Raw genomic sequence first — 115,343 nt, forward strand, 5'->3', positions numbered from 1 at the left:
CTATGCTGACTGGCAAGGCCTGGCGCTGGAAAGTGAATTCCTGCCGGACAGCCCAAACCATCCGGAATGGCCGCAACCAGACTGTATTCTTCACCCGGGTGAAGAGTATGTGAGCCTGACGGAGTATCAGTTTATCCCCGCCTGATTCAGCGCCCTCCGAAAGGAGGGCGGTTTTATCTCCATCCTGCTCAAATCCCCATCATCTGAAGACAAAATCGCAACCATGAGTTCACAAGAACCTTACACTGCGTCACTATTTTCGCTATGGTTATGCGTAAGGATTGCCGCTGAGGCGTCACGGCAATATAATGAGAATTATTATCATTAAATGAAGGTTGAGGAGTAAGCATATGGCTGTAACTAAGCTGGTTCTGGTACGTCATGGTGAAAGTCAGTGGAACAACGAAAACCGCTTCACCGGCTGGTACGATGTTGATCTGTCTGAGAAAGGCGTGGGCGAAGCAAAAGCGGCAGGAAAACTGCTGAAAGATGAAGGCTATAGCTTTGATTTTGCTTATACCTCTGTGCTGAAACGTGCCATCCACACCCTGTGGAACGTACTGGACGAACTGGATCAGGCCTGGCTGCCGGTAGAGAAATCCTGGAAACTGAATGAGCGTCACTACGGTGCGCTGCAGGGTCTGAACAAAGCTGAAACCGCAGAGAAATACGGTGATGAGCAGGTGAAACAGTGGCGTCGTGGCTTTGCGGTAACACCGCCAGAGCTGACCAAAGACGATGAGCGTTTCCCGGGCCACGATCCGCGTTATGCCAAACTGACTGACAAAGAGCTGCCGGTGACAGAAAGCCTGGCGCTGACCATTGATCGTGTCATCCCTTACTGGAATGAATCCATTCTGCCGCGCATCAAAAGCGGTGAGCGCGTCATTATCGCCGCTCACGGTAACTCCCTGCGCGCGCTGGTGAAATACCTGGATAATATGGGTGAAGATGAAATTCTTGAACTGAATATCCCGACCGGCGTACCGCTGGTGTATGAGTTCGACGAAAACTTCAAGCCAATCAAACGTTACTACCTGGGTAATGCTGACGAAATCGCAGCAAAAGCGGCGGCCGTTGCGAATCAGGGCAAAGCGAAGTAATTCATTTCCCGGGTAGCCATTCGTCATCGATTGGCTACCCGGTGCTTATACCCCGATAACCCCATCCAGTATCACCTGCGCCCTGCCCTGCGAACACCGTTCCACGCGACCACGCACGTGGTACACCTGCGCCAGACGTTCTGCGGTAATCACCGCTTGAGGCGCGCCGCTCGCCACCAGCTTACCGTCTTTGAGCATCACAATATGGTCGCCGAAGCGTAATGCCATATTCATATCGTGCACCACCACCAGCGTCACCAGCTGACGCGTTCGCGTCTCCTGAGCAATCCTTTCCATTACGTGCAACTGATAATTCAGATCCAGTGCGCTGAGTGGCTCGTCCAGTAGCAGAAGTTCAGGACGGCGGATCAGTGACTGCGCCAGTCCGACCAGTTGCCGCTGACCGCCAGAGAGCCTGTCGAGATAATGCAACGCGAGGTGCGAAATGCCCAAATGTTCAAGTAGTGCCAGTACCTGCGCCTGATCCTGCAAAGCGTTATTTCCGCCCGCAGCGCGTTGCGCCGCCAGCACGGACTCCAGCACCTGCAAGTGTACGCCCTGCGGCAATGACTGAGGTAAAAACACCACCTTCTGCGCGCGCCGGGCAAACGGCAGCGACATCAGATTTTCATCACCCAGAAGCACTTCCCCGCGGGCTTTCGTTAAGCCAGCCAGAGCACGTAACAATGTCGACTTTCCACAGCCGTTAGGTCCCAGCAGCACCGTGATTTTGCCGCGCGGCAGTTCAGGAATGTTCAGATTGCCAATCACGGGGTGCTTCGGATAACCGGCATACAGCCCCTTAATCATCAGTCCGCTCATAGACCGCTTCCCCGGTGACGAAGAATGATGCTCAGGAAAAACGGTACGCCCACCAGTGACGTCACAATTCCCACCGGAATGATCACGCCAGGCACTATGTTTTTGGAGGCGACCGACGCCAGAGAAAGCACAAGCCCACCGGTCAACACGCTGCCTGGCAGATAAAAACGGTGATCTTCCCCAAACAGCATTCGCGCAATATGTGGCGCCACCAGGCCGATAAAACCAATCGGCCCAACAAACGCCACCGAAAGCGCCGAGAGCAGACTAATGCGCAATAACGCAGCCAGACGCAAACGCCGGACATCAATGCCGAAGCTCATCGCCCTCTCTTCTCCCAGGCGCAATGCCGTCAGTTGCCAGGCGCTGCGCATTGACCAGCACGAAACAACGGCGAAAACTACTGCCAGCACGCCAAGTTTTTCCCATGAGGCGCGGGTCAGACTGCCCATCGTCCAGAAGACCAGTCCCTGCAACGTATCTTCATCCGCCACAAACTGCAGCATTGAAACCAGCGCATTGAAGGTAAACACCAGGGCAATACCGAACAGCACTACGCCCGACGTCGCAACGCGCGTCCAGCGGGTGATGCCATCCAGTAACAACGCGGAAAATAAGGCAAACGCAAAAGCATTGGCGGGGATAAACCAGGCCGCAGGAATACCCGGAATCCCGATGCCCAGCACAATCGCCAGCGCCGCACCAAACGCCGCGGCAGATGAAACCCCGAGTGTAAAAGGACTCGCCAGCGGGTTGTTTAAAATGGTTTGCATTTCGGCCCCCGCCAGCCCAAGCGCCATCCCGATCAGCAGCGCCATCAGCGCATACGGCAAGCGAATATCCCAGACAATCACGCGAACCCCGGCATTCGCGCTGGCAGGATGCAACAGCGTTTTCCAGAGTTCACTGAACGGTAAACCTGACGCGCCAAGGGTTGAATCAAGCATCAACGAAGCCAGAATCGCCAGAGTAATCACCAGCGCCAGCAGTAAGCGTTGACGTACAACCTGCCGGTAGAGGTGCAGAATGGCGTTCGGGGAGGTGACATTAGCGGAGGACGACATAGTATTTCATCAGGATGCGTGGCAAATCTTATTCTTACGGGCTCGGAAGGGTGATTATACCGTACCAGGTCATCGTTATATATTTTTTTATATTCCGAATGTGGGGGCACAAAAAAAGCCGACTGTCAGAGTCGGCTTAGATGCAGGTAAGCAGGATTATCCGCGGCGTGATTTCACCGCATTCGACAACTTACGCAGCAGCGAGTCGGTGTCTTCCCAACCAATACAGGCATCGGTAATGCTTTTACCGTAGGTCAGCGGTTCACCGCCTTCCAGGTTTTGATTCCCTTCGACCAGATGGCTCTCTACCATCACGCCAATAATCGCTTTTTCTCCGCCAGCAATTTGCTGGCAAACATCCGCGCAGACATCCATCTGCTTTTTGAACTGCTTGCTGGAGTTGGCGTGGCTAAAATCGATCATCACCTGCGAAGGCAGCCCGGCTTTCCCAAGCCCCTCTTTCACGACAGCGACATGCTGCGCGCTGTAGTTCGGTTCTTTCCCGCCGCGCAGAATGATATGGCAGTCGCCATTTCCGCTGGTATTCACAATCGCGGAGTGACCCCATTTAGTGACGGAGAGGAAACAGTGCGGCGCCCCTGCGGCGTTGATAGCGTCAATGGCGACCTTGATCGTGCCATCGGTGCCATTTTTGAATCCTACCGGGCAGGAAAGTCCTGAAGCCAGCTCACGGTGAACCTGAGATTCGGTAGTACGCGCCCCAATGGCGCCCCAGCTCATCAGGTCGGCAAGGTATTGTGGGGTGATCATGTCGAGGAACTCACCGGCAGCCGGCAAACCGCTATCATTGATATCCAGCAATAACTTGCGGGCAATACGCAGACCATCGTTGATCTGGAAGCTGTTATCCATATGCGGATCGTTGATCAGCCCCTTCCAGCCCACGGTGGTGCGCGGTTTTTCAAAATAGACGCGCATGACGATCTCAAGATCGTCTTTTAACTCTTCACGCAGTGCCAGCAGGCGAGCCGCATACTCTTTGGCCGCCGCCGGATCATGAATTGAACACGGCCCAATCACCACCAGCAGGCGATCGTCATTGCCTTTCAGAATTTTATGAATCGCTTTACGGGCATGCGCTACAGTGTTGGCAGCGTTTTCAGTAGCGGGGAATTTTTCCAGGAGTGCGACCGGCGGTAATAACTCGTTGATCTCTTTAATGCGTAAATCGTCGTTCTGATAATTCATGATTATTCCAGCGTTGCCATACTTATATAAATGAATGCAATCCCTCCAATCTATATCTTCATCCCGAAAGTGTAAACTGGGTTTTACAGCTTGCATGGATTAATCCTGAAATCAGTTGAAAAACGCCATAAAGTAGGGAAAAACGAGATCCAGTTTACAATTTTCAACTTCAATTGCTCTTATTAAAATTATTTTCCAGATTCTATGCTGCGCTAAATCGCCGTTCCGCAGTCGTTAGCGCCTTTCTACTGAGTCCCCAATACCTGAAAATTTGGCTGATACCGGGAGAGCAAAAGCTCTCCTTTTTATTTTGTCAGTCAAAAATCCGTATGATGTCATACAGTAATGATGAGAATAACAAAGGGATGACACTATGGCGCACTCACATACTCATACTTCACCTCACCTGCCGGAAGATAAAAATGCCCGCCGGTTGCTGTTCGCGTTTTGTGTCACCGCCGGATTTATGCTGGTTGAGGTGGTGGGCGGAATACTCTCCGGCTCGCTGGCACTGTTGGCAGATGCTGGCCACATGCTCACCGACGCCGCTGCCCTGCTCTTTGCACTGCTGGCCGTACAGTTTGCCCGGCGACCGCCCACGATCCGCCATACCTTCGGCTGGCTAAGACTCACGACACTGGCCGCGTTTGTTAATGCCATCGCGCTGGTGGTGATCACCATTTTGATTGTCTGGGAGGCCATTGAACGTTTCTACACACCGCGACCCGTTGCAGGCGGCATGATGATGGTCATCGCCGTCGCCGGACTGATGGCCAATGTGCTCGCATTCTGGATACTGCACCGTGGCGGTGAAGAAAAAAATCTCAACGTCAGGGCCGCTGCCCTGCATGTAATGGGCGACTTACTGGGATCGGTCGGGGCGATCATCGCTGCGTTGATAATCATCTGGACGGGCTGGACGCCTGCCGACCCGATCCTCTCGATTCTGGTTTCTCTGCTGGTACTAAGAAGCGCATGGCGTTTATTGAAAGACAGCGTCAACGAACTTCTGGAAGGCGCACCGGTTTCCCTGGATATTGCTGCTTTACAGCGCCATCTCAGCAGGGATATTCCGGAAGTACGTAATGTGCACCATGTGCATGTCTGGATGGTCGGCGAGAAACCGGTGATGACGATGCATGTGCAGGTGATCCCACCGCACGACCATGATGCGTTGCTGGCGCGCATCCAACATTTTCTGATCCACCATTACCAAATTGAACACGCCACCATACAGTTAGAGTATCAACCCTGTAACGGCCCGGATTGCCAACTGAACCAAAGGCAATCCGGGCATATACATCACCACCATTAATGGGAAAGTGCGCGTGAGCCGCGGTCGCGCGCGCTGTTGATCCACATCCGACTGCCGTTCAGGGCAATAAACGTCAGGATCAGGTATTCCAGCGACATCGCGTAAACCCCTTGTAGCGCGAAGATCACAACGCTAATGACGTTGATAACCACCCACAGTAGCCAGTTTTCAACGTATTTGCGCGTCATCAGGATCATCGCCACAATCGACAGCACCATCATGCAGGAATCCCAGAAAGGGAAGGCATCAGGCTGTAGCTCAGGCGCAGCAACCTGCAATCCCAGCGTCTGCATAATATTCACGGCAATTTTTGTCAGGAAGGCGAAAACCGGGTCGATGAATACTGTCATCAGACCAATGGCCACCACGCAGACAGCCAGCCAGCTCAGCGCTTTTGGCAACGGCAGCCAGCGAATTTTCAATTCCGCTTCATGTTGACTCGTTTGTCGGGACCAGGCATACCAGCCGTAGATATTGGCGGCAAAGAAAAATACCTGTAACAGCAGGCTGGCATAGAGTTGGATCTGAAAAAAGATAATGGCGAACAGCGTAACGTTAATCAGACCAAAAAAGTAATTACTGATCTTCTCCAGACTCGCCAGTCCGATGCACAATAAACCAGCGACAGTCCCCACAGCCTCAATCCACGACAGAGCGTAGCCCCCCGCGCCGATTGGGATATGAACAAGAATGTTCTGCGTGCTAAAAAAATCCATCTTTTCCCCCAGAGCAAAACGTTATGATTAAGCTCGTAGTGTAGCCGCAAATTCCAGCATGCGGTTTAACGGCAATAAAGCGCCTTCTCGCAGCGTTTCGTCAACATGGATTTCGTGGGACGCTCCGCCTTGTTCCAGGCCTTCAGCAATCGCCTTAAGGCCGTTCATCGCCATCCACGGACAATGAGCGCAACTACGACAGGTTGCACCTTCTCCCGCCGTCGGCGCTTCGAGGAGTTCTTTCTCAGGAACCGCCTGCTGCATTTTGTAGAAAATACCCCGGTCAGTCGCCACAATCAGTTGCTGATGCGGCAGCGTTTTCGCCGCAGTAATGAGCTGACTGGTTGACCCCACCGCATCGGCCATATCAACGATCGACTGCGGTGACTCAGGATGAACCAGCACGGCAGCATTGGGATAAAGTCCCTTCATGCGGATTAAGGCCTGGGTTTTAAACTCATCGTGTACGATACAGGCGCCCTGCCAGCATAGCACGTCGGCACCGGTCTGTTTCTGCACGTAATTACCCAAATGGCGATCAGGAGCCCAGATGATTTTTTCACCTAAACTATCAAGATGCTCAATAAGTTCAACGGCGATGCTGGACGTCACCACCCAGTCTGCCCGCGCTTTTACCGCAGCGGACGTGTTGGCATAGACCACCACGGTACGATCCGGATGGGCATCACAAAAAGCACTGAATGCGTCGATCGGGCATCCCAAATCCAGCGAACATTCCGCCTGCAAAGTCGGCATCAGGATGGTTTTTTCCGGGCTGAGGATTTTGGCGGTTTCCCCCATAAAGCGAACCCCTGCAACCAGCAGGGTTGATGCGGAATGTTTCGCGCCAAAGCGAGCCATCTCAAGCGAATCCGAAATACAGCCGCCGGTTTCTTCGGCCAGTTGCTGGATTTCCGGGTCGGTGTAATAGTGAGCGACCATCACAGCATCCCGCTCTTTCAGCAGACGTTTGATTTTCTCACGGTAGTAGTGTTTTTCATCCACACTCAGCGGCGCTGGCTTTGGTGGAAACGGATAGATTGCAACTTCTGGATCAAACATCACGCTCATCATGCTTTCTCGTTTTACTGGCTTAACGAAATTGCCGGTCATTAGCGCACTTCGCGCATTAATCGGACATAAGTGTTTTGTATGCTAAACAAGATAGCCGAAACAGGGGGAAAAGTCGTGGAGATTTTGAGCGTGGGTGTATGTATCTGGTGTCAGGTGGCGCAGGGTTTACCCGAACCTGCTGCAGGTTCGAATCGTCTAAATCGCTGATAGCAAAAAGGCGCCTTTAGGGCGCCTTTTTACACTGGTGGGGCGTGCAGGATGACTCGCTTCGCTCGCCCTCCGGGCCGTCGCCGCCAGCGGCTCCGTTGTCTCACTGCGTGAGACCCGAACCTGCTGCAGGTTCGAATCGTCTAAATCGTAGATAGCAAAAAGGCGCCTTTAGGGCGCCTTTTTACACTGGTGGGGCGTGCAGGATTCGAACCTGCGACCAATTGATTAAAAGTCAACTGCTCTACCAACTGAGCTAACGCCCCCATATGGGGTTTACTGCTTTATTCTTTTCAGGAACCCACCTCGATATTGGTGGGGCGTGCAGGATTCGAACCTGCGACCAATTGATTAAAAGTCAACTGCTCTACCAACTGAGCTAACGCCCCATTCGGGTGTTACCTGAAATATTTTACTCGGTTACCAATTTAAAATTGGTGGGTCGTGCAGGATTCGAACCTGCGACCAATTGATTAAAAGTCAACTGCTCTACCAACTGAGCTAACGACCCGAGTGGTGGGTGATGACGGGATCGAACCGCCGACCCCCTCCTTGTAAGGGAGGTGCTCTCCCAGCTGAGCTAATCACCCGATACTACGCTGGATACTGCTTACTAACTGCTTTAAGTGGTGGGTCGTGCAGGATTCGAACCTGCGACCAATTGATTAAAAGTCAACTGCTCTACCAACTGAGCTAACGACCCACTTTTGCGCTGCTTTTGGTTTGTTTGATATCCCGTGGCAACGGCGGCATATATTACTGATTTCAGATTTCAGCGCAACAAAAATTTCGATATAGATCACTCAACTGCTTAGGAATCACACGACACGACCAGAAATAACGCGATTTCTGGTCGCATGGTGTGCATTACATCGCACTGAGACGTTTTTGCGCTTGTTTCGCACCATCGGTACCAGGGTATTTACTGATGACCTGCTGGTAAACGGCTTTGGCTTTTGCTGTATCGCCTTTGTCCTGCATGATGACGCCGACTTTAAACATCGCATCAGCAGCCTTCGGAGACTTCGGATAGTTTTTCACTACCGAGGCAAAATAGAACGCTGCATCATCTTTTTTACCCTTGTTGTAATTCAACTGCCCCAGCCAGTAATTGGCATTCGGCTGGTACGTTGAGTCCGGGTATTGTTTGATGAAGTTCTGAAACGCCACAATCGCGTCGTCCTGACGCGCGTTATCATGCACCAGGGCAATTGCTGCGTTGTAATCCGTATTCGCGTCTCCGCTTGACGCGGGCGCGCCTGACGTTGCTGCTCCAGCATCAGGAGCTGGTGTTGGCGTAGTCGTTGCCGCACCACTTTGATCGCCAGCTGCAGGTTGCGCTGCGGTATTACCGCTGCTCAGACTGTCTATCTGTAACAGGATCTGCTTCTGGCGCTCAACGACCTGATTCAGTTGATACTGGCTTTCCTGAATTTGGCCACGCAGGGAATCAATATCAGTCTGATTATCGGAAAGTTGTTGCTGGAGTTGGGTTAAAAGCTGGCTATGAGCATTAGAAATACGCTCGAGTTGAGTGACGCGGTCTTCGACCGAGCCAGAGCCGACACTACTGATTGGCGCCTGAGCAAAAGCGGCCCAGGGGGCCGCTATGCCAACCAGTAACGACAGACTCAACAGGTGATGTCTGAAGTTACTGCTCATGTCATTCTCTTAGTAAACCAGTACGGCACGACGGTTTTTGGAGTAAGCCGCTTCGTCATGACCCAGTACTGCAGGTTTTTCTTTACCGTAAGAAACGATGGAGATCTGGTCAGCAGAAACGCCTTTACCCTGCAGGTACATTTTCACGGCGTTAGCACGACGTTCGCCCAGGGAGATGTTGTACTCAGGAGTACCACGTTCGTCCGCGTGACCTTCTACGGTGACTTTGTAAGACGGGTTGCTACGCAGGAAGTTTGCGTGCGCATCCAGCATTGCAGCGAAATCAGAACGGATATCGTACTTGTCCAGATCGAAGTAAACGATGTTGTTCTGCTGCAGCTGTTGCATCTGCAGACGCGCTTGTTCTTCGGAGGACATGTTGCCGCTGCCATTAGCATCCATACCAGTGCCAGCACCCATCATGCCTTCGCTGCCGTCATTGCTGGCGTTCTTGTTAGAAGAACATGCCGCGATTGCCATAACAGGCAGAGCGATCATCAGCCCCTTCAGCACTTTGTTCAGTTGCATTTCAATGATTCCTTTATTAATCAATTATTTATTATCACAGATACGGCGACCAGGCAGGGAATTTAACCTGACCATCAGTTGCCGGAAGACGCGCCTTGAAACGCCCATCTGTAGAAACCAAATTCAGCACGGATCCCATCCCCTGAGAAGAGCTGTAGATTACCATAGTGCCGTTAGGTGCCAGACTTGGCGTTTCATCCAGGAACGTTGACGACAGAACTTGTACGCCACCCGCTACCAGATCTTGTTTGGCAATGTGTTGTTGCCCACTATTTGAGCTTACCATTACCATAAATTTACCGTCGCTGCTCACATCAGAATCCTGGTTTTGCGATCCTTCCCAGGTAATACGTTGCGGAGCACCGCCGTTGACATTGACTTTATACACCTGCGGACGACCGGCCTGGTCAGAGGTAAATGCCAGATTCTGGCTGTCCGGGAACCAGGTTGGTTCAGTGTTGTTGCTGCGACCGTCCGTCACCTGGCGGATCTGACCAGAGCCAATGTCCATCACATACAGGTTCAGACTACCGGTTTTAGACAAAGCAAACGCCAGTTTGCTGCCGTCCGGAGAGAATGCCGGCGCACCGTTGTGACGCGGGAAAGAGGCAACCTGGCGAACCGCACCGTTAGACAGCGTCTGGATGACCAGCGCAGAACGGCCACTTTCAAAGGTAACGTATGCCAGTTTGGAACCGTCCGGAGACCATGCCGGAGACATCAGCGGCTGCGGAGAACGGTGAACCACAAACTGGTTGTAGCCGTCATAGTCAGACACACGCAGTTCATACGGGAACTGACCGCCATTGGTCTGAACCACATAAGCGATACGGGTACGGAACGCGCCCTTAATACCGGTCAGTTTTTCAAACACTTCGTCACTTGCAGTATGACCAGCATAACGCAGCCACTGCTTGTTCACTTTGTAAGAGTTCTGAGCCAGAACGGTACCCGGTGCACCGCCGGTATCAACCAGCTGATACGCAACATTGTAGGAACCGTCCGGATTCGGCGTTACCTGGCCGACCACGACAGCGTCAATACCCAGAGCAGACCATGCCGCAGGCTGAACTTCCTGAGCGGTACCCGGCTGCTGAGGCAGGCGAGAACGGTCTAGCGGATTAAATTTACCGCTGTTGCGCAGGTCAGCGCCCACGATACCACCGATATCTTCAGGAGCCGCGCCCGGCCCCGCCCACTGGAACGGAACAACGCCAATAGGACGACCGGAATCTACACCACTGTCGATCACAATGCGGACTTCAGCGTGCAGAACCGACGCCCACAGTATGAGAAAACCAAATGCTACTCGTAATGCCTGCTTCATCATATCTCCCTTATCTGGACAGATAGCCCACGATAATTTAGCAGAATGTTAACAAACTCAAATACACAAAACTACCAGAACCCAGCGACAACCGGTGTCTGATGTTGACCGATGTGACGGCCAACATCGCGATTACGGTTTGAAGTCCAATGGTGCGTTTTTGAACACTTCATATACTGCCTGGCTTGGCGGTTTCGGGATCTTCGCAAGTTTAGCTGCTGCAAGCGCAGCCTGACAAAGCGCGGGATCGCCACCTTCAGACTGAATATCCAGTAACATGCCGTCGGAAGCCAGTTTTATGCGCAGCGTACAGGTTTTCCCTGCATAGGACGAAGCGTCATAAAACTTACTTTCAATGGCAGTTTTAATCTGCCCGGCATAGTTGCTGATATCCGCACCTGATGCGCCATTATTTTTAGTATTACCACTTCCGGCAGGGGAAGCATTGCTGCCTTTCGCCCCGCCGCCGGATTTCGGCGCATTCTTACCAGAGCTTAAATCGCCCAGCAGATCGTCGACACCGGAAGCTGCTGCAGCTTTTTCAGCCGCCGCTTTTTTAGCGGCAGCGGCTTTATCTGCTGCTGCTTTCTTATCGGCTGCAGCTTTTTTATCTGCGGCAGCCTTCTCAGCCGCGGCTTTTTTGTCCGCTGCGGCTTTTTCTGCAGCCGCTTTCTTATCGGCTGCGGCTTTTTCAGCCGCGGCAGCTTTCGCAGCAGCTGCTTTTTCAGCTTTCTCAGCGGCAGCCTTCTCTGCCTGTGCTTGCTTAGCAGCTTCTGCCTGTGCTTTTTTCGCAGCATCAGCGGCAGCTTTAGCCGCCATCACCTCGGCGACTTTCTTCGCATCAGCAGCGGCTTTTGCGGCGGCTTCAGCCTCCGCTTTTTTCTGTGCGTCAGCGGCCGCTTTCTTCGCTGCTTCTGCGGCTTGTTTCGCCTGAGCATCCGCCTTGGCCTTCGCGTCGGCAGCTGCTTTCGCCGCCGCTTCCTCAGCCTGCTTCTGTTGCTCCTGCGCTTTCGCCGCTGCGGCTTCAGCCTGTTTTTGCTGCTCCGTCTGCTCACGCACTTTTTCCTGCGCAGCTAAACGTTCTTTCTCAAGTTGCTTCAAACGCTCTTGTTCAGCAGCCTGTTTCTCACGAAGCTCCTCGGCTTGCTGCTGCGCTTGTTTTTCACGCTGTTGCTCAGCACGCTTCGCACTCGCCTGTTGCTGCTGCTGACGATCGTACTGTTGAACAATAGCGCCAGGATCTACCATGACGGCGTCAATGGAAGATCCACCGCCGCCCCCTGCTGATGCCTCAATGTGCTCATCGAACGAACTCCAGATCAGTACCGCAAATAATATGACATGCAGCACCGCTGAAATAATTATCGCCCGTTTGAGCTTGTCGTTTTGTTCGGTTGCCTTTGACACTCTCGGTTCCCAAAAAACTGTTCGCCTGTTACTCGCTATATTGCAAGCCAGAGGGGCGCAGACTTCAGATTGGCTGCGTCATTAAGCCAACCGACTTCACGCCCGCACTGTGTAACAAGTTCAGCGCTTTAATTATTTCATCGTAAGGCACATCTTTCGCGCCACCGATTAAGAAGACCGTTTTCGGATTGGACTCCAGGCGACTCTTCGCCTCGGCAATAACCTGTTCTGGCGGTAACTGATCCATACGATCTTTTTCAACCACCACGCTGTATTGCCCAATACCGGAAACTTCAATAATGACCGGAGGTTCGTCATTGCTACTAACGGCCTGCGACTCGGTCGCATCCGGCAGATCGACTTCCACACTCTGGGTAATGATGGGCGCTGTCGCCATAAAGATCAGCAACAGCACCAGCAGAACGTCGAGCAACGGTACAATATTGATTTCGGACTTAAGTTCGCGACGACCTCGTCCACGCGTTCTGGCCATGGCTTACCCCTTGTTGCTTTCGCTACTGGTAAATGCCTGGCGGTGCAGGATCGCGGTGAACTCTTCCATAAAGTTGTCGTAATTCAGTTCCAGCTTGTTCACGCGCTGATTCAGGCGGTTGTAGGCCATAACGGCTGGAATAGCAGCAAACAGACCGATGGCCGTTGCAATCAATGCTTCCGCGATACCTGGTGCAACCATCTGCAGGGTAGCCTGTTTTACCGCGCCCAGCGCGATAAAGGCGTGCATAATCCCCCAGACCGTACCAAACAGACCGATATACGGACTGATGGACCCTACCGTACCGAGGAAGGGAATATGCGTCTCTAATGTTTCCAGCTCACGGTTCATCGAGATACGCATCGCACGGGATGCTCCTTCAACCACCGCTTCTGGCGCATGATTGTTCGCACGATGTAGTCGCACAAACTCTTTGAACCCGCTATAGAAGATTTGCTCTGAACCGGCCAGGCTATCACGGCGCCCCTGGCTTTCCTGGTACAGGCGAGACAGTTCGATTCCGGACCAGAATTTATCTTCGAACGCTTCAGCTTCACGCCCAGCCGCGTTAAGAATACGAGTTCGCTGGATAATGATAGCCCAGGATGCGATCGAAAAACCAATCAAAATCAACATGATAAGTTTAACCAGAAGGCTTGCCTTCAGGAACAAATCAAGGATATTCATGTCAGTCACTGCTTAAACTCCGCGACAATAGACTTGGGAAGCGCACGAGGCTTCATTTTGAGTGGATCAACGCAAACAATCAGAACTTCTGCTTCATTCAGCACAGTGTTCTCTGCGTTGACAATGCGTTGCGTGAATACCAAAGAGGTGCCACGCATTGACGTAATTTCTGTTTGGATTTCGAGCATATCGTCAAGTCGCGCTGGCGCAAAATATTCCAGGGTCATTTTGCGAACCACAAAGGCGACTCGTTCAGCCAGCAACACCTGTTGGCTGAAGTGATGATGGCGCAGCATCTCTGTGCGTGCTCTTTCATAAAAAGCGACGTAACTGGCGTGGTAAACCACACCACCGGCATCGGTGTCTTCATAGTAGACACGAACCGGCCATCGAAATATATACTTATTCATTCCTGCTGCCTCTTTGTTGGCTCTGTCCACTCACTCCAGCCACTGACTCCAGTCAGCGCCTGGTGATTCGCGCACTTGCCGCCACGATGCATCGAGAATGCTGTTGTATATAGCGTTGTATTCACTTTACATCCCGGTAATGCAACAAAAGTTAGAGATTTTAAACGTTGCTACTATACGCGCGCTATTGAGGCTTGGGAATGGGGGGAAGTTAAGGGAGAGTAAAAAATTATGGGCTTATGCAAGCCCATAAATATTTAAGGATGTTTCTTATTCAAATGAAGAAGAAAAACAGACCGGTGATAAGCACAATATCGGCAATCAATGGCGAGAAAAGCCCCTGCCAGTGAACCGCGCGGGGACGGAATCCCACACCGTGAATCACACCTGCACAGACCGCCCACATCAACAGAAAACCATGCCAGATTTCCAGCTCACTGGTTTTTGCTGCGAAGCGTGATGGGTCCCAGAATATGCAGCCAGCCAACACGATTGCCAGCACAAAGGAAAGCGCCCGCAAGGGGCGCTTATCCATTACCGCATATAACATCGCGATAATGTTGGTCATCAGCTTTCTTCTTGTCCGGCTTTGCCTGCTTCAACGTGCTCAAGCGCCAGCGCTGTGATTATCCCAAATGCACAGGCAAGAAGCGTTCCCAAAATCCATGCGAAATACCACATTTTAAGCTCCTTACTTAGTACAGAGAGTGGCTGTTGCGTTCAATATCTTCTTTGGTGATGCGACCGAACATCTTCCAGTAACACCAGCCGGTGTAGAGCAGGATGATCGGTACAAACACCGCCGCAACCCAGGTCATCAGATTCAATGTTCTCTGGCTGGAGGTGGCATCCCACATCGTCAGACTTGCGTTCATCATCGTGCTGGACGGCATCACAAACGGGAACATTGCAATACCGGCGGTCAGGATGATGCAGGCCAACGTCAGTGAGGAGAAGACGAACGCCCAGGCTCCTTTTTCCATACGAGACGTCAGGATGGTCAACAGTGGCAGAACCACGCCCAGCGCCGGAACCAGCCACAGGATAGGTGCATTGTTAAAGTTCACCATCCATGCGCCCGCTTCTCGAGCCACTTCTTTGATCATCGGGTTAGAGGCGGCATGGTGATCCAGTGCGGAAGTCACAACATAACCGTCAATACCGTAGATCACCCAGACCCCTGCCAGAGCGAAGCAGACCAGAGTCACCAGAGCCGCAACCTGTGACGTCGCACGTGCACGCAGATGGAGTTCACCCACGGTACGCATCTGCAGATAGGTCGCGCCCTGTGTAATGATCATCCCCACGCTCACGATACCTGCCAGCAGACCAAACGGATTCAGCAACTGGAAGAAGTTACCGGTGTAGTACAAACGCATGTACTCATCCATGTGGAACGGAACCCCTTGCAGCAGGTTGCCGAATGCCACGCCAATCACCAGCGGTGGAACGAAGCTACCGATGAAGATGCCCCAGTCCCACATGTTGCGCCAGCGCATGTCTTCGATCTTCGAGCGGTAATCAAAACCGACCGGACGGAAGAACAATGACGCCAGAACAAGGATCATCGCCACATAGAAACCGGAGAACGCAGCGGCATACACCATCGGCCATGCAGCGAACAATGCGCCACCCGCGGTGATCAGCCAAACCTGGTTACCGTCCCAGTGTGGGGCGATGGAGTTAATCATAATTCGACGCTCGGTATCATTACGACCGAGGAAACGGGTGAGCATGCCCACCCCCATGTCGAAGCCATCAGTGACCGCAAAACCAATCAGCAGAATGCCAACCAGCAGCCACCAGATAAAACGCAATACTTCATAATCGATCATTTGACGACTCCTGTCTTAGCGTGCCGGCTGAGAAGTCACAGTGGACTGCTCGTAGTGATAACGACCGGTTTTCAGGCTGCTCGGGCCACGGCGTGCGAACTTGAACATCAGGTACAGTTCAGCCACCAGGAACAGGGTGTACAGGCCGCAAATCAACAGCATCGAGAAGATGAGATCGCCGGCAGTCAGCGAAGAGTTCGCCACGGCTGTCGGTAACACTTCACCAATCGCCCACGGTTGACGACCGTACTCAGCGACGAACCAACCGGACTCAATGGCAATCCACGGCAGCGGAATCGCATACAGCGCCGTGCGCAGCAGCCATTTTTTCTCGCCGATACGGTTGCGAATGACAGTCCAGAAAGAGACCGCGATAATCGCCAGCATCAGAATGCCGCACGCCACCATGATACGGAACGCGAAGTACAGTGGTGCAACGCGAGGTATAGAATCTTTCGTTGCCTGCTGAATTTGCGATTCGGTCGCATCGGTGACCTTATCGGTATAGCGTTTCAGCAACAGACCATATCCCAGGTCTTTCTTCATGCTGTTGAACTGGTCACGAACGGCCTGATCGGTTGAGCCAGCACGCAGTTCTTCCAGCAACTGATACGCTTTCATCCCGTTACGGATACGCTCTTCGTGCTGCACCATCAGGTCTTTCAGACCAATGACCTGCGTATCAACAGAGCGGGTGGCAATGATGCCCAGCGCGTAAGGAATTTGAATCGCAAAATGGTTTTCCTGCGCATCCTGGTCCGGAATACCGAACAGCGTAAAGGATGCTGGTGCAGGCTGGGTTTCCCACTCTGCTTCAATAGCGGCGAGTTTGGTTTTCTGCACATCACCCATTTCGTAACCGGATTCATCACCCAAAACGATAACAGAGAGAATGGCAGCCATACCGAAGCTGGCAGCGATGGCAAAAGAGCGTTTAGCGAACGCGAAATCACGGCCGCGCAGCATGTAGTAGGAGCTGATACCCAGAACGAACATCGCGCCACAAACATAACCAGAGGCGACAGTGTGAACGAATTTCACCTGTGCAACCGGGTTAAGCACCAGCTCAGAGAAGCTCAGCATCTCCATGCGCATGGTTTCAAAGTTGAAATCCGCTGCAATTGGGTTCTGCATCCAGCCGTTCGCAACCAGAATCCACAACGCGGAAAGGTTTGAACCCAACGCCACCAACCAGGTGACGCACATATGCTGGACTTTGCCCAGGCGGTCCCAACCAAAGAAGAACAGACCTACAAAGGTAGATTCGAGGAAGAAGGCCATCAGACCTTCGATCGCCAGCGGCGCACCGAAGATATCCCCTACATAGTGAGAATAGTAAGACCAGTTAGTCCCGAACTGGAACTCCATGGTCAGACCGGTTGCCACACCCAGAGCGAAGTTGATCCCAAACAACTTGCCCCAGAACTTGGTCATATCTTTATAAATCTGTTTGCCGGAAAGGACGTAGACCGTTTCCATAATGGCCAGCAAAAACGCCATACCGAGCGTCAGTGGCACAAACAGGAAGTGGTACATCGCGGTCAAGGCAAACTGTAAGCGCGACAGTTCGACTATATCTAACATCATGACTCCTTGCTCATCGCATGAAGACTCCGAGAGTGAACCCCGTTAGAAAGGGTCACACGCATGCCCCAATACAAATTTATTTGCGCGCTTTCTTCGTTACTGTTTTGTCGTGAGAGGAAACAGCAACGATGAAAGGTTACAAACATGTTAATAAAAAACTCAAATTGATCCCGCAATTATATTACGCCGCAAAATCCTTACAATAAACAGGTTTTTATTGAGTTAGATTTACGTTTTTCGACAGTGATCAATTTATAGCGAACTTATCACTTTTTCACCAATTTGATCATGGACAATTTATCGCGTTTTAGCGTGCTTTTCCAAGTATTAAACTTTGATTTATATCAAAATCCACAAAATCTGTTAACAATGTGTATTGCTGGTAACTTCAGTAAATTCAATGTTACACACATGTATCGAAATTGAAACGCGCGATTACCTAATAGGCGCGTACGCATAAAAAAACCGTAATTTAATTAACGTATCCGTGGGATTAACCCGTTCCCGGACTTAACTTTTTAGCGTAGTCAATTGACGGTTATTTTCCATAACGGAAATTCATTACAAAAAACAATCACAATAATTTTACTTTTGCGCTCATTTTAATTAACACTGAGCCGTTATTATTCTGTTAACAACAAATCTGCACCCGGTATCGCTTTTGTCTGATTGCTTGCTATTCATGCAAGTTATTGGTTGAACACTCATGGCTGAGCAGGCAGAAACGCCTCTACTTCACTTCCCCTCCTCCACTGACGGAACAAATCTGTCCATCCATACGTGTTTCCACACGGCCGATTATCGCTCTGGCAAAAGGAGCCATAGCGTCACAGACCGATTTCAGAAGGACGATACAGTCGCAAGAGACGTTCTTCCCTGCCCTCCGCCATTTTTAATGCACAGCACAGGTCACCCTCAGGCGGCGAAGGGAGACGCTTTCCATGGGAAAGCTGCCCGACGACATCGATGCCGGAGAAAGTCTCCCGTGGATTAAAAAATGGCAGGGCAATTAGCGATTGCCGTAACGCGTTTAAAACGGACGACGATAAATTTGCTTTGATCACACGCAGAAAACAGCATTAAGTAGTATCTCACGTGATTATTATCATTGGAGAATGATACATAGCTCGCAAATATAAAATGACAGCTACCACAAACAGTATAATCGATCACAAATCAGATAAAACAAATTATTATCATTTTTATCCTTTTATTAACAACAATCAAAACGCTTAACGTCTCATTGTATTATATTCCGTTATGCACCTCACAATTTCATCTTCACTCATATTTAAGCAACGAAATAATCTCATACACCTCAAATAAGATTTTGATCACAAAGATGACATCCGAGTTAATTAATGGTTTTTGTAATTAAATAAAAACCACATTGAAAAAACAACCATAACACACTGATATTAAACACTTTATTTAATAACGAAATTCTAAACAATCGTTTTCAGAAGGATATTTTGAAAATAGATCAATTGCTTCATTTTTAGCTTAAACAGACACTCCTGGGCTATTAACAGGTTACGACAACCTGCGTTCTAAATATTAAAAACGAATCTTACTTTTTTACCAACAGCCCTACAGAGGATTACTCATGAAAAAATCTACACTTGTTATTGGCGTCATTGGTGCTGACTGCCATGCGGTAGGCAATAAAGTTTTGGATCGCGTTTTTACTAACCATGATTTTCGCGTAATCAATCTGGGGGTGATGGTAAGCCAGGATGAATATATCGACGCCGCGATCGAAACCGGTGCCGATGCAATTGTGGTGTCATCTATTTACGGTCACGGCGATATCGACTGCCTCGGTTTACGTGAGCGCTGCATCGAACGTGGCATCGGCGAAATTCTGCTCTATGTCGGCGGTAACCTGGTCGTCGGTAAGCACGATTTCTCCGAGGTAGAAGCGAAGTTTAAAGATATGGGCTTTAACCGTGTCTTCGCACCAAGCCACGATCTGGAAGATGTCTGCCAACTGATCACCAATGATATTCAACAGCGCAATGGTGTTGAACAACGTTGTCTCGAAGAGGCTATCTGATGCAAACAGTCTCTGTCGATATCGGATCGACGTGGACCAAGGCCGCCCTCTTCGATTACGAAGGGGACGCGTTAACCCTGGTAAATCACGTCCTGACGCCAACCACCACGCATCATCTGGCAGAAGGTTTTTTTGCCAGCCTGAATCAGGTGCTAAATGTTACCGATGCTCGCCCGTTACTGAAAAGTGGTGAAGTGCAGTTGAAGTATTCCTCATCGGCCAAAGGTGGACTCGCCGTTGCCGCAATGGGGCTTGTACCGTCTATTACGCTGGAATCTGCGAAAGTCACCGCTCACTCTGCGGGGGCAAAAATCGCGCAGTATTACTCGTACAAACTCAACCGGCATGACATCCAGGCACTGGAATCGTCGCCGCCGGACATCCTGCTGTTTTCTGGCGGCACGGATGGTGGCGAAGAAAGCTACGGCCTGGCAAATGCGCGTGCGCTGGCTGAGTCGAATGTCAACTGCGCCATTATTTACGCCGGAAACCGGGATATTCAGGACGAAGTACAGTCTATTTTGGCGCAGAAGGATCTGACCATCGTAGACAACATTCTGCCAGATCTCGATCACCCAAATCCGTATGCCGCCCGTCAGGCCATTTGCGATCTGTTTTTATCACGCATCGTGAAAGGCAAAGGACTGGACGTCATTGTGGACGCGACCGGTGAAGAGCCGATGCCAACGCCCTGGACTGTCTTTGAGCTGGTGAAAGCGATAAGCGATTACGACAGCGCGTGGAAAGAGTTCATGTTGATCGACATGGGCGGTGCCACGACTGATGTCTACTCTGCCAGCGCTAACACGCTCTCCCCTGACACCGTACTGCATGGCGTACCGGAACCTTTCGTCAAGCGTACCGTTGAAGGCGATCTGGGTATGCGCGTCTCCGCCGTCGTGGTGGGTGAAAGTACCCAGGAAATGGTGAATGTCGTATTTGCACAACAACCGGCACGTCAGGAAGCCTTTTACGGCTATCTGCGTCACTTGGTGGCACACCCGGATTACCTGCCGCACAACGAAGAAGAAAAATACTTCGACACCCTGCTGGCGGGACTCTGTGTAGGTTACGCCGCCGAGCGACACGCCGGAACCAAAAAACAGGTCTGTACCTGCGTGGGAAACGTCGACTTACAGATGGGTCGCGATCTCACCACCGTACGCAAAATCGTCGGTTCTGGCGGATGGCTCTCACGCGCCAGCCAGTTCGATATTCACAACTGGCTTAAATACCGGGAACTGGATGACGACGGCAGAAGGATCCTGTTGCCGAACCAGTTCGAATATTACCGCGATTCCTATGGCCTGCTTCCACTACTGGCTAACGTTGCCAGGTTGTACCCGCAAGCCGCTGCTCGCACCAGCATTCAATGTTTAACCCTATAAAACATAAGGCTACAAAGAATGGAACTCCGAAATAAAAAGTTAACCCATGATGAATTCATGACCGAGCGCGCCGAGGTTATCAAGACCTGGCATACCGGCAAGGACGTCGAAAATTTTGAAGATGGCGTTAAATACCAACAGACTATTCCAGAGAGTAAACGCTTTTCTCACGCACTGCTGAAAGCCGATCAGGAAGGTAAAACCCTGAGTCAGCCGCGCGCGGGCGTTGCGTTAATGGATGAGCACATTGAACTGCTCAAAACATTGCAGCAAGAGTGCGACCTTCTGCCGACCACTATCGATGCGTATACCCGTTTGAATCGCTATGAAGAAGCGGCGATCGGGATTCAAAAATCCATTGAAGCGGGTACGTCAAAACTGAACGGGTTACCGGTTGTTAACCACGGGGTTGCAGCCTGCCGTCGTCTGACCGAAACGCTGGAAAAACCACTGCAGATTCGTCACGGTACGCCGGATGCGCGTCTGCTGGGTGAAATCTCCATGGCCAGTGGATTCACCAGCTATGAAGGCGGCGGTATTTCCTACAACATCCCTTACGCCAAGCGCGTCACGCTGGAAAAATCCATCCGCGACTGGCAGTACTGCGACCGCATGATGGGGATGTATGAAGAACACGGTATTCGTATCAACCGTGAACCGTTCGGCCCGCTGACCGGCACCCTGATCCCGCCGTTTATGTCCCACTCAGTGGCGATTATCGAAGGCCTGCTGGCGCTGGAACAGGGCGTTAAATCGATTACCGTCGGTTACGGCCAGGTGGGTAGCCTGACGCAGGATATCGCAGCGATTCAGGCCCTGCGCGAACTGTCCCACGAATACTTCCAGAATTATGGTTTCGACGATTACGAACTGAGTACGGTATTCCACCAGTGGATGGGCGGCTTCCCGGAAGATGAATCCAAAGCGTTCGCCATCATCTCCTGGGGTGCAGCGGTCGCAGGTATGTCCGGTGCCACTAAAGTGATCACCAAGAGCCCGCACGAAGCATGGGGTATCCCGACAGCTGCGGCAAACGCGCAAGGGCTTAAAGCCTCTCGCCAGATGCTCAACATGGTCTACGACCAGAAATTCCCGCAGTGCGCTGCCGTGGAACAGGAAGTGGATCTGATCAAGAGCGAAGTCCGCGCTGTGCTGAAAAAAGTCTTCGAACTGGGCAACGGCGACATAGCGCGCGGCACAGTGCTGGCCTTTGAAGCAGGTGTTCTGGACGTGCCTTTCGCGCCGGCCTCCTGTAACGCAGGCAAAATCCTGCCGGTACGCGATAACTCAGGCGCTATTCGTATCCTCGAAGCCGGTGCGGTTCCGCTGCCGAAAGACATTCTCGCCCTGCACCACGACTACGTCGCAGAGCGTGCGAATTTCGAAGGACGTAAACCTTCCTTCCAGATGGTTATCGATGACATTAACGCCGTATCCCACAGCAAATTAATAGGAAGACCATAATGAAAATTAAACAGGCCCTTTTCACCGCTGGCTACTCCTCATTTTATTTTGACGATCAGCAGGCGATCAAAGATGGTGCAGGTCATGATGGGTTCATTTACACCGGCGATCCGGTAACGCCTGGCTTTACTTCCGTCCGTCAGGCCGGTGAGTGTGTCTCCGTACAGCTGATTCTGGAAAACGGTACAGTCGCCGTCGGTGACTGCGCTGCGGTGCAGTACTCTGGTGCGGGCGGTCGTGACCCTCTGTTCCTGGCGGAAAATTTCATTCCATTCCTGAATGACCACATTAAACCGCTGCTGGAAGGCCGCGATGTGGATGCGTTCCTGCCGAACGCCCGCTTCTTCGACCAGTTACGCATTGACGGTCAACTGCTGCATACCGCAGTACGTTACGGTCTGTCTCAGGCACTGCTGGACGCCACCGCGCTGGCATCCGGTCGCCTGAAAACAGAAGTCGTTTGCGACGAATGGCAGCTGCCATGTGTTCCGGAAGCGATTCCTTTATTTGGTCAGAGCGGCGACGACCGTTATATCGCCGTCGACAAAATGATCCTCAAAGGTGTTGATGTTCTGCCTCATGCGCTGATCAACAACGTCGAAGAGAAACTGGGTCTTGAAGGCGAAAAACTGCGTGAGTACGTGCGCTGGTTGTCTGACCGCATCCTGAGCCTGCGTACCAGCCCGAACTACCACCCGACGCTGCATATCGATGTGTACGGCACGATTGGCCTGATTTTCGATATGGACCCGGTACGCTGCGCTGCGTATATCGCTAGCCTGGAGCAAGAAGCACAGGGCCTGCCGCTGTACATTGAAGGTCCGGTCGATGCGGGTAACAAACCGGATCAGATCCGTCTGTTGACCGAAATCACCAAAGAGCTGACCCGTCTGGGTTCCGGCGTGAAAATTGTGGCCGACGAATGGTGTAACACCTACCAGGATATCGTGGACTTCACCGATGCAGGCAGCTGCCACATGGTGCAGATTAAAACCCCTGATCTGGGCGGTATTCACAACATCGTTGATGCAGTGCTGTACTGCAACAAGCACGGAATGGAAGCCTATCAGGGCGGTACCTGCAACGAAACCGAGATCAGCGCCCGCACCTGTGTGCATGTCGCACTGGCCGCACGCCCAATGCGTATGCTGATCAAACCGGGTATGGGCTTCGATGAAGGTCTCAATATCGTGTTCAACGAAATGAACCGTACCATCGCGTTGTTGCAGACAAAGGATTAAGAAATGGCTCGCACATTTAAGATCTTATCGCCGACGGCTATTCTGGGTTATGGCTTCCCGGAAGAGAGTTTTCGCAAAGCCATGGAAGAGTCACCGGATCTTATTGCTGTTGACGCGGGATCCTCCGATCCAGGCCCTCACTACCTGGGCGCCGGTAAACCGTTTACCGATCGGGCAGGCGTTAAACGCGATCTGCGGTATATGATCACCGCTGGCGTGAAAAACAATATTCCTGTGGTGATTGGTACTGCCGGTGGATCCGGCGCGGCACCGCATCTGGAATGGTGTCGCCAGATAATCCTGGAGATTGCGCAGGAAGAGAAGCTGTCCTTCTCGATGGCGTTAATCCCATCGGATGTTGAAAAAGACGTCGTTCATCAGGCGTTGGATAACGGGAAAATTACCGCCCTCGACTTCGTGCCGGAACTCACTCACGAAGCCATTGACGCGAGCACCTACATCGTCGCGCAAATGGGTGTCGAACCTTTCCAGCGTGCGCTGGAAGCCGGTGCGCAGGTTGTTCTTGGCGGACGGGCATATGACCCGGTCTGCTTCGCCGCCCTGCCCATCATGCAAGGTTTCGATGAAGGGTTGGCTCTGCACTGCGGGAAGATCCTTGAATGTGCTGCCATTGCTGCAACGCCTGGCTCCGGCTCAGACTGTGCGATGGGAATTATCGATGACAACGGTTTCACGCTGAAGACATTTAATCCGAAGCGTAAATTTACCGAAACCTCGGCCGCTGCCCATACCCTGTATGAGAAGTCAGATCCCTACTTCCTGCCAGGTCCCGGCGGCGTGCTGAACCTGAAAGGCTGTAGCTTTAAGGCTGTGAACGAGGGCGAAGTCTACGTCAGCGGCTCACGCCATGAAGAGACACCTTACGCACTGAAACTGGAAGGCGCGCGTCAGGTCGGATTCCGTTGCATGACCATCGCCGGAACACGCGATCCGATCATGATCGCGGGCATTGACACCATTCTTGAAGAAGTGAAAGCCAGCGTGGCGAGCAACCTCTCTCTGAATGATGACAGCATCCGCATCACGTTCCATCTGTACGGTAAAAACGGTGTCATGGGTCTCCATGAACCCATGCAGTCAGCCGGACACGAACTGGGGATCTTGTTGGATGTGGTTGCGCCGACGCAGGACATTGCCAACAGCGTTTGCTCGCTGGTGCGCTCTACCCTGCTGCATTACGGTTATGAAAACCGCATTGCAACGGCGGGCAACCTCGCCTTCCCGTTCTCACCGTCTGATATTCCAAGTGGGCCGGTGTATGAGTTCTCAATTTACCATCTGATTGAGGCAAGCGACGCACTGCGTTTTGATTTCCACATCGAACAGGTGACGCCAGAAGGAATCCAGGCATGAAACAGTCAATTTGTTCACTGGCGCAGGTAATTCGTTCCAAAAACGCCGGACCGTACGAACTGGTTTTAGATATTTTATTTAAAACTCGTGAAGATTATCAGCGTGTAAAAGAATCGGGGCAATTAACACCACAGCTTATCGCTGAGTTATATCACGTTGAGCCTGACTTTATTCATCGCATTGTCTGGTTTGATCCAGCTAACGCGGTAAAAATCGTCATGCCGCGCGATATTATCTCCGGGAATGTGGGGGACAATGATGTTTATGGTGCCCAGCAGCATGCGCCATTACTCAGTATCCATTTTGATTTTTAATAAATAACACAACAACAACCATTGAAGTGCTGGATTCTGCTGTATCGAGGCACTTCGCATAATTCATGCGGTTGGTCATAACAGGCGAGCACCTGAGCGTTTTTCTGCGCTCGGGTGCTTGCTAACCCTACACATAAATTACCGGCCATTTTCCGATGGAGTAAACATGAAGAAAATTAGTTTAACAAAGATGATCATATTAGGCCTGATACTCGGGATGATTACCGGGGTGGCTATAAATAATATGGCAGCAGTTGACACAGCAAAGTCGTATTCACAACACATTTCCATTTTCACCACCATATTTTTACGTATGGTGAAAATGATTATCGCTCCTCTGGTTATTTCTACCCTCGTGGTAGGTATTGCCAAAATGGGCGATGCGAAAACCCTGGGACGTATATTCTCAAAAACGTTTTTCCTCTTCATTCTCGCGTCCCTGATCTCCATTGCCCTGGGTCTGGTCATTGTTAACATCTTCCAACCAGGTGTTGGCATTAACTTTGTGCCTCATGACGTCGGCGCAGTGTCTGCCGTTAAGTCTGAGCCGTTCACGCTGAAAGTCTTCATCTCACACGCAGTACCTACCAGTATTGTGGATGCGATGGCGCGTAACGAAATCCTGCAGATTGTCGTGTTCTCTATCTTCCTCGGTTGCAGCCTGGCAGCGATCGGAGAAAAAGGTGAGCCGATCGTGAAAGTGCTCGATTCTCTGGTACACGTAATGCTGAAACTGACCGGTTATGTGATGCTGTTTGCACCACTGACCGTGTTTGCCGCCATCTCCGGACTGATCGCTGAACGCGGTCTGGGCGTGATGGTCAGCGCCGGTATCTTTATGGGTGAGTTCTACCTGACGTTGAGTATGCTGTGGGCGATTCTGATTGGTATGTCGACGATGATTGTTGGTCCGTGCATCGGCCGTCTGACAAAATCTATCCTCGAACCAGCCCTGCTGGCCTTCACCACTTCCAGCTCTGAAGCGGCCTTCCCTGGCACGCTGGATAAACTGGAAAAATTCGGCGTCTCTTCCAAGATTGCCAGTTTCGTTCTGCCTATCGGTTACTCCTTTAACCTGGTCGGCTCCATGGCCTACTGCTCGTTTGCAACCGTATTCATCGCGCAGGCCTGTAACATCGAACTGAGCATGGGTGAGCAGATCACCATGCTGTTAATCCTGATGCTGACTTCAAAAGGCATGGCTGGCGTACCGCGTGCGTCAATGGTGGTTATTGCCGCAACCCTCAACCAGTTCAACATTCCTGAAGCAGGTTTGATCTTGCTGATGGGTGTCGATCCGTTCCTCGACATGGGCCGCTCCGCGACCAACGTCATGAGTAACGCCATGGGTTCTGCAATCATCAGCCGCTGGGAAGGTGAGCACTTCGGTGAAGGTTGCCGTGGTAAAGCCCCTGAACAACGTCCGGTTACTGAAGCTGCTCTTTCCTAATTTTATATAACCAGATGCACTGGGCCGACTCCGGTCGGCCTTTTTTCCAACAACAACACCAACACTAACTTCACCAGGATCCTTTATGAATCTAAAACTTCTTAGCGTCAGTGTGTTTTCGGCAAGCTTACTCTGCAGTGCTGCCGTTTGGGCTCAACCCGCTCCGGATTACGCCCAAATCATAGAGCAAGCGCATCAAAAATATAAAAACAATAACGACGGAAAAGTCGCTGACTACATCCCGGCACTGGCAACCTACAGCCCGAAATTTTACGGTATCGCGATCGCGACCGTAGATGGAAAAATCTACAAAGTCGGTGATTCCAGCAAAGCGTTTCCAATGGAGTCGCTGAGCAAGGTCTTCACAATGGCGTTGGCGATGGAGCAGCATGGAACGCAGGTTGTACTGGATAAACTCGGCGCTAATGCCACCGGTTTACCGTTCAACTCCGGTCTGGCAGTTGAGCTGACGCAGGGCGCACCGGAAAACCCGCTGGTGAACGCGGGCGCCATGAGTACCGTGAGTCTGATTGAAGCGAAAGACAAAACGGAACGCTGGAACAAAATTCTCAATTACATGAATGACTGGGCAGATGCGAAGCTGGTCGTCAACCAACCGGTATTCAAATCGGAAATGGACACCAACCAGCATAACCAGGCGTTGGCGAAATTGATGGAATCGTACAACAGCTTCTACGGCAACACCGATGAAGCCGTCGAGATTTATACCCGTCAGTGTTCAGTCGATCTCAACGTCGAGCAGCTCGCCAAAATGGGTGCCGTACTTGCTAACAACGGTAAATCACCTTTCAACGGCAAACAGTTGCTGAACGAGAAGTATGTTCCGCAGGTGCTGGCAGAAATGGCCATTGCCGGTCTCTATGATGGCAGCGGCAAGTGGCTGTACACCGTAGGTATTCCGGCGAAAAGCGGTGTCGGCGGCGGTATGGTCGCCGTTGTCCCAGGTGAGTACGCGATTGCCGTTTACTCTCCGCCGCTGGATCAAGCCGGTAACAGCGTTCGCGCACAGAAAACGATCGAAGATGTCGCTCACGCGACGCAGGCCAACGTCTTTTTAGGCCAGTAAGAAAATGCCGGATGGCGACGCTTAGGCGTCTTATCCGGCCTACAACGGATAGCGAACACGTAGGCCGGATAAGGTGCATGCACCGCCATCCGGCAAAATAACCACAAGGTGAGAAGTTAACATGTCTAAACCATTTGTCTGGCAAGAACCGTTTCTTCAACAAAAAGATAATACAGAATACGAATTGCTGAGTAATCAATACATTTCAGTAACGGAGTTAGACGGTGAAGAGGTCATCAAAGTCGCACCAGAGGCACTGACATTGCTGGCTCAGCAGGCGTTTTATGAAGCCTCTTTTTTCCTGCGCGCCGGACATCTGAAACAAATCGCCAGTATTCTGCATGACCCACAGGCCAGCAGTAATGATAAATACGTTGCTCTGCAGCTGTTACGTAATGCTGAGGTTTCCGCCAAAGGCGTACTGCCTAACTGCCAGGATACTGGCACAGCAACCGTGGTGGCGAGCAAAGGACAAAATGTCTGGACGGGCTGCAATGACGCCGAAGCGTTAAGCAAAGGGGTCTATACCACTTTCACAGAGAATAATTTGCGCTACTCGCAAAATGCCCCGCTGGACATGTACACCGAGGTGAATACCCAGACCAACCTGCCAGCACAAATCGATATTAGCGCGACGCCGGGCAGCGAATACCGTTTCCTTTTCGTCAACAAAGGCGGTGGTTCAGCCAACAAAGCGGCGCTGTACCAGGAAACCAAATCTATTCTGCAACCCGAAAAACTGAAGAACTTCCTGATCGAAAAAATGAAGTCGCTGGGAACGGCTGCTTGCCCGCCGTACCACATCGCGTTTGTGGTGGGTGGATTATCTGCCGACCAGGCGCTGAAGGTCGCGAAACTGGCCTCGACAAAATACTACGATAACCTGCCCACCAGCGGAAACGAGCTGGGTCAGGCATTCCGCGACACCGCGCTGGAAACCGCACTGCTCAACGCCAGCCGCGAATTTGGCATTGGCGCACAGTTTGGCGGCAAATATTTCGCGCATGATATCCGTGTCATTCGTCTTCCACGTCACGGCGGCTCCTGCCCTATCGCAATGGCGCTCTCCTGCTCGGCCGATCGCAACATTAAAGCGAAAATTAACAAACACGGCATCTGGCTGGAAAAACTGGAGCACAATCCGGGCAAATACATTCCTGACTCTCAGCGTGTAGAAAATAGCGCTCAGACCGTTCGCCTTGATCTTAATCGCCCTCTGCGTGAGATCCTGCATGACCTCTCTGCGTTGCCGATTGGTACACGAGTGACCCTGAATGGCCCAATCGTCGTTGCCCGCGATATCGCGCATGCCAAAATTAAAGAACGTCTGGACAACGGCGAACCCATGCCGGAGTACATGAAACACCATATCGTCTACTACGCAGGTCCGGCAAAAACACCGGAGAACAAGGCCTGCGGCTCACTCGGTCCGACGACCGGCGGTCGTATGGATGGCTACGTGGACGCGTTCCAGGCCGCAGGCGGCAGCTTGATTATGTTGTCCAAAGGCAACCGCAGCAAGCAGGTGACTGATGCCTGTCATAAGCATGGCGGATTTAACCTCGGCAGCATCGGCGGCGCTGCAGCCCTGTTGGCGCAGCAGTATGTGAAGAGCTTACGTTGCCTCGAGTATCCCGAACTGGGAATGGAAGCCGTCTGGATGATGGAAGTCGAAAATCTGCCTGCGTTTGTACTGGTAGACGACAAAGGCAATAACTTCTTCAGCCAGTTTGAGCAGCAGCATCGCTGCACAACCTGCCCTGCCGGGCATTAAGGAGCAATCATGGAAGCGCGATCCAATACCGAAAGGCACCGTCAGCGGCAGCAGAAACTGAAAGAACACGTTGATACCCGCGTGGCAGCAGCAACCGAACAGAAAGGCATCCTGATCGTCTTCACCGGCAACGGCAAAGGCAAATCGACGGCAGCTTTTGGTACGGCAACACGCGCTGTCGGCCATGGAAAAACGGTTGGCATCGCGCAATTTATTAAAGGCCAGTGGGATAATGGCGAATACAACACCCTGCAACCCCTTGGCGTTGAATTCCATATTATGGGTACCGGATTCACCTGGGAAACGCAAAACCGGGAATCTGATATTCAGGCGGCGCAGGGGGTCTGGCAGGAGAGCAAGCGCATGCTGGCCGATGCGCACTACGATCTGGTCGTGCTGGATGAGTTGACCTATATGCTGGCTTATCATTACCTGGACACGCAGGAGGTGATTGCCGCGATTGTGAATCGTCCTGCTCACCAGACCGTCATTGTCACCGGACGCGGCTGCCATAGCCAGTTACTGGAGCTTGCCGATACGGTCAGTGAAGTTCGCCCGGTAAAACACGCGTTCGACAGCGGCATTCAGGCACAAGCTGGAATCGATTGGTAAATGCAGGGGCGGTGCTAGCGCGCCGCCCTTCCACCGTAGCTACAACGGCGTCAAACTCCCCTCGAAACTACCGACTTTTCTAACAACCAGTTGCGGAAGGCCTGCAAATGGCGGGATTCCGCTTTTTCTTCACGCCAGGTCATGATGAAACGGTTCCCCGTTCGCATCGGCACATCACAAGGAATGACCATCTCGCCATTATCGAGGTCGCGCTGAATGGCAAAGCGCGGGAGTAGCGCAACACCAAGATTAGAGCGCACCGCGGCGATCAGCATCGACAATAAATCAAAACGTGGACCTTTGTTCACCTGTGCGTTGCTGACATCAGACAGTGCAAACCACTCCTGCCAGCCTTTGATGCGCGTACTTTGGTGCAATAAGGGAAACTCATTAAGCAGGTCGTTCACCGACACTTTTTGGCCTGGCTCCATGAGCAAATGTCGGCTACACACCGGCAAAATTTCCTCTTCAAAAAGATACTCTACCGCAGACCACGGCGAGCAAAAGTCTTCCCGCATGATGGCGGCGTCATACTCGCGGTTGAGAAAATCACCAATATTTGCCAAAGAGTGAATATTTACGATGATATCAGGATTAAGCTTATTGAACTCACGCAAATTCGGGATCAGCCAATGCGTGCTAAATGTCGGGTTTACCGCTAACTCGATAACTTGTACGGTCGGCTGCCAGGTCATTATTGTTGTCGTATCGCGTTCCAGTTTGTTCAGCGTTTCTTTTACGATACTTAAATAGTGTTTACCCGCTGCATTTAAAAAAATACGCTTTTTAGCGTGATTAAAAAGTGAGGTGTTGAGAAAATCCTCCAGTGCGTTCACTTGTCGAAACACGGCGCTCTGGGTTAATGCCAACTCTTCTGCTGCCCGGGTATAACTTTCATGACGTGCCACCACTTCAAAAGTCACCAGTAGCTCAGTTTTCGGTATTTTTCCTCTCATAACGTCTTCCATATGCAGCGTGCAAAAAAAGTTTAAGTTATTAAAACAATGTAATCGCTCCAGATTAATCCCGAGAGTTATATTTTATTTCCATCATTGTTGTCTTTGATCCATTCCATGATTTACTCACACAAATAGCGAATAAATATTCACCAATAATACTCAAGCATACCCATAAACACAATTTAAATGCGGTTAATTCCAGGCAAATAGTGCCAATAACTTCTTAATAATTTTTCAAGACAACTTGTTTATTGAAGAAAAAACTTTGCGAGTTTAATCAATATTATCTCCGCATTAATTCAGGAAAATTGGGCACTATGACTTACAGGCAAACGGCGACTTTTTATCATTCTGCCATTTTAGTCTCCGCCATTTTCTACGTTAGACGTGATAAAGGACACAGTGTGAAAACTTCCGGAAAAGTTTGGCTCGTTGGGGCTGGCCCTGGTGATATATCGTTGCTTACCCTCAAAGCGATGCAGTGCATTCAACACGCCGATGTGGTGATCTACGATCGACTGGTTAACCCCAAAATACTGGAATGGGTCTCTCCTGACTGCCTGCTGATAAATGTCGGCAAAAATCCAGGCTTCCATTGCGTTCCACAGCATGAAATCAATGCACTGCTTGTCCAGCACGCTGAAACACATGAAAACATTGTCCGTCTTAAGGGCGGCGATCCTTACGTCTTTGGTCGCGGCGCCGAAGAGGTTGAATGTCTGGTCGATGCTGGCATTCCTTTTGAAGTCGTCCCCGGCATCAGCTCGGCGATTGGGGGGCTTGCCTGCGCCGGTATTCCAGTCACGCATCGTGACATGGCTTCCGGTTTTCATGTTGTGACCGGCCACACCCGTGAAGGTAATCAACAGCAAGACTGGCGGCAGCTTGCCAAACTCAACGGAACGTTGGTCATCGTTATGGGCATTGCCAATTTGCCGTTTATTTGTGAAGAATTACTTATGGGTGGCAAATCCCCGGAGACGCCAGCCGCCATTGTGATGTCGGCGACAAGAGAGAATCAGCGTCGGTTAACCTGCACACTGGGTACGTTGCTTAACAAAGCACAGGAGGCCAATATTGTTCCCCCTGCGCTGATCGTGATTGGCGATGTCGTCACGCTGAGCGATCGATTATCGTTCATTCCCAACAACGTTAAACTGCCGAAAAATCTCTATTGAGAAAACTGCTCGTAACGAAAAGATTGCGGTGAACGTTGATGTACAGCCCGGAAAACACGACAAAAGTAACTGGTTTGCGCGTATTGAAGTTTCCGGGCAATGCTCTCAATTGAATGGCCAGGGTCGCGAAGCAGTTCACTGGCGCGCTGCATTTTCTTCTGATTAACCCAGGTTTTGAAATTAACCCCCTGCTGCTTCTTAAAAAAGCGACTAAAATAATTTGCGCTTAAGCAGACCTGGGAAGCCACAGACTCTAACGTCAGCTCACCATAGAGATTTTCATCAATATAACGCAACGCCGCCGCCAGTTTCCTTTCATGACGTGAAAGCTCAGAGTAAGAAAAAGGAGATTCGCCACAGTGTGATTCGAGAGTCGATGAATATTTACTTTCTGTTAAAGTAATATTATTAACAATGAAATTAAGTAAATTCGCTGATGCAACCAGGTGATTATTATCCATAATAGCAACCTGCCGCCAGGCCTCATTTATTTCAGCATTTTGCGCCCACAACCTTTCATCCTGAATGACAATTGTTTTATATTCCTGAAATTTCGCCCGTACCTGCCCACAAATGATAAAGCCGAGCAAGCTCCCTTCACGAATGAGCGGCATCGAAAATAAGCTCAATCCCGCGTGGCAGCTGAGTATTTTTGGCTTTGATTCCTTAAGCCCTTCATAGGCGCAATATTTTTCGCACTGCTGGCAACCTACCCGGTATTGCTCATGGGCGCGCATCAACGAACAAAAGGAATTAAAATGATGACAACTTGAAAGCGCATTGCCGTGTATATCAACGACCACAGCAGCCAGCCCAGTTGCACTGGAGAAGACATCAGCGAGTGAGTAAAAACGATCTAAGTATTCATCCTGATTATGCACAGTCATGCATTTCCCCAATAGTTATTCTCTGTAAGTGGGTAATATGCAGAATTTGGCGTAATGAAAAAATGATGCTAACCGCAAAAAAATATCTCGTTTACTCAGGAAATTATGATTAAAACGCAAGAAGTTCAATAAAGAAAAAGAACAAAAAAGGCCATCATCAGATGGCCAACCATGTCGAAACGGACCAACCCTTCGCCATTCACCTACGGGAAATGAATGGCTTGGGTTGTTTTACTCTTTTAATACTTTACTTAATAACGCTTTTCAGTGCTTCGCCGATATCGGCCAGGCTACGAACGGTTTTCACGCCTGCCGCTTCCAGAGCCGCGAACTTCTCGTCCGCCGTTCCTTTACCGCCCGCGATGATCGCGCCTGCGTGACCCATACGTTTGCCTTTCGGCGCGGTCACACCGGCAATGTAGCCGACAACCGGTTTGGTCACATGATCTTTAATGTACGCTGCGGCTTCTTCTTCCGCGCTACCACCGATTTCACCGATCATCACGATCGCTTCCGTCTGCGGATCTTCCTGGAACAGTTTCAGGATGTCGATAAAGTTAGAGCCAGGGATCGGGTCGCCGCCAATGCCCACACAGGTGGACTGACCGAAACCGTAGTCAGTGGTCTGCTTAACGGCTTCATAAGTCAGCGTACCGGAACGGGAAACGATACCCACTTTACCCGGCTTGTGAATGTGACCCGGCATGATGCCGATTTTGCATTCGCCCGGCGTGATAACACCTGGGCAGTTCGGACCAATCATGCGTACGCCAGCTTCATCAAGCTTCACTTTTACCGTCAGCATGTCCAGTGTCGGGATGCCTTCAGTGATGGTGATTACCAGTTTGATGCCTGCGTCGATCGCTTCCAGAATGGAGTCTTTGCAGAACGGCGCCGGAACGTAGATAACCGATGCGGTTGCACCTGTCGCTTCTACGGCTTCACGCACGGTGTTAAAGACCGGCAGTCCCAGATGTTCAGTACCGCCTTTACCTGGCGTAACGCCGCCAACCATCTGCGTACCGTAAGCAATTGCCTGCTCAGAGTGGAAAGTCCCCTGGCTACCGGTAAAGCCCTGACAGATAACCTTGGTGTTTTTATCGATTAAAACAGACATTATTTCCCCTCCACTGCGGCAACAACCTGCTGAGCTGCATCCGTCAGACTTTTCGCTGCAATAATATTCAGGCCGCTGTCAGCCAGTTTCTTCGCGCCGAGTTCGGCGTTGTTACCTTCCAGACGAACGACAACCGGAACGTTTACACCCACTTCCGCCACTGCACCGATGATGCCGTCAGCGATCAGGTCGCAGCGCACGATACCACCGAAGATGTTAACCAGAACGGCTTTTACATTGTCGTCGGAAAGGATGATTTTGAACGCTTCGGTCACGCGCTCTTTGGTTGCGCCGCCGCCAACATCAAGGAAGTTAGCCGGTTCACCGCCGTGCAGTTTCACGATGTCCATGGTGCCCATTGCCAGGCCCGCACCGTTCACCATGCAACCGATGTTGCCGTCCAGCGCAACGTAGTTCAGTTCCCACTGTGCCGCCTGCGCTTCACGTGGGTCTTCCTGAGACTGGTCGCGCATTTCGCGCAGGTCAGCCTGGCGGAACAGTGCGTTACCGTCAGCGCCCAGTTTGCCATCGAGGCAGATCAGATCGCCCTGCTTAGTGATAACCAGCGGGTTGATTTCGATCAGCGCCAGATCGCGCTCCAGGAAGATGGTCGCCAGACCCATGAAGATTTTGGTGAACTGCTGAACCTGTTTACCTTCCAGACCCAGTTTGAACGCCAGCTCACGTCCCTGATACGGCATTGGGCCTGCCAGCGGATCCAGTGCCACTTTGTGAATCAGGTGCGGGGTTTCTTCCGCCACTTTTTCGATTTCCACGCCGCCTTCGGTAGAGGCCATGAAGACCACGCGACGGGAGCTACGGTCAACAACCGCGCCCAGATAGAGTTCTTTATCAATATCAGTAGCTGCTTCAACCAGAATCTGGTTAACCGGCTGACCGTGCGCATCCGTTTGGTAGGTCACCAGACGTTTACCCAACCAGTGCTCAGCAAAAGCGCGAATTTCTTCTTTGCTCTTAACCACTTTCACACCGCCCGCTTTACCGCGGCCGCCAGCGTGAACCTGACATTTGACTACCCACGGACCCGCACCGATTTTAGAAGCGGCTTCTTCTGCTTCACGCGGAGTAGTACAGGCATAACCCACCGGCGCCGGTAAGCCATAGCGGGCAAAAAGTTGTTTTGCCTGATATTCATGTAAGTTCATGTGTTCTGTCCATCCTTCAGTAATCGTTATCTTTAAACCCGTAGACCAGAGCGGTATCTTTGCCGGATGGCGCTACGCTTATCCGGCCTACGGGGCAGGTGATACTCTTGTTTACTATACGTCCAGCAGCAGACGTGTCGGATCTTCCAGCAGCTCTTTAATGGCCACCAGGAAGCCTACTGACTCGCGACCATCGATCAGACGGTGGTCGTAAGACAGCGCAAGGTACATCATCGGCAGGATCTCAACCTTACCATCGACAGCCATCGGTCTGTCTTTGATTGCGTGCATGCCCAGGATTGCGCTCTGCGGTGGGTTGATGATCGGCGTAGACATCAGGGAACCGAACACACCGCCGTTGGTGATGGTGAAGTTACCGCCGGTCAGATCTTCAACGGTCAGTTTGCCGTCGCGACCTTTCACTGCCAGTTCTTTAATTTTCTTCTCAACGTCAGCCATACCGAGGGCATCGACATCACGCAGCACCGGTGTTACCAGACCGCGCGGCGTAGATACTGCCATGCTGACATCGAAGTAGTTGTGGTACACCACATCATCGCCATCAATAGAGGCGTTGACTTCCGGATAACGTTTCAGCGCTTCAACCACCGCTTTCACGTAGAAAGACATAAAGCCCAGACGGATACCGTGACGTTTTTCGAACGCGTCGCCGTACTGCTTACGCAGATCCATAATCGGCTTCATGTTGACTTCGTTGAAGGTCGTCAGCATAGCGGTCGAGTTTTTCGCTTCCAGCAGACGCTCGGCCACGCGCTTGCGCAGACGGGTCATTGGAACACGTTTTTCGCTACGCGCACCAAGAGCCGGTTGTGCAGCAGGGGCCGCAACTGGCGCTTTAGACTCGGCTTTTGCAGGCGCTTTCGCCAGATGCTTTTCAACATCTTCACGGGTGATACGACCGCCGACGCCGGTGCCTTTAATGGCGCTGGCTTCGAGGTTGTGCTCACCGAGCAGGCGACGGATCGCCGGGCTCAGCGCATCATTGTTTTGCTCAGACAGAGAAGCCTGCTGACGCTGCGCCGGGGTTGACGCTTGCTCATCAGACTTGGCGTTGGTTTCTTTCCCTGCGCTGTTGCCTTCACGCAGGCGACCCAGGATCTGGCGAGAAGTCACGGTGGTGCCTTCATCTTCCAGTACTGCATCCAGAATGCCGTCCGCCGATGCCGGTACTTCCAGTACCACTTTGTCAGTTTCGATTTCTACCAGCACTTCGTCGCGAACAACCGCGTCGCCTGGTTTTTTATGCCAGGTTGCAACGGTCGCGTCTGCTACAGACTCAGGCAGGTCGGGAACAAGAATATCTACGCTACTCATTTTGTATCCTTTAATTAATCGACGTTCAGCGCGTCATTGACCAGATCTTGTTGTTGCTTCTGGTGAACGGACATATACCCTACCGCCGGAGAGGCGGAGGCCGGGCGACCTGCATAACGCAGAGCAGACCCAAATGGAATCACTTCACGGAAATGATGCTGGCTGCAATACCATGCGCCCTGGTTGAGCGGCTCTTCCTGGCACCAGACAAAATCATGTACGTGAGCGTACTGTTTTAATACTTCCTGCATCGCCTGATGCGGGAAAGGATAGAGTTGTTCGATGCGCACAATGGCCACATCTTTCTGGTTGTTCTTGCGACGCTGTTCCAGCAGATCGTAATAAACCTTACCAGAACACATCACCACGCGCTTCACGCCTTGCGGATCGAGGTCATCAACTTCGCCGATAGCCGGCATGAAGGTGCCATTTGCCAGTTCATCAAGTGAAGAGACGGCCAGCGGGTGACGCAGCAGCGACTTCGGCGACATCACCACCAGCGGACGGCGCATACCGCGCAGCGCCTGACGACGCAACATGTGGTACACCTGAGCCGGGGTGGACGGGACGCAAACCTGCATGTTCTGCTCAGCGCAGAGTTGCAGATAACGTTCCAGACGCGCGGAGGAGTGCTCCGGACCCTGACCTTCGTAACCGTGCGGCAGGAGCATGACCAGACCACACATACGTCCCCACTTCTGCTCACCGGAGGAGATGAACTGGTCGATAACCACCTGCGCGCCGTTGGCGAAGTCGCCGAATTGCGCTTCCCAGATAGTCAGCGTACGGGGTTCTGCTGTGGCATAACCGTATTCAAATGCCAGTACCGCTTCTTCAGAGAGCACGGAGTCCCAGACACGGAAAGTGCCCTGGCCGTTATGCACGTGCTGCAACGGGGTATAGGTGGAACCATTGGACTGGTTATGAATCACCGCGTGACGGTGGAAGAACGTACCACGGCCCGCATCTTCACCGGACAGACGCACCGGGATACCTTCATCGACCAGCGTCGCGTACGCCAGCGTTTCCGCGCCGCCCCAGTCGAACAGTTTCTCGCCTGACGCCATCGCCTGACGGTCACCGTAAATTTTGGCTACGCGAGACTGCATCTCAACCGCTTCCGGCACGGTGCTGATACGTTTGGCCAGTTCCTGCAGGCGCTTCATTTCAACCGTATCCGGGTATTTTTCATCCCATTCATGATTGAGGTACGGCGACCAGGTAAAGGAGTGCATATTCATCGGACGCCACTCTTTCACCACACATTCGCCAGCATCCAGCGCGTCGCGGTACAGATTGACCATTTCGGTGGAGTCTTCCTGCGAAGCGACTTTATCCTGCTCGAGTTTGTCGGCGTAGATTTTACGCGGCGTCGGATGTTTTTTGATTTTCTGATACATCAATGGCTGAGTTGCACTCGGCTCATCGGCTTCGTTATGGCCGTGACGACGGTAGCAGAACAGGTCGATGAAGACATCGCGTTTAAAGGTGTTACGGAAGTCCAGCGCCAGACGGGTCACAAACGCGACCGCTTCCGGGTCATCCGCGTTAACGTGGAAGATCGGCGCCTGTACCATTTTACCGATGTCGGTGCAGTACGGGGTAGAACGCGCATCCAGCGGGTTAGAGGTGGTGAAGCCCACCTGGTTGTTGATAACGATGCGAACGGTACCGCCCACTTCGTAACCCCGCGCTTTCGACATGTTCAGAGTTTCCTGAACCACGCCCTGCCCTGTCACTGCCGCGTCACCGTGAATGGTGATTGGCAGAACTTTATTGCTGCTCGGCTCGTCCAGACGATCCAAACGCGCACGCACGGAACCGATAACCACCGGGCTGACGATTTCCAGGTGCGACGGGTTAAACGCCAGCGCCAGGTGAACCAGACCGCCTTCGGTTTCGATATCAGACGAGAAGCCCATGTGGTACTTCACGTCACCGGTGCCGAGATGTTCTTTGTGTTTGCCCGCAAATTCGTCGAACAGATCCTGCGGTTTTTTACCCAGAACGTTAACCAGCACGTTCAGACGACCACGGTGCGCCATACCCAGCACCACTTCACGGGTGCCGCTGTTACCCGCATGACGGATCATCTCTTTGAGCATAGGAATTAACGCATCGCCGCCTTCCAGCGAGAAGCGTTTCGCCCCCGGGAATTTCGCGCCCAGATAACGTTCAAGACCTTCCGCTGCGGTCAGTTCGCTCAGGAAGCGTTTCTTCTCTTCAGTGCTAAATGCCGCACGACCCGATTCGATACGCTGTTGCAGCCAACGTTTCTCTTCGGTACTGGTGATGTGCATATACTCGGCGCCAATCGGGCCGCAATAGGTCTGTTTGAGCGCGGAAAGCAGCTCGCCCAGCTTCATTGTTTCTTTGCCGCCAGCAAAAGAACCTACGTTAAAGCTTTCCTGGAAATCGGCCTCAGTCAGGTCGTGGAAAGAAGGATCCAGATCTGCCACGTTTTCTTGCTTCCACAGTCCCAGCGGGTCGAGGTTTGCATGCTGGTGACCGCGGAAACGATAAGCGTTGATAAGCTGCAGGACTTTAACCTGCTTAGCATTGGTGTCAGGGTCGGAAATCGTAGAAGAGTAACGTGAGGCATCCTTCGCCAGACGACGGAAATAATCACGCGTTGTTGAATGGAATTGATCCGGTTTGACTCCGGTGCCAGGTAACTGCTGGAACATAGAACGCCAGTTGGCGTCTACTGAGTCAGGATCGGTTAAGAAGTCTTCATAGAGCTGTTCTATCCAGCTCTGGTTTGCGCCAGAGAGGTAAGAAGAGTCCAACCAGGCTTTCATTGCGCCGTTCTGCATCGTGATCCCTTAAGCATTCTGTATGCTTATTTCGCCGTGGATACTAACCACGCACAACCGGTGTGCGTGCCGGGGTTCACTTGTTGCGGACTGTCGTGTGATCTGCGTCCGCTAAGGAACCTTTAAAAACTGTCTAATAATCGTCGCTGTTCAGGCTGCGACTGCGTTGCAACCGTCCCTCACACCGGTCACATAGTTAACTATGCTCCCGGTGATTCGTTCCGTTCGCGCCTTGTCTCGCGCTGAACATCTCGATTATTGCTATCAATCTGGCAGTTTTTAGAGGTTTCCTGCACTTACTTGCCTGATGTCGCTGCGCTTATCAGGCCTACGGGAGAATGCCCTGTAGGCCGGATAAGACGTCAGTCGCCATCCGGCGTTGACTACTTACGCACTGCGATTCAGCAACATCGATTTAATATGACCAATAGCGCGCGTCGGGTTAAGCCCTTTCGGACAGACACTGACGCAGTTCATGATGCTGTGGCAGCGGAATACACTGAAAGCATCACTCAACCCTTCCAGACGGCTATCGGTTTCAGTATCGCGGCTGTCGATCAGGAAGCGATACGCAGCAAGCAGACCCGCCGGGCCGATAAATTTGTCCGGATTCCACCAGAATGACGGGCAGGATGTTGAGCAGCATGCACACAGAATGCACTCGTACAACCCATCCAGTTTTTCACGCTGCTCAGGCATCTGTAAATGCTCACGAGCGGGTGGATTTTGCCCATTATTCAATAGGTAAGGTTTAATCTTCTCATATTGGGCATAGAATTGCCCCATGTCTACCACCAAATCGCGAACAACCGGTAAGCCAGGCAGGGGACGGATCACAATTTTCTTACCCGGCTGGTGTAACGCCGAAATCGGGGTGATACAGGCCAGACCATTTTTACCGTTCATGTTCAAACCATCGGAGCCACACACCCCTTCACGGCATGAGCGACGGAACGACAAACTTGGGTCTTTTTCTTTCAGCTGGATTAAGGCATCCAGCAGCATCATGTCACGCCCTTCTTCGCCTTCCAGGGTGTAATCCTGCATGCGCGGAGCGTCATCAACATCCGGGTTATAGCGATAAATCGAAAACTCGAGTTTCATTGTCCTGTCTCCGCATTAGTAAGTACGAATCTTCGGCGGGAATGCCGGGCGCAGTTTCGGTTCCATATTGACCTGACGTCGCGTCATGGATTCCGTCTCTGGCAGATACAGGGAATGGCACAGCCAGTTTTCATCATCACGTTCCGGGAAGTCGAAGCGGCTATGCGCGCCACGGCTTTCAGTACGGAAGTTGGCGGATACTGCGGTTGCGTAAGCGGTTTCCATCAGGTTATCCAGCTCCAGGCACTCGACGCGCTGGGTATTGAACTCGCTGGAGGTGTCATCCAGGCGCGCATTTTTCAGACGCTCGCGGATCGCTTTCAACTGCTCAAGCCCTTTCGCCATCGCATCACCTTCGCGGAATACCGAGAAGTTATGCTGCATACATTCCTGCAAGGCTTTACGGATAACCACCGGATCTTCGCCGTCACGGTTGCCGTTCCAGCGGTTCAGACGTTCCAGAGAAGCGTCGATTTCCTCTTCGGTCGCATCCAGCAGGGCACCCTGCTCCGCGATGGATTCTTGCAGATGCAGGCCAACCGCACGGCCAAATACCACCAGGTCGAGCAGCGAGTTGCCGCCCAGACGGTTGGCGCCGTGAACCGATACGCAGGCGATTTCGCCCACCGCAAACAGCCCAGGGATCACCACGTCTTCGCCCTGCGCGTTCACGGTCAGCGCCTGACCGGTCACTTTGGTCGGGATACCGCCCATCATATAGTGGCAGGTTGGGATGACCGGAATCGGCTCTTTCACCGGGTCAACGTGTGCGAAGGTACGGGACAGCTCAAGAATGCCCGGCAGACGGGATTCGAGAACGTCTTTACCCAGATGGTCGAGTTTCAATTTAGCATGCGGGCCCCACGGGCCGTCACAGCCGCGCCCTTCACGGATTTCAATCATGATGGAACGCGCCACCACGTCACGACCCGCCAGGTCTTTCGCATTCGGGGCATAACGCTCCATGAAGCGCTCGCCGTGTTTGTTAAGCAGATAACCACCTTCACCACGGCAGCCTTCTGTCACCAGAACGCCCGCACCGGCGATACCGGTTGGGTGGAACTGCCACATTTCCATATCCTGCACCGGTACACCGGCACGGATAGCCATACCGACGCCGTCACCGGTGTTGATATGCGCGTTAGTGGTGGACTGATAGATACGGCCTGCGCCGCCGGTCGCCAGCACAGTGGCGTTAGCTTTGAAGTAAACCACTTCACCGGTTTCGATACACAGCGCGGTACAACCGACCACGGCGCCATCGGCGTTTTTCACCAGATCCAGCGCGTACCACTCAGAGAAAATGGTGGTGTGGTTTTTCAGGTTCTGCTGATACAGCGTGTGCAGCAGTGCGTGACCGGTACGGTCAGCCGCCGCTGCGGTACGTGCCGCCTGCTCGCCGCCGAAGTTTTTCGACTGGCCGCCAAACGGACGTTGATAAATAGTGCCATTATCGAGACGAGAGAACGGAAGCCCCATGTGGTCCAGCTCCAGAATCGCTTCCGGGCCGGTCTTACACATATATTCAATCGCGTCCTGGTCGCCAATATAGTCCGACCCTTTTACGGTGTCGTACATGTGCCATTCCCAGTTATCTTCATGGGTATTACCGAGCGCAACGGTAATGCCACCCTGCGCAGACACGGTATGGGAACGGGTTGGGAAGACTTTAGACAGCAGCGCACAGGTCTGGCCGCTTTGGGAAATTTGCAGCGCCGCACGCATACCTGCGCCGCCTGCGCCAATCACTACAGCATCAAATTCTCTTACTGGCAGTTTCATTACACACCCCACACCACAACAAATCCATAAATGACGTAAACCACCAGCGCAACAACAATAACCAGTTGCAGCACAAGGCGCACAGCCAGCGGTTTAACGTAGTCGGTCAACACCTGCCACATGCCGATCCAGGCATGGATTAAGATGGAAAACAGAGCCAGCAGGGTGAAGACTTTGGTGAATGCCGATGAGAAGAAACCCGTCCAGATTTCCCAGGTCAGCTCGCCGCTTGTGGCGAAAAAGCCGACCATATAGATGATGTATAACGTCAGAACGATAGCGGTAGCACGGACCAGAATGAAGTCATGTACGCCGTTGCGTCCCAATGCGGAGGCGTTGCTTACCATACGAGGACTCCTGCGAGAAGTGAAAGCACGACAGTGATAACAAAAGAGATTTTGGCGGAGCGTTTACCCGCTTCGAATGTTTCTTCCAGATAGCCAAAATCCATCATCATGTGACGAACACCGACCACGACGTGATACGCCAGCGCGGTGAGAATGCCCCACATAATAAATTTAACGAAGAAGCTTCCCATGATGGCGGACGCCTGCTGGAATCCTTCAGGGGAAGAGAGGCTGGTACCCAATAACCACAACAGGATCCCGACCGCCACAAAGGTGATCACTCCGGAAACGCGATGGAGAATGGACGCTATCGCCGTGATTGGGAAGCGGATCGTTTGCAGATCCAAATTGACAGGTCTTTGTTTTTTCACATTTCTTATCATGAATAACGCCCACATGCTGTTCTTATTATTCCCTTTGGACTTCGGGTACAGAGAGGATCCTGTAGCCTGGAAGACGGCGGGATTTCCTTACTCCGGTCTGCGTGCGGGTCAGACAGCGTCCTTATCTATAACTGTGCGTCATGTAAAACACTGCTTCCAGATGCTAAATCGACACGTTACAACGCTGGGTGGCTCGGGATTGCAGGGTATTCCGGAGACCTGGCGGCAGTATAGGACGTTCACAAAATCATTACAATTAACCTACATATAGTTTGTCGGGTTTTATCCCGAACAGTGACATAGGTCACGATACCAACATTTATTTAATTTTTAATCATCTGATTTGACAACCATTAAACAAAGTTGTTACAAACGACACCAGAAAAAGCATATAATGCGTAAAAGTTATGGGGTCACTCTTTCACCTGACATTAAGTTATGTAACAGTGTATAGGTATTGACCGATTCCTTCAGGACAGTTATTAGTGATAAACAGGTTTAATAATTCGGATTGCTAAGTACTTGATTTGCTGCTTATTCGCCATGAATTAACCGTTTTACCTGCAAGCGCCCATAGCTCTGTACCCAGGTCTTCCCCCCTCTTTCCAGAGCGGCGAGCCAAATAACAAACTGGTAACGGTTCATTGATGTACGAAGGCAAATGTGAGTTCCGGCAGTCTTAAGCAATAAGGCGCTAAGGAGACCGTAAATGGCTGATACAAAAGCAAAGCTCACCCTAAATGGTGATGCAGCTATTGAACTGGATGTGCTGAAGGGCACGCTAGGTCAAGACGTTATTGATATTCGTAGCCTTGGTTCAAAAGGTATGTTCACTTTTGACCCAGGTTTTACCTCTACCGCATCCTGCGAATCCAAAATTACGTTCATCGACGGCGATGAAGGTATTTTGCTGCATCGCGGCTTCCCGATCGATCAGTTGGCGACCGAGTCCAACTATCTGGAAGTGTGTTATATCCTGCTGTACGGCGAGAAGCCGAGCCAGGAAGAGTACGACGAGTTCAGAACTACTGTTACCCGCCATACGATGATCCACGAGCAAATTACTCGCCTGTTCCACGCCTTCCGTCGCGATTCTCATCCGATGGCCGTTATGTGTGGGATCACCGGTGCGCTGGCGGCGTTTTATCACGACTCTCTGGACGTGAATAACCCGCGCCACCGTGAGATTGCTGCCTTCCGTCTGCTGTCCAAAATGCCGACCATGGCGGCAATGTGTTACAAATATTCTATCGGCCAGCCGTTCGTTTATCCGCGCAACGACCTCTCCTATGCCGGTAATTTCCTGAACATGATGTTCTCTACGCCGTGTGAAAACTATGAAGTGAACCCGGTGCTGGAACGTGCGATGGACCGTATCCTGATCCTGCACGCCGATCACGAACAGAACGCGTCAACCTCTACCGTGCGTACTGCCGGTTCTTCTGGCGCTAACCCATTTGCCTGCATCGCGGCCGGTATCGCCTCCCTGTGGGGACCGGCGCACGGCGGCGCGAACGAAGCGGCGCTGAAAATGCTGGAAGAAATCAGCTCTGTTCAACACATACCGGAATTTGTTCGCCGCGCGAAAGACAAGAACGACTCTTTCCGCCTGATGGGCTTCGGTCACCGTGTTTACAAAAACTACGATCCGCGTGCGACCGTGATGCGCGAAACCTGCCACGAAGTACTTAAAGAGCTGGGCACCAAAGATGACCTGCTGGAAGTGGCGATGGAGCTGGAACACATTGCACTGAACGACCCGTACTTCATCGAGAAGAAACTCTACCCGAACGTAGACTTCTACTCCGGCATCATTCTGAAAGCGATGGGCATTCCGTCCTCCATGTTTACCGTTATCTTCGCGATGGCGCGTACCGTGGGCTGGATTGCGCACTGGAACGAAATGCACACCGACGGCATGAAAATTGCGCGTCCTCGTCAGCTGTACACCGGCTACGAACAGCGCGATTTTAAATCCGCGATCAAGCGTTAATTTTCGCGCTCAACAAAACGCGCCTACGGGCGCGTTTTTTTATGTCTTCACCGCCCTGCCCCCGCGTTTTTATTAATTACTGGTATTTTTTTCTCCGCCCGCTTTCTCTATGCTGTATCGATACATCACACAAAAATACCAGGGAGCATGAAATGCCCGTTTTGCAGTGGAGTTCGTTGTTTCTGCTCTCTCTCCTGCTCTCGCTGATTTTTCTCTTCTTGCATCTCCCGGCGGCACTTCTGCTCGGTCCGATGATCGCAGGCATTGTATTCAGTATGAAAGGCGTCACTCTCCGCCTTCCCCGTTCCGCTTTTCTTGCTGCGCAGGCGATTCTTGGCTGTATGATTGCGCAAAACATGACCGGTTCGATCTTGACCACCCTGGCGGTGAACTGGCCGGTTGTGCTGGCCATCCTGTTAGTCACTCTGCTCTCCAGCGCGGCGGTCGGCTGGCTGTTGGTGCGCTATAGCGGCTTACCAGGCAACACCGGCGCGTGGGGCTCATCCCCCGGCGGGGCGGCGGCGATGGTTGCCATGGCCCAGGACTACGGCGCAGATATTCGACTGGTGGCGTTTATGCAATATCTGCGGGTACTGTTCGTTGCTGGCGCAGCGGTCTTAGTCACGCGTATTGCACTGGGCGACAGTGCCGAAGCGGTCAGCCAACAGATTGAATGGTTCCCGCCGCTCAGCCTGAACCTGTTAACCACCCTGCTGCTTGCCGCAGTCGCGGGAATTGCCGGGCGCGTATTACGCATTCCTTCCGGCACCATGCTGCTGCCGATGCTGGCGGGCGCGGTGCTGCATTCAGGTGGAATTGTTGAAATTGAATTACCGGAATGGCTGCTGGCGGCGGCTTACATGGCGATCGGCTGGCGTATTGGGCTGGGTTTCGACAAACAGGTGTTCTTTATGGCACTGCGCCCGCTGCCGCAAATTCTGGCCTCTATCTTTGCCCTGTTGGCAATTTGCGCAGCAATGGCATGGGGACTCGCCCACTACATGCAGATTGATTTTATGACCGCTTACCTTGCCACCAGCCCCGGAGGGCTGGACACGGTGGCGGTGATCGCCGCAGGCAGCAATGCCAACATGGCGCTAATCATGGCGATGCAGACCCTGAGGCTGTTTAGCATTTTGCTAACCGGTCCCGCCGTGGCCCGGTTTATTTCTGCCCATGCGCCGAAACAGCCGCTGTCATGACGAGACGTATTAATCCGGAAATTCGGTTTCCGTGACGGTGGTTCCTGCCGTGGCCGACTCCAGTAAAAACTCCGTCGTCCCTCCCGGGAAACTCTGCGTAATATGCAAAACGTTATCCCCTTGCCATTGATATTCCACACGTTCGGTATCGCCCAGTTTTTCAATGGTGAGGTTTTTGCCTGGGGTCAATGTCGGCAGCAGATTTCCGCTATCTGACCGCGCTTTCCGGTGCGCCTCGTAGGCGTCGTTCATCGACATATTAGGGTAGAAACAGCGCGTCATTGCCCCATTTTCATACACATATTCCATATCCCGTGGCCCCAATTCACACTTGCGGATATCCGGTTTTGCGGCCTGTTTATTCTCATCGCGAGTGTAAGTGACGATTTTATCTTCATATAAAAAGGCCAGTTTGCTGCCAAAATCGAGTAACTCAACGCCCGCAACCGGGCACTCTCCCACCGGCGATGTTGTCTCCAGAATGGTGAGTTTTTCAGGAAGTTTCAGACCGACACTGGCAAACAGGGAAGTGTAGAGTTCGACGGTGCTATTGCTGTGATAATACTTAATGGGCGTCTGAACGTAGGAGTTCCAGGACAAACGACACGCCGTACCGAACATCATCTCATGACCTTTGAAGGCGATTGGCTTGTCGGTGAATGTCTGTTGGTAAAAGGCGTCAGGGTGGTTTTTATCCCCCATCAGCGATTCCCGACTGACCGACGCATAGCGCCACTGCGAGCCATCAAGCCTTTGCGTCAGTTCCTCAACCGGTGAGTTGATGGGTAACGGGCTGTCGCTGGCATAAACAGTGGTAACACCTGTCGAGATGAAAAGTAATGCAACACCATAAAAACGCCGAAAATCCATTTTCTCTCCTGCTCAAATTCCAGACCCGCGGTGTGCAAGGGTAACGTGTCGTACTACCGTTGACAATGCGGGCACCAGTAAAACGGTCGTGACGAAAGCATCGTTTTTTCGATAATACCGCCGCAGCGCTCGCAGGCTTCGCCGTCGCGATGAAAGACCTTAAAGCGAAACAGCGCACCATGATGTTTATTGTCATCCGCCTGACCCCGGGTGGTATAAGACAGACGAGGAATATCGAGCAACGCGTGAGATAACGCCACGCGCTGCGAATCGCTGAGATCTTTCGCCTTGTGCTGCCCGGTCAATCCCACCTGCCAGAGGATCTCCACCCGCAGATAGTTTCCCAGTCCGGCGAGAAACGCCTGATCCAGCAAAAGCCCGGAAAACTGGCGATTGCGAAAACGCGGAGAAAGCAGTCGGGCTTCAACGGCCTCGGGCGTTAAACGTGGATCCAGAACATCCGGCCCGACCCGTTGTAGAAACGGATGCGTGCTCAGCTGTTCAGGGGTCAGTATGTCAATATCGGACGCACTATACAGCAGGATGGTTTTATCGGCGGTTTGCAACCTGACGCGCAAAACGCGTGTGGTTTGCGGCGTTTCACCGGTATCGACCACCCGCCACACGCCATAAAGCTGATTGTGGCTGTAAAGGGTGAGTCCTTTGGAGAAGTGGGTCAGCAACGCTTTTCCGCGCGTTTCCATACGGGTGACGGTTTGCCCAATCAGCGGTGATTGATACGGTTTTAACCGATCAAAAGCAAACCAGACGTCCGTCAGCGGTTTGCCTTTGATCGCCGCCTCCAGGTTATCCGCCGCGCGGCGGATCTCCGGGCCTTCTGGCATGGTTCTGTCCTTACTTAATGGGTTGCGCCGCCCGTAACGGCGATATCATTTTCTACCTGTAACGCCGTGGTAATAGCGATCTCCAGCGCCTGTCGCACCGTTGCCGCCGCCATGCTTGGCGCGCCGGGGTGCGCGGCCGCCTGTTCTGGCAAATAAGGGATATGAATGAATCCCCCCTTCACCTCCGGCCTGGCGTTGAGTTTATGCAGCAGACCGTACATCACGTGGTTACAGACAAACGTCCCCGCCGTTTGCGACACCGAGGCCGGAACACCCGCTTCGCGCATTGCCGCCACCATCGCTTTGATGGGCAGCGTACTAAACCAGGCCGCTGGCCCCTGCGCCACTATCGGCTCATCAACCGGCTGCTTGCCACGGTTATCCGGGATACGGGCATCATCAATGTTGATGGCCACCCGCTCAACCGTAATATCCGCACGGCCTCCCGCCTGACCGACAGCCAGCACCAGCGAAGGCGACAACGCATCAATGGCAGCGTTCAGTACCGTGAGCGATTCACCAAACACGCACGGCAGTTGACGCGCCACCACGCGACATCCTGCGATAATAGCATTGTCGAGCCGGGAGACCACTTCCCAGGAAGGGTTAACCTGTTCGCCGCCAAAGGGCTCAAATCCGGTGATTAAGACAGTTTTCATGGATTGCCCCCTCCTTACAGGAACATCAGGAAATACATCAGGAACACGTTGACCAACAGCAGCAGCGCGCCGGTCGGCACCTGCGCTTTAATGACCGCGTTTTTATCCGGCAGTTCCAGCAGTGCTGCCGGTACGATGTTGAAGTTGGCGGCCATCGGGGTCATCAGCGTTCCGCAGTAGCCGGAGAACATGCCGATGGCCGCCATCACCGCCGGATTGCCACCGTGCTGCAACACCAGAATCGGAATGCCAATTCCCGCCGTCACAATCGGGAAGGCGGCAAATGCATTGCCCATCACCATGGTCAGCAGCGCCATACCGAGGGTGTAAACCGCGACGGCCACAAAGCGGCTGTCAACGGCAAGGTAGTGCTGGGTGAGATACGAAATCCCGCTGCCAACGCCCGCCGCCGTAAACAGTAATCCCAGCGTGGCGAGAATTTGCGGCAGGATGAAGGCCCAACCAATAGAATCCAGAAGACGGCGCGCCTCCTGAATCGGCTGATGGACACTCTCGCGGGTCATTTTTATCGCCATCCCCAGTCCGATCACCGTCCCTGCCGTCATCGAAAACAGCGTGACCAGCGTGGAGTGATTGCCGGGGCCAAACAGCGCGTTCTGTAAACCGGGGATGTGGTTGAACATCAGCACGCCGATCACCGTCACCACCGGGATCGCCAGTGCCGGATAAAACAGACGGTTGCCCAGCCGGGTGGCGCTCTCCTGACGCTGCTCGCGGGTACGCTGGTGATAGCTGCCCAGCTTCACGCCGCCAAAACCGGCAATCAGCGCCATCAGCACCACCGCCACGCCGACCGCAATGTGCACCATACGTTTGTCGCCAACCAGCGAATATGTCCAGTCACCCACTAAAAACAGCAGGCCATAAACGCCCCAGAACAATCCGGTCGTTAAACGGCGCGGATTGGCTTTATCCCGCCAGGACATCACGGCAACCAGCAGCAACACCACACCGGCCAGCCAGTAGAGATAGCTTTGCTGAAAATTCATTTCGCTTCTCCTTTGCTGGTCGCGACGGTATTCACTTTCGCCATTTCTCGCTGCAGATAGTTGTCCAGACGCCATAGCCTTGTTGCGTGGATCAGGAAGGCGCATATCGCCGTCGGGATCCCCCACAGGGCAATGTGCAACGGCTCAGTCTGGATCCCTCCCGACTCCAGCATAAAATTGTGCATGAAAATAATGGCGCCAAAGGCCACGAAAATGTCCTCGCCAAAGAACAGCCCAACGTTGTCGGTCGCCGCCGACATCGCCCGCAGGCGGTAACGCACCGCGCCGGGAAGCGCGCCGTGATTTTTTTCTGCCGCCCCTTCCGCCATCGGCGCCAGCAGCGGGCGCACCATTTGCGGATGGCCGCCGAGGCTTGTCAGCCCCAGCGCAGCGGTGGCTTCACGAACTAACAGATAAACAATCAGCAGGCGTCCCGCCGTGGCGCTGTGGATTTTGGCGATCCACGCCTGGGCGCGCTCTTTCAACCCGTGGCGCTCCAGCAGACCAATAACGGCCAGCGGGATCAGCAGGGTAAACGGCAGATTACGGGTGTTGAGGAAACCTTCCCCCAGTTTTTCAAGGATCGTGGCGATCGGCATATGCGCCGCCAGTCCGGTGACGATCCCGGCAACGATGACCACCAATACCGGGTTAAAGCGTAAGAGAAAGCCAACCACAATGACGGCGATCCCCATCAGTGGCCAGAGTGCGACTGCATCTTCCATAGTCCATTCCTGTCAGTTATGTTGCGTGTTATTTTATTTTTATATTAATGACTTATGCGCCAATCTGAATATTGTATGCGTTGAACGCGGCGCGCAAGCGGCGGGCAAAAGCGAGTGCGTGCTCGCCATCCCCGTGTAGACACACCGTTTGCGCCACCACTTTCGCCCACTCGCCGGTAATGCTTTTGACTCGCCCGGACTGCACCATCTCCAGGGTTTGCGCCAGAGACTGTTCTTCGTCATCGATAAGCGCCCCTGGCTGGGTGCGTGGCACCAGACTGCCATCCGCCAGATACCCCCGATCGGCAAACACTTCCTGGCGCGTCGTCAGGCCATAGTGTGCGCCTGCGCGGATCAGCTCACTGCCGGCCAGCCCCACCAGAATCAACGCCGGATCGCAGGCATGCACCGCCCTGGCGATAGCATCTGCCAGCTGCGCGTCTTTGGCCGCCTGGTTATACAACATGCCGTGGGGTTTAACGTGGCGCATCACGCCGCCTTCCGCCTTTGCGATTGCCGCCAGCGCGCCAATTTGATACAGCGTTTGCGCATACACCGTTTCCGGCGGTAGCGTCATGGCGGTGCGACCAAAGTTTTCCCGATCCGGAAAACTGGGGTGCGCGCCAATCGCTACGCCATTTTTTAGTGCTTCGCGCACGCTGACCAGCATGGTTTGCGCATCGCCCGCGTGAAATCCGCAGGCAATATTGGCTGAGGAGACCAGCGTGAGCAGTTCGCTGTCGCTGGCGCAGCCTTCGCCTAAGTCTGCATTGAGGTCAATTTTCATCACTGAGCCGCCATGTGAGCTGTTCCAGGTAACGTTGCTGATCCCGGCGCGCTTTTAGCGCCTCCTCCAGCGAACACTGAACAAAATGAATCGGCTGTCCGAGGGGAATTTGCGCCAGGTGGTACATATCGGCTTCGATAATGCAGGCGATCCGCGGATAGCCGCCCGTTGTCTGGGCATCATTCATCAGCACTATCGGCTGACCATTGTGCGGCACCTGCACGACGCCTGGCAGTAAACCGTGGGACATCAGTTCACGATCCGTGGTGCGTGTTAACGGCTGCCCCTGCAAACGATAGCCCATCCGGTTACTTTGCGGGCTGAGTTGCCAGGGCGAGCGCCAGAATGCCTCCTGCGAGGCCGTATCAAATTCATGATATTCCGGGCCAGGTAGCGCGCGGATCCAGTTCCCCCACAGCAGTTGCTTAACCCCCTGCGGACCGCTGAATTGCCGTGCGGGTTTCCCGGTTGCCAGGCGGTCTCCGTCTTTTAACAGACGCCCCTCCAGGCCGCCGATCCCCACTTTCAGATCGGTACTGCATGAGCCCATCACCGGTGGGACATCAATCCCGCCCGCGATAGCCAAATAACTGCGCATCCCGTGTTGGGGTCGTTTTAGCGTCAGCCGCTGCCCTGCCTTCATCGGCAACCGCCAGCCTGTCCAGACGGGTTTGTCGTCCAGTCGCGCCTCGCAGCTTGCGCCGGTCAGCGCAAACCAGCCGTCCGCCATAAACTCCACCACCAGTTGCCCCAGCGTCACTTCCAGCGCCGCGGCATTGGCATCATTGCCCACCAGCAGATTGGCGATGTGCAACGCCGGTTTATCCAGCGCGCCACAATGGCTAATCCCGGACTGACGAAAACCCTGCCGTCCGCCATCTTGTACGGAGGTGTACAGACCCGCACGAATAATATTCAGCATACGCCCTCCTTCTGCGGCACAAATCGCACACTGTCTCCGGGACGCAGCAGAATCGGTTCATCCCGCATAGGGTCGAACAGTTTTAACGAGGTATGACCGATCAACTGCCAGCCGCCCGGTGTCGACAAGGGGTAAATCCCCGTTTGCGCGCCGCCGATGCCAACAGAACCTGCCGGAACAAGCAGGCGTGGTTCCGCGCGTCGCGGGGTATGTAATTGTTCCGGTAAATTCCCAAGATAGGGAAACCCAGGCTGAAAACCTAAAAACCAGACCACGTACTCGACGGAAGAGTGCAGTTCAACCACCTGTTTCTCACTCAGGCCGCTGTGTCGGGCCACCTCGGCCAGATCCGGTCCCCCAGTACCGCCGTAAGTGACCGGAATTTCAATAAAACGTGAGTCAGGCTCCAGCGCCACACTCTCTTCCCACCAGCGCTGCAGGCGCTCTATGGCATCCAGCGCCAGGGTTTGCGGCTCATGCAAAATAACCGTGATATTGTTCATTCCCGGTATGGCTTCCGCCACATTCGGCATCTCGGCCAGACGCTGTGTCAGCCGCCAGATACGTTTTTGCGTGGCCAGAGTGACCGGCGGCTCAAGTTCGAGAACCACCGCCGTTTCACCCAACAGATAACAACGCGCTCGTTGCACTTTCGTCCCTCTTAGTGTTGTTTATGCCGGATTGGGAATATCAATAAAGGTAACGTCCAGGCTGGTGTTTTCAGTCAGCCATTCGCTTAACGCACGAATACCGCCACGCTCGGTCGCGTGATGCCCGGCGGCATAAAAATGCAGTCCCTGTTCACGCGCGGAATGAATCGTCTGTTCAGACACTTCGCCCGTAATAAATGCATCGACACCAAAACGGGCGGCGCTGTCGATAAAGCTTTGACCGCCTCCGGTACACCACGCCACACGCTGAACCGTATCCGGCCCGGTATCCCCACACCATAACGGTTTACGTCCCAGGCGCGCTTCAATCCATGATGCCAACTCCAGCCCCGGAACCGGCATCGCCAGTTCGCCCCACGGGACTAACGGCTCAATCTCACCCATCACGGTGATCCCGAGCAACGCCGCGAGTTGTGCGTTGTTGCCCAGTTCAGGATGGGCATCCAGCGGCAGGTGCCAGCCGTAGAGGTTAATATCATGGGTCAGCAGGGTTTTCAGACGCTTACGCTTCATTCCACGAATAACCGGCGATTCTCCTTTCCAGAAGTAACCATGATGAACGATAACCGCATCTGCCTGCAGGCGGACGGCTTCGTCAAGCAACGCCTGGCTTGCCGTTACACCGGTCACAATTTTTTGTACCGTCGTTTTTCCTTCAACCTGCAATCCATTCGGCGCGTAATCACTGATGGCCGCACTGTTTAGCTTTTCGTTGATCAGATGTTCCAGTTCAGTGTTTTTCATCATTGTTCCCTTCTTAATGTATTCATTACGTTAAAATAGCGTTCTCCCGTCAGTTCGTCGATAGCCATTTCTTTGACATATTGATAAACAACAGCGCCATGTTAAGACGAGATTTTCATGCTGTGCGGCGGTGTGCTGGCCTGGTAGTGATGGGGTTTGCTGAACGGTTTATTGATCCGGTGGCGGTCGAATCCTGACCTCATTTTGCCCGACGCGTAACGCCTGTCGGGCATCGTCCTCTTCTATGCGCCGCCTTTTCGCGCCGCGTCATACGCCGCCAGCGTTTCTAATCGCGCCTGTTTGTGATCCACTATCGGGTGCGGGTAATCCAGCGTAACACCGTCTTTCTGCGCCCACGTCCAGGGGGCGTGGATGGCTTTTCCGGGTACGTTGCGCAATTCCGGCAGCCACCGGCGAATAAAGTCGCCGTCACGGTCAAACTTTTCGCCCTGCGTCGTCGGGTTAAAAATGCGAAAGTACGGCGCGGCATCGGTGCCGGTCGAAGCGGCCCACTGCCAGCCACCGTTGTTGGCGGCAAGATCGCCATCGATAAGCTGCGACATGAAATAGCGCTCCCCTTCCCGCCAGTCGATCAACAGGTCTTTCACTAAAAAGCTGGCGGTAATCATCCGTAAGCGATTGTGCATCCATCCTGTCGCATTGAGCTGGCGCATCGCGGCATCCACGATGGGGTAGCCCGTTTTCCCTTCCTGCCACGCCTGAAAATGGGCGGCGTTACGCTTCCACTGCACGCGATCGGTCCAGGGAATGAACGGACGGTGTTGGCACAGCCGCGGATAAAAGGTGATCAAATGCCGGTAAAACTCACGCCAGATAAGCTCATTCAGCCAGACGCTTCCCGCGCCGCCATCAACAGCCTGTGGCTGCTCCGCCAGTAAGCGATGCAGACACTGACGCGGCGAGAGTCCACCGGTCGCCAGGCTCGCAGATAACCGACTGGTACCTTCAAGGGCCGGAAAGTCCCGTAACTGCTCATAGCGTTCCGCCGTCTGCTGGCAAAACTGACGCAACTGCGTAATCGCCGCCTTTTCCCCGGCAGGGAAAAAAGTCGGGTCGAAATCCTGCTGCGGCATCGTCAATGCCAACGGCGCTATGTCGCACGACATTGCCCCACCGTCACGGCGCTCAGGTGCCGCAACACACGCTGGCATCTCCTCTTTGAGTCGCTTTAGCCAGGCGTTTTTAAAGGGGGTAAACACTTTGTACATGTCGTGATTGCCGGTCATCACCGCGCCGGGCGGCAATATCACGCTGTCGTCAAATCCTTCACAAACAACCCGGCTTAGCGCACGCTCTACCGCAGCATCACGCTGGCGTTCGTTCACTTCATATTGATAGTTGTAAAACAGATGGCTGACGTCATGCTGCTGGCATACCTCAGCCACCACGCCGACGCTGGCCGCGAAATCATCCACTTCACGAAACAGCAGTGGGATGCCTTTCTCCGCCAGCGCAATTTGCAACGCATTGAGCTGGGCATTCACCAATGCAGCCTGACGTGGGGACATGTCGTGCGCCGCCCACTGGGTCGGGGTGGAGATGAACAGTGCCAGCACCTGCGCCGAACGATCCCGGCAGGCGGCGGCTAAAGCCAGATTATCATGCAGACGTAAATCACGACGAAACCAGACCAGATGGGTGGTCATAACACTCCTGAATCAGTAATACGTTTAGCTTCCGTAGCGCAAACGCAGGGCCTCAGGCCAGGGATCAAAGTAACGTTGCCCACAAAGGTAGGCATCCGGATACTCCGCCATATAGTGTTTGAGTAACGTGATAGGCGCAAGCAGCGGTTGCGTCGCGCGGCGATATCCCTCGATCAGCGCGGTCAGCTCCTGACGTTGACGGGCATTCAATTGGTTACGGAAATATCCCTGAACATGCATCAGAACATTGGTGTGATTACGCCGGGTGGCGGGGTGTGAGAGCAGCGTCATTAACCGCAGGCGATACTCTGCAAAATAAAGATCCAGATCCGGCCACTCATGGATGGCCGCCACAAAACGCCCCAGGTCCCGATACTCCGGCTGTGAATGCGCCAGCAGCAGCAGTTTGTAGCGGCTGTGATAGCCCAACAGCGCCGCGCGGGTCAGTCCCTGTTGACGAATTTCATTCAGTTCATGCAGCGCATAGATACGTTCGACAAAGTTTTCACGAAGTTGCGGATCGTGCAGCCGCCCGTCCTCTTCCACCGGTAGCCACGGAAAGGTTTCCATTAAAATCGAGGTGTAGATCCCGCGCCCGGCTTTACGGTTGTTTTTGCCGTCAGCATCGTAAACACGTACACGCTCCATCCCGCAACTGGGCGATTTGGCGCAAACGATATATCCGCACAAATGTTCAAATCCGGTAACTCGCGCATGGCTGAACGTGGTCATGGCATCGGTCAGGTTCCCTTCCCGCTTATCGCTAAAGCGTAACGCGAAGGCGCCGCCTTCATCTTTCACCAGACGCAATGCGGGTCTGGGTACAGGCAGACCGATCGCCATTTCCGGGCAAACCGCTTCAAAATGAACCCAGGGGGATAACGTTTCAACGGCAAACGCCAGTCGTTTATGCCCGCCATCAAAGCGAACCGTATCGCCTAATAAACAGGCGCTGATGCCGACAGGGATTTTCTCACTCATCACAGCTCCTTTTTCGTGCCTGAGATAAGTGTAGACATAAGGGACGCTACATTGCGGGGGGAATGTTGGTCAATTAAGGAATGAGGGAGAACCTTTTACTCTGGCGAAGGGTGATGTTCACCTTATGTCCACCGCTTCTCTGAAGCCACACTACCTGTGAACGTGCAAGGAAGGCTCGATAGCCCCCTTAACCCGTTCACGGGAAATGAGATACCAGAGAAGCGAAGAACATGAAGTGAACGGAACCCTTCGCAAAACCAGCATGTCGCCTTTTCAGGCGACGATCAATTAATAGAAATCGCAGGTGGCTTTTTCAGCCTGATCCATCCACACCGGCTTATCGCTGGTTTTCGACCAGACGCGATGCAGATAGCTATAAAAACGGGCGCGGTCTTTCCAGAACAACATCACCGGCAGCGCCAGTACACCAGCCACAACGGCAAAAGTACGGCGTAACAAGACAATGTGTGCAGGATATTCTTTATAGAGTTCCATACTTTTCTCCCCTTTATCTGGCCGGTGAAACGCACCGGAAAAATGAACTTGGTTAACTGATGAAAAGAGTATCGCTTTTCGTGTAATTTTACTACTCATCCGACCACTTATTTTTAGCTATTTAGGCCTTATTTACACTCACCGCCGTAATTAAGTTACAAGAAAGTTAAATTAAAACTAACCATTAGTTAAATAATGGTCTTTTTCATTTTTATACTTTTTTTATACCCGCCCCCCGGATTTTTGCGAAATCTTTGCAACCAAAATCCTACCCTCTGGATATCAAAACAAATGCCACGGGAGGTGCTCTGTGAGTACAGGCGTGATAATCGGCATCGGGCTGGTTTTCTTGTTATTGGTTTATCTGGTGTATGCCTTGATTAATGCGGAGGCATTCTGATGGCCGCTTCAGGATTTTTACTCATTGCCAGCTTTTTACTGGTGCTGTTTGTGGTCGCCAGACCTTTAGGGTCTGGACTGGCCAGGCTTATCAACAATACGCCGCTACCGGGTGTGGGCGGCGTCGAACGCCTGCTCTGGCGGTGTCTGGGAATCTCGACTGAAGAGATGAACTGGCAGCACTATTTGCTGGCTCTCCTTATGTTGAATTTACTGGGGCTGGCGGTATTGTTTTTGATGCTGCTCGGGCAAAACCTGCTGCCGTTCAACCCACAGCAACTGCCGGGCCTCTCCTGGCATCTGGCGCTGAATACGGCGGTCAGTTTTGTCACCAATACCAACTGGCAGTCTTATAGCGGCGAGACCACCCTGAGCTACTTCAGTCAGATGGTCGGGCTTACGGTACAGAACTTCCTCTCCGCCGCGACCGGTATTGCGGTGATCTTCGCGCTGATCCGCGCCTTTATGCGCCAGAACATCAGCACGCTGGGCAATGCCTGGATGGATCTGGTCCGCATTACATTGTGGATACTGCTGCCTGTTTCGCTGCTCATTGCGCTGTTTTTTGTTCAGCAAGGCACACTGCAAACCCTCTCCCCTTATCAGCCTTTTGTCACCCTCGAAGGGGCAAAACAGATCCTGCCGATGGGCCCGGTGGCCTCGCAGGAGGCGATCAAAGTGCTCGGCACTAACGGAGGCGGGTTCTTCAATGCCAACTCATCACACCCGTTTGAGAACCCTACGGCGCTGACCAACATGGTACAGATGCTGGCGATCTTTTTGATCCCGACCGCGCTGTGCTTTGCGTTTGGCGATGCCGTGGGCGATCGCCGACAGGGACGCACCCTGCTGTGGGCAATGTCGCTGATTTTTGTGGTCTGCGTGGCGGTGGTGATGTGGGCGGAAGTCCAGGGCAATCCCCATCTGTTGTCGCTGGGCGCTGACAGCAGCATCAACATGGAAGGCAAAGAGAGCCGCTTCGGGATCCTGGTCAGCAGCCTGTATGCCGTGGTGACGACAGCGGCATCCTGCGGCGCGGTCGTTGCCATGCACGACTCCTTCACCGCATTGGGCGGGATGGTGCCGATGTGGCTGATGCAGATTGGCGAAGTGGTCTTCGGCGGCGTTGGCTCTGGTCTCTACGGCATGCTGCTGTTTGTTCTGCTGGCGGTGTTTATCGCCGGGCTGATGATTGGCCGTACGCCAGAGTATTTGGGTAAAAAAATCGACGTACGCGAAATGAAAATGACCGCGCTGGCGATTCTGGTCACGCCCGCGCTGGTTCTGCTCGGTACCGCACTCGCCATGATGACGGACGCCGGACGCAGCGGCATGTTAAACCCGGGTCCACACGGTTTCAGCGAAGTGCTGTATGCCGTCTCGTCCGCCGCAAACAATAACGGTAGCGCCTTCGCGGGCCTCAGCGCCAACTCCCCTTTCTGGAACTGTCTGCTGGCTTTCTGCATGTTTGTTGGTCGATTCGGCGTGATTATTCCGGTGATGGCGATTGCTGGGTCGCTGGTGAGTAAAAAAATCCAGCCCGCCAGTCCCGGCACATTACCCACGCACGGCGCGTTATTTGTCGGGCTGCTGGTCGGTACGGTGCTGCTGGTCGGTGCGTTGACCTTTATTCCTGCCCTGGCGCTTGGTCCGGTGGCAGAACACCTCTCTTTACGTTGAGCGATGTGGAGCACATTGTTATGAGTCGCAAACAACTGGCGCTGTTCGAACCCTCCCTGGTCGCTCAGGCGCTTCTCGATGCCGTGAAAAAGTTAAATCCTCACGCACAATGGCGCAACCCGGTGATGTTCATCGCCTGGATTGGCAGTCTGTTGACCACCCTGATAACGGTGGCCATCGCAACCGGACATATGGCGGGCAATCCACTGTTTACGGGCGCCATCAGCCTGTGGCTGTGGGTGACGGTGCTGTTCGCCAATTTCGCCGAGGCGCTGGCAGAAGGACGCAGCAAAGCCCAGGCCAACAGCCTGAAAGGCGTTAAAAAAACGGCGTTTGCCCGCAAACTGCGTGAGCCGAAATATGGCGCAAAAATGGACCACGTCCCGGCGGATGAACTGCGTAAAGGCGACATTGTACTGGTAGAAGCTGGCGATATTATTCCCTGCGACGGCGAGGTTATCGAAGGCGGTGCGTCGGTGGACGAAAGCGCCATCACAGGGGAGTCCGCGCCGGTTATCCGTGAGTCTGGCGGCGATTTCGCCTCCGTGACCGGCGGGACGCGCATTCTTTCCGACTGGCTGGTTATTGAATGTAGTGTCAACCCCGGCGAGACATTCCTTGACCGGATGATCGCGATGGTGGAAGGCGCACAACGGCGCAAAACACCCAACGAAATTGCGCTCACCATCCTGCTGATTGCGCTCACCATCGTCTTTTTACTGGCGACGGCGACCCTGTGGCCCTTTACCGTCTGGGGGGGAAACGCGGTCAGCGTGACGGTACTGGTCGCCCTGCTGGTGTGCCTGATCCCCACTACCATCGGTGGGCTACTTTCGGCAATCGGGGTAGCGGGTATGAGCCGAATGCTGGGGGCAAACGTGATCGCCACCAGCGGTCGTGCGGTGGAAGCCGCCGGTGACGTGGATGTCTTGCTGCTGGATAAAACCGGCACCATTACCCTCGGTAACCGTCAGGCTTCCGATTTTCTGCCTGCCCAGGGGGTAGACGAAAAAACGCTGGCCGACGCCGCACAGCTTTCTTCTCTGGCGGATGAGACGCCGGAAGGTCGCAGTATCGTCATTCTCGCCAAACAACGCTTTAATTTGCGCGTCCGCGACGTTCAGTCATTGCATGCCACCTTTGTGCCGTTTACCGCCCAAAGCCGCATGAGCGGAATCAATATTGATAACCGGATGATTCGTAAAGGTTCGGTGGATGCTATTCGTCGCCACGTTGAAGCCAACGGCGGTCATTTTCCTGCCGACGTCGAACAAAAAGTGGATAACGTCGCCCGCCTTGGCGCCACGCCGCTGGTGGTCGTCGAAGGCTCCCGCGTGCTCGGCGTGATTGCGCTGAAAGATATCGTCAAAGGGGGAATAAAAGAACGCTTCGCTCAGTTGCGTAAAATGGGCATCAAAACGGTGATGATCACTGGCGACAACCGTCTGACGGCGGCGGCGATTGCGGCGGAAGCCGGTGTTGATGACTTTCTCGCGGAAGCCACGCCGGAAGCGAAGCTGGCGCTGATCCGCCAGTACCAGGCGGAAGGTCGTCTGGTGGCGATGACCGGAGATGGCACCAATGATGCCCCCGCGCTGGCTCAGGCCGACGTCGCGGTGGCGATGAACTCGGGTACCCAGGCGGCGAAAGAAGCGGGCAATATGGTGGATCTGGATTCTAACCCCACCAAGCTGATTGAAGTGGTTCACATTGGTAAACAGATGCTGATGACGCGCGGTTCACTGACCACGTTCAGTATCGCCAATGACGTGGCGAAATATTTCGCGATTATTCCGGCGGCCTTTGCAACGACCTATCCGCAGTTGAATGCCCTGAACGTGATGCACCTGCATTCGCCGGATTCCGCGATCCTCAGTGCGGTCATTTTTAACGCGCTGATCATTGTGTTTCTGATCCCGCTGGCGCTGAAAGGCGTGAGCTACAAACCATTATCCGCGTCAGCCATGCTGCGCCGCAACTTGTGGATTTATGGTCTGGGCGGTCTGGTTGTGCCGTTTATCGACATCAAGGTGATTGATTTACTGCTGACCCTGCTGGGTCTGGTGTGAGGTTTCTGATGACTGGGTTTCGTCCTGCATTATCCACGTTACTGTTTCTGACTGTTATCACCGGCGGCGTTTATCCGTTGCTGACGACCACCCTGAGCCAGTGGTGGTTCCCTGACCAGGCCAACGGTTCGCTCATTCGCGATAGCAACGGCGTGCGCGGTTCTGCGCTGATAGGCCAGGCATTTACCCGCGACGGTTATTTTCAGGGGCGTCCGTCCGCCACGGCTGAAATACCCTATAATCCAATGGCTTCGGGTGGTAGTAATCTGGCTGTCAGCAATCCTGAGCTGGATAAACAACTGCAGAGCCGTATTGCCGCGTTGCGCGCCGCTAACCCACAGGCCAGCCCAACGGTGCCGGTGGAACTGGTGACCGCCTCCGCCAGTGGTCTGGACAACAATCTGACACCCGCCGCGGTGGCATGGCAGATCCCGCGCGTCGCGAAAGCGCGCCAGCGTCCCGTTGAAGAGGTGGCGCAGCTGGTTGCACAATATACGCAAAAACCGCTGGTCAGCTTTATTGGGCAGCCGGTGGTAAACCTTGTTGAACTCAACCTGGCGCTGGATGCGTCACAGGGGCACTAAGCGACATGAACGACGAACCCTTGCGTCCTGACCCGGATCGCCTGCTGGAGCAGACCAGCGCCCCCCACCGGGGAAAACTGAAAATATTCTTCGGTGCCTGTGCGGGCGTCGGAAAAACATGGGCGATGCTGGCAGAAGCACAGCGGTTACGGGCGCAAGGGCTGGATATCTTGATCGGCGTCGTGGAAACCCACGGGCGCAAAGAGACCGCCGCGCTGCTGGAGGGACTCGCCATCCTCCCGCTCAAACGCCATGCGCATCGTGGACGGCATATCAACGACTTTGATCTCGATGCCGCCCTCGCCCGCCGTCCGGCGCTGATACTGATGGATGAACTGGCGCACAGTAACGCGCCTGGCTCACGTCACCCCCGTCGCTGGCAGGATATCGAAGAACTGCTGGAGGCGGGGATCGATGTTTTTACCACCGTGAACGTTCAGCATCTGGAAAGTCTGAACGACGTCGTCAGCGGCGTGACGGGGATTCACGTTCGTGAAACCGTCCCCGACCCGTTCTTTGATGCTGCCGACGAAGTGGTGTTGGTCGACCTCCCTCCTGACGATCTTCGCCAGCGCCTCAACGAAGGTAAAGTCTATATCGCCGGTCAGGCAGAACGGGCTATTGAGCATTTCTTTCGCAAAGGGAATCTGATCGCCCTGCGTGAACTGGCGCTGCGCCGTACCGCCGACCGGGTAGACGACCAGATGCGAGCATGGCGCGACCGTCAGGGTGAAGAAAAGGTCTGGCATACCCGCGATGCCATACTGCTGTGCATCGGGCATAATACCGGCAGCGAAAAACTGGTACGCGCAGCAGCCCGCCTGGCTTCGCGACTTGGCAGCATCTGGCACGCGGTGTATGTGGAAACGCCCGCGCTGCACCGGTTACCGGAAAAACAACGACGTGCGATCCTCAGCGCGCTGCGACTGGCCCAGGAGCTGGGCGCTGAAACCGCCACGCTTTCCGACCCTTCTGAAGAGAAAGCCGTCGTGCGCTATGCCAGAGAACATAATCTTGGCAAAATTGTCATGGGGCGCCCCACCACACGCCGCTGGTGGCGCAGCGATTCGTTTGCCGAGCGGCTGGCAAAACGCGCGCCGGATCTCGATCAGGTCATCGTTGCGCTGGATGAGCCCCCCGCCCGCCCTCTGGCGCACGCCCCCGATACCCGCACCTTTAAAGACAAATGGCGGGTACAAATTCAGGGCTGCATCGTCGCCGCCGCACTTTGTGCCTTCACGACCCTTATCGCCATGCAGTGGCTGGTGGCCTTCGACGCCGCGAACCTGGTGATGCTGTATCTGCTGGGTGTGGTCGTGATCGCCCTTTTTTATGGTCGCTGGCCGTCGGTAGTGGCGACCGTGATTAACGTTGTCAGTTTCGACCTCTTCTTTATTGCTCCCCGCGGTACCCTCGCCGTCTCTGACGTACAGTATCTGTTGACCTTTGCCGTGATGCTAACGGTCGGTTTGGTGATTGGGAATCTGACGGCTGGGGTTCGTTATCAGGCGCGCGTCGCACGCTACCGGGAACAACGTACCCGCCATCTTTACGAAATGTCGAAAGCGCTGGCGGTCGGACGCAGCAGGCTGGATATCGCGACCACCAGCGAGCAGTTTATCGCCTCCACATTTCAGGCGCGCAGCCAGGTTTTACTGCCCGATGAAAACGGCAAACTGAGACCCCTGACGCAGCAGCAAGGCATCACGCCCTGGGATGACGCCATCGCCCAGTGGAGCTTTGATAAGGGCCAGCCTGCCGGTGCGGGGACTGACACGTTGCCCGGCGTGCCGTATCAGATCCTGCCCTTAAAAAGTGCGGACAAAACGCACGGTCTGGTGGTTGTCGAGCCGGACAATCTTCGCCAGTTGATGATCCCCGAGCAGCAACGTCTGTTGGAAACATTTAGCCTGCTGGTCGCCAGCGCCCTTGAACGTCTGATGCTCACGACCAGTGAAGAACTGGCCCGGCTCGCCAGCGAACGCGAAAGCCTGCGTAATGCCCTGCTCGCCGCACTTTCTCATGATTTACGCACGCCGCTGACCGTGCTGTTTGGTCAGGCAGAAATCCTGACTCTCGATCTGGCGAGTGAAGGATCATCCCATGCCCGCCAGGCCAACGAGATCCGCCAGCATGTGCTCAACACCACGCGGCTGGTCAATAATCTGCTGGATATGGCGCGCATTCAGTCTGGTGGGTTTAATCTTAAGAAGGAGTGGCTGACGCTGGAAGAAGTGGTTGGCAGCGCCCTGCAAATGCTGGAGCCGGGATTAGCGCATCCGATCAATCTTTCGCTGCCGGAGCCGCTAACGCTCATTCACGTAGACGGTCCGCTATTTGAGCGTGTGCTGATCAATTTGCTGGAAAATGCGGTTAAATACGCTGGTGTACAGGCCACGATCGGCATTGATGCCCATATTGAAGGGGATCTCCTGACTCTGGATGTGTGGGACAACGGTGCAGGCATCCCAGAAGGGCAAGAGCACAGCATCTTTGATAAGTTCGCCCGCGGAAATAAAGAGTCTGCGGTACCGGGCGTTGGGCTGGGTCTGGCGATTTGCCAGGCGATTGTCGAGGTGCACGGCGGTACCATCGCGGCGCAGAATCGACCGCAGGGCGGCGCCTGTTTCCGTGTTACACTGCCACAAGAATCGCCCCCTGAACTTGAAGATTTTCATGAGGATATGTGACAAACGTTCTGATTGTTGAAGATGAGCAGGCTATTCGTCGTTTTCTGCGTACCGCGCTGGAAGGTGACGGACTGCGTGTCTATGAAGCCGATACACTGCAGCGTGGTTTACTGGAAGCCGCAACGCGAAAACCCGACCTTATCATTCTCGATCTTGGTTTACCGGATGGCGACGGCATTGATTTTATTCGCGATCTGCGCCAGTGGAGCGTAATCCCCGTCATCGTGCTCTCTGCCCGCAGTGAAGAGAGCGACAAAATCGCCGCGCTGGATGCCGGTGCCGATGATTATCTGAGTAAACCTTTTGGTATTGGCGAACTGCAGGCGCGTTTACGTGTCGCTTTACGTCGCCATTCCGCCAGCCCTTCTCCCGATCCGGTCGTCTGTTTTTCCGACGTGAAGGTGGATCTGACCTCAAGACTTGTGCATCGCGGTGAAGAAGAGATCCACCTGACGCCGATTGAATTTCGCCTGCTGGCGGTGATGTTGAATAACGCGGGTAAAGTGTTAACCCAACGCCAGTTGTTGAATCAGGTTTGGGGGCCGAATGCCGTCGAACATAGCCACTATCTGCGTATTTATATGGGGCATTTACGTCAGAAGCTGGAGCAGGACCCAACCCGTCCTCGTCACTTAATTACCGAGACAGGAATCGGTTATCGGTTTATGCCATGAAAATGGGATGAAAAAAAAGGAGCCTTATTGGCTCCTTTCTTCATTTAGGCAATTGTGTGTTTAGGCGTTTTTCAGCACTTCACTAACAATTTCAACGGCTTCTTTCTCGATCTGTTTGCGATGTTCTTCACCGAGGAAACTTTCACAGTAGATCTTGTAAGCGTCTTCCGTACCGGACGGACGCGCGGCAAACCAGCCGTTGTCGGTCATCACTTTCAGACCGCCAATGGATGCGCCGTTGCCAGGTGCCGCCGTCAGACGTGCAGTGATCGGATCGCCCGCAAGCATGCTGGCGCTGACCATTTCCGGGGACAGTTTGGACAAGGCCGCTTTCTGAGCGGACGTTGCAGCTGCCTGCAAACGGTTATAGCTCGGCGCGCCAAAGCGAGCCGCCAGTTCGTTGTAGTGTTCCTGCGGGTTTTTACCCGTGACCGCGGTGATTTCCGCCGCCAGCAGACACATGATGATGCCGTCTTTGTCAGTGGACCACGGCGTACCGTCAAAGCGCAGGAAAGAGGCACCCGCGCTCTCTTCGCCACCAAAACCGAAGCTGCCGTCAAACAGACCGTCAACAAACCATTTGAAACCGACCGGCACTTCCACCAGTTTACGGCCCAAATCATTCACCACACGGTCAATCATCGCAGAAGACACCAGCGTTTTACCAACTGCGACATCTTTGCCCCACTGCGGACGATGCTGGAACAGGTAGTTGATGGCAACCGCCAGGTAATGGTTCGGGTTCATCAGCCCTGCTGGCGTGACGATGCCGTGACGGTCATAATCTGGATCGTTGGCAAACGCCAGATCGAACTTATCACGCAGCGCCAGCAGACCCGCCATCGCGCACTCGGAGGAGCAGTCCATACGGATCGCGCCGTCTTTATCCAGGTGCATAAAGCGGAAAGTCTGATCAACCTGATCGTTCACAATGGTCAGGTTGAGTTTGTAATGCTCGGCAATACGCTTCCAGTATTCGATACCGGAGCCGCCCAGCGGATCGACGCCCAGCGTCAGGCCCGCTTTTTGAATCGCCGCCATATCGACGATATCCGCCAGCCCTTCAACGAACGGCTGCACCAGATCCTGCTCTTTTACATGGCCGGAGGCCATTGCCGCATCCAGTGAAATGCGCTTCACGCCTTTCAGGCCATCCGCGAGCAGCGCGTTAGCCCTGTCTTCCACCACTTTAGTGACGTTGGTATCCGCCGGGCCGCCATTGGGCGGATTGTATTTAATGCCGCCATCTTCCGGCGGGTTGTGGGACGGCGTAATCACGATGCCGTCAGCCAGCGGACCGCCTTTTTTGTTATGGACCAGGATTGCATTCGAAACCGCAGGCGTCGGCGTAAAGCCGTTGTTTTCCTGAACAATGACATCAACACCGTTCGCCGCCAGCACTTCCAGAACGGAAATAAAGGCTGGCTCAGACAGCGCGTGAGTGTCTTTACCCACATAGCAAGGGCCAGTGATGCCGTTTTTCGCACGCTCTTCCGCAATCGCCTGGGCAATGGCCAGAATGTGCAGTTCATTAAAACTATGACGACCGGCGCTGCCGCGATGCCCGGAAGTCCCGAACTTCACCGCGTGCTCCGCATTCCCTGCTTCCGGTTTTAATACATAGTATTGCGCCGTCAGTTGGGCGACATTAATTAAATCACTCTGTTGCGCAGGCTGACCTGCACGCTTGTGGATTGCCATTGCCTGGTCCTTTTAATGCAACGTTTAGATTGTTCCGCAAACCTTTTCAATCAATTCCGCCGGGAATTGCATTGATTGCATGATGTGTTCAATCATGCTGCATTTACGGCCGGTGTTGGTGTTGGTGATCACCCAATACGGCGTGCCTGGCACGTGTTTCGGCTTGGTTTGATTACCATTTTTCAGCAGAGTCTGCTCGTCTGCCGCAAAGTATACGCGCGTACGGCCGTGCAACGAATCCGTCGCCTCAGCAAACGCGTTGTGATCCAGTGAGTAAAGTGTAGACAGTACCAACATAAAGCGATTTACCGCTTTCTTCTGCTCTGCATATTCATCGGAAAGCAGAAGTTCACGCATGGCGCGCACTTTATCTTTTACGGGGTTGACCGGCTTCGCTTCAACGATAGCGGGTTGCGCTATGCGCACCTCTTTCGCCGCCGGAGTGACAGGCTGTGATGCGGCGGAAAATTTCAACATACGCCGTAAAATGTCGGATGCGCTCTCGCCGATATGCTTGGTGTGGCTGGCAATATAGCTATAGAGTTCATCATCAACTTCAATCGTTTTCATCTTAATCCAGTGCGGTGTCTTATCTGAATACAAGTCGTTGGGATTATAGGAGCAAATCCCAACAGCGGATAGCGTCAAGCCAGGCTGTCAGAAAAACTCGGAGTAAACCGTAGTTGTTGCAGCCCCGTGGCAGAATGGTCAACATAATACCCTAACCCGACAGAGCGAAAAAAAGAACTTTGCCATGAAATTGAACATCCGAGCGCAATCTGCACAAAAGCTGCACAATAATTCTCCCATCGTCCTTGTTCACGGCTTGTTTGGTAGCCTTGATAACCTCGGCATACTGGCGCGCGATCTTGTAGAGGATCACGACATCATCCAGGTTGATATGCGAAACCACGGTCTTTCTCCCCGTTCACCGGAGATGAATTACCCGGCGATGGCGCAGGATCTGCTGGATACTCTGGACGCCGCGAGTATCGAAAAAGCCACCTTTATTGGTCACTCAATGGGCGGAAAAGCCGTTATGGCGCTGACCGCACTGGCCCCGGATCGTATTGATCAACTGGTGGCGATTGATATTGCGCCGGTTGATTATCACGTGCGCCGCCACGATGAGATCTTTGCTGCAATCAACGCGGTGACCGAATCTGACGCGCAGACACGCCAGCAGGCGGCAGCCGTCATGCGTCAGCACCTCCAGGAAGAAGGGGTTATCCAGTTCCTGTTAAAGTCGTATGTCGATGGCGAGTGGCGCTTTAATGTGCCCGTATTGTGGGAGCAGTACCCACATATCGTAGGGTGGGAAACCATTCCCGCCTGGGATCATCCGGCGCTGTTCATCCCTGGCGGTAATTCGCCTTACGTCACCGAGGCCTATCGTCACGATTTACTGACCCAATTTCCTCAGGCCCGGGCGCATGTGATTGCGGGCGCCGGCCATTGGGTGCATGCAGAAAAACCGGATGCCGTGCTGCGCGCGATACGCCGGTATCTGGCGGATAAGGCTAACTGATTAAAAACTCAGCGTCCGCGCGCGATTACGTGCGTGGACGTTGGCGTGCCTCACTCGCTGATGTATGATGGCGCGCTATCCATCCGGGCATACGCCTGGCTGATTGTTTCCCCGAAGTCACCAAAATCATGGCCAAAGAACAAACGGACCGTACGACATTAGATCTGTTCGCGCACGAGCGTCGCCCGGGACGACCCAAAACCAATCCGCTTTCGCGTGATGAACAGCTACGCATTAATAAGCGTAATCAGCTTAAACGCGACAAGGTTCGTGGGCTTAAGCGTGTCGAACTGAAGCTGAATGCTGATGCCGTGGATGCGCTGAATGAACTGGCGGAAGCACGCAATATGAGCCGTAGTGAGCTCATTGAAGAGATGCTGACAAACCAGCTTATCTCGCTGCGTGGCCAGGGGTCTGTCTGAATTTCTGCTCTAAATCATAAATCGTGTAGCACAGAGTGCAGTCCTGCGTGTTTGCTGTTTCCGCATGCCTGACTGATCTGCTATGATTGCCCTTATCCGTGGGCAATACGCCACCACCATTTCAATAAGTTTCAAGAGGTTATTTTACTCATGGCAATCACTGGCATCTTTTTCGGCAGCGACACCGGTAATACCGAAAATATCGCAAAAATGATTCAAAAACAGCTTGGTAAAGACGTTGCCGATGTTCATGACATTGCGAAAAGCAGTAAAGAAGACCTGGAAGGGTATGACATTCTGCTGTTAGGTATTCCGACCTGGTACTACGGTGAAGCACAGTGCGACTGGGATGACTTCTTCCCTACCCTCGAAGACATTGATTTCAATGGTAAACTGGTGGCTCTGTTTGGTTGCGGCGATCAGGAAGACTACGCAGAATACTTCTGTGATGCGCTGGGCACCATCCGCGATATTATCGAACCGCGCGGCGCGACCATCGTAGGTCACTGGCCAACCGCTGGCTATCACTTCGAAGCTTCCAAAGGTCTTGCTGATGACGATCATTTTGTCGGTCTGGCTATCGACGAAGACCGTCAGCCGGAATTGACCGCTGAGCGCGTTGAAAAATGGGTTAAACAGATTTCTGCCGAACTGCATCTCGACGAAATCATCAACGCCTGATTTCGTGCGGCGCAGAAACCTTCTGCGCCGCATCAATAGATAAAACCAATTAAAATAATTGCTACAAATTTGTAACTTTCCTGCCCATCCCTGTACAATGTTCGGGTGTTATTCTGGTATTGCACAGTGTGATTGTTGGCAGTACCACGTTTTGATTAATAATATTTGCCCGAGGCTTGCAGTTTTCATTTAGACATGGCAGTTCTATAATGATACGCATTCTCTCAAGTGCAATTTCTGTCACTTCTTTAATGAAGTGAATCGTTTAGCAACAGGACAGATTCCGCATGACTGACAACAATACCGCATTAAAGAAGGCTGGCCTGAAAGTAACGCTTCCTCGTTTAAAAATTCTGGAAGTTCTTCAGGGACCGGAAAACCATCACGTCAGTGCGGAAGATTTGTATAAACGTCTGATCGACATGGGTGAAGAGATTGGTCTGGCGACCGTGTATCGCGTGCTGAACCAGTTCGATGACGCCGGTATCGTGACCCGCCACAATTTTGAAGGCGGTAAGTCCGTTTTTGAACTGACTCAACAGCATCATCATGATCATCTTATTTGCCTCGATTGTGGCAAAGTAATTGAGTTCAGCGATGATTCTATCGAAGCGCGTCAACGTGAAATTGCGACTAAGCATGGTATTCGTTTAACCAACCATAGCCTCTATCTTTACGGTCACTGCGCTGAAGGCGATTGCCGCGAAGACGAACACGCGCACGACGCAAAGTAATATGCCCCCAAAGAGCCAACCACGCGGTTGGCTTTTTTATACCCATAAAAAAGACCCGCTATCAAAGCAGGTCTTTTTTCCTTCCGGTAAGTACATTTACTGTACTGTATTTTTACTGCGAATTTCTTTCCAGATTTTATCGCAATCGGCTTGTACCGCCTGACCATTGCCCGTGCGTGTAGCCTGAATGCATTGCTGGTAATCCAGTACCCGCACGCTCTCTTCGTTAGCAAACTGCTTATGCTGGTCATCTTTTTTCAGCACATTTAATACGCTTTGGCAGGCTTCGATTTTTTCCGGTGAACCTTGCGCGGTGTTAATACATGCGCTGTATGCCTCTTTAAGGCGGCTATCTTCCTTAGGTGCAGGAGATTGCGAGCAGGCCACCAGACCTGACGCCATAATGGCGATGAGTAACATTTTTTTCATACAACGGTCCTCAACGATGCGGCAGAGAAATACCCTGCCGCGACTGGCATCAGAAAATAGTGAATGGGGCGATAACCATGAACTTCACGTCACGCTCATCCTGGAAGATGTTGCCATAACCACCGCTCCAGCTCGGGATATTGGAGTGGTTGTCATACTCGGTGAAGTGCAGTTTAAACATGGTGCCTTTGGCACGTCCTTCCTGCATGGTATAAACCGCATCAAGACTGTAGGAGGATTCTTCGATGGTTTTGTTTTTGTCGTAGAACGCATCCGGGTTGCTCTGCCAGGTAGCCGGTTTTGCATCCCAGGCGTAAACGTACGACGCACCCAGCGCCATACCTGGCAGGTTCCAATTCTTCAGGTCATACATCGCGCCGAAGAAGACCGCTTTTTCGCCGTTGGCGTTAAAGTCGGAACGGTTATCCCACCAGACATCCAGACGACCGTTTGAGGAGGCGTAGGTCGGTGTCATACGCTGCAAGAAGTAGCCCTGCTGCCCGTCCGCTTTAACCCAGGTTCCTTCCAGACGCAGATCGACCACTTCCGCCACTTTGTAACCGAAAGTCAGTGCCTGCAACCATGCAGTACCGTCATAGATGTCGTTCACACTGCGGTCATCAACTTTATCGCGTGCGCCGTAGAACTGGTAACTGGTGGTAAACGGATTCCCGCCCAGATCGAATTTGTAGCTGGCTTTGGCAAAGTACTGATCGACATAGCCTTCAGACTGGCCAAAGGCAGCCTCAAGTATAAGGTCATTTTTGAAATCGTATTTTGCGCCAACGGAGTGGAGGTAATCGACTTTGGTCTTTTTATCAGCCTGGTAGAATTTATCCACTTCAATGTGCCATGGCGCTTTATATTCGTTGGCCCACATGTAGGAGAAGCTCAACGCGCCCGCATCGCCATAGTCAAAATTGGCTCCAGCTTCTGCCCCTTGATAGGTACCCGGCATAAAGCTCCAGTGCGGCGCTAACAGTGTCTGTCCGGTTGGCTGAATATAACCGGCACGTGCCCAGGTCGGGCCATACTTAAATTTTGCAGCAGCTTTATAAAGGCTGACACCACTCTTATCGCCAGAGTAATCTTCGTCATAGCCTTTATTTTTTTTCGAGAATGCAATTTCGTTAGGGTGTCCGCTGTCGTCACTTTCCGCCATTTCAATTGCGGTAAACGCCGCAATATCCAGACCGAACATATCCGCTGCATAACCCGACTGGAAATCCAGGTTGGCGTTCCAGGTCGCGTGTGAAAGGTTGGTTTTGTATTTGTCTTCATCCGTGACGTCTTTACGGTCACGCTCACGCTGCCAGTAGTAAATGCCGCCTGTTAAGGTCGAATCGTCGATAAAGCCCGCGGCGCTTGCCTGCGGCGCAACCATCCAACCCGACATTGCTGTGATACCGGCGATAGCCAGCGCCAGCGTACTACGTTTGCCACTAAACGTACGCATATGTTAATCCTCTTTGACGTATAAAATGCTGCCGCCAAAGGCGAACAGCTAAAAATAAAAATTAAAAATAGCGCTGAGAAAACCTCATTGACTACAGTGAACAGACTATTTTTCGCGACGCGAATTATCAATCTCTTTCTGTAACCAGTATGTAATAATATGAGCGACCGCACATATTTCATTGCTTTTTGTTACATATTCAGCAAATGCGAAAAATTATCATCAAAATGAAAAATACCGTTGATTTCCATGAAGATGAAAACGGTTACAGCCTTCAATTTAATCGCGCTCAAATTTCTTAGCACTTTCATCAAAAAATCATTTATCGGATTAATTATTTTTTAGATGCAATTAATTCGCTCTGCAAACAGAGGATCTCGCGGAAATTAAGCGAAAAAAAACGCCGCGAAGCGCGGCGTTAGTCGGATGGGATGGTGTCGTGCGGCTTATTCGCCGACTTTAGCCCATGTATCACGTAAACCGACAGTACGGTTAAATACCAGTTTGTCAGCCGTTGCATAGCGGCTGTCGAGGCAGAAGTAACCTTCGCGCTCGAACTGATACGCTTTACCGGCCACGGCATCTTTCAGAGACGGCTCCGCAAAGCCCTGTTTGATCACCAGCGAATCCGGGTTCATTGCGGACAGGAAATCTTCCGCCGCGCCTGGGTTCGGTACGCTGAAAAGGCGATCGTACAGACGAATTTCAACCGGCAATGCGTGCGCAGCACTCACCCAGTGAATAACGCCTTTCACTTTACGCCCGTCTGCCGGATCTTTGCTCAGGGTGTCTGCATCGTAGGTACAGAAGATGGTGGTGATATTACCTTCCGCATCTTTCTCTACACGCTCTGCTTTGATCACGTAAGCGTTACGCAAACGGACTTCTTTCCCCATCACCAGACGTTTGTACTGCTTGTTGGCTTCTTCGCGGAAGTCAGCACGATCGATCCAGATCTCGCCACTGAACGGAACTTCACGGCTGCCCATTTCCGGTTTGTTCGGATGGTTAGGCATGGTGACCATTTCGCCTTCGCCCTGGTAGTTTTCGATAACCAGTTTTACTGGGTCGATAACCGCCATTGCGCGCGGGGCGTTTTCGTTCAGATCTTCACGGATGCAGGATTCCAGCGATGCCATCTCAATGGTGTTGTCCTGCTTGGTGATACCAATGCGTTTGCAAAACTCCCGAATAGCGGCAGCTGTGTAACCACGGCGACGCAGACCGGAAATCGTCGGCATACGCGGGTCATCCCAGCCTTCTACGTGCTTTTCCGTCACCAGCTGATTCAGCTTACGTTTGGACATCACGGTATATTCCAGATTCAGGCGCGAGAATTCGTACTGGCGCGGGTGAACCGGGATCGTGATGTTGTCCAGCACCCAGTCGTACAGGCGACGGTTGTCCTGGAACTCCAGCGTACACAGGGAGTGCGTAATGCCTTCCAGCGCATCGCTGATGCAGTGGGTGAAGTCGTACATCGGGTAGATGCACCACTTGCTGCCCGTCTGATGATGATCGGCAAATTTAATGCGATACAGCACCGGATCGCGCATGACGATAAACGGCGACGCCATATCAATTTTGGCGCGCAGGCACGCTTTACCTTCTTCAAAACCGCCAGCCCGCATTTTCTCAAACAGCGCGAGGTTCTCTTCTACACTGCGATCGCGGAACGGGCTATTTTTGCCAGGCGCGGTCAGCGTGCCGCGGTATTCGCGGATCTCATCAGCCGACAATTCGTCAACATAGGCCAGGCCTTTGTTGATAAGCTCCACAGCGTACGCATACAGCTGATCAAAGTAATCTGAGGAGTAGCAGATGTCGCCAGACCAGTTGAAGCCCAACCATTGCACATCGTTCTTAATGGACTCTACGTATTCGATATCTTCTTTTACCGGGTTGGTATCATCGAAACGCAGGTTGCATTGACCCTGGTAATCTTGCGCGATACCAAAGTTCAGGCAGATAGACTTAGCGTGACCGATATGCAGGTAACCATTGGGTTCCGGCGGGAAACGGGTATGAACTGTGGTGTGCTTACCACTGGCCAGATCTTCATCGATGATCTGACGAATAAAGTTAGTCGGGCGGGCTTCAGCCTCACTCATCGTGGATTCCTCAAAGCGTAAACAACGTATAACGGCATATGGTCTTATAAGCCGGACAGACTGACAACCTTTAGTTACTTAAAATACGTAACAGACTGGCATTATGGGATCAATTGCTGCAAAAAAAAGCGGCGGAGGTTTCCCCCCGCCGCTTAAGGCATAGACTCTACTCAGGAGCGATTACTTGCCTTTAATCTCATACAGCGCTGTTTGACCTGCAACGACGTGTCCTTCCGCCTTCACAACCAGCCCACCAAAATCATCGATGTTGCTGCAAACGACAGGACTGATCATTGAGCGCGCATTCGCATTCAGGTACGCCAGATCCATTTCCAGAATCGGCTGTCCTGCAACGACCTCGGCACCCTCTTCCACCAGACGCTTGAAGCCCTGGCCACCCAACGCGACAGTATCGATACCCATGTGGACAACGATTTCCGCACCTTTTTCTGTTTCCAGGCAGAATGCGTGGTTGGTGTTGAAGATTTTCACGATGGTGCCCGCAGCCGGGGAAACCACGGTTTTATCCGTTGGTTTTACCGCTACGCCATCGCCTACGGCTTTACTGGCGAACGCTTCATCAGGAACCTGATCAAGTGCCACAACATCACCGGTAACCGGGGAAACCAGCTCAGCGATAGTCACTGTATTCAGAACGGCCTGCGGTTTCGCTGCCGGAGCCGCCGCGGCTGGCGCTGCGTCAGCAGAGGCTGCTGCGACCGGACCCGTGGTTTTCATGGCGTTAGCGATTTTCTCAGCCACAAAGCCAACGATAATCTGTACGCTGGTTTTGTTCAGGCGAATCACACCAGAAGCCCCCAGGCGTTTTGCCATCGCTTCGTTCACCAGCGAAGAGTCTTTTACATTCAGACGCAGACGAGTGATACACGCATCGATACCTGTCAGGTTGTCAGAGCCACCCACCGCAGCAATATACTGACGCGCCAGACCGGCAACATCCTGGTCTTTGTCTGCGCTTACATTCATGTCCTGACCATCGGCTTCGCTACCGGCAACCGCCAGCTCACGACCCGGAGTCATCAGGTTGAATTTGGTGATAGTAAAGCGGAACACCACATAGTAAATCGCGAAGAAGACCAGACCCTGCGGGATCAGCATCCACCAGTGCGTCGCCAGCGGGTTACGGGAAGAAAGCACCATATCCACCAGACCCGCACTGAAACCGAAGCCGGCAATCCAGTGCATAGAGGCCGCGATGAAGACAGAAATCCCGGTCAGAACGGCGTGAATAACATACAGAACCGGTGCAACGAACATGAAGGAGAATTCCAGCGGCTCGGTGATCCCGGTGAAGAACGCAGCGAATGCGCCCGCCATCATGATACCCAGCACTTTCGCCTTGTTCTCAGGACGCGCGCAGTGGTAGATAGCCAGCGCTGCACCCGGCAGGCCGAACATCATGATTGGGAAGAAGCCCGCCTGGTAACGACCGGTAATGCCCACAACCGCTTTGCCCGCGTCAATAGACTGCGCGCCGCCGAGGAAGTTAGGAATGTCGTTAATGCCCGCCACGTCGAACCAGAATACGGAGTTCAGTGCGTGGTGCAGACCCACCGGAATCAGCAGGCGGTTGAAGAAGGCGTAGACGCCCGCGCCAACGGAACCCAGTTTCTGGATGTGTTCACCGAAGTTTACCAGACCGTCGAAAATAATCGGCCAAATAAACATCATGATGAAGGCAACAATAATCATCACGAAGGAGGTCAGAATCGGCACCAGACGACGGCCGCTGAAGAAGGAGAGCGCTTTCGGCAACTCAACGCCGCTGAAGCGGTTGTACAGCTCAGCAGAGATGATACCTACCAGAATCCCCACGAACTGGTTGCTGATTTTACCGAACGCGGCAGGAACCTGGTCCGCCGGGATCTTCTGAATCATCGCAACCGCCGCCGGAGAACAAAGCGTGGTCAACACAAGGAAACCCACAAAACCGGTCAGCGCCGCAGCACCGTCTTTATCTTTGGACATACCGTAAGCGACACCAATCGCAAACAGTACGGACATGTTATCGATGATTGCGGAACCTGATTTAATGAAGAATGCCGCTACCGCGTTATCTCCACCCCAACCCACGGGATCAATCCAGTAACCTACACCCATCAATATTGCTGCCGCAGGCAGCGTGGCCACCGGCACCATAAGCGCGCGGCCAACCTTTTGTAAATAACCTAGAATACTCACTTTATTCCCCCTATGAGACCCCGTTTAAGGCGCGTTCTCAGCTGTGTTTTTATTGTGTCACTATCTTAGTGGTTCACTGGCATTCTGAGTGTGTGAAAATTTAATTCGTATCGCAAATTAAAAGCATGTTTTTTGTGAGTCCAGTCACCAAATATCGTTAAAACCACTCCCTTATACTGGCTAACTGCGAAAACTTATTTTATCATTCAAAAAATCAAGACGGATTGACTCTTGTTGATACAAAACCAGGTTACGCTTGACTATGTACCCATACTCAATCCGCCAACGTCTACATATACATTTGAGGTGAAGAATGAGACTGATCCCCCTGAATACCGCTGAACAAGTCGGCAAATGGGCTGCTCGCCACATCGTTAACCGTATCAATGCATTCAAGCCGACGGCGGATCGTCCGTTTGTTTTGGGTCTGCCTACCGGTGGCACGCCATTGACCGCCTATAAAGCATTAGTTGAAATGCACAAAGCGGGCCAGGTCAGCTTCAAGCATGTTGTGACGTTCAACATGGACGAATATGTTGGCCTTCCGAAAGAGCACCCGGAGAGCTATCATAGCTTCATGCACCGTAACTTCTTTGATCACGTTGATATTCCAGCAGAAAACATCAACCTTCTCAACGGTAACGCAGCGGATATTGATGCTGAATGTCGTCAGTATGAAGAAAAAATCCGTTCTTACGGTAAAATCCACCTGTTTATGGGCGGCGTAGGCAACGACGGTCATATCGCGTTTAACGAACCGGCCTCTTCTCTGGCTTCCCGCACGCGTATCAAAACATTGACCCATGACACTCGCGTGGCAAACTCTCGCTTCTTTGATGGCGATGTCAGCCAGGTGCCTAAATACGCGCTGACAGTGGGTGTGGGTACGCTGCTTGACGCAGAAGAAGTGATGATTCTGGTGCTGGGCCATCAGAAAGCGCAAGCGCTCCAGGCGGCGGTAGAAGGCAACGTCAACCACATGTGGACCATCAGCTGTCTGCAACTGCACCCGAAAGCCGTTGTGGTGTGCGATGAGCCTTCCACCATGGAGCTGAAAGTTAAGACGCTGAAATACTTCAACGAGTTAGAAGCCGAAAATATTAAAGGTCTGTAATAGTATCCCCGCCCTGACGAGCGTGTTGCAGGGCGGTATTTTTTGAAATCGGGGGTCGGAATGTATGCTTTAACCCAGGGCCGGATTTTTACCGGTCACGAAATTCTTGATGACCATGCGATTGTTGTCGCCAATGGCCTGATTGAAAGAGTCTGTCCAGTGGCGGAACTGCCGCCGGAGATCGAGCAACGCTCGCTGAATGGGGCCATTCTCTCCCCCGGTTTTATCGACGTACAGTTAAATGGTTGTGGCGGTGTGCAGTTCAACGATACCGCAGAAGCGGTGACCGTTGAAACGCTGGAAATTATGCAAAAAGCCAATGAACGTTCTGGCTGCACCAGCTATCTGCCAACGCTTATCACCACCAGTGATGACCTGATGAAACAGGGCGTTCGCGTCATGCGTGAATACCTGGCGAAATATCCGCATCAGGCATTAGGTCTGCATCTTGAAGGCCCATGGTTGAACCTGGTCAAAAAAGGGACACATAATCCGGGTTTTGTCCGCAAGCCTGACGCTGCGCTGGTTGATTTCCTGTGCGATAATGCCGACGTCATCACCAAAGTCACCCTGGCGCCAGAGATGGTTCCTGCCGAAGTGATCACAAAACTGGCAGACGCGGGGATTGTGGTTTCTGCCGGGCATTCCAACGCAACGTTGAAAGAAGCGAAAGCCGGTTTCCGCGCGGGGATCACCTTCGCCACTCATCTGTTTAACGCCATGCCGTACATTACGGGTCGTGAACCAGGCCTGGCGGGTGCGATTCTGGATGAAGCCGATATTTATTGTGGGGTGATCGCCGATGGCTTGCATGTTGATTATGCCAACATCCGCAATGCCAAACGCCTGAAAGGCGACAAACTTTGCCTCGTCACAGATGCAACAGCACCGGCAGGCGCAGACATTGAACAGTTCATTTTTGCTGGTAAAACAATATACTACCGCAATGGACTCTGTGTGGATGAGAACGGTACGCTGAGCGGTTCATCTTTAACCATGATTGAAGGTGTCCGTAATCTGGTCGAACATTGCGGTATCGCGCTCGATGAAGTGCTGCGCATGGCGACCCTCTACCCTGCCCGTGCGATTGGCGTTGACCAACAGCTCGGCAGCATTGCACCGGGTAAAGTGGCCAACCTGACCGCATTCACACACGACTTTAAAATCATCAAGACCATCGTTAATGGCAACGAGGTCGTTACTGAGTAAGAAAACGTATGACACCTGGCGGACAAGCTCAAATAGGTAATGTTGATCTCGTAAAACAGCTTAACAGTGCGGCCGTTTACCGCCTGATTGATCAGCATGGGCCCATCTCGCGAATTCAGATTGCCGAGCAAAGCCAGCTTGCCCCCGCCAGCGTAACGAAAATTACGCGGCAACTTATTGAACGCGGGCTGATCAAAGAAGTTGATCAGCAGGCCTCTACCGGGGGCCGCCGCGCCATCTCTATCATCACAGAAACCCGTCACTTTCATGCGATTGGCGTTCGTCTGGGTCGTCACGACACCACCCTGACGCTCTACGATCTGAGCAGTAAAGTTCTGGCGGAAGAGCATTACCCGCTCCCTGAACGTACACAGGAAACGCTGGAGTATGCCCTACTCAATACCATTGAGGCCTTTATTGAAAGCTGCCAGCGTAAAATCCGCGAACTGATCGCCATTTCGGTGATCCTGCCGGGGCTTGTCGACCCTGAAAGCGGCGTCATTCGCTACATGCCCCATATTCAGGTCGAAAACTGGGGGCTGGTTGAAGCGCTGGAAAAACGTTTTCACGTCACCTGTTTCGTCGGCCATGACATCCGTAGCCTGGCGCTGGCTGAGCACTATTTTGGCGCAAGCCAGGATTGTGAAGACTCTATTCTGGTGCGCGTACACCGCGGCACCGGGGCGGGGATCATCTCCAACGGCCGAATTTTTATTGGTCGTAATGGTAATGTCGGCGAAATCGGCCACATTCAGGTTGAACCGCTCGGTGAACGCTGCCACTGCGGTAACTTTGGCTGTCTGGAAACCATCGCCGCCAATGCCGCCATTGAACATCGCGTGCATAATTTGCTGAAACAGGGCTATCAGAGCCGCGTTCCGCTGGATGACTGCACCATCAAAACCATCTGCAAGGCGGCCAATAAAGGCGATAGCCTGGCCGCAGAGGTGATCGAGCACGTTGGCCGCCATCTGGGAAAAACCATCGCCATTGCGATAAACTTGTTTAATCCGCAAAAAATTGTTATTGCCGGCGAAATCACCGAAGCCGACAAAGTCCTGCTGCCGGCGATTGAAAGCTGCATTAACACTCAAGCATTGAAAGCATTTCGTAAAAATCTGCCCGTTGTGCGTTCGACGCTGGATCACCGCTCCGCCATTGGCGCATTTGCGCTGGTAAAACGCGCCATGCTTAACGGCATTTTGCTTCAACATTTGCTGGAAAATTAATGCGCTTTTATAGTATCGGATTCATAACAATTTCCCTGGGTAGTTCATGACCATCAAAAATGTCATTTGTGATATCGACGGCGTGCTAATGCACGACAACATTGCCGTACCCGGTGCGGCAGAATTTTTGACGGGTATTCTGGAAAAAGGCCTGCCACTTGTGCTGCTAACCAATTACCCCTCCCAAACCGGACAAGACCTGGCGAACCGCTTTGCCACCGCAGGCGTGAATGTACCTGACAGCGTCTTTTATACTTCCGCAATGGCGACAGCCGATTTCCTGCGTCGTCAGGAAGGCAAGAAAGCCTACGTAGTGGGTGAAGGCGCGCTGATTCACGAATTGTATAAAGCGGGCTTTACCATCACTGACGTTAACCCGGACTTCGTGATCGTCGGTGAAACCCGTTCCTATAACTGGGAAATGATGCATAAAGCGGCCTTCTTTGTTGCCAATGGTGCCCGCTTTATCGCCACCAACCCAGATACCCACGGTCGCGGTTTTTATCCGGCCTGTGGCGCACTCTGCGCGGGTATTGAGAAAATCTCCGGTCGCAAGCCGTTTTATGTGGGCAAACCGAGTCCGTGGATCATCCGTGCGGCGTTAAACAAAATGCAGGCACATTCCGAAGAAACGGTCATTGTCGGCGATAATCTGCGTACCGATATCCTTGCCGGTTTCCAGGCGGGGCTCGAAACGATTCTGGTGTTGTCTGGCGTCTCCACGCTTGACGATATCGACAGCATGCCGTTCAGACCAAGCTGGATCTACCCTTCCGTGGCCGAGATCGACGTTATCTGAAAACGACGCCATGCCTGATAACACGTTTCTTATCAGGTCGACGATTCGCACTTCGCTGTTAGCCGGATAAGGCGTTTACGCCGCTATCCGGCAAAGTCCCATTTAATAAAACCGCCATAAAATTGCCGATTCATCAATAAACACGCTCATCACGTAATCTTTTTTCACTAATCCACAATGCCTATTGCATTTTTTCTTTTCTGACCGGCAATACACTTGCACCCTCCCCTGCTTTGCTGCATTTTCTTAATCAAGCAAACACAAAAAGCACCACGCAACAGATTAACGGAGAAGGTTATGTGTTCTATTTTCGGCGTATTCGATATCAAAACAGACGCAGTTGAACTGCGTAAAAAAGCCCTCGAACTGTCACGTCTGATGCGTCATCGCGGGCCGGACTGGTCCGGCATTTACGCCTGTGACAACGCGATCCTGGCGCATGAACGTCTGTCAATTGTTGACGTGAACGCCGGTGCCCAGCCACTGTATAACGAGAAGAAAACGCACATCCTGGCCGTAAACGGTGAAATTTATAACCATCAGGCGTTACGTGCGGAATATGGCGATCGCTATACCTTCCAGACCGGTTCCGACTGCGAAGTGATCCTCGCGCTGTATCAGGAGAAAGGGGCGCAATTCCTCGACGATCTGCAGGGCATGTTTGCCTTTGCGCTGTACGACAGCGAGAAAGATGCCTACCTGATTGGTCGTGACCATCTTGGCATCATCCCCCTTTATATGGGGTACGACGAACACGGCAACCTGTACGTCGCCTCCGAAATGAAAGCGCTGGTTCCGGTATGCCGCACCATCAAAGAGTTCCCGGCGGGCAGTTATCTGTGGAGCCAGGAAGGGGAAATCCGCCAGTACTATCAGCGCGACTGGTTCGATTTTGATGCAGTAAAAGAGAACGTGACTGACAAGAATGAACTGCGCCAGGCCCTGGAAGACGCCGTCAAAAGCCACCTGATGTCTGATGTACCTTACGGTGTGCTGCTCTCTGGCGGTCTGGATTCATCGGTCATTTCCGCTATCACCAAGAAATATGCCGCCCGTCGTGTGGAAGATGACGAACGTTCTGAAGCCTGGTGGCCACAGTTGCACTCCTTTGCCGTCGGTCTTGAAGGTTCTCCGGACCTGAAAGCCGCACAGGAAGTGGCCAATCATCTGGGGACGGTGCATCACGAAATCCACTTCACGGTACAGGAAGGCCTGGATGCGATCCGTGATGTGATTTACCACATCGAAACTTACGATGTCACCACCATTCGCGCCTCGACGCCGATGTATTTAATGTCGCGTAAAATCAAAGCGATGGGTATTAAAATGGTGCTGTCCGGTGAAGGTTCTGACGAAGTGTTCGGCGGCTATCTCTATTTCCACAAAGCGCCGAATGCTAAAGAATTGCATGAAGAGACGGTACGTAAACTGCAAGCGTTACATATGTTTGACTGCGCGCGTGCCAACAAAGCGATGTCAGCCTGGGGCGTAGAGGCGCGAGTCCCATTCCTGGATAAAAAATTCCTTGATGTGGCGATGCGTATCAATCCACAGGATAAAATGTGCGGCAACGGTAAAATGGAAAAACATGTCCTGCGCGAATGTTTTGAGTCTTACCTACCGGCAAGCGTCGCATGGCGTCAGAAAGAGCAATTCTCGGATGGCGTGGGTTATAGCTGGATCGACACGCTGAAAGAAGTGGCCGCAGAACAGGTTTCTGACCAACAACTGGAAACCGCCCGCTTCCGCTTCCCGTACAACACGCCGTCCTCTAAAGAAGCGTATTTGTACCGCGAGATCTTTGAAGAGCTGTTCCCGGTTCCCAGCGCCGCAGAATGTGTGCCTGGCGGCCCGTCCGTCGCCTGTTCCTCTGCGAAAGCTATCGAGTGGGATGAAGCGTTTAAAACCATGAACGATCCTTCCGGTCGTGCGGTGGGTGTCCACCAGTCCGCCTATAAATAAGCGAAAAGTGTAAAAAGAGCCCTCAGGGGCTCTTTTTTATATTGTAATAATCCTTACAAAAACGATTAATAACCAATAATTGCCGAATATTGCGTCACGCTGTTCGCAACCTAACCAAACAGTCACATTCCGGCCATTTTCAATGAAAAAGGGGTTGACGCTTCAAGGCTCAATACGCATAATGCGCCCCGCAACGCCGATAAGGTAACGCGAAAAAAAAGATGGCTACGTAGCTCAGTTGGTTAGAGCACATCACTCATAATGATGGGGTCACAGGTTCGAATCCCGTCGTAGCCACCATCTTTTTTTGCGGGAGTGGCGAAATTGGTAGACGCACCAGATTTAGGTTCTGGCGCCGCAAGGTGTGCGAGTTCAAGTCTCGCCTCCCGCACCATTCACCAGTAAGCGTTGCACGGATGGGGTATCGCCAAGCGGTAAGGCACCGGTTTTTGATACCGGCATTCCCTGGTTCGAATCCAGGTACCCCAGCCATTTTTTCTTCGATATAGCGGTTCACCGCACGGTCATTGGGGTATCGCCAAGCGGTAAGGCACCGGTTTTTGATACCGGCATTCCCTGGTTCGAATCCAGGTACCCCAGCCATCGAAGAAAGAAATCTGGCTACGTAGCTCAGTTGGTTAGAGCACATCACTCATAATGATGGGGTCACAGGTTCGAATCCCGTCGTAGCCACCATATTAAGGACGTATCGATTCAGTTCGATAAATCCAGAAAGAATTGTTGGGGTATCGCCAAGCGGTAAGGCTCTGGTTTCTGATACCAGCATTCCGAGGTTCGAATCCTCGTACCCCAGCCAATTTTAAAAGACGTTTACGTTGTAGACGCACCTGTTGGGGTATCGCCAAGCGGTAAGGCTCTGGTTTCTGATACCAGCATTCCGAGGTTCGAATCCTCGTACCCCAGCCACATAAGAAAAGCTCGCTTCGGCGAGCTTTTTGCTTTTCTGCGTTTATTGCCTGATGGCGCTACGCTTATCAGGCCTACAATCGTAGGCCTGCATTAAAATTACAACCCTAACGCATATTTCAGCGCCTGGCGCTTAAGTACCCCGGCTCGTTCTGCTGCCATCAGCCCAATATTGCGCATAATCCTCAGCGGTTGCAGATTATTGCTGAACCCGGCATAGAACAGATCCATCCCACTCTGCATGATGAAGTTATCGGTCATACGGCGTGTCTGATAGCGTTTCAGCACCTGATGGCTGGACCAGGATTCACCGTAGCTCCGCGCATTCGCCAGGACGTCGATCAACGCATCAACATCCCGATACCCTAAGTTCACTCCCTGCCCTGCAAGCGGATGAATGGTGTGCGCCGCATCCCCGACCAGCGCCAGTCCTGGCTGAACGTACTGCAATGCATGCCGACGCGTGAGCGGAAATGCCCCTGCCGCTATGGCTGTGACGCTACCCAAACGCGAAGGGAAATGTTTTTCAATCTCAACCTGCAACTGCGGCATGCTCAGGCTCTGCAACTGGCGAATTCGGGCTGGCGTGTCATACCACACCAGCGATGCCCAATTGTCGAATAAGGGCAGAAATGCGCGTGGACCGTCTGGCGAAAATTGTTGCCAGGTGCTGTCGCCGGGATCGCGGTCACATTGCACGCTGATCAACATGCAGGATTGATCGTACTGCCAGGCATGGATACCGATGCCCGCCATTTGCCGAATCCGCGAGTTAGCGCCATCCGCCCCCACCACCAGTTTTGCCGTGATTATCTCGCCATCGGCCAGTTCCAGCTCGTGACGGTCATTGTTACGGTGCAAGGCAATGAGGGAAGCGGGAACACGCAGCGTGACTTTCGGATGCGCCTCCAGCGCCTGCCAAAGTGCACGTTGCAGAACGTTGTTCTCCACCATATATCCCAGCAGCGGTAATTTAAGCTCGGCGGCATCGAACATCACATGGGCGTTTTCCCACTCCCAGGTTTCCAGACGGCGGTAAGGGTGGCTGCGCATCCCTTGTACCGTATCCCAGACGCCCAAACCTTTGAGTAACGACACTGACGCCGCACTTATCGCCGAGATACGCACATCGGGCTGGCTGTCAGTAACAAATGGCGCAGGGGCGGCGTGTTCTATGACCGTCACCGAAAATCCTTGTTGCGCCAGCCCCAGCGCCAGCGCGCCGCCGACCATCCCAGCGCCGACAATGGCTACTTCCGTTGGTTGATTTGTCATGGTCAATCATCCTGTTAGCAATATGCATTAAGTTTACAGGATTTTTTACCCCTTGAGGCTGATAACGGTCATACTGGTCACAACCGCGTCAAAGCATTACACTATGCGCCCTGCATTCCTGGCTACTATTTCGCAAGAGCAAGTCGATGACCAAAAAACTCCATATTAAAACCTGGGGCTGTCAGATGAACGAGTACGATTCATCGAAGATGGCCGATCTGCTGGACGCCACCCACGGGTATCAACTGACCGAAGTGGCGGAAGAAGCGGATGTGCTGCTGCTGAATACCTGCTCAATCCGCGAGAAGGCTCAGGAAAAAGTCTTCCATCAATTGGGTCGCTGGAAGCTCTTAAAAGAGAAAAACCCGAACCTGATTATCGGCGTCGGCGGCTGTGTGGCGTCCCAGGAAGGTGACCATATTCGCCAGCGTGCGCACTATGTCGACATCATTTTTGGGCCGCAAACACTGCATCGCCTGCCTGAAATGATCAATTCCGTGCGCGGCAACCGTAGCCCGGTCGTGGATATCAGCTTCCCGGAGATCGAGAAGTTCGACCGCCTGCCGGAACCGCGTGCCGATGGTCCAACAGCATTTGTCTCCATCATGGAAGGCTGCAACAAATATTGTACTTACTGCGTGGTGCCCTACACCCGTGGTGAGGAAGTCAGCCGTCCGTCTGATGACATTCTGTTTGAGATCGCCCAGCTTGCTGCTCAGGGCGTCCGTGAAGTGAATCTGCTCGGCCAGAACGTTAACGCGTGGCGTGGCGAGAACTACGACGGCACCACCGGTTCATTCGCCGATTTGCTGCGTCTGGTCGCCGCGATTGATGGCATTGACCGTATTCGTTTCACCACCAGCCATCCGATCGAGTTCACCGATGATATCGTTGAAGTCTACCGTGATACCCCTGAGCTGGTGAGCTTCCTGCATCTGCCAGTACAGAGCGGTTCAGATCGCGTACTGAATCTGATGGGGCGTACCCACACTGCGCTGGAATACAAAGCGATCATCCGTAAACTGCGCGCAGCGCGTCCGGACATTCAGATAAGCTCCGATTTCATCGTCGGCTTCCCTGGCGAAACGACGCAAGATTTCGAGCAGACCATGAAGCTGATTGCCGACGTGAACTTCGACATGAGCTACAGCTTTATCTTCTCTGCCCGCCCGGGTACCCCCGCCGCCGATATGGTTGACGACGTCCCGGAAGCAGATAAAAAACAGCGTCTGTATATCCTGCAAGAACGTATCAACCAGCAGGCGACGGCCTGGAGCCGCCGTATGCTCGGCACCACGCAGCGTATTCTGGTGGAAGGGACTTCGCGCAAGAGCATCATGGAGCTGTCGGGTCGTACCGAAAATAACCGGGTCGTGAACTTTGAAGGAACCCCGGACATGATCGGTAAGTTTGTCGATGTGGAAATCACTGACGTCTGGACAAACTCCCTGCGCGGTAAAGTCATCCGCACTGAAGATGAAATGGGCCTGCGTATTGCAGAAACCCCGGAATCTGTCATTGCCCGTACCCGTAAAGAGAACGACTCTGGCGTTGGATTCTACCAGCCTTAATCCTCAAGGCCTGCCACCGGGCAGGCCTTGTAATTCCCCTCTTTGTCCCCATCTTCATTGCAATGCTTGCGCCTTTATCCTGTGGCGTGAATAATTTCCTTACAGGCCGGGAATATTCATCTTCCGGCGCCCTATGCATAAGAGGAACAGTTTGAACATAGACACTCGCGAAATCACCCTTGAGCCTGCAGACAATGCCCGTCTGCTGAGCCTTTGCGGCCCGTTTGATGACAACATTAAACAGCTGGAGCGCCGTCTCGGCATCGAGATTAACCGCCGTGACAACCACTTTAAACTGACCGGTCGCCCGATTTGCGTGACTGCTGCGGCAGATATTTTGCGCAGTCTGTATGTCGATACCGCGCCGGTGCGTGGTCAAACGCAGGATATTGAGCCGGAACAGATCCACCTCGCCATCAAAGAAGCCCGGGTGCTGGAACAGAGCGCAGAGAGCGTGCCGGAGTACGGCAAAGCGGTGAACATCAAAACCAAACGCGGCGTGATTAAGCCACGTACGCCAAACCAGGCGCAATACATCGCCAATATTCTTGATCACGATATCACCTTCGGGGTTGGCCCCGCCGGTACAGGCAAAACGTACCTTGCCGTCGCCGCTGCCGTCGATGCCCTTGAGCGTCAGGAAATTCGTCGTATTCTGCTGACCCGTCCGGCGGTAGAAGCTGGGGAAAAGCTGGGATTCCTGCCAGGCGATCTGAGCCAAAAAGTCGATCCCTATTTGCGTCCCTTGTATGACGCCCTGTTCGAAATGTTAGGTTTTGAAAAGGTCGAAAAACTGATTGAACGCAACGTGATTGAAGTCGCACCGCTGGCCTATATGCGTGGTCGTACTCTGAACGACGCCTTTATCATTCTCGATGAAAGCCAGAACACCACTATCGAACAGATGAAAATGTTTCTGACGCGTATCGGTTTTAACTCTAAAGCGGTGATCACCGGCGACATCACGCAGATTGACCTGCCGCGTAGCACCAAGTCAGGCCTGCGCCACGCCATTGAAGTACTCTCTGAAGTAGATGAGATCAGTTTTAATTTCTTCCACAGTGAAGACGTCGTACGCCACCCGGTGGTCGCGCGGATCGTTACCGCCTATGAAGCCTGGGAAGAAGCAGAACAAAAACGAAAAGCAGAACTGGCTGCCGTTCGTAAGCATGAAGCCCAGGAGCAAGGACAAAAATGAGTCAGGTTATTCTCGATTTACAGCTCGCATGTGAAAGCAACGCGGGCTTACCGGAAGAAAGTCAGTTTCAGACATGGCTGAATGCGGTGATCCCACAGTTTCAGGAAGAGTCAGAAGTTACCATTCGTCTGGTAGACGAAGCCGAAAGCCACGATCTTAACCTGACGTACCGTGGCAAAGATAAGTCAACCAACGTGCTCTCATTCCCGTTTGAAGCGCCACCGGGTATTGAGATGCCGCTGCTGGGCGATTTGATAATCTGCCGTCAGGTGGTTGAGCAAGAAGCGAAAGAACAGGGCAAACCGCTGGATGCCCACTGGGCACATATGGTGGTGCACGGTAGCCTGCATTTATTGGGCTACGATCATATTGAAGATGACGAAGCGGAAGAGATGGAATCCCTTGAAACAGAGATTATGCTTGCTCTGGGCTATGAGGATCCGTACATTGCCGAGAAGGAATAAGCGACCGGGCTGATGCCCGGCTGCTCGATACAATGCCGCGCGCTGAATACACGCGTGACGAGCAACCCATTAACTCACATGAGAACCCATACGACGCCATGAGCGACGACAATTCACACAGTAGTGACACATTAAACAGCAAAAAGGGATTTTTCTCCCTGTTACTGAGCCAACTGTTCCACGGTGAACCGAAAAACCGTGACGAACTGCTGGCGCTGATCCGTGATTCCGGGCAGAACGACCTTATCGATGAAGATACGCGCGATATGCTCGAAGGGGTGATGGACATTGCGGACCAGCGCGTTCGTGACATCATGATCCCCCGCTCTCAGATGATTACCCTGAAACGCAACCAAACCCTGGACGAGTGCCTTGATGTCATCATCGAGTCTGCTCACTCGCGTTTTCCGGTGATCAGCGAAGACAAAGATCACATTGAAGGGATTCTGATGGCGAAGGATTTGCTGCCGTTTATGCGCAGCGATGCCGATGCTTTCAGCATGGAAAAAGTGTTACGCCAGGCAGTTGTCGTACCTGAGAGTAAGCGTGTTGACCGCATGCTGAAGGAGTTTCGCTCTCAGCGCTACCATATGGCGATCGTCATTGACGAATTCGGCGGTGTTTCGGGTCTGGTGACCATTGAAGATATTCTTGAACTGATTGTCGGTGAAATTGAAGACGAGTACGACGAGGAAGACGATATCGACTTCCGTCAACTCAGTCGCCACACCTGGACCATTCGCGCGTTGGCGCCCATTGAAGACTTCAATGAAGCCTTCGGTACCAGCTTTAGCGATGAAGAGGTAGACACCATTGGTGGACTGGTTATGCAGGCGTTTGGTCATCTGCCCGCGCGTGGTGAAACCATCGACATTGATGGTTATCAGTTCAAAGTGGCGATGGCCGATAGCCGTCGTATTATTCAGGTTCATGTCAGAATTCCGGATGACTCACCTCAGCCGAAACTGGACGAATAAAACCAGGATTGGACTTAAAATGGCATTTGCCTCATTGATTGAACGCCAGCGCATTCGCCTGCTGCTGGCGTTATTATTCGGCGCCTGCGGCACGCTGGCCTTTTCTCCGTATGATCTCTGGCCTGCCGCGATTGTGTCGCTCATGGGGTTGCAGGCCCTCACCTTAAATCGCCGTCCGCTTCAGTCTGCCGCCGTGGGATATTTCTGGGGGCTGGGACTCTTCGGCTCCGGCATTAACTGGGTTTACGTTAGCATTGCGCAATTTGGCGGCATGCCCGGTCCGGTTAACGTCTTTCTCGTGGTATTGCTGGCCGCTTATCTCTCGCTTTATACAGGGCTTTTTGCCGGCGTATTATCACGCTTGTGGCCAAAGACCACCTGGCTGCGGGTGGCGATTGCCGCCCCGGTTGTCTGGCAAATAACGGAATTCCTGCGCGGCTGGGTATTAACCGGCTTCCCGTGGCTGCAGTTCGGTTACAGCCAGATTGACGGTCCGCTGAAAGGGCTGGCGCCGGTCATGGGTGTGGAAGCCATTAACTTCCTGTTGATGATGGTCAGCGGTCTGTTGGTCCTCGCCATCGCCACTCGCCACTGGCGTCCCTTTGTCGTGGCGGTGGTGCTTTTCGCCCTTCCTTTCCCACTGCGCTATATCCAGTGGTATACCCCTGAGCCGGAAAAGACCATTCAGGTTTCGATGGTGCAAGGCGATATCCCGCAATCGCTGAAGTGGGATGAAAATCAGCTGATCAACACGCTAAAAATTTATCTCGACGCTTCACAGCCTGAGCTCGGGAAATCGCAGTTGATTATCTGGCCAGAGTCCGCGATTCCGGATCTGGAAATTAATCAGCAGCGTTTTCTTGGCATGATGGATGACCTGCTGAAATCGAAAAACAGCACGCTGATTACTGGCATTGTTGATGCGCGTCTGAACAAGAAAAACCGTTACGATACGTACAACACCATCATCACGCTGGGTAAAGACAGTCCGTACAGTTACGACTCCACCAATCGCTATAACAAAAACCACCTTGTTCCGTTTGGCGAGTTTGTCCCGCTGGAATCTATTCTGCGCCCGCTTGCGCCGTTCTTCGACCTGCCGATGTCGTCGTTCAGTCGTGGGCCATATGTGCAGCCGCAACTGCATGCGCACGGTTTCAAACTGACCGCCGCCATTTGCTACGAGATCATTCTCGGAGAACAGGTTCGGGACAACTTCCGCCCCGATACCGATTACCTGCTGACCATCTCGAACGATGCCTGGTTTGGTAAATCGATTGGTCCGTGGCAGCACTTCCAGATGGCGCGGATGCGTTCACTGGAACTGGCGCGTCCGCTGTTGCGCAGTACCAATAACGGCATTACGGCAGTCATTGGACCGCAGGGCGACATCCAGGCGATGATCCCACAGTTTACCCGTCAGGTGTTGACCACCAGCGTCACGCCAACGACGGGCCTGACACCATACGCCCGCACCGGCAACTGGCCGCTGTGGATTATCACTGCATTGTTGGGTTTTGGTGCGGTGATCATGAGTCTGCGCCAGCGTCGTAAGTAATCTCCCTCCCCTTTTGCCCGGTGGCGCTTCGCTTACCGGGCCTACAACTTCCCTCCCGTATTTCACTCTGGCACGTCTATTGCTTTGTTATACAAGATAAATGCGTTTTTGGCCGATTGTGCAACCCGGTCGCACCAATACCGTTCGTTGGTAGCGCCAAAATAGTGCAATGACAAATTATTGTCTCTAAACGGTGCGGCGCACTTCGCAAAAATAAACAATAACGCAGCAATATCTTTACATTAAGTCAGACTAAATGTTAACAAACAGTCATAACACTGCACATTAAAGTTGCAGGTGATAACAACACAGACACTCACAATGGGTATCAATGCGTTTCTGACGCAGACGATAAAGGAGTTGGATATGCAATTACGTAAGCTGGCCACAGCAATGCTGGTGATGGGAATGTCTGCCGGTCTGGCGCATGCAGAAGATGCAGCACCCGCCGCAGGTAGCACGCTGGACAAGATCGCGAAAAACGACGTCATCGTCGTCGGCCATCGCGAATCCTCAGTCCCATTCTCTTATTACGACAACCAGCAGAAAGTGGTGGGTTATTCACAGGATTACTCCAACGCCATCGTTGAAGCCGTGAAGAAAAAACTCAACAAACCTGACCTGCAGGTGAAGCTGATCCCAATCACTTCTCAGAACCGTATTCCGCTACTGCAAAACGGCACATTCGACTTTGAATGTGGCTCCACCACCAACAACCTTGAGCGTCAGAAACAAGCGGCCTTCTCCGACACTATTTTCGTCGTCGGTACACGTCTGCTGGCGAAAAAAGGCGGTGATATTAAAGACTTCCCGGACCTGAAAGGGAAAGCGGTCGTCGTCACCTCCGGCACAACCTCCGAAGTGCTGCTGCATAAACTGAATGAAGAACAAAAAATGGACATGCGCATCATCAGCGCGAAGGACCATGGCGACTCTTTCCGTACCCTGGAAAGCGGTCGTGCGGTTGCCTTTATGATGGATGACGCGCTGCTGGCCGGCGAACGTGCAAAAGCGAAGAAACCGGACAACTGGGAAATCGTCGGCAAGCCGCAATCTCAGGAAGCCTACGGCTGTATGCTGCGTAAAGACGATCCCGAGTTTAAAAAGCTGATGGATGACACCATCGCCAAGGCACAGACCTCAGGTGAAGCGGAGAAATGGTTTGCTAAATGGTTTAAAAACCCGATCCCACCGAAGAACCTGAATATGAATTTTGAACTGTCCGAGCAGATGAAAACGCTGTTCAAAGAACCGAATGATAAAGCGCTTAACTAACTAAAATAAATGGGAGGTTTTCCCTCCCTCTCGATTGCTGCTCAGCACGGACAGACTATATGCCAGGTGGTCGTTCCCCACCTGGCCTGAAAACCGCAAGTCGCTGCGCAACAATCTTCGAGGGTAGCCCTGCTACCCTTTTTTTTCTGGAGTAGATTTATGTCAATAGACTGGAACTGGGGGATTTTTTTACAACAAGCCCCGTTCGGCAACACCACCTATCTCGGCTGGCTCTGGAGCGGCTTTCAGGTCACCGTCGCGTTATCCATTAGCGCCTGGATTATTGCTTTCCTGGTCGGATCCTTATTCGGCATCCTGCGCACCGTTCCTAACCGCTTCCTCTCCAGCCTCGGCACGCTGTATGTAGAACTGTTTCGTAACGTTCCGCTGATTGTTCAATTTTTCACCTGGTATCTGGTGATCCCAGAACTGTTGCCCGAAAATATCGGCATGTGGTTCAAGTCTGAGCTGGACCCCAACATTCAATTCTTTCTCTCTTCCCTGTTTTGTCTGGGGTTGTTTACTGCTGCACGTGTTTGCGAACAGGTTCGTGCCGCTATCCAGTCATTGCCGCGTGGGCAAAAAAATGCCGCACTGGCCATGGGCCTGACGCTGCCGCAGGCCTATCGCTATGTTTTGCTGCCGAATGCGTATCGCGTGATTGTGCCGCCAATGACGTCAGAGATGATGAACCTGGTGAAGAACTCGGCCATCGCGTCCACGATTGGTCTGGTGGATATGGCCGCACAGGCGGGCAAACTGCTGGATTACTCCGCTCACGCCTGGGAATCGTTTACCGCCATTACGCTGGCTTATGTGTTGATTAACGCCTTCATCATGCTGGTGATGAGTCTGGTGGAACGCAAAATCCGCCTGCCTGGCAATTTGGGAGGCAAATAATGTACGAGTTTGACTGGAATTCCATTGTTCCCTCCATGCCTTATCTGCTGGCGGGACTGGTCATTACCCTGAAAATTACCGTCACTGCCGTTATCATCGGGATTGTCTGGGGAACCGTTCTCGCGGTGATGCGACTCTCCAGCTTTGCGCCTGTTGCCTGGTTTGCCAAAGCTTATGTCAACGTATTTCGCTCCATCCCACTGGTGATGGTACTTCTGTGGTTTTACCTGATTGTACCGGGGCTGCTACAGGATGTGCTTGGACTCTCGCCGAAAGCCGATATTCGGTTGATTTCAGCGATGGTCGCGTTCTCTATGTTTGAAGCGGCATATTACTCAGAGATTATCCGTGCTGGTATCCAGAGTATTTCACGCGGCCAGTCCAGTGCGGCACTGGCATTAGGAATGACACACTGGCAGTCAATGAAACTGATCATACTGCCGCAGGCGTTTCGCGCGATGGTGCCGTTGCTGCTCACCCAGGGCATTGTGTTATTCCAGGATACCTCCCTGGTCTACGTATTGAGTCTGGCGGACTTCTTCCGTACCGCCTCCACCATTGGCGAACGCGACGGTACCCAGGTCGAAATGATTCTGTTCGCGGGCGCCGTCTATTTTGTTATTAGCCTGAGCGCGTCGTTGTTGGTCACCTATCTGAAGAAAAGGACAGTTTAATGATTACCCTGAAAAATGTTTCTAAATGGTATGGTCACTTTCAGGTGCTGACCGACTGCTCCACAGAAGTGCAAAAAGGGGAAGTGGTGGTCGTGTGCGGCCCTTCGGGTTCCGGCAAATCAACGCTTATCAAAACGGTAAACGGACTGGAGCCTGTTCAACAGGGGGAAATTACCGTCGACGGCACCGTCGTTAACGATAAAAAAACGGATCTGGCAAAACTACGCTCTCGTGTAGGGATGGTTTTCCAGCACTTTGAACTGTTCCCGCACCTGTCCATTATTGAAAACCTGACGCTGGCGCAAGTGAAAGTCCTCAAGCGTGAGAAAGAACCGGCTCGCAAAAAGGCGCTGAAACTGCTTGAACGTGTGGGTCTTTCTGCGCATGCCGATAAGTTTCCGGCGCAGCTTTCCGGGGGCCAGCAGCAGCGTGTGGCGATCGCCCGTGCCTTGTGCATGGATCCCATCGCGATGTTGTTTGATGAGCCGACTTCCGCCCTCGATCCGGAAATGATCAATGAAGTGCTGGATGTCATGGTGGAGTTAGCGCATGAAGGCATGACCATGATGGTGGTGACTCACGAGATGGGCTTTGCCCGGAAAGTGGCCAATCGGGTGATTTTTATGGATGAAGGCAAAATCGTTGAGGACTCGGAAAAAGAGGCCTTCTTTGCTAACCCGAAATCAGAACGCGCCAAAGATTTCCTCGCTAAAATTCTGCATTAATCTTGCTGGCTGAGAGGTTCGCTTTTTACGCCTGAACGATGCCGGATGGCGCTAACGCTTATCCGGCCTACGCAACAGTGCATTTGTAGGCCGGATAAGACGCGTTAGCGTCGCCATCCGGCACAATGCATTACGGCTCAAACGGCCTACGCTGGAACTGGTCATGACCACATTTCGGGCACAGCGGCAGCACATCCGGGGTGTAGACCGCTAAATGGAAATGGCATTTTTCACAGACCAGATTGCCAAGCCCAACGACCTCTCCGCTGTGATAAACGCCGTGGTGGCTCAGATCCTGAAAAACTTCGCGCCACTCCAGCTGCGTTTTGTCGGTGATGTCGGCCAGTTCCTGCCAGATGCTCTCTTTGATCACCCGCATAAAAACGCTGTCGGATTCCTCGCTCTGGCTCTCCTCGTAGCTCATGGCGAACTCTTCCAGGTCACGTCTGACGGCGCGCGTCAGTTCGTCCACCTCCGTTCGTGTTAACTCCCCTGCCTGCAAAACACGTTGACGCGCCTGTGCTACCAACGCGTCAATATCTCGTTCGCCATTTCGCAAGCGTTCGCTTAATGACGCCACCAGTTCACGGTAATATTGAGCAACCTTGTTCATCACTTCGCCTCCTGGGTCGTTAACTGTCTATAATAATAGACGTTATTTGCGTTCCACTCTGCAAGAGTGCCCACAGAGTATGTAAATTCGTGCAAGAATTGTCCTTACGGGAATTCAGAGCAGAATGCGCGAAAGGCTGTTTTGACGCGGGTGTTTGGGCTATGCTATGCGGATCTGAAACACCACCTCTAAGGCTACGTTTGTAGCTGTATTGAAAACAGGACCACTGGCTGCCATGCAAGAGCAATACCGCCCGGAAGAGATAGAATCCAAAGTACAGCTTCACTGGGATGAGAAGCGCACATTTGAAGTAACCGAAGACGAGAGCAAAGAGAAGTATTACTGCCTGTCTATGCTTCCCTATCCTTCTGGTCGACTACACATGGGCCACGTACGTAACTACACCATTGGTGACGTGATCGCCCGTTACCAGCGTATGCTGGGCAAAAACGTCCTGCAGCCTATCGGCTGGGATGCTTTCGGTCTGCCTGCAGAAGGCGCGGCGGTAAAAAATAACACCGCCCCGGCACCGTGGACGTATGACAACATCGCCTACATGAAAAACCAGCTCAAAATGCTGGGCTTCGGCTATGACTGGAGCCGCGAGCTGGCGACCTGCACCCCGGAATACTACCGTTGGGAGCAAAAATTCTTCACCGAGCTGTACAAAAAAGGGCTGGTGTATAAGAAAACGTCGGCGGTGAACTGGTGCCCTAACGACCAGACCGTGCTGGCGAACGAACAGGTGATTGACGGCTGTTGCTGGCGCTGTGACACCAAAGTTGAGCGTAAAGAGATCCCGCAGTGGTTTATTAAAATCACCGCTTACGCTGACGAACTGCTGCGCGATCTGGACAATCTGGATCACTGGCCTGACACCGTTAAGACCATGCAGCGTAACTGGATTGGTCGCTCTGAAGGCGTAGAAATCACCTTCAACGTGACCGGTTATGACAACACGCTGACCGTCTATACCACCCGTCCTGACACCTTTATGGGCGCGACGTATCTGGCGGTTGCTGCGGGTCACCCACTGGCGCAGAAAGCGGCCGAGAATAATCCACAGCTGGCGTCCTTTATCGACGAATGCCGTAATACCAAAGTTGCCGAAGCAGATATGGCGACCATGGAGAAGAAAGGCGTTGATACTGGCTTTAAAGCGGTTCATCCGTTAACGGGTGAAGAGATCCCGGTGTGGGCGGCAAACTTTGTTCTGATGGAATACGGTACCGGCGCTGTGATGGCCGTTCCTGGTCACGACCAGCGCGATTACGAATTTGCATCAAAATACGGTCTGAATATCAAACCGGTTATCCTGGCGGCTGATGGTTCCGAGCCGGATCTGTCCGCGCAAGCGCTGACCGAGAAAGGCGTTCTGTTTAACTCTGGTGAATTCAGCGGTCTGAGCTTTGAAGAAGGTTTCAATGCTATCGCCGACAAATTAACAGCGCTGGGCGTCGGTGAGCGTAAAGTGAACTACCGTCTGCGCGACTGGGGCGTTTCCCGTCAGCGTTACTGGGGCGCACCGATCCCGATGGTGACTCTGGAAGACGGTACGGTACTGCCGACCCCGGAAGATCAACTGCCGGTGATTCTGCCGGAAGATGTGGTGATGGACGGTATCAGCAGCCCGATCAAAGCCGATCCTGAGTGGGCGAAAACCACCGTTAACGGCCAGCCAGCGCTGCGCGAAACGGACACTTTCGACACCTTTATGGAGTCCTCCTGGTACTACGCGCGTTACACCTGCCCGCAGTACAACGACGGAATGCTGGATCCGGAAGCGGCAAACTACTGGCTGCCGGTTGATATTTACATCGGTGGTATTGAACACGCCATCATGCACCTGCTCTACTTCCGCTTCTTCCACAAACTGATGCGCGACGCAGGCATGGTCAACTCTGACGAACCGGCTAAGCAGTTGCTGTGTCAGGGTATGGTGCTGGCAGACGCCTTCTACTACGTTGGCGAGAACGGCGAGCGTAACTGGGTTTCTCCGGTTGATGCGATCGTTGAGCGCGACGAAAAAGGCCGTATTGTTAAAGCCAAAGATGCCGCGGGCCATGAGCTGGTGTATACCGGCATGAGCAAAATGTCCAAGTCCAAGAATAACGGTATCGACCCGCAGGTGATGGTTGAACGTTACGGCGCGGACACCGTGCGTCTGTTTATGATGTTTGCGTCCCCGGCTGATATGACGCTGGAGTGGCAGGAGTCCGGTGTTGAAGGGGCAAACCGCTTCCTGAAACGTGTCTGGAAACTGGTTTACGAACATACTTCTCAGGGCGATGTTGTCGCGCTGAATGTCGAAAGCCTGAGCGAAGATCAAAAAGCGCTCCGCCGTGACGTGCATAAAACGATTGCGAAAGTGACCGATGATATTGGCCGTCGTCAGACCTTCAACACCGCGATCGCAGCGATCATGGAGCTGATGAACAAACTGGCGAAAGCACCGACGGAAAGCGAGCAGGACCGCGCACTGATGCAGGAAGCGCTGCTGGCGGTTGTCCGTATGCTCAACCCGTTCACACCGCATGCTTGCTTCACCTTGTGGCAGGCGCTGAAAGGCGAAGGCGATATCGATAACGCGCCGTGGCCTGTGGCTGACGAAAGCGCTATGGTTGAAGACTCAACGCTGGTTGTGGTTCAGGTCAACGGCAAAGTCCGTGGCAAAATCACCGTTCCGGTGAATGCAACTGAAGAGCAGGTTCGCGAACGTGCTGGCCAGGAACATCTGGTGGCAAAATATCTTGATGGGGTTACCGTGCGTAAAGTGATTTACGTTCCGGGTAAACTTCTCAATCTGGTCGTTGGCTAAGCGCGGGAGGAAGCGTGCGATTTCTGACAACATTGGTGTTATCTCTGGCGGTGCTGACCACCGCCGGGTGTGGCTGGCACCTGCGTAATACCACGCAGGTTCCTGACACGATGAAAACCATGATTCTGGACTCAGGCGATCCAAACGGCCCGTTAAGCCGTGCGGTGCGTAATCAGTTACGTCTGAATGATATCGAATTGCTTGATAAAGATTCGATGCGTCAGGATGTTCCGTCGTTGCGTCTGGGCCGGGTGAGTATCGCAAAAGATACGGCCTCTGTTTTCCAGGACGGTCAAACGGCGGAGTATCAAATGGTGATGACCGTCAACGCCAGCGTATTGGTTCCCGGGAATGACATTTATCCTATCAGCGTGAAGGTATATCGCTCGTTCTTCGATAACTCGCAGATGGCGCTGGCGAAGGATAACGAACAGGATATGATCATCAAAGAGATGTACGACAAGGCTGCCGAACAGTTGATTCGTAAACTGCCGAGCGTTCATGTTGCTGATGTTCAGTCATCCAAAGAGGACAAGGCGGCTGTTGAGAGTTCAACCGCCGCTCCGGCATCTTCTTCGTCACGCGTCACTACCACGCTGGGTAACTGATGCTTAAGTTGTACCCTGAACAACTCCGCGCACAGCTCAATGAAGGGCTGCGCGCGGCGTATTTATTATTGGGCAACGACCCGCTTCTGTTGCAGGAAAGCCAGGATGCTATCCGCCAGGTCGCTGCCGACAATGGATTTGAAGAACACCACACCGTCACGATCGATACCAGTACCGACTGGGATTCACTTTTCTCGATATGTCAGGCCATGAGTCTGTTTGCCAGTCGGCAAACGCTCCTTTTACTGCTTCCCGAGAATGGCCCTAACGCTGCCATCAACGAGCAACTCGCGACATTGACGACCCTTCTGCATGACGATCTCCTGCTGATCGTTCGGGGCAATAAACTCACCAAAGCCCAGGAAAATGCAGCATGGTACACCGCGCTGGCAGCAGCTGGCGTGCAGGTCAGTTGCCAGACACCGGAGCAAGCCCAGCTTCCGCGCTGGGTTGCCGCACGGGCAAAGCAAAATGGTCTGCATCTGGATGACGCGGCAAATCAGCTGCTGTGTTACTGCTACGAAGGTAACCTGTTAGCGCTGGCGCAGGCGCTGGAACGGCTGTCATTGTTGTGGCCCGACGGGAAACTCACGCTGCCACGCGTGGAGCAAGCCGTTAACGATGCCGCCCATTTTACCCCTTTCCATTGGGTGGACGCGTTATTGATGGGCAAAAGCAAACGCGCGCTGCATATCTTGCAACAGCTACGGCTCGAAGGCAGCGAACCCGTGATTCTGCTGCGCACCATACAGCGTGAGTTACTGTTACTGGTTAACCTGAAACGACAATCGGCGCATACGCCGCTGCGCGCCTTATTTGACAAGCATCGGGTATGGCAAAATCGCCGGAGCATGGTGGGCGATGCGCTGAATCGCCTGAGCCAGACCCAGCTCCGCCAGGCGGTACAGTTACTGACACGTACAGAAATTACGCTTAAACAAGATTATGGTCAGTCGGTGTGGGCTGAGCTGGAGGGACTCTCTCTCCTGCTCTGTCATAAAGCACTGGCCGATGTTTTTATTGATGGTTGATTATGAAATCACTGCAGGCTCTGTTTGGCGGCACCTTTGATCCGGTGCATTATGGTCATCTCAAACCCGTAGAAACGCTGGCCAATTTGATTGGCTTATCCCGGGTCATTGTCATGCCCAACAACGTGCCGCCGCATCGCCAGCAACCAGAAGCCTCAGGTATCCAGCGCAAACATATGCTTGAACTGGCCATCGCCGACAAACCGCTATTTGCCCTGGACGAGCGTGAACTGAAGCGCCCCACCGCCTCTTACACCGCGCAAACGCTGCGCGAATGGCGGATTGAGCAGGGCCCTGAATGCCCTCTGGCCTTTATCATCGGTCAGGACTCACTGCTCACCTTTCCCTCATGGCATGACTATGAAACCATTCTGGGCAATACCCATTTGATCGTCTGTCGGCGTCCGGGATACCCGCTGCAGATGGCGAATGAGCAACATCAGCAATGGCTGGAACGCCATCTGACGTCGGTACCAGATGATTTACACCAGTTACCTGCGGGCAAAATCTATCTGGCAGAAACCCCATGGTTCAATATCTCCGCAACGTTAATTCGTGAGCGTCTGGAAAAAGGTGAGCCCTGCGATGATTTGCTGCCAGAGTCTGTGCTGAATTACATCAATCAGCAGGGGCTGTATCGGTAAACACTTCGCTTAGCGCAGTGAGCACCCGGTTATTCTCCTCTCGGCTACGAATCGCCACCCGGTAAAAACGGGCATCAAGCCCCGGGTAGTTGGCGCAACTGCGAATTAAAATATGTTGCTCCAGCAAAGCCTGTTGTAAATCAATGCCCTTCCTGTCACAGCGTAACAGAAGATAATTCGCCTGGCCGGGATACACCGTCAGTCCGGGCAATGCACGCAAAAGTGCATAAAATCGCTGCCCCTCTTGTGCCAGCCACTGCCACGTCGCCTGCTGATAAGCGGTATCCTGCAAAATAATCTCGCCAGCAAGCGCCGCAAACGCATTGATAGACCACGGCATTTGCTGATTACGCATCTTCGCCACGGCAATTTCGTCGCTGTTGACCAGATACCCCAGACGCAGACCCGGTATGGCGTAAAATTTGGTGAGCGAGCGCAGAACCCAGATATGCGGATGTTTTTCCAGCAGCGGAATAAATCCCTGTTGATCAGGAATAAAATCAATGAACGCTTCGTCCAGGATCAGGGCGATCCCTAACGCTTTACAGCGTTCGGCGATCGTCAGGATCAAATGGGGATCAGGCAGTAGCCCGGTCGGGTTGTTGGGCGTACAAAGAAAGAGGCAATCCAGCTCAGGCGTCAATGCGTCGAGGATCGCGTCAGTCAACTGCCAGCCATCGGGTTCGCGAAGCGCAAACTCATGAATCTGACACTCCCCCCACTGTAGCGCCCGACGGTATTCGGCAAATCCAGGGGTCACAATCATCGCGTGGCGCGGTTTGAGGCCTTTAACCAGCGTAAAGATAGACTCCGTTTCGCCATTGCCCGCCAGAATCCACGCAGCAGGAATGTGGTGATGTCGCGCCAGCGCCTGATGCAAACTGAAATATTCCACGTCAGGATATTTCTCTGCACTGGCAAGATTGTCGATGATCGCGCGTTTTAGGCTTTCAGGCATACCCAGGGGATTGATATTTGCGCTAAAATCCAGCAGCTGTTCAGGCAAGATGCCCAACAATGCGGCGGCTTCCCGGGTGTTACCGCCATGTTCACTCTTCAGTAGAGACATCGTGCCGCTCCGGTTAAAAGCGTCTAGTTTATTGAAAAATCCTTGCGCAATCAGGGCGAATATCATGTTTTGCGTGAATAGGTATCAAGAGGGGAAAAATGCGACTCTGGTTAGTACGTCATGGGGAAACCGAAGCTAACGTAGCCGGGCTATACAGTGGTCATGCACCCACACCACTGACAGACAAAGGAATAGCACAGGCCAGCACATTGAATACATTGCTGCGTGATGTACCTTTCGAGAACGTGTTTTGCAGTGAACTGGAGCGCGCCCGCCACACCGCGCGGTTAGTCCTGCATGAACGCGACGTTCCGGTACGTATTTTGCCGGAGCTTAATGAGATGTTTTTTGGCGACTGGGAAATGCGACACCATCGCGATCTGGCACGTGAAGACGCGGAAAGCTACGCCGCCTGGTGCGCAGACTGGCAAAACGCCATTCCCACCAATGGCGAAGGTTTCCAGGCATTTTCGCAGCGCATCGAACGGTTCATCGCACAATTATCTGATTACAAAGAATATAATAACTTACTGGTGGTCAGCCACCAGGGCGTGTTGAGCCTGCTGATTGCACGGCTATTATCGATGCCCGCCACCTCGATATGGCATTTCCGGGTCGATCAGGGCAGTTGGAGCGCCATTGATTTCTGTGAAGATTTTGCCACGTTAAAGGTTTTGAACAGCCGGGCAGTCTGGAAGCCTGGGGAGTAAAACGCTCTTTTTTCACTTCAGCGGCGTCGCGATCATTGACACCCCCTGACAGGCTGATATCCTCCGCAGCCAGACTTTTTTCGTCGTTCAGAGCTTCGCAGAAATTGTTTTACAAAAATGGCGATGCATTCTGTTGCGTGGGGTGGGATGATAGCCCACTTTCTAAAGCCTGTTCGGTGACTTTTGTCCCGACATCGCCTCTGGTTCAGGTATACTAACGGACCTTTTTATCTCTATTCATACCCCAGGGGGAAAACTTGCAGGGTAAAGCACTCCAGGATTTTGTTATTGACAAAATTGATGACCTGAAAGGTCAGGACATCATCGCCTTAGACGTTCAGGGTAAATCCAGTATCACCGACTGCATGATTATCTGCACCGGTACATCCAGCCGTCATGTTATGTCCATCGCCGACCACGTGGTACAGGAATCTCGCGCTGCCGGCATGCTGCCGCTCGGCGTTGAAGGTGAAAACGTCGCGGACTGGATCGTCGTTGACCTGGGCGATGTCATCGTTCATGTCATGCAGGAAGAGAGCCGTCGTCTGTACGAACTGGAAAAACTCTGGAGTTAATGCGTGAAGCTTCAACTTGTCGCTGTTGGCACGAAAATGCCTGACTGGGTACAAACGGGATTTACGGAGTACCTTCGGCGTTTTCCAAAAGACATGCCTTTTGAGCTGATAGAAATTCCAGCGGGAAAGCGCGGCAAGAACGCGGACATTAAACGCATACTCGATAAAGAGGGTGAGCAGATGCTGGCCGCCGCAGGCAAAAACCGCATCGTCACCCTGGATATCCCAGGCAAACCCTGGGATACGCCGCAACTGGCGACAGAACTGGAACGCTGGAAGCTGGATGGCCGCGACGTCAGCCTGCTGATTGGCGGCCCGGAGGGATTATCTCCTGCCTGTAAAGCGGCGGCAGAACAAAGCTGGTCCCTCTCTGCGCTAACGCTTCCCCACCCTCTTGTGCGGGTGCTGGTCGCAGAGAGTCTGTACCGGGCGTGGAGCATTACCACCAATCACCCTTATCACCGTGAGTGATCGTTTAAGCCTTGAGTAGATTAAGCAGCGGATGAAACTACAGAATTCTTTTCGCGACTATACGGCTGAGTCCGCGCTGTTTGTGCGCCGGGCGCTGGTTGCCTTTTTGGGTATATTGCTGCTGACCGGCGTGCTCATCGCCAACCTTTATAATCTGCAAATCGTGCGTTTTACCGATTATCAGACCCGTTCAAATGAAAACCGTATAAAACTGGTGCCTATCGCCCCCAGTCGCGGGATCATATATGACCGTAACGGTATTCCCTTAGCCCTTAACCGCACCATTTACCAGATAGAAATGATGCCGGAAAAGGTGGATAACGTTCAGGAAACGCTGGATGCGCTGCGCAGTGTCGTCGATTTAAACGATGACGATATCGCTGCCTTCAAAAAAGAGCGCTCGCGCTCCCACCGCTTTACCTCAATTCCCGTTAAAACGAATCTGACAGAAGTACAGGTGGCGCGTTTTGCCGTCAATCAGTACCGTTTTCCCGGCGTGGAAGTAAAAGGCTACAAACGTCGCTACTACCCGTATGGTTCGGCGCTGACCCACGTCATTGGCTACGTTTCGAAGATTAACGACAAAGATGTCGAGCGCCTTGATAAAGACGGCAAACTGGCCAACTATGCCGCAACGCATGATATCGGTAAGCTCGGGATTGAGCGTTATTACGAAGAGGTTCTGCACGGTCAGACGGGTTACGAAGAAGTTGAAGTCAACAACCGTGGCCGCGTGATCCGCCAGCTCAAAGAGGTGCCGCCGCAGGCCGGGCACGACATCTACCTGACACTGGATCTCAAACTTCAGCAATATATCGAAACGCTGCTGGCAGGCAGTCGTGCCGCTGTCGTGGTGACCGATCCCCGAACGGGCGGCGTACTGGCGATGGTCTCCATGCCAAGTTACGATCCTAACCTCTTTGTCGATGGCATCTCCAGCAAAGATTATTCAGGTTTGCTCAACGATCCGAATACGCCGCTGGTTAACCGCGCCACCCAGGGCGTTTATCCTCCCGCCTCGACGGTGAAACCGTATGTGGTGGTATCTGCGCTCAGTGCAGGCGTGATCAACCGTAATACCGGTCTGTTTGACCCAGGTTGGTGGCAGTTGCCAGGTTCCGAGAAGCGCTACCGCGACTGGAAAAAATGGGGACATGGCCACCTTAACATCACGAAATCACTAGAAGAGTCGGCGGATACGTTTTTCTATCAGATTGCCTATGATATGGGGATAGACCGCCTCTCCGAGTGGATGAGTAAGTTTGGCTACGGTCATTATACCGGTATCGACCTCTCCGAAGAGCGTTCCGGTAACATGCCAACCCGTGAGTGGAAGCAAAAGCGCTTTAAGAAACCGTGGTATCAGGGTGATACCATTCCGGTGGGTATCGGTCAGGGATACTGGACCGCGACGCCTATCCAGATGAGTAAAGCGCTGATGATCCTCATCAACGACGGTGTGGTGAAGGTTCCCCATCTCCTGATGAGTACAACAGAAAACGGTAAACAGGTTCCCTGGGAACAACCGCCCGAAAAACCGGTCGGGGATATCCATTCGGGTTACTGGGAACTGGCTAAAGACGGGATGTATGGCGTGGCAAACCGTGGGAACGGTACTGCGCATAAATACTTCGCCAGCGCGCCTTATAAAATTGCCGCAAAGTCCGGTACCGCGCAGGTCTTTGGTCTGAAAGCCAATGAAACCTACAATGCGCACAAAATTGCCGAGCGTTTACGTGACCATAAACTGATGACGGCATTCGCGCCGTACAACGATCCCCGGGTTGCCGTGGCTATCATCCTTGAAAACGGTGGTGCAGGTCCGGCGGTAGGTACGATCATGCGTCAAATCCTCGACCACATCATGTTGGGTGACAACAACACCAATTTGCCAGCGGAAAACCCAGCGGTTACAGCGGCGGAGGACCAATAATCATGACGGATAATCCGAATAAACGAACGTTCTGGGACAAGATTCATATCGATCCCACCATGATGCTTATTCTGCTTGCGCTGCTGGTATACAGCTCACTGGTTATCTGGAGCGCCAGCGGCCAGGACATTGGCATGATGGAGCGAAAAGTAGGGCAAATCGCCATGGGCCTGGTAGTCATGGTGGTGATGGCGCAGATCCCCCCTCGAGTCTACGAAGGCTGGGCCCCCTACCTGTATATTATCTGTATTATTTTGCTGGTGGCGGTCGATGCCTTCGGCGCAATATCCAAAGGGGCACAACGCTGGCTTGATCTTGGCATCGTGCGCTTTCAACCCTCTGAGATTGCAAAAATAGCGGTCCCCCTGATGGTCGCGCGCTTTATCAACCGTGATGTCTGCCCGCCATCATTAAAGAACACGGCGATCGCGCTGGTATTGATCTTCATGCCAACGCTGCTGGTTGCAGCACAGCCCGACCTTGGCACTTCGATTCTGGTCGCGCTTTCCGGTCTGTTCGTGCTGTTCCTTTCCGGCCTGAGCTGGCGACTGATTGGCGTTGCCGTGGTGCTGGTTGCCGCGTTTATCCCCATCTTGTGGTTCTTCCTGATGCATGACTATCAGCGCCAACGCGTAATGATGCTTCTTGATCCGGAAACCGACCCTCTGGGTGCGGGTTATCACATTATCCAGTCTAAAATTGCCATTGGCTCCGGTGGCCTGCGCGGCAAGGGTTGGTTACACGGCACGCAGTCGCAGCTGGAATTCTTACCCGAACGCCATACCGACTTTATCTTCGCGGTGCTGGCGGAAGAGCTCGGTCTGGTCGGTATACTCATTCTACTGGCACTTTATATTTTGCTGATCATGCGCGGGCTGTGGATTGCCGCCAGAGCGCAAACCACCTTCGGCCGAGTCATGGCTGGCGGTTTGATGTTGATATTATTCGTTTATGTTTTCGTAAATATTGGTATGGTGAGCGGTATTCTGCCCGTTGTCGGGGTTCCACTCCCGCTGGTCAGTTATGGTGGCTCCGCACTGATCGTGCTGATGGCCGGGTTCGGGATTGTTATGTCGATCCACACCCACAGAAAAATGTTGTCGAAAAGCGTGTAAGGGGTACGCAATGCGTAAGCAGTGGTTTGGAATCTGCATCGCAGCAGGAATGCTCGCGGCGTGTTCGAGTGATGATGGTCAGCAACAAACGACCGTCGCACCGCAGCCAGCGGTATGTAATGGGCCGATTGTTGAAATCAGCGGAGCCGATCCGCGTTTTGAACCGCTCAACCCAACGGCAAATCAGGATTATCAGCGCGACGGTAAAAGCTACAAAATCGTGCAGGATCCTTCTCGCTTTAGCCAGGCTGGGCTCGCCGCTATTTATGATGCCGAGCCGGGTAGCAACCTGACCGCGTCAGGCGAAGCGTTCGATCCTATGCAGCTTACCGCAGCGCACCCAACGCTGCCGATCCCCAGCTATGTGCGAATCACTAACCTGGCCAACGGTCGCATGATTGTCGTTCGTATCAACGATCGCGGCCCTTACGGCAATGATCGGGTGATTTCCCTCTCCCGTGCCGCTGCCGACCGACTGAACACGTCGAACAATACCAAAGTGCGAATTGACCCTATTATTGTGGCTCAGGACGGATCGCTCTCCGGACCCGGTATGGCGTGTACGACCGTTGCAAAACAAACTTACGCCCTGCCCTCTCGCCCTGACCTCAGCGGCGGAATGGGGAGTCCCTCTTCTGCACCAGACTCAACACCGCCACAAGGTGATGTTCGCCCGATCAGCAACTCGACGCTAACAAGCGAAGATTCTGCCGGTGCGCCAGTCAGCAGCAGCGGTTTCCTGGGCGCGCCAACTACGTTAGCGCCGGGCGTGCTGGAAGGTAGCGAACCCACGCCAGCCCCTGCTCCCGCCACGACGACGCCCGTCACCACTCCCACATCAAGCGCGGCAGTAGCGCCAGTCTCATCGGCGTCTACCAGCGGTCACTTTGTGGTTCAGGTCGGTGCCGTGAGCGATCAGGCTCGCGCGAAACAGTATCAACAGCGCTTAGGCCAGCAGTTTGGTGTACCGGGTCGCGTAGTGCAAAACGGTGCCGTCTGGCGTATTCAACTCGGGCCGTTCGCCAGTAAAAACGAAGCCAGTACCTTGCAACAACGTTTGCAATCCGAAGCTCAATTACAGTCCTTTATTACCGGCGCGTAGCGGTGTAAAGCAGGCATCTGAACTGTCAATTTTGTCAATGACGCTAACAAAGTCATGCCGAAAGTCAGATGCCTGCGGGTATAGCATTTGCTATAGTAGGGCACTTTTTTTAATTTCATCACGGATGTCGTAGTTCAGACCATGAAGACCACTTTTTCCGCTCGTTTCCTGCAGCGCATGGCGCTCACCACGGCTCTTTGCGCAGCCTCCATATCCGCTGTGCATGCCGATGACCTGAATATTAAAACCATGATCCCGGGTGTTCCGCAGATCGATGCGGAGTCATACATCCTGATCGATTACAATTCCGGAAAAGTCCTGGCAGAGCAGAACGCTGACATGCGTCGCGACCCGGCAAGTCTGACGAAGATGATGACCAGCTATGTCATCGGTCAGGCAATGAAAGCCGGTAAATTTAAAGAAACGGATCTGGTTACTGTTGGCAACGACGCCTGGGCGACAGGCAACCCGGTATTTAAAGGTTCATCCCTGATGTTCCTGAAACCTGGTATGCAGGTTCCAGTTTCACAGTTGATCCGTGGTATTAACCTGCAATCCGGTAACGACGCCTGCGTCGCGATGGCTGATTTCGCCGCGGGTAGCCAGGACGCCTTTGTCGGCCTGATGAACAGCTACGTTAGCGCGCTGGGCTTGCAAAACACGCATTTCCAGACGGTGCATGGTCTTGATGCAGACGGTCAATACAGCTCTGCGCGCGACATGGCGCTGATCGGTCAGGCCTTAATCCGCGACGTGCCTAACGAATACTCCATCTACCGGGAAAAAGAATTTACCTTTAACGGTATTCGTCAGTTAAACCGTAACGGTCTGCTGTGGGATAACAGCCTGAAGGTCGACGGTATCAAAACGGGCCACACTGACAAAGCAGGGTATAACCTTGTCGCCTCTGCGACCGAAGGTCAGATGCGTTTAATTTCTGCAGTGATGGGCGGTCGTACTTACAAAGGGCGTGAAACAGAAAGCAAAAAACTGCTGACCTGGGGCTTCCGTTTCTTTGAAACCGTGAACCCATTGAAGGTCGGTAAAGAGTTCGCTTCTGAACCTGCCTGGTTTGGTGATACCGATCGCGCCTCGTTAGGTGTCGATAAAGACGTCTACCTGACTATCCCACGCGGTCGAATGAAAGACCTGAAAGCCAGCTATGTTCTGAACACCACTGAATTGCATGCCCCACTGCAGAAAAACCAGGTGGTCGGCACAATCAACTTCCAGCTTGATGGTAAAACCATCGAGCAGCGCCCACTGGTGGTGCTGCAGGAAATTCCTGAAGGTAACTTCTTCGGTAAAATCGTTGATTACATTAAGTTAATGTTCCACCACTGGTTTGGTTAAAAATTGAACACTTGAAAGTGTGATTTCCATCCCCATATACTAAGCATCAGTAAAACTCCCGCTTTTGGCGGGAGTTATTATTTTATTTACGTTACGCCGGAGCTGACATGAAAACCAAACTTAACGAACTGCTTGAATTCCCTACACCATTTACTTACAAAGTAATGGGGCAGGCGTTGCCTGAGCTGGTTGATCAGGTGGTTGAAGTGGTACAGCGCCATGCGCCAGGTGATTACTCCCCGACGGTAAAACCAAGCAGCAAAGGCAATTACCACTCGGTCTCTATCACCATCAATGCTACCCACATTGAGCAAGTAGAAACCCTGTATGAAGAATTAGGCAACATCGACATCGTTCGTATGGTGCTGTAAGTCGTATTACCGTGGTTACCCGGCGTCGTCCGGGTAACAGCGTTTCCCTCTGTGTTATACTCTCCCTTCTTTTATTCATTCTCTACGGAGATGCCGTTTTGTATCAGGATAAAATTCTTGTCCGCCAGCTCGGTCTTCAGCCTTACGAGCCCGTTTCCCAGGCTATGCACGAATTCACCGATACCCGCGATGAAAACAGCAATGATGAAATTTGGCTGGTTGAGCATCATCCTGTCTTCACGCAAGGTCAGGCCGGTAAAGCGGAACACGTATTAATGCCGGGAGATATTCCCGTAATCCAGAGCGATCGCGGCGGGCAAGTCACTTACCACGGCCCTGGCCAGCAGGTGATGTATGTACTGTTGGATCTTAAGCGCCGTAAGCTGGGCGTACGTGAGCTGGTTACGTTGCTGGAACAGACTGTCGTCAATACCCTTGCAGAGCTGAATATCGACGCACATCCGCGTGCCGATGCGCCAGGCGTTTATGTTGGCGAAAAGAAAATTTGCTCTTTGGGTTTACGCATTCGCCGCGGCTGTTCATTTCATGGTCTGGCACTTAACGTAAATATGGATCTCTCACCGTTCTTACGTATCAACCCTTGCGGTTACGCAGGGATGGAAATGACCAAAATCTCTCACTGGGATAGCGAAGCGACAACCGACAATGTACGCCCCCGATTGCTGGCGAACATGTTAGCTTTACTTAACAATCCAGAGCATGAATATATCCAGGCTTAATCCGTAAAATATAATGACCCATATATTTTTGGGTCATTAACTATATACACTTTGAATGCTTTACTTCTCCGCCCGCTTTCTATATTTTCAATCAATCAACTATAACGTCGTTATAGGGTTCCCCTCATCCATCCGCATGATGAAATGGCGGGTCATATGGAAAATAAAGAATATTTTTCAACTCTTTTATTGAAAGAAATGCAGATGGCAATATTGATTAACTTTCAATCTAAAATATAAATTTAGAGTATTATATTTATTATATCATTCATGTAACGAATGATTCCGGAGCAAAAAAGTGAATGACAATAACCTGTCTGAAAAACGTTCCCCCGAACATCAATTAGAAGAAAAACCTCAAATATTCAAGACACTAAGAAATATCGATCTTAATCTTTTGACTATTTTTGAAGCGGTCTATGTCCATAAAGGCATTGTTAATGCCGCCAAAATTCTCAATCTGACGCCGTCTGCTATTAGCCAGTCTATTCAAAAACTACGGACGATATTCCCGGACCCCTTATTTATTAGAAAAGGTCAGGGCGTTACGCCAACCACTTACGCCACACACCTGCATGAGTATATCAGCCAGGGCCTGGAATCGATTCTTGGGGCACTGGATCTGACAGGCAGTTACGATAAGCAACGCACGATTACCATCGGTACAACCCCTTCTGTCGGCGCGCTGGTCATGCCTGAAATCTACAAAGCCATCAGGCAGCGTTACCCGCAACTTCTGCTGCGCAACATTCCCGTCAGCAATGCGGAAAACCAACTGGCCCAGTTTCAGACAGACCTGATCATCGACAACCACACCTATAACAATCAGACGATACACCGCCACGTCTTGTTTACAGACACCATGGAGCTTGTCTGTCGTCAGGATCACCCTTTGCTTTCGGTATCACTTACCGAAGACAATCTGAAGAATGCAGAGCATACCCTGCTGATGCTGGAAGGTCAGAATCTGCACCCGTTACGTCAACGTGTGCAAGAGATGTTCCCGGAACGGCAGGTCAGTTTTAGTAGCTACAACATCTTTACTATCGCGTCGATGATTGCGAACAGCGATGTGATCGGCATGATGCCTGCACGTTTTTATACGTTGTTTAGCCATTGCTGGTCGCTTAAAAATATTCCTTACGCCGCTCTCAACGATGAAAAAATCGCATTTTCGCTGCATTACAACAAAGTGAGCCTGCGCGATCCTATTCTTGAGAACGTTATCGACATCATACGCGATGCTTTCCGATGTGAAGATGTTGCTGCTTAGCCACCCGGGAGGGTGGATGAAGAGCACAAAACAACAACTATTTTACATTTTGCCGGCCACTCAGGCTGCTTTATGGCCCGTTTCAATGATATACTGCGTATAGCTAATTCAAAAATAGTTGATAAATACAACATTCCCTTGAATTGAAACGCTTACCTTCGTTATTCGCAACTGGAACACGCACGCTATGAGTAAACCCATTGTGATGGAACGCGGTGTTAAATACCGCGATGCCGATAAGATGGCCCTTATCCCGGTTAAAAATGTGGCAACAGAGCGTGAAGCCCTGCTGCGTAAACCGGAATGGATGAAAATAAAGCTTCCAGCGGACTCCACTCGTATTCAGGGCATCAAAGCAGCAATGCGTAAGAATGGCCTGCATTCTGTCTGCGAGGAAGCCTCCTGCCCTAACCTGGCTGAATGTTTCAATCACGGTACCGCGACGTTCATGATCCTCGGCGCGATTTGTACCCGCCGTTGTCCGTTCTGTGACGTTGCACATGGACGTCCGGTCGCCCCGGACGCCAACGAACCGTCAAAACTGGCGCAGACGATTGCTGATATGGCGTTACGCTATGTTGTCATCACCTCCGTCGATCGCGACGATCTGCGTGATGGCGGCGCTCAGCACTTTGCTGATTGCATTACGGCCATTCGTGAGAAAAGCCCGACGATCAAAATTGAGACGCTGGTACCGGACTTCCGTGGCCGTATGGATCGCGCGCTGGAGATCCTCACAGCAACACCGCCGGATGTATTTAACCATAACCTTGAAAACGTTCCGCGTATCTATCGCCAGGTGCGCCCGGGGGCTGACTACAATTGGTCTCTGAAGCTACTGGAACGCTTTAAAGAAGCGCATCCGGAGATCCCAACCAAATCGGGTCTGATGGTCGGCTTGGGTGAAACCAACGCTGAAATCATCGAGGTTATGCGCGATTTACGTCGTCATGGCGTGACCATGCTGACGCTGGGTCAGTATCTGCAGCCAAGTCGTCACCACCTGCCGGTACAGCGCTATGTCAGCCCTGAAGAGTTTGATGAGATGAAAGCGGAAGCGATGGCGATGGGCTTTACCCATGCCGCATGTGGACCGTTTGTTCGTTCCTCTTACCATGCAGACCTGCAGGCAAAAGGACTGGAAGTTAAGTGATCGTGTAACACTCATTTACATTTCAGAGAAAAAAAACCGGCAAATCGCCGGTTTTTTTTCTCTGTAGAGTATAACGTGCGGACATCCTGCTCCGGGTATTACTCTTTGTGAGAGAGTTTCTCAGCCTGAACGTCGCCGCTTGCGTCTTTCTTCGCTCCGGCATCTTCATCGTTCATCGCTTTCTTGAAGCCTTTAATTGCCGATCCCAGGTCTCCACCCAGCGTACGTAACTTCTTGGTACCAAACAGCAGAACAACCAGTGCGGCAACCACCAGCAGTTTGGTAATACTAATCTCACCCATAGATACCTTCTTAACTTAAAACAGGCTGCGTTACGCGCCGTATTAACCTGAAAATTGTAACGGTCTTTTGGCGCGCGCACACAATAGCAATCTGTAACAAGGTGAATCAAGCATTGTTTAAAAATACGTCATAATAATTGCGGTGGCGCAAATCGTCGGTTATGTAACACCGGAAGTTGCGCCCGGACCTGACGAACCCGCTGTGCGGAAACCTCCGCCATAATCAATGTCGGCATCTCGGCGGCAGCGGCTATTGTGACGCCAAACGGATCGATAATACGGCTTTGTCCAATATTTTTATTACCGCACTCCCCAGCGGCAATCATATAGCATGTAGTGTCCAGCGCTCTGGCAGCCAATAACGTTGACCAATGATGCTCCTTAAGCGTCCCTCTGACCCACGCAGCAGGAAGTACCAGCAATTCCGCTCCCTGAAGCGCCTGCGCCAATGCCAGCTCAGGAAAGCGCAAATCGTAACAGGTCATCAGGCCAACCTTCATATCATCAACCTCCAGCAGCGGCGCAATGGCATCGCCTGCGTCCACATTGCGGGACTCTTGTATCGAGAAGGCATCGTAAAGATGAAGTTTCGCGTAATGTGCAACAATCTTGCCCGCACGCAGAGCGACCAGCATATTAAATGCCCGCCCCGGCGTGGAGGGAACATGAAGGGTCAGAATGGTCGTCATGGCATTGCTGGCGCTCTCACGTAACAAGCGAGTCAAAAAGCCCCCTTCCAGAATCTGTGCTGATTTTACCGACAAGTCGGGGTCAAGATCGTCACGCGCCAATAACGCCTCTGGCAACACCAGCAACGCTACCCCATTTTCTGCCGCCTGAGACATTAACGAGACGCATGTTTGTGCATTTTTCTCCCACAAGGGACTCACCGCAAACTGCCCTGCTGCAACGAACATATTCCCTCCACTTACGTTTGTTGAACTCGCCAAAGAGGATTATTCAGCGTTACACTCACCCCTATACCAATCAAATAGCAGGATTGTGTTGTGTTACAACTTCTTTTAGCAGTTTTTATTGGTGGCGGTACAGGTAGCGTTGCACGCTGGCTGTTGAGTATGCGGTTTAACCCACTGCATCAGGCGCTCCCTGTTGGCACACTCGTGGCAAACTTATTGGGTGCTTTTATCATTGGGATGGGGCTTGCGTGGTTCAATCGCATGACGAATATCGACCCGATGTGGAAAGTGCTCATCACCACCGGCTTTTGCGGTGGCTTAACGACATTCTCTACCTTCTCAGCTGAGGTCGTTTTTCTGCTACAGGAAGGACGTTTTGGCTGGGCTATGCTCAATGTGCTGGTCAACCTGTTAGGGTCTTTTGCAATGACGGCAATGGCCTTCTGGCTTTTTTCAGCGTCGACTGCGCACTAGGAGCGAAAAAAAACCCGCAATTAAGCGGGTTTTGAATTCTTGCTGTCGTATGCTTACAGAGCGGTTACGTTTGCAGCAGAAGGGCCTTTGGCACCGTTAGTGATTTCGAACTCTACGCGCTGACCTTCAGCCAGAGTTTTAAAACCATTGGTCTGGATTGCAGAGAAGTGTACGAACACGTCTTTGCTGCCATCTTCCGGAGTAATGAAACCGAATCCTTTGGACTCATTAAACCACTTAACGTTACCTTTAATCTTAGACATCAAAATTACCTTTACATGAAAAATAGACACAAATGCTGTGTCGGGTATCAGTACATCAATTGTGGTGCATTTTGTCCAGTCGAACTTTGCCAAAAAGTGATAAATGTCGCGTTATTTTTTAGCTAACTGTTATTACACTTTGTTTTTATTGATGTTTTTTGATTAAGGAAAGTCCGGGATTCAGGCGTCAGAACTGAAAGCGCATCCATGCAAAGTAGACATTCCCGTTGTTATAGGTCCCTGGGATGTAAGTCATCTGGAATGTCGCGGGCCCATAGCCAATGGAAGCCAACGGTAATAAAACGGGAACAGGGATATAATTCCAGTTATCGCGCGCGGTGGCACCCGCCGTAAAACCTAACCCCATATGAAAATTCTCATCCGCTAGCGGCCGCCAGGTTTTTTCCCAACCATAGCCTCCAATCGGCTCCCACTTATTATAAGAATCCTTAAAGGCCATAATATAAAGACCGTGCCAGTTACCTTTATCATCCCAGCGTGATTGACCAAACCCCGCGCCCCACGGACGTTCATTGTAACGATCCGTTTTCTCTTTATCGTAGGCAAATCGCGCATGCCAGGTAATCGCTGGGACATAAAGATCATAATGTTCAGGTTGTTGCCAGGTTTGCGCAACATTCTCCTTCAGCGTATCAAGCCACCCTTTATCCTCTGCAAAGGCCTGAGGCAGGAGTATCAACTGCGCAAACAGCAATGAATAAATAAGAAAATATTTTTTAGCGACAATCACAACATAATTACCATTCTTGGGTTCGACGGCGATCGTAACAAAGCCAACTCAAATGAAACCTTAACAAAAAGGGAACTGAGAAAAATCGCAAAGTACGGGTTTTCTATTGTCTACGACTGTATTTCCTCGCAGGAATAATGCTCACAAATTCCCTTTCTCATTGTATGGAAATAGACTCAACCTTATTTAAATCCAGCCATTATTTGCAAATTAACAATATCGCATCAAATTCATATCAAATTAAAAACAAAAGAGGGTTTGTCTAAAAAAAAGGCTGCCCGGCGTTGAATCCGTCTTTTTATTGATTTCAATCAGCAAGGGAATACAGTTTATTCGGCACATTTTTATACTATTTTGAAGTCATTTACTTCGTTTTCACTTTCTGGGTGTCCATGCGACAGGGGAAATAATGTTGACATTTATTGAACTCCTTATAGGGGTTGTGGTTATTGTGGGTGTAGCGCGCTACATCATTAAAGGCTACTCAGCCACCGGCGTATTATTTGTTGGTGGGTTAGTACTGCTAATTATCAGTGCGCTCATGGGGCACAAAGTTTTACCCGCCAGTGAAACTGGCACAGGCTATACAGCGACGGATATCGTTGAATATATTAAAATTCTGCTAATGAGTCGCGGCGGCGATCTTGGCATGATGATCATGATGCTGTGTGGTTTCGCCGCCTATATGACGCATATTGGCGCCAACGACATGGTGGTCAAATTAGCCTCTAAGCCCCTGAAGTATATCAACTCGCCCTATTTGCTGATGATCGCGGCGTATTTTGTTGCCTGCCTGATGTCGCTGGCCGTCTCCTCCGCAACGGGGCTTGGCGTACTGCTGATGGCGACCCTCTTCCCTGTGATGGTCAACGTCGGTATCAGTCGTGGTGCAGCCGCTGCAATTTGTGCTTCTCCAGCGGCGATTATTCTCTCGCCAACCTCTGGCGATGTCGTATTGGCCGCAAAAGCAGCGGAAATGCCACTGATCG

The 115,343-nt window shown here is 52.6% G+C and carries 108 protein-coding genes, 12 tRNA genes and 1 pseudogene (2 of these 121 running past the window's edge); 65 read left to right on the forward strand and 56 right to left on the reverse strand.

Features of this window, described 5'->3' with window-relative positions; all coding sequences use genetic code 11:
• Positions 1-145, forward strand: partial view of a galactose-1-epimerase gene (gene galM / locus JM656_RS14730; protein ID WP_203358438.1) — the 3' portion only. 896 nt of this gene lie to the left of the window's left edge; 145 of the gene's 1,041 nt are visible here — the last part of the coding sequence; the start codon falls outside the window, past its left edge; the stop codon is at positions 143-145.
• 205 nt (positions 146-350) lie between these two features.
• Positions 351-1,103, forward strand: coding sequence for a 2,3-diphosphoglycerate-dependent phosphoglycerate mutase (gpmA, locus tag JM656_RS14735; RefSeq protein WP_203358439.1), 753 nt, complete (start codon positions 351-353; stop codon positions 1,101-1,103).
• 45 nt (positions 1,104-1,148) lie between these two features.
• Here the strand turns inward: gpmA and JM656_RS14740 are convergent, their stop codons facing one another.
• The 3 genes from JM656_RS14740 to aroG form a co-directional block, all read right to left on the reverse strand.
• Positions 1,149-1,925, reverse strand: a complete 777-nt coding sequence (locus JM656_RS14740) for an ABC transporter ATP-binding protein (protein ID WP_203358440.1) — start codon at positions 1,923-1,925, stop codon at positions 1,149-1,151.
• Positions 1,922-2,989 (reverse strand): iron ABC transporter permease, encoded by a 1,068-nt coding sequence (locus tag JM656_RS14745; protein ID WP_203358441.1) that lies wholly within the window; start codon positions 2,987-2,989, stop codon positions 1,922-1,924. Before JM656_RS14745 ends, JM656_RS14740 begins: the two co-directional genes overlap by 4 nt.
• A gap of 156 nt (positions 2,990-3,145) precedes the next feature.
• A complete protein-coding gene (gene aroG / locus JM656_RS14750; protein WP_203358442.1) occupies positions 3,146-4,198 on the reverse strand; it encodes a 3-deoxy-7-phosphoheptulonate synthase AroG in 1,053 nt (350 codons plus the stop codon).
• 373 nt (positions 4,199-4,571) lie between these two features.
• On the opposite strand from aroG, the gene zitB reads away from it, so the two are divergent.
• Positions 4,572-5,513, forward strand: a complete 942-nt coding sequence (zitB, locus tag JM656_RS14755; RefSeq protein WP_203358443.1) for a CDF family zinc transporter ZitB — start codon at positions 4,572-4,574, stop codon at positions 5,511-5,513.
• Here zitB and pnuC read toward each other — a convergent pair.
• From pnuC to cydA, 18 genes are all read right to left on the reverse strand, one after another.
• Positions 5,510-6,229, reverse strand: coding sequence for a nicotinamide riboside transporter PnuC (gene pnuC / locus JM656_RS14760; RefSeq protein ID WP_203358444.1), 720 nt, complete (start codon positions 6,227-6,229; stop codon positions 5,510-5,512). The genes zitB and pnuC overlap by 4 nt on opposite strands.
• A 27-nt stretch (positions 6,230-6,256) precedes the next feature.
• The gene (nadA, locus tag JM656_RS14765) at positions 6,257-7,300 is read right to left on the reverse strand and encodes a quinolinate synthase NadA (protein WP_203361293.1); all 1,044 of its coding nucleotides are present in this window, start codon (positions 7,298-7,300) and stop codon (positions 6,257-6,259) included.
• A 400-nt stretch (positions 7,301-7,700) separates the two neighbouring features.
• Positions 7,701-7,776 (reverse strand) — tRNA-Lys (locus JM656_RS14770).
• Between the two features lie 47 nt (positions 7,777-7,823).
• Positions 7,824-7,899, reverse strand: a tRNA-Lys gene (locus JM656_RS14775).
• Between the two features lie 46 nt (positions 7,900-7,945).
• Positions 7,946-8,021 (reverse strand) — tRNA-Lys (locus tag JM656_RS14780).
• Positions 8,022-8,024: 3 nt separating this feature from the next.
• A tRNA-Val gene (locus tag JM656_RS14785) sits at positions 8,025-8,100 on the reverse strand.
• Positions 8,101-8,137: 37 nt separating this feature from the next.
• Positions 8,138-8,213, reverse strand: a tRNA-Lys gene (locus tag JM656_RS14790).
• A 164-nt stretch (positions 8,214-8,377) separates the two neighbouring features.
• Complete coding sequence (gene cpoB / locus JM656_RS14795; protein WP_203358445.1) at positions 8,378-9,172, reverse strand: cell division protein CpoB; 795 nt, start codon at positions 9,170-9,172, stop codon at positions 8,378-8,380.
• A gap of 9 nt (positions 9,173-9,181) precedes the next feature.
• Entirely contained in the window at positions 9,182-9,700 is a 519-nt protein-coding gene (gene pal, locus JM656_RS14800) for a peptidoglycan-associated lipoprotein Pal (protein WP_162383422.1), read from the reverse strand.
• 34 nt (positions 9,701-9,734) lie between these two features.
• On the reverse strand, positions 9,735-11,027 hold the full coding sequence (gene tolB, locus JM656_RS14805) for a Tol-Pal system beta propeller repeat protein TolB (RefSeq protein WP_192611609.1): 1,293 nt from the start codon (positions 11,025-11,027) through the stop codon (positions 9,735-9,737).
• A gap of 132 nt (positions 11,028-11,159) precedes the next feature.
• Positions 11,160-12,434 carry a cell envelope integrity protein TolA gene (gene tolA / locus JM656_RS14810; RefSeq protein ID WP_203358446.1) on the reverse strand — a complete coding sequence of 425 codons (1,275 nt, stop codon included), beginning with the start codon at positions 12,432-12,434 and terminating at the stop codon, positions 11,160-11,162.
• Positions 12,435-12,498: 64 nt separating this feature from the next.
• Positions 12,499-12,927, reverse strand: a complete 429-nt coding sequence (gene tolR, locus JM656_RS14815) for a colicin uptake protein TolR (RefSeq protein ID WP_192611607.1) — start codon at positions 12,925-12,927, stop codon at positions 12,499-12,501.
• Between the two features lie 3 nt (positions 12,928-12,930).
• The gene (gene tolQ / locus JM656_RS14820) at positions 12,931-13,623 is read right to left on the reverse strand and encodes a Tol-Pal system protein TolQ (protein ID WP_203358447.1); all 693 of its coding nucleotides are present in this window, start codon (positions 13,621-13,623) and stop codon (positions 12,931-12,933) included.
• Positions 13,620-14,024 carry a tol-pal system-associated acyl-CoA thioesterase gene (gene ybgC / locus JM656_RS14825; protein WP_192611606.1) on the reverse strand — a complete coding sequence of 135 codons (405 nt, stop codon included), beginning with the start codon at positions 14,022-14,024 and terminating at the stop codon, positions 13,620-13,622. Before ybgC ends, tolQ begins: the two co-directional genes overlap by 4 nt.
• A gap of 274 nt (positions 14,025-14,298) precedes the next feature.
• A complete protein-coding gene (ybgE, locus tag JM656_RS14830) occupies positions 14,299-14,592 on the reverse strand; it encodes a cyd operon protein YbgE (RefSeq protein WP_203358448.1) in 294 nt (97 codons plus the stop codon).
• Positions 14,592-14,705, reverse strand: a complete 114-nt coding sequence (gene cydX / locus JM656_RS14835) for a cytochrome bd-I oxidase subunit CydX (protein ID WP_071828905.1) — start codon at positions 14,703-14,705, stop codon at positions 14,592-14,594. The genes ybgE and cydX overlap by 1 nt, the downstream gene beginning before the upstream one ends.
• Before the next feature lie 14 nt (positions 14,706-14,719).
• On the reverse strand, positions 14,720-15,859 hold the full coding sequence (cydB, locus tag JM656_RS14840; protein ID WP_203358449.1) for a cytochrome d ubiquinol oxidase subunit II: 1,140 nt from the start codon (positions 15,857-15,859) through the stop codon (positions 14,720-14,722).
• A 15-nt stretch (positions 15,860-15,874) separates the two neighbouring features.
• Entirely contained in the window at positions 15,875-17,443 is a 1,569-nt protein-coding gene (cydA, locus tag JM656_RS14845; RefSeq protein ID WP_162383430.1) for a cytochrome ubiquinol oxidase subunit I, read from the reverse strand.
• Between the two features lie 1,609 nt (positions 17,444-19,052).
• Between cydA and glmS the strand changes: the two genes are divergently transcribed.
• The 10 genes from glmS to cobO all read left to right on the forward strand — a co-directional run bounded on the left by glmS (position 19,053) and on the right by cobO (position 30,206).
• Entirely contained in the window at positions 19,053-19,502 is a 450-nt protein-coding gene (gene glmS / locus JM656_RS14850; RefSeq protein WP_192611603.1) for a methylaspartate mutase subunit S, read from the forward strand.
• Entirely contained in the window at positions 19,502-20,890 is a 1,389-nt protein-coding gene (gene glmL / locus JM656_RS14855) for a methylaspartate mutase accessory protein GlmL (protein WP_203358450.1), read from the forward strand. Before glmS ends, glmL begins: the two co-directional genes overlap by 1 nt.
• A gap of 18 nt (positions 20,891-20,908) precedes the next feature.
• Positions 20,909-22,354, forward strand: coding sequence for a methylaspartate mutase subunit E (locus JM656_RS14860; protein WP_203358451.1), 1,446 nt, complete (start codon positions 20,909-20,911; stop codon positions 22,352-22,354).
• On the forward strand, positions 22,354-23,595 hold the full coding sequence (locus JM656_RS14865) for a methylaspartate ammonia-lyase (RefSeq protein ID WP_203358452.1): 1,242 nt from the start codon (positions 22,354-22,356) through the stop codon (positions 23,593-23,595). The genes JM656_RS14860 and JM656_RS14865 overlap by 1 nt, the downstream gene beginning before the upstream one ends.
• A gap of 3 nt (positions 23,596-23,598) precedes the next feature.
• On the forward strand, positions 23,599-24,969 hold the full coding sequence (locus JM656_RS14870) for an acyclic terpene utilization AtuA family protein (RefSeq protein WP_192611599.1): 1,371 nt from the start codon (positions 23,599-23,601) through the stop codon (positions 24,967-24,969).
• Positions 24,966-25,283, forward strand: coding sequence for a DUF4387 domain-containing protein (locus JM656_RS14875; protein ID WP_162382520.1), 318 nt, complete (start codon positions 24,966-24,968; stop codon positions 25,281-25,283). The genes JM656_RS14870 and JM656_RS14875 overlap by 4 nt, the downstream gene beginning before the upstream one ends.
• Positions 25,284-25,449: 166 nt before the next feature.
• Entirely contained in the window at positions 25,450-26,733 is a 1,284-nt protein-coding gene (locus JM656_RS14880; RefSeq protein ID WP_203358453.1) for a dicarboxylate/amino acid:cation symporter, read from the forward strand.
• Positions 26,734-26,818: 85 nt separating this feature from the next.
• Positions 26,819-27,820, forward strand: a complete 1,002-nt coding sequence (gene glsA / locus JM656_RS14885; RefSeq protein ID WP_203358454.1) for a glutaminase A — start codon at positions 26,819-26,821, stop codon at positions 27,818-27,820.
• 121 nt (positions 27,821-27,941) lie between these two features.
• Positions 27,942-29,594, forward strand: a complete 1,653-nt coding sequence (locus JM656_RS14890; RefSeq protein ID WP_203358455.1) for a class I fumarate hydratase — start codon at positions 27,942-27,944, stop codon at positions 29,592-29,594.
• 9 nt (positions 29,595-29,603) lie between these two features.
• Positions 29,604-30,206, forward strand: a complete 603-nt coding sequence (gene cobO / locus JM656_RS14895; protein ID WP_203358456.1) for a cob(I)yrinic acid a,c-diamide adenosyltransferase — start codon at positions 29,604-29,606, stop codon at positions 30,204-30,206.
• 50 nt (positions 30,207-30,256) lie between these two features.
• Here cobO and JM656_RS14900 read toward each other — a convergent pair whose 3' ends face one another.
• Positions 30,257-31,162 carry a LysR substrate-binding domain-containing protein gene (locus tag JM656_RS14900; RefSeq protein ID WP_203358457.1) on the reverse strand — a complete coding sequence of 302 codons (906 nt, stop codon included), beginning with the start codon at positions 31,160-31,162 and terminating at the stop codon, positions 30,257-30,259.
• Positions 31,163-31,569: 407 nt separating this feature from the next.
• Between JM656_RS14900 and cobA the strand changes: the two genes are divergently transcribed.
• A complete protein-coding gene (gene cobA / locus JM656_RS14905) occupies positions 31,570-32,343 on the forward strand; it encodes a uroporphyrinogen-III C-methyltransferase (RefSeq protein ID WP_203358458.1) in 774 nt (257 codons plus the stop codon).
• On the opposite strand, the gene JM656_RS14910 is transcribed toward cobA, so the two are convergent.
• From JM656_RS14910 to sdhC, 9 genes are all read right to left on the reverse strand, one after another.
• A complete protein-coding gene (locus JM656_RS14910; RefSeq protein WP_203358459.1) occupies positions 32,337-33,230 on the reverse strand; it encodes a PocR ligand-binding domain-containing protein in 894 nt (297 codons plus the stop codon). The two genes, cobA and JM656_RS14910, sit on opposite strands and share 7 nt — an antisense overlap.
• Positions 33,231-33,477: 247 nt before the next feature.
• Complete coding sequence (gene sucD / locus JM656_RS14915; protein ID WP_203358460.1) at positions 33,478-34,347, reverse strand: succinate--CoA ligase subunit alpha; 870 nt, start codon at positions 34,345-34,347, stop codon at positions 33,478-33,480.
• Positions 34,347-35,513, reverse strand: a complete 1,167-nt coding sequence (gene sucC, locus JM656_RS14920) for an ADP-forming succinate--CoA ligase subunit beta (RefSeq protein ID WP_162382511.1) — start codon at positions 35,511-35,513, stop codon at positions 34,347-34,349. Before sucC ends, sucD begins: the two co-directional genes overlap by 1 nt.
• A 114-nt stretch (positions 35,514-35,627) precedes the next feature.
• Entirely contained in the window at positions 35,628-36,848 is a 1,221-nt protein-coding gene (gene odhB / locus JM656_RS14925) for a 2-oxoglutarate dehydrogenase complex dihydrolipoyllysine-residue succinyltransferase (protein ID WP_203358461.1), read from the reverse strand.
• A 14-nt stretch (positions 36,849-36,862) separates the two neighbouring features.
• Positions 36,863-39,664, reverse strand: coding sequence for a 2-oxoglutarate dehydrogenase E1 component (gene sucA / locus JM656_RS14930; protein WP_203358462.1), 2,802 nt, complete (start codon positions 39,662-39,664; stop codon positions 36,863-36,865).
• 387 nt (positions 39,665-40,051) lie between these two features.
• The gene (gene sdhB, locus JM656_RS14935; protein ID WP_203358463.1) at positions 40,052-40,768 is read right to left on the reverse strand and encodes a succinate dehydrogenase iron-sulfur subunit SdhB; all 717 of its coding nucleotides are present in this window, start codon (positions 40,766-40,768) and stop codon (positions 40,052-40,054) included.
• Positions 40,769-40,783: 15 nt separating this feature from the next.
• Positions 40,784-42,550 (reverse strand): succinate dehydrogenase flavoprotein subunit, encoded by a 1,767-nt coding sequence (gene sdhA / locus JM656_RS14940; RefSeq protein ID WP_203358464.1) that lies wholly within the window; start codon positions 42,548-42,550, stop codon positions 40,784-40,786.
• Positions 42,550-42,897, reverse strand: a complete 348-nt coding sequence (gene sdhD, locus JM656_RS14945; RefSeq protein WP_192611584.1) for a succinate dehydrogenase membrane anchor subunit — start codon at positions 42,895-42,897, stop codon at positions 42,550-42,552. The genes sdhA and sdhD overlap by 1 nt, the downstream gene beginning before the upstream one ends.
• Positions 42,891-43,295 (reverse strand): succinate dehydrogenase cytochrome b556 subunit, encoded by a 405-nt coding sequence (gene sdhC, locus JM656_RS14950; protein ID WP_043001371.1) that lies wholly within the window; start codon positions 43,293-43,295, stop codon positions 42,891-42,893. Before sdhC ends, sdhD begins: the two co-directional genes overlap by 7 nt.
• Before the next feature lie 694 nt (positions 43,296-43,989).
• On the opposite strand from sdhC, the gene JM656_RS14955 reads away from it, so the two are divergent.
• Entirely contained in the window at positions 43,990-45,273 is a 1,284-nt protein-coding gene (locus JM656_RS14955; RefSeq protein ID WP_203358465.1) for a citrate synthase, read from the forward strand.
• 152 nt (positions 45,274-45,425) lie between these two features.
• A complete protein-coding gene (locus JM656_RS14960; protein WP_203358466.1) occupies positions 45,426-46,475 on the forward strand; it encodes an AbrB family transcriptional regulator in 1,050 nt (349 codons plus the stop codon).
• 9 nt (positions 46,476-46,484) lie between these two features.
• Here the strand turns inward: JM656_RS14960 and JM656_RS14965 are convergent, their stop codons facing one another.
• The 12 genes from JM656_RS14965 to JM656_RS15020 all read right to left on the reverse strand — a co-directional run bounded on the left by JM656_RS14965 (position 46,485) and on the right by JM656_RS15020 (position 56,851).
• Complete coding sequence (locus JM656_RS14965) at positions 46,485-47,345, reverse strand: hypothetical protein (RefSeq protein WP_203358467.1); 861 nt, start codon at positions 47,343-47,345, stop codon at positions 46,485-46,487.
• Between the two features lie 53 nt (positions 47,346-47,398).
• Entirely contained in the window at positions 47,399-48,190 is a 792-nt protein-coding gene (gene nei / locus JM656_RS14970) for an endonuclease VIII (protein WP_203358468.1), read from the reverse strand.
• Positions 48,191-48,204: 14 nt separating this feature from the next.
• Positions 48,205-48,849: a pyroglutamyl-peptidase I gene (gene pcp / locus JM656_RS14975; RefSeq protein ID WP_203358469.1), complete on the reverse strand. Its 645-nt coding sequence runs from the start codon at positions 48,847-48,849 to the stop codon at positions 48,205-48,207.
• Between the two features lie 14 nt (positions 48,850-48,863).
• A complete protein-coding gene (locus JM656_RS14980; protein WP_203358470.1) occupies positions 48,864-49,859 on the reverse strand; it encodes a DUF979 domain-containing protein in 996 nt (331 codons plus the stop codon).
• On the reverse strand, positions 49,856-50,584 hold the full coding sequence (locus tag JM656_RS14985) for a DUF969 domain-containing protein (protein ID WP_203358471.1): 729 nt from the start codon (positions 50,582-50,584) through the stop codon (positions 49,856-49,858). Before JM656_RS14985 ends, JM656_RS14980 begins: the two co-directional genes overlap by 4 nt.
• Positions 50,585-50,636: 52 nt before the next feature.
• Positions 50,637-51,371, reverse strand: coding sequence for a 5-oxoprolinase subunit PxpA (pxpA, locus tag JM656_RS14990; RefSeq protein ID WP_203361294.1), 735 nt, complete (start codon positions 51,369-51,371; stop codon positions 50,637-50,639).
• Positions 51,361-52,293, reverse strand: a complete 933-nt coding sequence (pxpC, locus tag JM656_RS14995; protein WP_203358472.1) for a 5-oxoprolinase subunit PxpC — start codon at positions 52,291-52,293, stop codon at positions 51,361-51,363. The genes pxpA and pxpC overlap by 11 nt, the downstream gene beginning before the upstream one ends.
• Positions 52,287-52,943 (reverse strand): 5-oxoprolinase subunit PxpB, encoded by a 657-nt coding sequence (gene pxpB / locus JM656_RS15000; RefSeq protein ID WP_203358473.1) that lies wholly within the window; start codon positions 52,941-52,943, stop codon positions 52,287-52,289. The genes pxpC and pxpB overlap by 7 nt, the downstream gene beginning before the upstream one ends.
• A gap of 21 nt (positions 52,944-52,964) precedes the next feature.
• The gene (gene ybgI / locus JM656_RS15005; protein WP_203361295.1) at positions 52,965-53,708 is read right to left on the reverse strand and encodes a radiation resistance protein YbgI; all 744 of its coding nucleotides are present in this window, start codon (positions 53,706-53,708) and stop codon (positions 52,965-52,967) included.
• 242 nt (positions 53,709-53,950) lie between these two features.
• Entirely contained in the window at positions 53,951-55,375 is a 1,425-nt protein-coding gene (gene phrB, locus JM656_RS15010) for a deoxyribodipyrimidine photo-lyase (RefSeq protein WP_203358474.1), read from the reverse strand.
• 24 nt (positions 55,376-55,399) lie between these two features.
• Positions 55,400-56,356 (reverse strand): DUF523 and DUF1722 domain-containing protein, encoded by a 957-nt coding sequence (locus JM656_RS15015; RefSeq protein ID WP_203358475.1) that lies wholly within the window; start codon positions 56,354-56,356, stop codon positions 55,400-55,402.
• A 288-nt stretch (positions 56,357-56,644) separates the two neighbouring features.
• On the reverse strand, positions 56,645-56,851 hold the full coding sequence (locus JM656_RS15020; protein WP_162382539.1) for a YbfA family protein: 207 nt from the start codon (positions 56,849-56,851) through the stop codon (positions 56,645-56,647).
• A gap of 310 nt (positions 56,852-57,161) precedes the next feature.
• Between JM656_RS15020 and kdpF the strand changes: the two genes are divergently transcribed.
• From kdpF to kdpE, 6 genes are read left to right on the forward strand one after another with little or no spacing between them, the layout of a single operon-like run.
• Complete coding sequence (gene kdpF, locus JM656_RS15025; RefSeq protein ID WP_162382540.1) at positions 57,162-57,251, forward strand: K(+)-transporting ATPase subunit F; 90 nt, start codon at positions 57,162-57,164, stop codon at positions 57,249-57,251.
• Positions 57,251-58,930, forward strand: coding sequence for a potassium-transporting ATPase subunit KdpA (kdpA, locus tag JM656_RS15030; RefSeq protein ID WP_203358476.1), 1,680 nt, complete (start codon positions 57,251-57,253; stop codon positions 58,928-58,930). The genes kdpF and kdpA overlap by 1 nt, the downstream gene beginning before the upstream one ends.
• 20 nt (positions 58,931-58,950) lie before the next feature.
• Positions 58,951-60,999, forward strand: a complete 2,049-nt coding sequence (gene kdpB / locus JM656_RS15035; RefSeq protein WP_203358477.1) for a potassium-transporting ATPase subunit KdpB — start codon at positions 58,951-58,953, stop codon at positions 60,997-60,999.
• Positions 61,000-61,007: 8 nt separating this feature from the next.
• Complete coding sequence (kdpC, locus tag JM656_RS15040) at positions 61,008-61,583, forward strand: potassium-transporting ATPase subunit KdpC (RefSeq protein ID WP_203358478.1); 576 nt, start codon at positions 61,008-61,010, stop codon at positions 61,581-61,583.
• Positions 61,584-61,588: 5 nt separating this feature from the next.
• Positions 61,589-64,273 carry a two-component system sensor histidine kinase KdpD gene (gene kdpD, locus JM656_RS15045; RefSeq protein WP_203358479.1) on the forward strand — a complete coding sequence of 895 codons (2,685 nt, stop codon included), beginning with the start codon at positions 61,589-61,591 and terminating at the stop codon, positions 64,271-64,273.
• Positions 64,270-64,947, forward strand: coding sequence for a two-component system response regulator KdpE (kdpE, locus tag JM656_RS15050; RefSeq protein WP_203358480.1), 678 nt, complete (start codon positions 64,270-64,272; stop codon positions 64,945-64,947). The genes kdpD and kdpE overlap by 4 nt, the downstream gene beginning before the upstream one ends.
• 60 nt (positions 64,948-65,007) lie before the next feature.
• Here kdpE and pgm read toward each other — a convergent pair whose 3' ends face one another.
• Both pgm and seqA read right to left on the reverse strand, forming a co-directional pair.
• Positions 65,008-66,648: a phosphoglucomutase (alpha-D-glucose-1,6-bisphosphate-dependent) gene (gene pgm, locus JM656_RS15055; protein WP_203358481.1), complete on the reverse strand. Its 1,641-nt coding sequence runs from the start codon at positions 66,646-66,648 to the stop codon at positions 65,008-65,010.
• Positions 66,649-66,672: 24 nt separating this feature from the next.
• Positions 66,673-67,218 (reverse strand): replication initiation negative regulator SeqA, encoded by a 546-nt coding sequence (seqA, locus tag JM656_RS15060; protein ID WP_203358482.1) that lies wholly within the window; start codon positions 67,216-67,218, stop codon positions 66,673-66,675.
• Positions 67,219-67,402: 184 nt separating this feature from the next.
• Between seqA and ybfF the strand changes: the two genes are divergently transcribed.
• The 5 genes and pseudogenes from ybfF to fur all read left to right on the forward strand — a co-directional run bounded on the left by ybfF (position 67,403) and on the right by fur (position 70,013).
• Positions 67,403-68,176, forward strand: coding sequence for an esterase (ybfF, locus tag JM656_RS15065; RefSeq protein WP_203358483.1), 774 nt, complete (start codon positions 67,403-67,405; stop codon positions 68,174-68,176).
• A 128-nt stretch (positions 68,177-68,304) separates the two neighbouring features.
• Positions 68,305-68,598 carry a LexA regulated protein gene (gene ybfE / locus JM656_RS15070; RefSeq protein WP_203358484.1) on the forward strand — a complete coding sequence of 98 codons (294 nt, stop codon included), beginning with the start codon at positions 68,305-68,307 and terminating at the stop codon, positions 68,596-68,598.
• Between the two features lie 150 nt (positions 68,599-68,748).
• The gene (fldA, locus tag JM656_RS15075; RefSeq protein ID WP_167456047.1) at positions 68,749-69,279 is read left to right on the forward strand and encodes a flavodoxin FldA; all 531 of its coding nucleotides are present in this window, start codon (positions 68,749-68,751) and stop codon (positions 69,277-69,279) included.
• 209 nt (positions 69,280-69,488) lie between these two features.
• Positions 69,489-69,574: pseudogene (locus JM656_RS15080) on the forward strand (ryhB-regulated fur leader peptide).
• A complete protein-coding gene (fur, locus tag JM656_RS15085; protein WP_203358485.1) occupies positions 69,567-70,013 on the forward strand; it encodes a ferric iron uptake transcriptional regulator in 447 nt (148 codons plus the stop codon). The pseudogene JM656_RS15080 and the gene fur overlap by 8 nt, the downstream one beginning before the upstream one ends.
• A gap of 96 nt (positions 70,014-70,109) precedes the next feature.
• Here the strand turns inward: fur and chiQ are convergent, their stop codons facing one another.
• From chiQ to nagE, 4 genes are all read right to left on the reverse strand, one after another.
• Positions 70,110-70,442, reverse strand: a complete 333-nt coding sequence (gene chiQ, locus JM656_RS15090; protein WP_203358486.1) for a ChiQ/YbfN family lipoprotein — start codon at positions 70,440-70,442, stop codon at positions 70,110-70,112.
• 49 nt (positions 70,443-70,491) lie between these two features.
• Positions 70,492-71,898: a chitoporin gene (gene chiP, locus JM656_RS15095; protein ID WP_203358487.1), complete on the reverse strand. Its 1,407-nt coding sequence runs from the start codon at positions 71,896-71,898 to the stop codon at positions 70,492-70,494.
• A gap of 446 nt (positions 71,899-72,344) precedes the next feature.
• A complete protein-coding gene (gene glnS / locus JM656_RS15100) occupies positions 72,345-74,009 on the reverse strand; it encodes a glutamine--tRNA ligase (RefSeq protein ID WP_203358488.1) in 1,665 nt (554 codons plus the stop codon).
• A gap of 180 nt (positions 74,010-74,189) precedes the next feature.
• Complete coding sequence (gene nagE / locus JM656_RS15105; RefSeq protein ID WP_203358489.1) at positions 74,190-76,211, reverse strand: N-acetylglucosamine-specific PTS transporter subunit IIBC; 2,022 nt, start codon at positions 76,209-76,211, stop codon at positions 74,190-74,192.
• 313 nt (positions 76,212-76,524) lie between these two features.
• Between nagE and nagB the strand changes: the two genes are divergently transcribed.
• The 12 genes from nagB to JM656_RS15165 all read left to right on the forward strand — a co-directional run bounded on the left by nagB (position 76,525) and on the right by JM656_RS15165 (position 83,451).
• On the forward strand, positions 76,525-77,325 hold the full coding sequence (nagB, locus tag JM656_RS15110; RefSeq protein WP_203358490.1) for a glucosamine-6-phosphate deaminase: 801 nt from the start codon (positions 76,525-76,527) through the stop codon (positions 77,323-77,325).
• Positions 77,326-77,385: 60 nt separating this feature from the next.
• Positions 77,386-78,534, forward strand: coding sequence for an N-acetylglucosamine-6-phosphate deacetylase (nagA, locus tag JM656_RS15115; RefSeq protein ID WP_203358491.1), 1,149 nt, complete (start codon positions 77,386-77,388; stop codon positions 78,532-78,534).
• Positions 78,535-78,542: 8 nt separating this feature from the next.
• Positions 78,543-79,763 (forward strand): N-acetylglucosamine repressor, encoded by a 1,221-nt coding sequence (locus JM656_RS15120; protein ID WP_203358492.1) that lies wholly within the window; start codon positions 78,543-78,545, stop codon positions 79,761-79,763.
• A 46-nt stretch (positions 79,764-79,809) separates the two neighbouring features.
• Positions 79,810-80,562 (forward strand): ribonucleotide monophosphatase NagD, encoded by a 753-nt coding sequence (nagD, locus tag JM656_RS15125; RefSeq protein ID WP_192611555.1) that lies wholly within the window; start codon positions 79,810-79,812, stop codon positions 80,560-80,562.
• Between the two features lie 297 nt (positions 80,563-80,859).
• Positions 80,860-82,524, forward strand: coding sequence for an asparagine synthase B (gene asnB, locus JM656_RS15130; protein ID WP_203358493.1), 1,665 nt, complete (start codon positions 80,860-80,862; stop codon positions 82,522-82,524).
• Positions 82,525-82,747: 223 nt separating this feature from the next.
• Positions 82,748-82,824 (forward strand) — tRNA-Met (locus tag JM656_RS15135).
• 9 nt (positions 82,825-82,833) lie between these two features.
• Positions 82,834-82,918: transfer RNA gene (locus tag JM656_RS15140), tRNA-Leu, on the forward strand.
• A gap of 23 nt (positions 82,919-82,941) precedes the next feature.
• Positions 82,942-83,016: transfer RNA gene (locus JM656_RS15145), tRNA-Gln, on the forward strand.
• A gap of 36 nt (positions 83,017-83,052) precedes the next feature.
• A tRNA-Gln gene (locus JM656_RS15150) sits at positions 83,053-83,127 on the forward strand.
• 16 nt (positions 83,128-83,143) lie between these two features.
• A tRNA-Met gene (locus JM656_RS15155) sits at positions 83,144-83,220 on the forward strand.
• Positions 83,221-83,266: 46 nt separating this feature from the next.
• Positions 83,267-83,341, forward strand: a tRNA-Gln gene (locus JM656_RS15160).
• A 35-nt stretch (positions 83,342-83,376) separates the two neighbouring features.
• Positions 83,377-83,451: transfer RNA gene (locus tag JM656_RS15165), tRNA-Gln, on the forward strand.
• A 99-nt stretch (positions 83,452-83,550) separates the two neighbouring features.
• On the opposite strand, the gene ubiF is transcribed toward JM656_RS15165, so the two are convergent.
• Positions 83,551-84,726 carry a 3-demethoxyubiquinol 3-hydroxylase gene (gene ubiF / locus JM656_RS15170; RefSeq protein ID WP_203358494.1) on the reverse strand — a complete coding sequence of 392 codons (1,176 nt, stop codon included), beginning with the start codon at positions 84,724-84,726 and terminating at the stop codon, positions 83,551-83,553.
• Between the two features lie 146 nt (positions 84,727-84,872).
• On the opposite strand from ubiF, the gene miaB reads away from it, so the two are divergent.
• The 9 genes from miaB (at position 84,873) to gltL (ending at position 94,068) form a co-directional block, all read left to right on the forward strand.
• Positions 84,873-86,297, forward strand: a complete 1,425-nt coding sequence (gene miaB, locus JM656_RS15175; protein ID WP_203358495.1) for a tRNA (N6-isopentenyl adenosine(37)-C2)-methylthiotransferase MiaB — start codon at positions 84,873-84,875, stop codon at positions 86,295-86,297.
• A 151-nt stretch (positions 86,298-86,448) separates the two neighbouring features.
• On the forward strand, positions 86,449-87,495 hold the full coding sequence (locus tag JM656_RS15180) for a PhoH family protein (protein WP_203358496.1): 1,047 nt from the start codon (positions 86,449-86,451) through the stop codon (positions 87,493-87,495).
• On the forward strand, positions 87,492-87,959 hold the full coding sequence (gene ybeY / locus JM656_RS15185; RefSeq protein WP_203358497.1) for an rRNA maturation RNase YbeY: 468 nt from the start codon (positions 87,492-87,494) through the stop codon (positions 87,957-87,959). Before JM656_RS15180 ends, ybeY begins: the two co-directional genes overlap by 4 nt.
• A 98-nt stretch (positions 87,960-88,057) precedes the next feature.
• Positions 88,058-88,936, forward strand: coding sequence for a CNNM family magnesium/cobalt transport protein CorC (gene corC / locus JM656_RS15190; RefSeq protein WP_203361296.1), 879 nt, complete (start codon positions 88,058-88,060; stop codon positions 88,934-88,936).
• Positions 88,937-88,955: 19 nt separating this feature from the next.
• A complete protein-coding gene (gene lnt / locus JM656_RS15195) occupies positions 88,956-90,494 on the forward strand; it encodes an apolipoprotein N-acyltransferase (protein WP_203358498.1) in 1,539 nt (512 codons plus the stop codon).
• Positions 90,495-90,860: 366 nt separating this feature from the next.
• Positions 90,861-91,769, forward strand: a complete 909-nt coding sequence (locus JM656_RS15200) for an amino acid ABC transporter substrate-binding protein (RefSeq protein WP_203358499.1) — start codon at positions 90,861-90,863, stop codon at positions 91,767-91,769.
• A gap of 159 nt (positions 91,770-91,928) precedes the next feature.
• On the forward strand, positions 91,929-92,669 hold the full coding sequence (gltJ, locus tag JM656_RS15205) for a glutamate/aspartate ABC transporter permease GltJ (RefSeq protein WP_192611547.1): 741 nt from the start codon (positions 91,929-91,931) through the stop codon (positions 92,667-92,669).
• Positions 92,669-93,343, forward strand: a complete 675-nt coding sequence (gene gltK, locus JM656_RS15210) for a glutamate/aspartate ABC transporter permease GltK (protein WP_203358500.1) — start codon at positions 92,669-92,671, stop codon at positions 93,341-93,343. The genes gltJ and gltK overlap by 1 nt, the downstream gene beginning before the upstream one ends.
• Positions 93,343-94,068 carry a glutamate/aspartate ABC transporter ATP-binding protein GltL gene (gene gltL, locus JM656_RS15215; protein WP_162382568.1) on the forward strand — a complete coding sequence of 242 codons (726 nt, stop codon included), beginning with the start codon at positions 93,343-93,345 and terminating at the stop codon, positions 94,066-94,068. The genes gltK and gltL overlap by 1 nt, the downstream gene beginning before the upstream one ends.
• 130 nt (positions 94,069-94,198) lie before the next feature.
• Here the strand turns inward: gltL and JM656_RS15220 are convergent, their stop codons facing one another.
• Entirely contained in the window at positions 94,199-94,681 is a 483-nt protein-coding gene (locus JM656_RS15220; protein WP_192611545.1) for a zinc ribbon-containing protein, read from the reverse strand.
• A 235-nt stretch (positions 94,682-94,916) separates the two neighbouring features.
• Here JM656_RS15220 and leuS point away from each other — a divergent pair, with 235 nt between their 5' ends.
• From leuS to nadD, 4 genes are read left to right on the forward strand one after another with little or no spacing between them, the layout of a single operon-like run.
• Positions 94,917-97,499 (forward strand): leucine--tRNA ligase, encoded by a 2,583-nt coding sequence (leuS, locus tag JM656_RS15225; protein ID WP_203358501.1) that lies wholly within the window; start codon positions 94,917-94,919, stop codon positions 97,497-97,499.
• A 14-nt stretch (positions 97,500-97,513) separates the two neighbouring features.
• Entirely contained in the window at positions 97,514-98,107 is a 594-nt protein-coding gene (gene lptE / locus JM656_RS15230; protein WP_203358502.1) for an LPS assembly lipoprotein LptE, read from the forward strand.
• A complete protein-coding gene (holA, locus tag JM656_RS15235; RefSeq protein WP_203358503.1) occupies positions 98,107-99,138 on the forward strand; it encodes a DNA polymerase III subunit delta in 1,032 nt (343 codons plus the stop codon). Before lptE ends, holA begins: the two co-directional genes overlap by 1 nt.
• A gap of 2 nt (positions 99,139-99,140) precedes the next feature.
• Positions 99,141-99,782, forward strand: coding sequence for a nicotinate-nucleotide adenylyltransferase (gene nadD / locus JM656_RS15240; protein ID WP_203358504.1), 642 nt, complete (start codon positions 99,141-99,143; stop codon positions 99,780-99,782).
• Here the strand turns inward: nadD and cobD are convergent.
• Complete coding sequence (gene cobD / locus JM656_RS15245; RefSeq protein ID WP_203358505.1) at positions 99,757-100,851, reverse strand: threonine-phosphate decarboxylase CobD; 1,095 nt, start codon at positions 100,849-100,851, stop codon at positions 99,757-99,759. The genes nadD and cobD overlap by 26 nt on opposite strands.
• Before the next feature lie 98 nt (positions 100,852-100,949).
• Between cobD and JM656_RS15250 the strand changes: the two genes are divergently transcribed.
• The 11 genes from JM656_RS15250 (at position 100,950) to lipA (ending at position 111,647) form a co-directional block, all read left to right on the forward strand.
• A complete protein-coding gene (locus tag JM656_RS15250) occupies positions 100,950-101,561 on the forward strand; it encodes an adenosylcobalamin/alpha-ribazole phosphatase (protein ID WP_203358506.1) in 612 nt (203 codons plus the stop codon).
• A gap of 257 nt (positions 101,562-101,818) precedes the next feature.
• Positions 101,819-102,136, forward strand: a complete 318-nt coding sequence (gene rsfS, locus JM656_RS15255; RefSeq protein ID WP_162382576.1) for a ribosome silencing factor — start codon at positions 101,819-101,821, stop codon at positions 102,134-102,136.
• 3 nt (positions 102,137-102,139) lie between these two features.
• Positions 102,140-102,607 carry a 23S rRNA (pseudouridine(1915)-N(3))-methyltransferase RlmH gene (rlmH, locus tag JM656_RS15260; RefSeq protein ID WP_003022725.1) on the forward strand — a complete coding sequence of 156 codons (468 nt, stop codon included), beginning with the start codon at positions 102,140-102,142 and terminating at the stop codon, positions 102,605-102,607.
• 31 nt (positions 102,608-102,638) lie between these two features.
• Complete coding sequence (mrdA, locus tag JM656_RS15265; protein WP_203358507.1) at positions 102,639-104,540, forward strand: peptidoglycan DD-transpeptidase MrdA; 1,902 nt, start codon at positions 102,639-102,641, stop codon at positions 104,538-104,540.
• Between the two features lie 2 nt (positions 104,541-104,542).
• A complete protein-coding gene (gene mrdB / locus JM656_RS15270; RefSeq protein WP_203358508.1) occupies positions 104,543-105,655 on the forward strand; it encodes a peptidoglycan glycosyltransferase MrdB in 1,113 nt (370 codons plus the stop codon).
• A gap of 10 nt (positions 105,656-105,665) precedes the next feature.
• Positions 105,666-106,757, forward strand: a complete 1,092-nt coding sequence (gene rlpA / locus JM656_RS15275; protein ID WP_203358509.1) for an endolytic peptidoglycan transglycosylase RlpA — start codon at positions 105,666-105,668, stop codon at positions 106,755-106,757.
• 141 nt (positions 106,758-106,898) lie between these two features.
• Complete coding sequence (dacA, locus tag JM656_RS15280) at positions 106,899-108,110, forward strand: D-alanyl-D-alanine carboxypeptidase DacA (RefSeq protein ID WP_192611535.1); 1,212 nt, start codon at positions 106,899-106,901, stop codon at positions 108,108-108,110.
• Between the two features lie 107 nt (positions 108,111-108,217).
• Positions 108,218-108,481, forward strand: coding sequence for a DUF493 family protein YbeD (gene ybeD / locus JM656_RS15285; RefSeq protein ID WP_000850547.1), 264 nt, complete (start codon positions 108,218-108,220; stop codon positions 108,479-108,481).
• A 98-nt stretch (positions 108,482-108,579) separates the two neighbouring features.
• Entirely contained in the window at positions 108,580-109,221 is a 642-nt protein-coding gene (lipB, locus tag JM656_RS15290; RefSeq protein WP_203358510.1) for a lipoyl(octanoyl) transferase LipB, read from the forward strand.
• Between the two features lie 298 nt (positions 109,222-109,519).
• The gene (locus JM656_RS15295; protein WP_203358511.1) at positions 109,520-110,494 is read left to right on the forward strand and encodes a YbeF family transcriptional regulator; all 975 of its coding nucleotides are present in this window, start codon (positions 109,520-109,522) and stop codon (positions 110,492-110,494) included.
• A gap of 187 nt (positions 110,495-110,681) precedes the next feature.
• A complete protein-coding gene (lipA, locus tag JM656_RS15300; protein WP_203358512.1) occupies positions 110,682-111,647 on the forward strand; it encodes a lipoyl synthase in 966 nt (321 codons plus the stop codon).
• Between the two features lie 98 nt (positions 111,648-111,745).
• Here lipA and tatE read toward each other — a convergent pair whose 3' ends face one another.
• Positions 111,746-111,949 carry a twin-arginine translocase subunit TatE gene (gene tatE / locus JM656_RS15305; RefSeq protein ID WP_192611531.1) on the reverse strand — a complete coding sequence of 68 codons (204 nt, stop codon included), beginning with the start codon at positions 111,947-111,949 and terminating at the stop codon, positions 111,746-111,748.
• A gap of 128 nt (positions 111,950-112,077) precedes the next feature.
• On the reverse strand, positions 112,078-112,866 hold the full coding sequence (locus JM656_RS15310; RefSeq protein ID WP_203358513.1) for a deaminated glutathione amidase: 789 nt from the start codon (positions 112,864-112,866) through the stop codon (positions 112,078-112,080).
• A gap of 90 nt (positions 112,867-112,956) precedes the next feature.
• Between JM656_RS15310 and crcB the strand changes: the two genes are divergently transcribed.
• Positions 112,957-113,340, forward strand: coding sequence for a fluoride efflux transporter CrcB (gene crcB, locus JM656_RS15315; RefSeq protein WP_203358514.1), 384 nt, complete (start codon positions 112,957-112,959; stop codon positions 113,338-113,340).
• A 53-nt stretch (positions 113,341-113,393) separates the two neighbouring features.
• Here crcB and cspE read toward each other — a convergent pair whose 3' ends face one another.
• Together cspE and pagP are read right to left on the reverse strand one after the other, a co-directional pair.
• On the reverse strand, positions 113,394-113,603 hold the full coding sequence (gene cspE, locus JM656_RS15320) for a transcription antiterminator/RNA stability regulator CspE (protein WP_000034826.1): 210 nt from the start codon (positions 113,601-113,603) through the stop codon (positions 113,394-113,396).
• Positions 113,604-113,790: 187 nt separating this feature from the next.
• Positions 113,791-114,354, reverse strand: a complete 564-nt coding sequence (gene pagP / locus JM656_RS15325) for a lipid IV(A) palmitoyltransferase PagP (RefSeq protein WP_370552276.1) — start codon at positions 114,352-114,354, stop codon at positions 113,791-113,793.
• A 409-nt stretch (positions 114,355-114,763) separates the two neighbouring features.
• Between pagP and dcuC the strand changes: the two genes are divergently transcribed.
• Positions 114,764-115,343 carry the beginning of an anaerobic C4-dicarboxylate transporter DcuC gene (gene dcuC / locus JM656_RS15330; RefSeq protein WP_203358515.1) on the forward strand. The gene runs 803 nt beyond the window's last position, so the window shows 580 of its 1,383 coding nt (coding positions 1-580); the start codon lies at positions 114,764-114,766; its stop codon lies off the right edge, out of view.

It is taken from the genome of Citrobacter sp. R56 (genome assembly GCF_016811995.1).
Taxonomy (GTDB): Bacteria; Pseudomonadota; Gammaproteobacteria; order Enterobacterales; family Enterobacteriaceae; genus Citrobacter_D; species Citrobacter_D enshiensis.

Coding starts and splice junctions, on each gene's coding strand:
- gpmA (WP_203358439.1), top strand. CDS start 351: ATGGCTGTAACTAAGCTGGTTCTGGTACGTCATGGTGAAAGTCAGTGG.
- JM656_RS14740 (WP_203358440.1), bottom strand. CDS start 1,925: ATGAGCGGACTGATGATTAAGGGGCTGTATGCCGGTTATCCGAAGCAC.
- JM656_RS14745 (WP_203358441.1), bottom strand. CDS start 2,989: ATGTCGTCCTCCGCTAATGTCACCTCCCCGAACGCCATTCTGCACCTC.
- aroG (WP_203358442.1), bottom strand. CDS start 4,198: ATGAATTATCAGAACGACGATTTACGCATTAAAGAGATCAACGAGTTA.
- zitB (WP_203358443.1), top strand. CDS start 4,572: ATGGCGCACTCACATACTCATACTTCACCTCACCTGCCGGAAGATAAA.
- pnuC (WP_203358444.1), bottom strand. CDS start 6,229: ATGGATTTTTTTAGCACGCAGAACATTCTTGTTCATATCCCAATCGGC.
- nadA (WP_203361293.1), bottom strand. CDS start 7,300: ATGAGCGTGATGTTTGATCCAGAAGTTGCAATCTATCCGTTTCCACCA.
- cpoB (WP_203358445.1), bottom strand. CDS start 9,172: ATGAGCAGTAACTTCAGACATCACCTGTTGAGTCTGTCGTTACTGGTT.
- pal (WP_162383422.1), bottom strand. CDS start 9,700: ATGCAACTGAACAAAGTGCTGAAGGGGCTGATGATCGCTCTGCCTGTT.
- tolB (WP_192611609.1), bottom strand. CDS start 11,027: ATGAAGCAGGCATTACGAGTAGCATTTGGTTTTCTCATACTGTGGGCG.
- tolR (WP_192611607.1), bottom strand. CDS start 12,927: ATGGCCAGAACGCGTGGACGAGGTCGTCGCGAACTTAAGTCCGAAATC.
- ybgC (WP_192611606.1), bottom strand. CDS start 14,024: ATGAATAAGTATATATTTCGATGGCCGGTTCGTGTCTACTATGAAGAC.
- ybgE (WP_203358448.1), bottom strand. CDS start 14,592: ATGACCAACATTATCGCGATGTTATATGCGGTAATGGATAAGCGCCCC.
- cydX (WP_071828905.1), bottom strand. CDS start 14,705: ATGTGGTATTTCGCATGGATTTTGGGAACGCTTCTTGCCTGTGCATTT.
- cydB (WP_203358449.1), bottom strand. CDS start 15,859: ATGATCGATTATGAAGTATTGCGTTTTATCTGGTGGCTGCTGGTTGGC.
- cydA (WP_162383430.1), bottom strand. CDS start 17,443: ATGTTAGATATAGTCGAACTGTCGCGCTTACAGTTTGCCTTGACCGCG.
- glmS (WP_192611603.1), top strand. CDS start 19,053: ATGAAAAAATCTACACTTGTTATTGGCGTCATTGGTGCTGACTGCCAT.
- glmL (WP_203358450.1), top strand. CDS start 19,502: ATGCAAACAGTCTCTGTCGATATCGGATCGACGTGGACCAAGGCCGCC.
- JM656_RS14860 (WP_203358451.1), top strand. CDS start 20,909: ATGGAACTCCGAAATAAAAAGTTAACCCATGATGAATTCATGACCGAG.
- JM656_RS14865 (WP_203358452.1), top strand. CDS start 22,354: ATGAAAATTAAACAGGCCCTTTTCACCGCTGGCTACTCCTCATTTTAT.
- JM656_RS14870 (WP_192611599.1), top strand. CDS start 23,599: ATGGCTCGCACATTTAAGATCTTATCGCCGACGGCTATTCTGGGTTAT.
- JM656_RS14875 (WP_162382520.1), top strand. CDS start 24,966: ATGAAACAGTCAATTTGTTCACTGGCGCAGGTAATTCGTTCCAAAAAC.
- JM656_RS14880 (WP_203358453.1), top strand. CDS start 25,450: ATGAAGAAAATTAGTTTAACAAAGATGATCATATTAGGCCTGATACTC.
- glsA (WP_203358454.1), top strand. CDS start 26,819: ATGAATCTAAAACTTCTTAGCGTCAGTGTGTTTTCGGCAAGCTTACTC.
- JM656_RS14890 (WP_203358455.1), top strand. CDS start 27,942: ATGTCTAAACCATTTGTCTGGCAAGAACCGTTTCTTCAACAAAAAGAT.
- cobO (WP_203358456.1), top strand. CDS start 29,604: ATGGAAGCGCGATCCAATACCGAAAGGCACCGTCAGCGGCAGCAGAAA.
- JM656_RS14900 (WP_203358457.1), bottom strand. CDS start 31,162: ATGAGAGGAAAAATACCGAAAACTGAGCTACTGGTGACTTTTGAAGTG.
- JM656_RS14910 (WP_203358459.1), bottom strand. CDS start 33,230: ATGACTGTGCATAATCAGGATGAATACTTAGATCGTTTTTACTCACTC.
- sucD (WP_203358460.1), bottom strand. CDS start 34,347: ATGTCTGTTTTAATCGATAAAAACACCAAGGTTATCTGTCAGGGCTTT.
- sucC (WP_162382511.1), bottom strand. CDS start 35,513: ATGAACTTACATGAATATCAGGCAAAACAACTTTTTGCCCGCTATGGC.
- odhB (WP_203358461.1), bottom strand. CDS start 36,848: ATGAGTAGCGTAGATATTCTTGTTCCCGACCTGCCTGAGTCTGTAGCA.
- sucA (WP_203358462.1), bottom strand. CDS start 39,664: ATGCAGAACGGCGCAATGAAAGCCTGGTTGGACTCTTCTTACCTCTCT.
- sdhB (WP_203358463.1), bottom strand. CDS start 40,768: ATGAAACTCGAGTTTTCGATTTATCGCTATAACCCGGATGTTGATGAC.
- sdhA (WP_203358464.1), bottom strand. CDS start 42,550: ATGAAACTGCCAGTAAGAGAATTTGATGCTGTAGTGATTGGCGCAGGC.
- sdhD (WP_192611584.1), bottom strand. CDS start 42,897: ATGGTAAGCAACGCCTCCGCATTGGGACGCAACGGCGTACATGACTTC.
- sdhC (WP_043001371.1), bottom strand. CDS start 43,295: ATGTGGGCGTTATTCATGATAAGAAATGTGAAAAAACAAAGACCTGTC.
- JM656_RS14955 (WP_203358465.1), top strand. CDS start 43,990: ATGGCTGATACAAAAGCAAAGCTCACCCTAAATGGTGATGCAGCTATT.
- JM656_RS14960 (WP_203358466.1), top strand. CDS start 45,426: ATGCCCGTTTTGCAGTGGAGTTCGTTGTTTCTGCTCTCTCTCCTGCTC.
- JM656_RS14965 (WP_203358467.1), bottom strand. CDS start 47,345: ATGGATTTTCGGCGTTTTTATGGTGTTGCATTACTTTTCATCTCGACA.
- nei (WP_203358468.1), bottom strand. CDS start 48,190: ATGCCAGAAGGCCCGGAGATCCGCCGCGCGGCGGATAACCTGGAGGCG.
- pcp (WP_203358469.1), bottom strand. CDS start 48,849: ATGAAAACTGTCTTAATCACCGGATTTGAGCCCTTTGGCGGCGAACAG.
- JM656_RS14980 (WP_203358470.1), bottom strand. CDS start 49,859: ATGAATTTTCAGCAAAGCTATCTCTACTGGCTGGCCGGTGTGGTGTTG.
- JM656_RS14985 (WP_203358471.1), bottom strand. CDS start 50,584: ATGGAAGATGCAGTCGCACTCTGGCCACTGATGGGGATCGCCGTCATT.
- pxpA (WP_203361294.1), bottom strand. CDS start 51,371: ATGAAAATTGACCTCAATGCAGACTTAGGCGAAGGCTGCGCCAGCGAC.
- pxpC (WP_203358472.1), bottom strand. CDS start 52,293: ATGCTGAATATTATTCGTGCGGGTCTGTACACCTCCGTACAAGATGGC.
- ybgI (WP_203361295.1), bottom strand. CDS start 53,708: ATGAAAAACACTGAACTGGAACATCTGATCAACGAAAAGCTAAACAGT.
- phrB (WP_203358474.1), bottom strand. CDS start 55,375: ATGACCACCCATCTGGTCTGGTTTCGTCGTGATTTACGTCTGCATGAT.
- JM656_RS15015 (WP_203358475.1), bottom strand. CDS start 56,356: ATGAGTGAGAAAATCCCTGTCGGCATCAGCGCCTGTTTATTAGGCGAT.
- JM656_RS15020 (WP_162382539.1), bottom strand. CDS start 56,851: ATGGAACTCTATAAAGAATATCCTGCACACATTGTCTTGTTACGCCGT.
- kdpA (WP_203358476.1), top strand. CDS start 57,251: ATGGCCGCTTCAGGATTTTTACTCATTGCCAGCTTTTTACTGGTGCTG.
- kdpB (WP_203358477.1), top strand. CDS start 58,951: ATGAGTCGCAAACAACTGGCGCTGTTCGAACCCTCCCTGGTCGCTCAG.
- kdpC (WP_203358478.1), top strand. CDS start 61,008: ATGACTGGGTTTCGTCCTGCATTATCCACGTTACTGTTTCTGACTGTT.
- kdpD (WP_203358479.1), top strand. CDS start 61,589: ATGAACGACGAACCCTTGCGTCCTGACCCGGATCGCCTGCTGGAGCAG.
- pgm (WP_203358481.1), bottom strand. CDS start 66,648: ATGGCAATCCACAAGCGTGCAGGTCAGCCTGCGCAACAGAGTGATTTA.
- seqA (WP_203358482.1), bottom strand. CDS start 67,218: ATGAAAACGATTGAAGTTGATGATGAACTCTATAGCTATATTGCCAGC.
- ybfF (WP_203358483.1), top strand. CDS start 67,403: ATGAAATTGAACATCCGAGCGCAATCTGCACAAAAGCTGCACAATAAT.
- ybfE (WP_203358484.1), top strand. CDS start 68,305: ATGGCCAAAGAACAAACGGACCGTACGACATTAGATCTGTTCGCGCAC.
- fldA (WP_167456047.1), top strand. CDS start 68,749: ATGGCAATCACTGGCATCTTTTTCGGCAGCGACACCGGTAATACCGAA.
- fur (WP_203358485.1), top strand. CDS start 69,567: ATGACTGACAACAATACCGCATTAAAGAAGGCTGGCCTGAAAGTAACG.
- chiQ (WP_203358486.1), bottom strand. CDS start 70,442: ATGAAAAAAATGTTACTCATCGCCATTATGGCGTCAGGTCTGGTGGCC.
- chiP (WP_203358487.1), bottom strand. CDS start 71,898: ATGCGTACGTTTAGTGGCAAACGTAGTACGCTGGCGCTGGCTATCGCC.
- glnS (WP_203358488.1), bottom strand. CDS start 74,009: ATGAGTGAGGCTGAAGCCCGCCCGACTAACTTTATTCGTCAGATCATC.
- nagB (WP_203358490.1), top strand. CDS start 76,525: ATGAGACTGATCCCCCTGAATACCGCTGAACAAGTCGGCAAATGGGCT.
- nagA (WP_203358491.1), top strand. CDS start 77,386: ATGTATGCTTTAACCCAGGGCCGGATTTTTACCGGTCACGAAATTCTT.
- JM656_RS15120 (WP_203358492.1), top strand. CDS start 78,543: ATGACACCTGGCGGACAAGCTCAAATAGGTAATGTTGATCTCGTAAAA.
- nagD (WP_192611555.1), top strand. CDS start 79,810: ATGACCATCAAAAATGTCATTTGTGATATCGACGGCGTGCTAATGCAC.
- asnB (WP_203358493.1), top strand. CDS start 80,860: ATGTGTTCTATTTTCGGCGTATTCGATATCAAAACAGACGCAGTTGAA.
- ubiF (WP_203358494.1), bottom strand. CDS start 84,726: ATGACAAATCAACCAACGGAAGTAGCCATTGTCGGCGCTGGGATGGTC.
- miaB (WP_203358495.1), top strand. CDS start 84,873: ATGACCAAAAAACTCCATATTAAAACCTGGGGCTGTCAGATGAACGAG.
- ybeY (WP_203358497.1), top strand. CDS start 87,492: ATGAGTCAGGTTATTCTCGATTTACAGCTCGCATGTGAAAGCAACGCG.
- corC (WP_203361296.1), top strand. CDS start 88,058: ATGAGCGACGACAATTCACACAGTAGTGACACATTAAACAGCAAAAAG.
- lnt (WP_203358498.1), top strand. CDS start 88,956: ATGGCATTTGCCTCATTGATTGAACGCCAGCGCATTCGCCTGCTGCTG.
- JM656_RS15200 (WP_203358499.1), top strand. CDS start 90,861: ATGCAATTACGTAAGCTGGCCACAGCAATGCTGGTGATGGGAATGTCT.
- gltJ (WP_192611547.1), top strand. CDS start 91,929: ATGTCAATAGACTGGAACTGGGGGATTTTTTTACAACAAGCCCCGTTC.
- gltK (WP_203358500.1), top strand. CDS start 92,669: ATGTACGAGTTTGACTGGAATTCCATTGTTCCCTCCATGCCTTATCTG.
- gltL (WP_162382568.1), top strand. CDS start 93,343: ATGATTACCCTGAAAAATGTTTCTAAATGGTATGGTCACTTTCAGGTG.
- JM656_RS15220 (WP_192611545.1), bottom strand. CDS start 94,681: ATGAACAAGGTTGCTCAATATTACCGTGAACTGGTGGCGTCATTAAGC.
- leuS (WP_203358501.1), top strand. CDS start 94,917: ATGCAAGAGCAATACCGCCCGGAAGAGATAGAATCCAAAGTACAGCTT.
- holA (WP_203358503.1), top strand. CDS start 98,107: ATGCTTAAGTTGTACCCTGAACAACTCCGCGCACAGCTCAATGAAGGG.
- nadD (WP_203358504.1), top strand. CDS start 99,141: ATGAAATCACTGCAGGCTCTGTTTGGCGGCACCTTTGATCCGGTGCAT.
- cobD (WP_203358505.1), bottom strand. CDS start 100,851: ATGTCTCTACTGAAGAGTGAACATGGCGGTAACACCCGGGAAGCCGCC.
- JM656_RS15250 (WP_203358506.1), top strand. CDS start 100,950: ATGCGACTCTGGTTAGTACGTCATGGGGAAACCGAAGCTAACGTAGCC.
- mrdA (WP_203358507.1), top strand. CDS start 102,639: ATGAAACTACAGAATTCTTTTCGCGACTATACGGCTGAGTCCGCGCTG.
- mrdB (WP_203358508.1), top strand. CDS start 104,543: ATGACGGATAATCCGAATAAACGAACGTTCTGGGACAAGATTCATATC.
- rlpA (WP_203358509.1), top strand. CDS start 105,666: ATGCGTAAGCAGTGGTTTGGAATCTGCATCGCAGCAGGAATGCTCGCG.
- dacA (WP_192611535.1), top strand. CDS start 106,899: ATGAAGACCACTTTTTCCGCTCGTTTCCTGCAGCGCATGGCGCTCACC.
- ybeD (WP_000850547.1), top strand. CDS start 108,218: ATGAAAACCAAACTTAACGAACTGCTTGAATTCCCTACACCATTTACT.
- lipA (WP_203358512.1), top strand. CDS start 110,682: ATGAGTAAACCCATTGTGATGGAACGCGGTGTTAAATACCGCGATGCC.
- tatE (WP_192611531.1), bottom strand. CDS start 111,949: ATGGGTGAGATTAGTATTACCAAACTGCTGGTGGTTGCCGCACTGGTT.
- JM656_RS15310 (WP_203358513.1), bottom strand. CDS start 112,866: ATGTTCGTTGCAGCAGGGCAGTTTGCGGTGAGTCCCTTGTGGGAGAAA.
- cspE (WP_000034826.1), bottom strand. CDS start 113,603: ATGTCTAAGATTAAAGGTAACGTTAAGTGGTTTAATGAGTCCAAAGGA.